Genomic DNA, 88,145 nt, shown 5'->3' with positions numbered 1-88,145 from the left:
GTCCGGGCCGGCGGCGGCCGCCGCCGCCGCCAGCGGTGAACCCCTGACACCGGAGCAGGCCGGCAGCCTGCTGATCACCCGCCTGTGGCAGGCCCTGCCCGCAGGCGTTAAGCCCAGCCGCCTGGTGCTCACCGCCCCGATCGAGGGGTACCGGGGCTATCGCCAGTGGCTGCAGCAACTCAGCAGCCTGATCCCCGTGGAGGAGGTGGCGCTGGTGGATGAGCCCACCGCGGCTGCCATCGGGGCGGGCCTGCCGGCGGGCAGCCGGGTGCTGGTGGTGGATCTGGGGGGCGGCACCATCGATCTCTCGCTCGTGGCCCTCCAGGGCGGAGAGGGACGGGCCGCGCCGATCGCCCAGTTGCTGCGCTTCGGTGGCCGGGACCTCGATGGCGGCCGCCAGGCTCTGCGCTGCGCCGAGGTGATCGGCAAGGCCGGAGCCTCCCTTGGTGGCCGCGACATCGACCGCTGGATCGCCGCAAGCCTCGCTCCGGACCTGGGGGAGGATCCCGCTTTGCTGGAGATCAGCGAGCGCCTCAAGTGCGGCCTCAGCGAGGCCGAGAACGTGACAGGCGTCTGGAGCTCAGCGGCAGCCGGCAGCCGCAGCCTGCGCCTCGATCGGACCCAGCTTGATCAGCTGCTGCGCCAGCGGGGTCTGCTGCAGCTGCTCGACGATCTGCTGGAGCGGGTGCTGGCGGCAGCACGGGCCAGGGGACTGGGCCTCGAGCAGATCGACGCGGTGCTGCCGGTGGGAGGCACCAGTCGCCTGCCCAGCATTCGCCACTGGCTAGCGGAGCGCTGCGGGCCGATCCCCGTGCGCGACCAGCGGCCCGTGGAAGCGGTGGCCCTCGGTGCCCTCGCCCTCACCCCGGGGGTGCGGCTCAAGGACGTGCTGGCCCGGGGGGTGTCGCTGCGCTGCTGGGACCAACGCGGCAGGGAGCATCGCTGGCATCCCCTCTTCCTCGCCGGCCAGAGTTGGCCCACTGATCAGCCCCTGGAGATGGTGCTCAGCTGCAGCCGCGATGGGCAGAGCAGCCTCGAGTTGGTGCTCGGAGAGCCGATCGAGGAGGACCGCAGTGAAGTGGTCTTCATCGATGGTCTGCCCCAGGTGCGGCGGCGACCCGCTGGCGAAGCCAGAACGGAGCCCTGGAGCCGGCAGCCGGCCCCGGTGAGCCTCGATCCTCCCGGCAGCTGCGGCCTCGACCGGCTGCGGCTGCGCTTCAGCATCGACACCGATGGCCAGTTGCTGCTCGAGTGTGAAGACCTGCTCGGTGGCAACCCGACCTGCACCAGGGTGCTCGGAGTGGTGCGCTGATGTTTTCGTGCGCTGCAAGCGGGCCCGAGGGTAGTGGACGACACGCTGGCTGCACCCCATGGAGGTGTTTTGGGCCCGGTTGCGTATAGAGAGAATTATTATAACTAACACGCCATTTTGGCCATCCGCCGCCACAGGCTTCCTCGCTTCTGGCTGGCTCTGACCCTCGGCCTGGTGGCCACCGGAGTGGGTGGGGCTTGGTGGTGGGAATCCCAGCTGCCACGACGGCTGGAGCAGGCCGCCAGGGACGGCCGTCTCGATGCCTGCATCCGCTACAGCGATCAGCTGGCTTCCTTGCGCTGGTTGAGCGGACGTTATCCAGAAGATCAGGGCCGCTGCCGCAGGGCCAAGGCCGAACAGCTCTGGCAGCAGCAGAAGCCTGAAGAGGCTCTCAAGCTGCAACTCCTGCTGGCCAATTCAGGGGCAGGCACCGAAGCCGACCGTCAGCAGCTGCTGGCCTGGCAACAGGGCCTCAAGGACCGGGCCCTGACGCGCTTCCAGCAGGGCGACCTGGAGGGAGCCCTCGCCCTGCTCAAACCGATGGGAGAGGACCAGCGGCCCGATGGCTCCGCCCTCGGCGACAACCTGCGCGAATTCTGGGCGCGCAACGAGCTGCAGCAGCAACGGGCCACGAAGCTGGTGGCTGAGAAGCGCTGGTGGGAAGCCCTTGAGGCCCTCAACCGGATCGATCACCCCTGGTGGACCACCGCCACCGCCCCCCTGCGCCAGCAGGTGGATCAGGCGGTTGCCGGGCTCAAGAGCAAGGAACAGGAGCACCACAGCCATGGGGAGCAGCCGATCGACAGCGTGCCCATCGCCAGCCTGAATGCCGCCGTTCAGCGTCAGCTGGCCACGGGCGTCGACGAGTGGACCGCCTTCACCAAGGCCTGCGACGAACTGGGCGGACGGGTGGTGGAATCAGGGCCGGAAACCACCTGCCGCCGCTGAGTTCAACCCGGTTCACCCCCCAGCTCTGACGCCCATGACAGGATTGGCTCTTCCACTGGATCCCCTGCGCATGAAGCCCGGAGAACAGGTCAAGGTCTGCCAGAGTGTGGTCGTCTACACCCATCCGGAACACCGCGGCAAGGCCTTCGATCTTCTCGGGCAGCAGGGTGAAGTGCTGCAGGTGCTCGACGACTGGAAAGGCAAGCCCATCAGTCCCACCCTGCCGGTGATCGTGGTGTTCGGACGCTTCCGCGCCCACTTCCGCCCCGACGAGCTCGAAGCCGTGGGCTGAAGGGCCTAGCCGGCCCGGATCAGGAAGACGCCGTCTTCGCCGTCGGTCTGGCGCAGACAGAGCTGAATGGACTCCTGACGGTTGGTGGGCACTAGGCGGCCGCAGAAATCGGGCTGAATCGGTAATTCCCGGTGGCCACGGTCGACCATCACCAGCAGCCGCACCAGGTCAGGGCGACCCCAGGTGTGCAGGGCATCCAGCGCCGCCCGCACCGTGCGGCCGGTGAAAATCACGTCATCCACCAGCACCAGCTGGCGTCCTTCGATGTCGGAGGGCAGGTGGGTGGCTTCCACCAGGCGGGTGCCGACCCGCTCCAGATCATCACGGTGAAAGGTGGGATCCAGACTTCCCTGGTCGATCGGGTGACCACAGAGCTCCTGCAGCTGCTCGGCCAGCACCCGGGCCAGGGCCACCCCCCGGGTGGGGATGCCCAGCAGCAGCAGCTGACGGCTGTCGATCACCCCCTCGAGCACCTGGGAGGCCAGGCGGCGCACGGTGCGGGCGAGATCGTCGGCGGAGAGGATCTCAAGCCGCCGCTGGTCGGAGGACGCCGCGGGTGGGGTGTTCACAAGGTGGTGAAGTCTGGCCTTCCATCGTATGGACGCAAGAATGTTGCCAAAAGCTGACGACCCCTTTGCGCAGCCTGGTTCACCGGGCTTCAGGTGTAACTTGACCCTGGAAGACGCTTGAATGACCATTCGGGAAGTCAGGGTGAGCGCAATTCCTACCTCCGGATCTCCACCCCTTTCCTCTGGCAGGGAGTCAGCCACGGCCCGTGGTCGAGATGGCGCCGTCCCTCCCGTGGTGTTGGCCATCCTCGATGGCTGGGGATTTCGAGAGGAGGCCCGTCATAACGCTGTTCAAGGTGCCAGCACACCAGTGATGGATGCCCTCTGGGAGGCCTATCCGCACACCCTGATCCAGGCCAGTGGCGGAGACGTGGGCCTGCCCGATGGCCAGATGGGCAATTCCGAAGTGGGCCATCTCACCATCGGCTCCGGCCGGATCATCCGCCAGGAACTGGTGCGGATCGGCAAGGCCGTGCGCGACGGCAAACTGGCCGCCAACCCGTCTCTCAACGAGCTGGCGGATCGGCTGCTCCGCGACGGCGGCACCCTCCACCTGCTCGGGCTCGGCTCCGACGGCGGCGTCCACAGCCACATCAGCCATCTCGGTGGCCTGTTGCAGTGGGCCGCGTCCCGCGGCCTCCGCGACGTCTGCATTCATGTGATCACCGACGGACGCGACACGCCGCCCCAGAACGCGATCCCCTATCTGGAGTGCATCGAAGCCCAGGTGAAGGCCGCCGGGGTGGGGCGGATCAGCACCGTCTGCGGCCGCTACTGGGCCATGGACCGGGACAACCGCTGGGAGCGCACCGAGAAGGCCTACCGCCTGCTGAGTGAAGAGGGAGAGATCAGCCCCCACTCCTTCCAGGAGGCGATCGCGGCGTCCTACGCCGAAGGCATCAACGACGAATTCCTCGAACCCCTGCGCCTGGCCGCCGGCGTCCTCAAACCCGGCGATGGGCTGATCTGCTTCAACTTCAGGCCCGACCGGGTACGCCAGCTGGTCCGCTCCCTGGTGCTCGACGAGTTCGACCAGTTCGAGCGCCAGCGCATCAGCCCACTGCATGTGGTCACCTTCACCCAGTACGAACTGGGCCTGCCCGTGGCGGTGGCGTTTCCGCCGGAATCCCTCGACGGCCTGCTGGGCCAGGTGGTCTCGGCCCACGGCCTGCGCCAGCTGCGCACCGCCGAAACCGAGAAATATCCCCACGTCACCTACTTCCTCAACGGCGGCATCGAACAACCCTTCCCCGGCGAGGATCGTCATCTCGTGCCATCCCCACGGGTCGCCACCTACGACCAGGCGCCGGCCATGTCGGCCGACCAGCTCACCGATCACTGCATCGCTTCCCTCAACAAGGGCGTCTATTCGCTGGTGGTGATCAACTACGCCAACCCCGACATGGTCGGCCACACCGGCCGGATGGATGCCACCGAGGTGGCCATCGCCACGGTGGACCACTGCGTCGGCCGCCTGGTGGAGGCCACCAACCGCATGGGCGGCACCCTGTTGATCACCGCCGATCATGGCAATGCCGAGCTGATGGAAGGGGATGATGGCCGCCCCTGGACGGCCCACACCACCAACCCGGTGCCGGTGATCCTGGTGGAAGGTGAAAAGCGCAAGCTCGGAGGCCACGGGGCCGCTCCCCAGCTGCGTCAGGGTGGCGGCCTGGCCGACATCGCCCCCACCCTGCTGCAGATTCTGGGGCTGCCCCAGCCGTCGAGCATGACGGGCACATCCCTGGTGGAGCCCCTGGAGCTGGTGAGCCCCAAGGCTGCTCTGGCTGGAGCCCTCCAGGCCTGAGCGGTTGGCTAAGTTGGAGGCATGCTTACCACCGTTCTGTCCTGGGTCTGGTCTGCCGTGGGCTTGCTGCTGATCGGCAGCGTGCTGCTGCATAGCCCCAAGGGGGATGGCATGGGTGGCCTGGCCAGCAGCGGCGGCTCGATGTTCAGCAGCGCCCGCAGCGCTGAGGACACCCTCAATCGCATCAGCTGGACCCTGCTGGGGCTGTTTCTCGGTCTGGCGGTCGTGCTCAGTGCCGGCTGGCTGCGCTGAATTGGCCGCTTGATGCTCCCGCTTCAGACCAGGCATCCAGCGCACCTGCTCCCTTCCCCTCCGTCTTGACCTGTGGATCCGATCAAACGCCGCGGCCTGCTGGCCTCCTTCGCCGTGCTGCTGGGCTCGCTCTGGGGAGGGGGCCAGGCCGAGGCAGCCTCGAAGGCCACTGATCCCAACTGGCAATTCAGCGAGAACGAATGGCGCAAGCGCCTGAGCCCCGCCGCCTACAACGTGCTGCGGCGCGAAGGCACCGAACGCCCGTTCAGCAGCCCGCTCAACAATGAGAAGCGTCAGGGAACGTTTCTGTGTGCCGGCTGTCGCCTGCCCCTGTTCAGCTCCTCGACGAAATTCGAGAGTGGCACCGGCTGGCCCAGCTTCTTTCAGCCCCTGCCCGGGGGGATCGCCACCAAAACCGACTTCAAATTGCTGGTGCCCCGCACCGAATACCACTGCAGCCGCTGCGGCGGCCACCAGGGTCACGTCTTCAACGACGGGCCCCGGCCCACAGGCAAGCGCTACTGCAACAACGGCGTGGCCCTGGAGTTCAAGGCCGGCTGAAGCCCCGCCCCCAGCTGGATCAACCCAGAGCCAGCGCCGCAGCAGCGGCGCTGCAACCATCATCCGGCCTGTCCAGCACAAAACCTGATCAACAAAAAAAAGGGAGGCGATGCCTCCCTCCCCTTGAATCGAACCGGATGGCGGAGCGCTTGAAACGCTCCGCCGCTGGCTATCAGTAGTCGAAGTCGCCGCCCATGCCGCCGCCGCCGGCGGGAGCTGCTTCCTTCTTCTCGGGCATGTCAGCCACGATGCACTCGGTGGTGAGCACCATGCCGGCGATCGAGGCGGCATTCTGCAGCCCTGAACGGGTCACCTTGGCGGGATCGACGATGCCGGCGGCCAGCATGTCGACATACTCGCCGGTGGCGGCGTTGTAGCCCTCGTTGAAGGGCATGCCCTTGACGTGCTCAGCCACGACGGCGCCATTGACGCCGGCGTTCTGGGCAATGCGCATCAGGGGAGCGGTGAGGGCGGAGGCCACGATGGTGGCACCGATCAGCTCTTCGCCTGTGAGGTTGGCAGCCGCCCACTCTTCCAGGGCCGGAGCCAGGTGGGCCAGGGTGGTGCCACCACCAGGAACGATGCCTTCCTCAACAGCCGCCTTGGTGGCGTTGATGGCGTCTTCCAGGCGCAGCTTCTTGTCCTTCATCTCGGTTTCGGTGGCGGCACCCACCTTGACCACGGCCACACCGCCACTCAGCTTGGCCAGACGCTCCTGCAGCTTCTCCTTGTCATAGGAGGAGTCGGTTTCGTCCATCTGCTTGCGGATCTGCTCGCAGCGGGCCTTCACCGAAGCCTCGTTGCCTTCGGCGACGATGGTGGTGGTGTCCTTGTTGATGGTGATGCGGCGGGCGGTGCCCAGCATCTCCAGCTTGGTGTTCTCCAGCTTGAGGCCGGCGTCCTCGGTGATCAGCTGACCGTTGGTGAGAACGGCGATGTCCTCGAGCATGGCCTTGCGGCGGTCACCGAAGCCGGGAGCCTTGACGGCGGCCACGTTGAGCACACCGCGCAGACGGTTGACCACCAGGGTGGCGAGGGCTTCCTTCTCGATGTCCTCGGCGATGATCAGCAGGGGCTTGCCGGTGCGGGCGATCTGCTCCAGCACGGGCACCAGGTCCTGCACCAGGCCGATCTTCTTGTCGGTGAGCAGGATATAGGGCTCTTCGAGCACCGCTTCCATCCGCTCGGTGTCGGTGGCGAAGTAGGGCGAGATGTAGCCCTTGTCAAAGCGCATGCCCTCGGTGACCTCCAGCTCGGTGGTCATCGATTTCCCTTCTTCCAGGGAGATCACGCCCTCCTTGCCCACCTTGTCCATCGCATCAGCGATCATGCGGCCGACTTCTTCGTCGTTGCCGGCGGAGATGGTGCCCACCTGGGCGATGGCGTTGGAGTCGGAGATCGGCTTGGCGTGCTCCTCGATCTTCTTGACGAGGAAGTCGGAGGCCTTGTCGATGCCCTTCTTGAGGGTGATGGCGTTGGCGCCGGCGGCCACGTTGCGCAGACCCGCCTTGACCATGGCGTGGGCCAGGACGGTGGCGGTGGTGGTGCCGTCACCGGCGGCGTCGTTGGTCTTGGAGGCGGCCTGACGGATCAGGGCGACACCGGTGTTCTCGATGTGGTCCTCGAGTTCGATCTCCTTGGCGATCGTGACGCCGTCGTTGATGATCTGGGGGGCGCCGAATTTCTTCTCGAGCACCACGTTGCGGCCCTTGGGACCGAGGGTGACGGCGACGGCCTCAGCCAGGATGTCGATGCCTTTTTCGAGGGCCCTGCGGGCGTTCTCGTTGTAAATGATGCGCTTGGCCATGGAGAATTGTTGGTTTTCTAAAGGGGAAAAACACTGTCAAGGGAGAAGCTGAGCCCAGAGCATCGAGCCGGCAACTTCTCCCGATCAACCGTTGCTCAGTTGACGATGGCGAGAATGTCCTTCTCGGAGAGGAGAACGAACTCGTTGCCACCGAGCTTGATGTCGGTGCCGGCGTACTTGCTGTACAGGACCTTGTCACCCACGCTCACTTCGGGAGCCTGGCGGGTTCCGTCATCACTGCGCTTGCCGGGGCCGACCTGCACCACCTCACCCACCTGGGGCTTTTCCTGGGCGGTGTCGGGCAGAAGGATGCCACCAGCGGTTTTTTCGTCCGAATCGGACACCTTGATGAACACGCGGTCTCCAAGGGGTTTGACCGTGGAAACGCTCAGAGAAACAGCAGCCATGAATCCATGCAAAAGCGACAAAGTGACGCCTGCGGCGCCACGACAACGGCGAGTTGGCACTCTGGCCCGTTGACTGCCAACCTAGGCGAAGCGCCTGCGCCTCTGCCATTCGATCCCTGTGCGGGTCACCGAACCTGCCCGGCCAGGTCCCATCGCCAACCGCCGTGGACTCACGGACAGGCGGCGGTCTCAGCTGGCAAGGCATGGGCGAGTGGTAAGGTTGCGCCGCTTAAGGCGGGGGGCACCCGCTGCGCGAAACCTTTTCTTGACCTATGGCTGCTGCACCCGCAACCTCCAGCACCTCCACCGGCGCCAAGGGCGTTGTTCGCCAGGTGATCGGTCCTGTGCTGGACGTTGAATTTCCCGCAGGCAAGCTTCCGAAGATCTTCAACGCCCTGCGCATCGAAGGCCGGAACTCAGCCGGACAGGACGTGGCCCTGACCGCTGAGGTGCAGCAACTGCTGGGTGACCACCGGGTTCGTGCCGTTGCGATGAGCACCACCGACGGCCTGGTGCGGGGCATGGAAGCCCTCGACACCGGTGCACCCATCTCCGTGCCTGTGGGTGAAGCCACCCTCGGCCGCATCTTCAACGTGCTGGGTGAGCCTGTCGACGAGCGTGGTCCGGTCTCCACCACTCTCACCTCGCCGATCCACCGCGAGGCTCCCAAGCTCACCGAGCTGGAAACCAAGCCCAAGGTGTTCGAAACCGGCATCAAGGTGATCGACCTGCTGGCCCCCTATCGCCAGGGCGGCAAGGTTGGCCTTTTTGGTGGAGCCGGCGTCGGCAAGACCGTGCTGATCCAGGAGCTGATCAACAACATCGCCAAGGAGCACGGCGGTGTGTCGGTGTTCGGTGGGGTGGGCGAGCGCACCCGCGAAGGCAACGACCTCTACGAAGAATTCAAGGAATCCGGAGTGATCAACTCCGAGGACCTCAGCAAGTCGAAGGTGGCCCTCTGCTACGGGCAGATGAATGAGCCCCCTGGCGCCCGCATGCGCGTGGGCCTCTCGGCGCTCACCATGGCCGAGCACTTCCGTGATGTGAACAAGCAGGACGTGCTGCTGTTCATCGACAACATCTTCCGCTTCGTCCAGGCCGGCTCCGAAGTGAGCGCTCTGCTGGGCCGCATGCCCTCCGCTGTGGGCTACCAGCCCACCCTCGGCACCGACGTGGGTGAACTGCAGGAGCGCATCACCTCCACCCTGGAGGGCTCGATCACCTCGATTCAGGCCGTCTACGTTCCCGCCGACGACCTCACCGACCCGGCTCCCGCCACCACCTTCGCCCACCTTGATGCCACCACGGTGCTCAGCCGCGGGCTGGCCTCGAAGGGCATCTACCCCGCTGTGGATCCCCTGGATTCCACCAGCACCATGCTGCAGCCAGCTGTGGTGGGCGATGAGCATTACCGCACCGCCCGGGCTGTGCAGAGCACCCTTCAGCGCTACAAGGAACTGCAGGACATCATCGCCATTCTCGGCCTTGATGAACTCTCCGAAGATGACCGCCGTACGGTGGACCGGGCACGCAAGATCGAGAAATTCCTCTCCCAGCCCTTCTTCGTGGCCGAGATCTTCACAGGTCAGACGGGCGAATACGTGAAGCTCGAAGAAACCATCAAGGGGTTCAACATGATCCTTGCCGGCGAACTCGACGACCTCCCCGAGCAGGCGTTCTATCTGGTGGGCACGATCGATCAGGTCAGGGCCAAAGCCCAGAAGATTGCCGCCGAAGCCAAGAAGGGCTGAGTTTCACCATTCCATACCCTTCCTGAGCACCCGTCCCCATGACTCTCAACCTGCGCGTACTGGCCCCTGATCAGAGTGTCTACGACGGCACTGCAGATGAGGTGATCCTGCCCAGCACCTCCGGTCAGGTGGGCATCCTCACCGGCCACGTCTCGATGCTCACCGCCCTTGATGTGGGCGTGATGCGTCTGCGGGCCGGCAAGGACTGGACCAGCATCGCTCTGATGGGTGGCTTCGCTGAGGTGGAGTCCAACGAAGTCACCGTGCTGGTGAACGGCGCCGAGCTGGGCTCGCGCATTGATGTCAGCAAGGCCGAGCAGGAGCTGGAGCTGGCCGAGCAGAAGGCTGCTGGATTTGAAGGCCAGCCCGCCAGCACCGAAAAGGTGAAGGCCCAGCAGAGCCTGGCGCGCTCCCGCGCCAGGCTCCAGGCCACCAAAGCCAACTGAGGCGGCGGGGGGCTCTGCATGAGCCTGCGTTTCTTCCTCGACTCAGCTGATCCTCTCGCCTGGGAGGAGTGGATGCCCAGTGGCTTCTTTCACGGCATCACCACCAATCCCAGCCTGCTGCGCCAGGCCGGACAGATCTGTGGCGTGGCCGATCTGCGCTCCCTCAGCCGGCGAGCCCTGGATTTCGGCTGCCAGGAGCTGCACCTGCAGGCCTGGGGACGGGAGCCCGAGGCGTTGCTGGACTGTGGCCTGGCTCTCTCCGAGCTGGCACCGGGGCGGATCACCATCAAGGTCCCGCTCACCAGGGCCGGTGCCCGCGCGGCAGTGCCGCTGATCGCCCGCGGCATTCCGCTCACCTTCACCGCCTGCTACGAAGCCCCCCAGGTGCTGGTGGCCGCAACCCTGGGCGCTCGCTACATCGCCCCCTACCTCGGCCGCATCCAGGATCTGGGCCGGGACGGCCACCAGGAGCTGATCACGATGCAACAGTGCGTGGATCGCAGCGGCTCGAGCCTGCGGCTGCTGGTGGCCAGCCTGCGGGCCACCAGCGACCTCAGCCGCCTGGCGGCGGCTGGCATGACCACCTTCACCCTCTCCCCGCAACTGGCGACGGCCCTGTTCAGCTGCGAGGCGAGCAACGCCGCCGCGGCCCGCTTCGATGACGATGCCGACGCCACCTTGGTGCAGCGGTGAGCGGCAAGGGGCGGGAACTGGGCCTGCAGCTGAGGGCCTGGCACGAGACCGGCCACCCCGGGCTCAACAACGGCAGAGCCATCGCCAACCGGCTGGTGGATCTGCTCGGAGCCGAGGAGCGTCTCAAGGGGCCCGTCCGCGATCTGGCCGATCAGCCCCTGCTGCTGCTGGCTCTCCAGGAGAGCCGGGCCGGCCGCAGCACCTCCGTGCAGCTGCTGGCCGAGCAACTGGGCGGCACCTATGCCCCGTCGGTGCTGAAGGAACTGCTCGATTTGCTGGAGGCCGCCACAGGGGTGGAGATCGCCCGCCCCCTGGAAGCTGGACTCCGCACAGAGGCCAACCCGGTCGGCGCAGCTCACTCCGCAGTCTCCATCCAGAGGCCTGCTCAGCCGGCCGGGTGGCGGTCGCTTAGCCACTCGCTCAAGGCCATGGGCCCTGGCCTGGCCCTGGCGGCGGGCGCAGCACTGGTCCTGCGCTGGCTCAGCGGTGAACTGGACCGCTGGCTGTTCCAGCCATGGGACTGGCAGGGCTGGCTGGTGCTGGCGCTCACCCTGGCGCTGCTGCAGGCTCTCAGCCTCGGACCGCTGAAACGGGCCCGGCGCCAGTGGCCCCTGGAGCAGGCCGATGCCACAGCGCCCCATCAGGCCTGGCGCTGGATCGCCGCCCCCTGGATCCATCACAACCTGGCCGAAGCGGTGGTGAACGTGGCGCTGCTGCTGCTGATCCTGAGGGCTCCCTCGCCGCTTCCCCTGGCCGATGTGGTGCTGCGCTACCTGCTCACCAGCCTGGCCACCACGGCTCTGGCGCTGCTGGTGGCGGAGCGGTGCACCAGCGAACGGCGCTGGGACGGAGCCGCCGGGGCCGTGAGCGCCCTGATCGGCCTGGCGGCCGCCTCCAGCCTGCTCTACTGGCGTGCCCTCTCCTTCAGCCTGGGTCCGATCAACATCCCCAGCTGGGTGCTGCTGCTGGTGTATGGCGCCCTGCAGCTGGGCTGGCAGCTGCCCAGCCAGAGCGAGGACGACGACAGCCGGCCCCTCGATCGCCTGCTGAGCAGTCAGTGGTGCTGGGGCCTGGCGCTGGGGGTGAGCTGGGCGCTGTTGAACCGCTTGGGAACCCTGCTGCAGCTGGCTCTGAAGGCGGGGGGAGCCGAGGGCTGAGCGGGATCAGATCACTTCATATCTGGGTTGTGATCTGGGTTCAGCTCTGCTTTCCCGCGCTGATCGCCGCCATGTAGCGCCCCCAGAGCTCGGCCACCAGGGCACCGCTGGCCTGCTGGGCTGGTCGATTGTCGTCGTTACCCATCCAGATGGCGGTGAGAATCTCCAGCGCCGGGGAGTAGCCGATGAAGAGCACGTCCACGCCGTTGTCGGTGGTGCCGGTCTTGCCGCGGCCATCGGCCACCACCGCAGCCGCCCGCCCCGTGCCGCTGCGCACCACCTCCGCCAGCAGATCGTCCATCACGGCGGCATCGCTCGCGCGCAGCAGCTGGCGGGGCTGCTCACCGATGGGAATGGTCACCCCCCGCTCCGGGCAGGTGGCAAGGCTGTAGATCGAGCGGCAGATGCCCAGGTCGTAGATCTTGCTCACCCCATGCATCGGCACACTGCGACCCCCATTGGCCACCACGGCATAGGCCCGGGCCAGCTCGTAGAGCAGGGTTTCACGGCCACCGAGCATGGTGTTGAAGTCGGCGTCGAGGGGGGTGCCGATCCCGAGCTGGCGGGCCTTGCGCAGCACCTGCCTGAGGCCGGCTTTCTCCGCCAGACGCAGGGCCACCACGTTCTCGGAATCGGCGAAGCCCCTGGCCACGCTGATGCTGCCGCTGCCCTGGCGGCAACCGGCCACATAGGAGAGGGGGGCACAGGAGATGAGCTGCTCGGGAGTGGTGCCGGCCTCCAGCGCCGCCAGGTAGGGAAAGAGCTTGAAGGTGGAGCCGGGCTGACGCAGGGCCTGGACCCGGTCGAAGCTGGAGCGCGAATAATCGCCGCCGCCCACATAGGCAAGGATCTTGCCGCTGCGGTAGTTGAGCGAGATCAGGGCCCCCTGGGTGAGCCCCACCCGTGCGGCCGGCCCTTCGAGAAAGCGTTGCAACTGCTGCTGGGCGAGCTGCTGCAGCTTCGGATCGATCGTGCTCACCACGTAGTAGTTACCGCCCGAAGCCTTCTGCGCAAGGTTGAGGCCGAAGCGGGTTCCCTCCAGCTCGCCGAGCACGTAGTCGCTGAAGAAGGGATAGCTGGAAAAGCTGGAGTCGCGGCAGGCCGAAGGATCGATGTTGAGGGGCCGCCTCTGGGCATCGACCAGCTGCTGATCGCCCAGATAGCCCTGCTCATGCATCAGCTTGAGCACCAGATCACGGCGCTCACGACCGGCGGTGGGATCCTTGGCATTGCAGGGGCTGTAGCCATTGGGGCTGGGCAGCAGGCCCACCAGGAAGGCCGCCTGACCCACGTCCAGCTCCGTGGCCGACTTGCGGAAATAGAGCCTGGAGGCCTGCTCGAAGCCATCGGTGCCGAGGCCCAGATGGGCCCGGTCGAGGTACATCTTCAGGATCTGATTCTTGCTGTAGCCCACCTCCAGCTGCAGGGCCACCCACAGCTCCCGCAGCTTGCGGTTGAGGCTGTAGTCGGTGCCCACTTCGGGGTAGTAGATGCGGGCCACCTGCTGGGTGAGACCGCTGCCACCGCCACTGCCCAGCAGCACCGAGCGCAGGGTGCCGAACAGATCAACTCCGCTGTTCCAGCCGAAGCGCGCCTCCTCGGAGGCCATCAGCGCCTGGCGCAGGTGCAGGGGATAGGCCTGCAGGGAGGGCAGAGCGGTGGCGGAGCCCTCCTTGGCGTCAATCTGCTGACCTGAGGCCGAGACGATCCTCACGGGGCCTGAGATCAGGCGAATGCGCGAGCCGCCACCAACGGAGGAGACCAGCAGCAGACCGCCCACCAGCAGCCCGGAGCCCAGCAGGCTGCCCAGGCCCAGCAGGTTCAGCGCCTGCTCCAGCGGGCTGCGGGGATGCTGATAACGCAGACGCGGGGCCGAGCCCTTGAGCGGCGAGCCCAGCTGCACCTGATCGCCGTGGCGCAGGCGAATGGCACTGATGCGCCGATCGCGGTGGAAAAGGCCGTTGGCGGAGTTGAAGTCTTCGAGGGCGAAATCGCGCTCGCCGGGGCGCGGCTTCTCCAGGATCGCGTGCACACGGCTGAGGCTCTCCGCCTCAATCGGCAGTTCACAGGCTGGATCGCGGCCGATGCGGTAACGCCCCTCCGAGAGCACAGTGCGGCTGACCCGCCGCTCCCCGAGCCAGAGCTCCGCCACCGCCTGGCGCTCCAGCAGCTGACCCCAGGCCAGGCGAATGGCCGCGGGGCGCCCGTCGGGACCGCCCCGCCTCCAGGCGGCGAGAAAACGACGCCAGGCGCTCCAGGAAGTGGACGGCTCGACCATGCGGTGCGGAACAGGCAGGCCCGGAGATACGCTACGCGCAGCAATCTCCCCGCCCGTGCTGCGCCAGCGCGATCCCTGGGAGCCCTTCAGGCTCTGGCTGGCCATCACGATCGGGCTCTATGCGATCCGGGCCAGTTTTGCCGCCACCTGGGTGGGGGCCATTCCCGGCTGGGTGCTGCTGGTGATGGTGCTGGTGGCCCTGCTGCTGGCCAGCAAGGCCCTGCTCTTCCCCGGCCGCGTGACCCCGCAGCGCACGGGCGATGGCGGCTGGTGGAGTGACCTCCAGGACGACTGGCGCCTGTGGTGGCACCGCCGCCGCGGCAACCCATGACCCCGCCTGAGGCCCAGCTGCGCCTGCGGGATCAGCCAGACAAGAGGGCCCGGCTCGATCCCGCCCGACCCCTGACCATCGGGCGGGAGGGCAACAACCGCCTCTGCATGCCTGAGCAGACCGGGCTCTCACCCCACCACGCCGTGGTGCGCCACTCCAGCAGCCACCAGAGCTGGGTGGTCTGCGACTGGCAGAGCAGCGATGGCACCTTCCTGCGCGGGGAACGGCTGCAGCGGTGCCGGCCCCTGGCCGACGGCGATGAGATCCAGCTCGGGCTGAGTGGTCCGGTGCTGATCTTCGAGCTCACCGCTGCGGCCCCCGCGGTTCAGCCAGCGGCCCGGGCGGCAGCGGCGCCAGCAGCCCAGCTGGCGGCGGCAGCGGCGGTCAGCAGCCTCGACATCGCTGGCCAGCAGATCCCCCTGGATCAGATCCGATCGGCCACGGTGCAGAGCCTGCCCCGTCACCCCCACATCTTCAGCTGGTGGCTGCTGGTCTGCCTGGGCGGTCTGCTGCTGCTGCCGTTCCCCGTTTTGTTCTGGCCCCTGGAGCTGGCGGCCCTGGCCGGCTGGATCCTGCTGGGCTCCCGCAAGGAGCACACCCTCACGGTGGTGCTGCGGGATGGCCGCGCCCAGCGCCGCAGCTTCGCCAACCGGCTCACGGCCCTCTCCCACCGCAACGGGATCCGCAAGGCCATCGGCCAGAGTCTGGAGGTCTGAACCGCCAAGCCAGCCCTCCGTGACCTGGATCCTGCCGGAAGGCGCCAGCCTTGATCTGGAGGGGATCTCCAGCCCCCTGCAGGTGCTGCGCGGGCTCGGTGGCGGCAGCCAGGGCCAGGTGTTCGAGGTGGAGGTGGCCGGCGAGCGCCTGGCCCTGAAGTGGTATCTGCCGGCCTGCATCGCCCGCGATCCCCACCTCAAGCGGCGCCTGGGAGAGAGCATCCGCGCCACCGCCCCCAGCGAGGCCTTCCTCTGGCCGCTGGCCCTGGTGACCCCCGGCCCAGACGCCTTGCCACTGCTGCGGCTCACGGAGCCGGGCTTCGGCTACCTGATGGAACTACGGCCAGCTGGGTTTGTTGGGGCCCATGAACACGTGGGCGGCCACCTGGCCATCGGGCTGCTTCAGGTGCTGCGGGCCGGCTTTTTCCTGGCTGAGGCCTTCCACGCCCTGCACCTCAAGGGCCTCTGTTACAAGGACATCTCCCTGGGCAACCTGTTCCTTGAGCCCTCCAGCGGCCGCATCCTGATCTGCGACAACGACAACGTGGACGTGGATGGGCGGGATCTGGGCAGCGTGCTCGGGACACCGGGATTCATGGCCCCGGAGATCCTGATGGGCCGGGCCCGGCCGGGGGCCAACAGCGACCTCTTCTCCCTGGCGGTGCTGATCTTCCGCCTGCTCACCCGCCACGATCCGCTGCGGGGCCGGAGGGAGCTGGCGATCCGCTGCCTGGATGAGCCCGCCCGGCGCCGTCTCTACGGCGAAGCCCCCCTGTTCATCTTCGATCCGATCGATGCGAGCAACCGCCCCGATCCGATCGAGCACGCCGCGGCCCTGATCACCTGGCCGATCTATCCAGAACCGATCAAGCTGCTGTTTGAGCAGACCTTCTGCGCCGGCCTGCAGGCTCCCCAGCGCCGAGCGCTCACCGGCCAGTGGATGGCGGCCCTGGCGGCGGCCCTCGACCAGCGGCAGCTCTGTGGCTCCTGCGGCCAGGAGACCTTCCCCGCCCCCAGCGATCCGGCCCCCCTGTGCTGGAGCTGCGGTTGCCCCCTGGCACCCCCCACCAGGCTGCGATTGCCCCATGGCCAGGTGACGGCGGCGGCGGGCAACGAGCTGCATCCGCACCACTTCGACCGGCTGCTGAACCTGCGGCTGGACCAGCCCCTGGCCCGGGTGGAGGCTCACCCCAGCGCAGGCGACCTGCTGGGGCTGCGCAACCTCAGCGACCAGGCCTGGCGAGCCGAGCTGCGCAGCGGCCAGCAGCTGGTGCTGAAGCCGGGACAAGCCTGTAATCTCGCGTCACTGGTGCGGTTGATCACACCGGCGGGGGCGGTCGAGCTGCCCTGCTGAGCCCACTCTCGAGTCCGGATCCGATGCCCTTCCCCAACGTCAGGCTCGCCAATCGGCCGCTGCACTTCATCTACATCTGCGATTGCTCCGGCTCCATGGAGGCCCAGGGCAAGATCCAGGCCCTCAACCAGGCCATTCGTCAGTCGCTGCCTGGGATGGCCGAGGTGGCCCGCCAGAACCCGGAGGCCCGGGTGCTGGTGCGGGCCGTGGGCTTCGCTGACCGGGCGGCCTGGCATCTGGAGCAGCCCACAGAGGTGCAGCAGCTGCAGTGGCTCGACCTGCAGGCCGGCGGCATCACGGCCATGGGCGAAGCACTGGAGCTGGTGGCGGCGGCGCTGCAATCGCCGCCGATGGAGGAGCGGGCGCTGCCACCGGTGCTGGTGCTGATCTCCGACGGCCAGCCCACCGACGACTTCGACGCCGGCCTGGCCGCGCTGATGCGCCAGCCCTGGGCCCAGAAGGCGGTGCGCCTGGCGATCGCCATGGGCCACGACGCCGACACCGAAGTGCTGCAGCAGTTCATCGGCAACGATCCGGGCGGCGGGCTGCCCGCCGGCGAAATCCCTGGCGCCAGCGGCCAGAGGCCCCTGCACCGCTCGGGCCGCTCGCCCCGCCGCCCACTGCAGGCCAGCAATGCCACCTCCCTGGCCCAGTACATCCAGTGGGCCTCCACCGCCGTGGTGGGCGCCGCCTCGATGCCGGCCAGCCGCATGGCGGGCTCCGGGCCCCAGGCCAACATCCCCCTGCCGGATCTGCCCCCCACCCTGATGGATCCCACCGACGACGTCGGTCCACTGGTGTGGTGAGCGGCTGGAGACCAGCCCTGCAGGCGCGTCGCATCGGTGCGGCCCACGAGCGCAAGGGCCGCCCCTGCCAAGACGCGGTGGCCGTCGCCCAGTGCCGCAGCCGGGACGGCCGGGCTGTGCAGGTGATGGCCGTGGCCGATGGCCACGGCGGTGAGCACTACCCCCTCAGTGACGTGGGCAGCGCCCTGGCCTGTGAGCAGGCGCTACTGGCGGTGGAGGAGCACCTCAGCGCCACGGACCTCGAAGGCTCCCTGGCCCCTGATCTCCAGGCCTGGAGCCACTGGCTGGGCACCGGACTGCCCGAAAGGATCCACGGCCAATGGCTGGCCCGGGTGGGGGAGCACTGGCGACAGCAGGCCACGGCCCCTGAAGCCGCCAGTCCTGAAGCCATCAGTCCTGAAGCCGAGGTGCCACGGCTCTACGGCACCACGCTGGGGCTGGTGGTGATGACCCCCCGCTGGTGGGGTTACACCGGCCTGGGTGACTGGGACCTGGTGCGCATGGATTCGAACGGGCCAGCGGCGCTGCTGAGCGAGGAGGAGGCCAGCGTGGGGAGCGGCGAAGCCACCGGCAGCCTCTGCCTGGAGCAGGCCGCCCGGATCTTCCGCAGCGGGCTGCAGTTGATCGAGGCCCCAGGAGCCAGCTTCGGGCTGATGCTGAGCACCGATGGCATCCGCAAGTCTTGCGCCACCGATGCCGATTTTCTGGTGCTCGCCGCTCACCTGATCGCCACCCCCACCGCCGGCGCCAGCGAAGCACTGGCCGCGAACCTGGAGCAGATCACCAACGAGGGCAGCGGCGACGATGTGTCGGTGACCATGGCCCTGCACGAGGGGCTCCACATCCCCGGCGAGGAGCCGGCTGCTCTGGCACGGCCCCCTCAGGCCTGGAGCGGGCTGGCCCTGATGCCGGCGCTGCTTGGGGCGCTGCTGCTCACCAGTGCCGGCATCGGAGCGGGCTGGTACTGGCTGCAGCAGCGGACCCTGGTGCTCCAGCGGAACCCGGCGCCCCAGCCGGCGGCAGCCGTGCGCCGCCAGATCCGTCAGCTCTGCGATGGCCCCCCGGCCGCCATTGCCGGCACCCTCAGCAGCCGGCGCAGCCAGTTCACGGATCTGCGCCAGGGACGTCTCAGCCCCGCATCCCTGCTGGCTGCGGCTGAACTGGATCCCCTCGGGGCCCTGATCGCCGGCAGCTTCGATCCCGCCACGGGTGGGATGGTTCAGGGGAAAGCCCTGACGGCCCTCGGCCTCTGCCCGCTTCTGGTGACTGCTCTGCAGCGCCAATGGCCACCCACCTCCAACACCATTCCCGATCCCCCAGCCCGATGAACGACCACCAGCTCGGAGCCGCCCTCAGGCAGCAGGTGCTCAGCGACCTCCAACACGGCCGCGGCGCCGAGGGTCGCCGTCTGCAGGCTCTGGCCGGCGACTTCTGCGGTGAGGAGCAGATCAAGCTGCTGCCGGCCCTGCGCCATCTGCTGCTCTCGGCCGCCTTCGCCAGTGCGGCCAGCCAGAACCCGCCCCTTTCCGGCTCGCGCCAGCTCCCCAGGCTGATGCAGGAACTGGAGGAGGTGTTCAACCCCGCGATCTGCCAGCGCATGGAGAGCGTTGTGGAGGGTCTGCTCGGCCAATCCCCCCAGGGCGCCGGGGCCTCCGCTGCAGCGCCTGCATCAGCTGCAGCGCCTGCACCAGCTGCAGCTCCAGCATCCCTCAAGCCCAGGCCAGCCGTGCCAGCTCAGGCAGCAGAACCAGCCCCAGTGCCAGCACCGGCCAGCCGTGGCGGTGGCACTGGCGCCCTGCTCAGTGTGCTTGCCTTCCTCAGCGGTGGCCTGGCGGTGGCCCTGGTGGGCGCCGTGCTGCTGCTGCGGCAGTCGCCCCCCGACAGCGTTGAGATCCCGCCCACCCCCAGGCCCCGCGCGGCGGCACCAGCCCCTGCGACGCAACCGCCCCTGCCGCCCCAGGAACCGAGCCTGCCGGAGCCGGAGCCCATCGCCCCGCCGAAGCCAACAGCCGCCAGCAGCGATCAGGCGATCGCCAGCGTTGAGAGCCTCTACACCGCCCTGAGCAGCAGGTCATACGACCAGGCCCGTCGCTTCTTCGGGGGAGCGGCGGCCGATCAGTTCGACCCCGCCTTCTTCAACCAGTTCGAGCAGGTGAGCGTGAGCGATCTGCGCACAACCGCTCAGGAGGGATCCAGTGTCACCATCCAGGGGCTGGTGACCTTTGTTTATCCCGATGGCAGCGTCCAGAGCGAAAACCGCCGATTCAGCGTCGACACCTCCAGCACTCCTGCCCTGATCACCGCCAGCGAGTTCGCTGGCGTGGTCAGGGCTCGCTAGGCAGATGCGTCGATCAGGCGGTCCCGCAGAAGGTGACATCAGGGAACTTGGCCTTGGCTTCCTCAAGGGCCTTGCCCTTGCCCTCTTCCTGCCAGTAGTTGATCACCTCGGTGGCCTTGTTGAGGACCTCCACACGCTCGTTGTCGGTGATCCAGGATTTGGCTTCGAGCTCACCTTTGAGGGTTTCCCAGGCGTCTTCCCGGGGCCAGAAGAAATAGGCGGTGAGGGGGCTGGGGCCGCCGCCAACGATCTGATCGACCGCAAGGGCGACGTTGTCGGGCAGCCAGAGGATCTTCAGCAGGAAGCGACCCTCGTCGGCCTTGGGGGTGTGACCGGATGGGACCCCGTCCTCATCAACCGTGGCCGAGGCCAGGGCGGCACTGGCTCCGCGTAACGGAGGACGCCCCTGGGTGGGAGCCTCATCAGCGGTGCTCACCGCCACGGCCGCCTCAGCGGGGGTCTCTGTCGTGGCAGCGCTTTCAGGGGCCGTCGTGGTTTCGGCGCTCAAGGCAAAAAGGCAAACAACTAACGTACCAGTCTCTGAACCACCCACTCCTGCAGCCGCGCGCCGTCCTTCTCTTCGACATCGACGGGGTGATCCGCGATGTCAGTGGCAGCTACCGCCGGGCCATCGCCGAAACCGTGCACCACTTCGGCGGCTGGCGGCCCGAACCGCAGCAGATCGACGACCTCAAGGCCGAGGGCCACTGGAACAACGACTGGCAGGCCTCGCTGGAGCTGCTGCGGCGCGGGGGACTCCAGCCCCTGCCGGCCATGGCTGCGGTGGTGGAGGTGTTCGGCCAGCTCTACTTCGGCGGTGATCCAGACGCCGATCCCGACAGCTGGAGGGGCTTCATCCGCAGCGAGCCACTGCTGGTGCAGCCCAGCTTCTTTGAGGTGCTGGCGCAGGCCGGCATCGCCTGGGGTTTCGTCAGTGGCGCCGAGCCACCCTCCTGCCGCTACGTGCTTCAGCAGCGCCTGGGCCTGGTGGATCCACCTCTGATCGCCATGGGTGAGGCACCGGAGAAGCCCGATCCCAGCGGTTTTCTGCGCCTGGGGCTGACGCTGGCCACCACACCCACGGATGGCGTGCTGCCGCTGGCCTACCTGGGCGACACCGTGGCCGATGTGCACACGGTGGTGGCCGCCCGGCGCCAGCGCCCTGACCTCCAGCTGCTCAGCCTGGCGGTGGCCCCACCGCATCTGCACCCAGCGCAGCAGTCCCGCGCGCGCGCTGGTTATGAGCAGGGGCTGCGCGCGGCTGGGGCGGATCAGATCCTCCCTTCCACCGCCAGCCTGGAGCCAGACCAGCTGCTGACCTGGCTCCAGGCTGCTCCCTTCAGCGCTCCATCGCCGCCGGCAGCTTGAGGGCGGCGGCGGTCAGCACCTCATGGCCGGCCTCGGTCACCGCCACGTCGTCCTCGATGCGGATGCCGATCCCCTTCCAGCGCTCCTCAATCGCAGGCTGTCCTTCCGGCACCGCCAGGCGGTCGCTCACGTAGAGCCCCGGCTCCACCGTCAGCACCATGCCCGGCTCCAGCGGCTGGGGATGCTCGCCGAGGCGGTAGGCGCCCACGTCATGAACGTCTAGGCCCAGCCAGTGGCCGGTGCGGTGCATGTAGAGATGGCGGTAGGCCCCCTGCTCGATCAGCTCGTCCAGCGCTCCCCGGAGCAGACCGAGCTGAACCAGGCCCTCCACCAGCACCCGCAGGGCGGCCCCATGCACCTGCTCGGCATCGGCGCCCGGGCCCACACAGGCGATGGCCGCCAACTGGGCCTCCAGCACCAGCTCGTAGAGGGCCCGCTGCTCGCCGCTGAAGCGGCCGTTGATCGGGAAGGTGCGCGTGATGTCGCCGTTGTAATAATCCGACACACTGCAGCCGGCGTCGATCAGCAACAGATCCCCATCACGGAGGGGCGCATCGTTGCGGATGTAATGCAGCACGCAGGCGTTGTCGCCCCCGGCCACGATCGAGCCGTAGGCCGGTCCGCGGGCACCCTGCTCCAGGAAGTGCTGCTCGATCACCGCCTGGATCTGGCGCTCGCTCAGACCCGGACGGGCCACCTCCCGGGCCAGCTCATGGGCTTCGGCGGAAATTCTCGCCGCCTCCCGCAGTCGCTCCAGTTCGGCCGGGCTCTTGCGCAGGCGCATGTCCTGCAGGATCGGGCAGGGGGCCACCAGCCCCAGGGCGGCATGGCCCGTGCGCGGCGCACGATCGAGCTGCTGGCCCCAGGCCTGCAGCACCAGGGGCTCCACGGCAGCGTCGCGGCCCACCCGGAAGGCGATCCCTTCGGCGCCCTGGAGGTAGTCGGCGAGGCGGGAGGCCAGCTCGGCGCGGGGGTGGGCCAGATCAGCACCGAACTGCTCCACCGCCCCCTCGCAGCCCCAGCGGAAGCCGTTCCAGACCTCCGCGGAGGGGTCCCTGGGCTCAACGAAGAGCACGAAGGGGTTGTCACTCTGGTGGGGCAGGAAGAGGGCGACAGCCCCCGGCTCATCGAAGCCGGTGAGGTACCAGAAATCGCTGTGCTGGCGGAAGGGGTACTCCACATCGGCGTGGTGGCGCACCAGTGGTGCCGCCGGAATCACCGCCGCGGCACCGCCCAGGGCCTCCAGGAAACGCACACGACGCTGGTGGAACTCGGTCTGGGGGATCACCATGGGGTCAGCGCCTCTAGCGAGAAGATGGCATACCCCATTGAATGAACGTGTTCCCATGCCGCGATCGGCCGCGACGACAGCCCGATGAATGAGCTCCTGGGTCTGGCGGCCTTGGTGGTGGTGATCCTGATCGGGTCGGCTGTCTGCTCCGGAGTGGAAGCGGCCATGCTCACGGTCAATCCCCTGCGGGTGCACGAACTGGCCAGCAGGCCGCGGCGGGTGCGGGGGGCCAAGGCTCTCCTGGCCCTGAAGAACCGCATGGGCCGTGCCCTGGCCGTGCTGGTGATCCTCAACAACGGCTTCAACATCTTCGGCAGCCTGATGCTGGGCAGCTATGCCGGCTGGGTGTTCTCCAGGCTCGGCGTCAATCGGATCGCCCTGCCGCTCTTCTCCGTGGGGCTCACCGTGCTGGTGATCATGCTGGGCGAGATCCTGCCCAAGGCCCTGGGCAGCCGCCTGTCGCTGCCGGTGTCTCTGGCCAGCGCCGGGCCGGTGAGCCTGCTGCTGCGGCTGATGCTGCCGCTGGTGCTGCTGCTGGAGCGGATGATGCCGGCGATCACCGCCGAGAGCGAACTCACCACCGACGAGGAGGAGATCCGCCTGCTGGCGCGGCTGGGCTCGCAGAAGGGCCAGATCGAAGCCGACGAGGCAGCGATGATCGCCAAGGTGTTCCAGCTCAACGACCTCACCGCCCGGGATCTGATGGTGCCCCGGGTGGCCGCTCCCACGGTGTCGGGCCATGCGCCGCTGGAGAGCGTGCGCGATCTGCTGCTCACCAACACCGCCGGCTGGTGGGTGGTGCTCGGTGAGGAAGTGGATGAGGTGCTGGGGGTGGCCAGCCGCGAGAGCCTGCTGGTGGCCCTGGTGGAGGGTCGCGGCAGCGACAGCGCCCTCAGCCTCACCGAACCGGTGGAGTTCGTGCCGGAGATGATCCGTGCCGACCGGCTGCTCACCGCCTTCCGCCGCAGCAGCCATTCGGTGCGGGTGGTGGTGGATGAATTCGGTGGGTTCGTGGGGGTGATCGGTGCCGACGCCGTGCTGGCGGTGCTGGCCGGTTGGTGGCGGCGGCCCCAGCCCGTCGGGGAGGCCCGGGGATGAGCCCAGCGACCATGGCCCCGCCACCGGTGCTCGAGCGCTGTGAGCAGCTGCTGTTGCGCTGGCGTGCCCAGCTGGCCCTCAGTGCCCGGGAGCGCTCCAGCCTGGCTCCGGAGCTGGCCGCCTTCGATCGCCAGCTGGCTCGGCTGCGGCGCCGGGAGCTCCGTCTGGCTGTGCTCGGCCGGGTGGGTGTGGGCAAATCCAGCCTGCTCAACGCCCTGCTCGGGGAACCCCGTTTCGCCACGGACCTGGCCCATGGCTCCACCAGGGAGCAGCAGCGCCAGCCCTGGCCCGGGGCGATGGCCGGGCCGCTGCAGGTGCAGCTGGTGGACACTCCCGGCATCGATGAGGTGGCCGCCGCCGCCCGCCATCGCCTCGCCGCCCGGGTGGCCCTGGGGGCCGATCTGGTGCTGATGGTGCTCGATGGCGACCTCAGCCGGGTGGAAGCCGAAGCGGTGCAGCAGCTGCTGAGCTCAGGCAAGCCGCTGCTGCTGGTGGTCAACCGCCTCGACGCCTGGCCCGAAGGGGAGCGGCAGGCCCTGCTGGCCAGCATCCGCCGCCGACTTCCCGCCGGCGCGCGGGAGCTGGAGCTGGTGGCCGTTGCCGCCGCGCCCCGGGCCGGAGTGCTGCGGCCCGACGGGCGGGTGCGCAGCGAGCCGCAGCCGCCGCAGGTGGAGCCCCTGCGCCAGCGGCTCAACGACCTGCTGCGGGCCCATGGGGAGCTGCTGCTGGCTCTCAACGCCCTGGCGGCCGGTGATCGCTTCAACCAGCGCCTTTCGCACTGGCGCCTGCTGCAGCACCGCCGGGAGGCCCAGACCCTGATCGGACGTTTCGCGGCCCTCAAGGCCACCGGTGTGGCTGCCAACCCCCTGATCCTGCTGGATCTGGCCGCTGGGCTGGCCCTGGATACGGCCCTGGTGCTGCAGCTCTGCGAGCTCTATGGCCTGCCGCTGAGTGGCCCCCAGGCCAGGGCACTGCTGGGCCGCCTCTCCGGCCACAGCGCCCTACTGGGCGGCGCCCAGCTGGCCCTGCAACTGCTGCTGGGAGCCGTACGCAATGTGCTGCTGCTGGCGGCACCGGCCACCGCCGGGCTGTCCCTGGCTCCGGCGGCGCCGGTGGCCCTGGCCCAGGCAGCCTTGGCGGTCCGGACCACGCGCCGGACCGGGCGCCTGGCGGCCGCCGCCCTGCTCAAAGGGGCCCAGAGCGGCCGTGCCCGCCCCGGGGCTCTGCTGCGCCGCCTGGGGCGCCATGACCCCCAGGCCCGTCAGTGGCTGGAGCAGTGGCAGCAGGATGGCCGAGAGCCCGTCAGCGTCAGCCTGCTGCCGTGAGTGAAACCGCCAGCCAGCCGGCCTCGGTGGCCCTGTTCGGCACCAGCGCCGATCCACCCACCCTGGGGCACCGCAGTCTGCTGGCGGGGCTCAGCCAGCACTACCCCCTGGTGAGGACCTGGGCCAGCGACAACCCCTTCAAGAACCATGGGGCACCACTGGCCGTGCGGGCGGCCCTGCTGGAGGCCGTCGTGGACGGACTGGAGAGTCCAAATCTGCGCCTCGACCAGAGCCTGAGCAGCCCCAGGGCCCTCGACACCCTCGAGCGGGCAGCGCGGCAGTGGCCACAGGCGGAGTTGGTGTTCGTGGTGGGCAGCGACCTGCTGCCCCAGATCCAGAGCTGGTACGCCGTGGATGAAATCCTGCGCCGCTGCCGCCTGGCGGTGGTGCCGAGGCTGGGCTGGGCGCTGGACCCCCTGGAGATCGAGCGGCTCAACCGGCGCGGTGGCCGGGTGGAGGTGCTGCCCCTGCAGATTCCCGCCACGGCCAGCTCCGCCATCCGCCGGCACCCTGACCCCCAGCTGGTGCCGCCGGAGCTCTGGCCGGTGCTGCTGGAGCAGAATCTCTACGGTCTGCGCTCCCGCCAGACCAGCCGCCCTCCCCAGCGCTGATGCGTCTTGCCCTGGCCCAGATCAATCCCCTTGTGGGGGATCTGCGCGGCAATGCCGCCCAGCTGTTGGAGCAGAGCCAGCGGGCTGCGGCCGCGGGGGCCGATCTGGTGATCAGCCCGGAGCTGTCGCTCTGGGGCTACCCCCCGCGCGACCTGCTGCTGCGCCCCTCGCTGCTGCAGCTGCAGGGGCAGGTGCTCAATGGCCTCGCCGCCGAGCTCCCGCCGGGTCTGGGGCTGCTGCTGGGCCTGGTGGAGCCGATCGCCGGCCGCGAGCTGCCGGCCCTGCACAACGCCGCCGCCCTGGTGCAACGGGGCAGCTGGCGGGTGGTGGCCCGCAAGCGGCTGCTGCCCAGCTACGACGTCTTCGATGAACGGCGCTACTTCCAGCCCGGAGATCAGGCCTGCCTGCTGGAGTGGCCGGGGGCCGATCGGGTCTGGCGCCTGGGGCTCACCATCTGCGAAGACCTCTGGGTGGAGGAGCGGGTACAGGGCCAGCGGCTGGCGGGGGCCGACCCGATCGCGGAGCTGGCCCCCCAACACCCCGATCTGCTGCTGAACCTCTCCGCCTCTCCTTTCGCCCAGGGCAAACCGGAGCTGCGTCTGGAGCTGGCGGCGGCGGCGGCGGCCCGGCTGAGCTGTCCGGTGGTCTACGTGAACCAGGTGGGGGGCAACGACGAGCTGGTCTTTGACGGGGGCAGCTTCGTGATCGATCCCCAGGCCCGGGTGCTGTGCCAGCTGCCCTGCGCTCAGGTGGCCCTTGAGCTCTGGGAGCCCAGCCCCCGGCCCACGACACCAGCACAGGCCCCAGCAGCGCCGCCGGCGCCCCTGGAACAACTGTTCCGGGTGCTGGTGCTGGGGGTGTCCGACTACGCCCGCAAATGCGGTTTCCAGCGGGTGGTGCTGGGGTTGAGCGGCGGCATCGATTCGGCTCTGGTGGCCGTGATCGCCGCGGCGGCCCTGGGGCCTGAGCAGGTGCAGGCCCTGCTGATGCCCTCTCCCTACAGCTCAGCCGGGTCAAGCCTTGATGCGATCGATCTCGCCCACCGGCTGGGGCTGCCCCACCAGACCATGGCGATCGAATCGCTGATGGGGGCCTTCGACCACAGCCTGGATCCAGTTCTGGAGGGGGGTCCCCAGGGGCTGACGGCCGAGAATCTGCAGTCGCGCATCCGCGGCACCCTGCTGATGGCGGTGGCCAACCAGCAGGGTCGTCTGTTGCTCTCCACAGGCAACAAATCGGAACTGGCCGTGGGCTATTGCACCCTCTACGGCGACATGAACGGCGGACTCGCCGTGATCGGCGATCTCTACAAAACCACCGTCTTCCGGCTCTGCCACTGGCTCGATTGCGAGGCCACCGCGGCTTGTCGTCGGTCCCTGGGCCTGCCCGCCAACGGCGAGCTGATCGGCGCAGCGATCCGCACCAAGCCCCCCAGCGCCGAACTGAGGCCCGACCAGCGCGACAGCGATTCCCTGCCCGACTACGACCAGCTCGATCCCCTGCTGAAGGCCTACATCGAGCACTTGCGCTCCCCCGAAGAGCTGATCACAGCTGGAGAGGTGGAGCCCGAGCTGGCGCGGCGGGTGTACCAGCTGCTGCGCCGGGCCGAATTCAAGCGACGCCAGGCGGCCCCGCTGCTGAAAGTGAGCGGCCGGGCCTTCGGTGGCGGCTGGCGCATGCCCATCGCCGCCGGACCACTCAGCTGAGCCATGGAATGAGCCATGGAATGAGCAATCCGTGCCCAATCCGTGGCGAAAGCTGGCGATTGGACAGCCAGCCCGCCAACCTGGATGAAGCTTCTCAGTGGCATGGCCAGCATGGGCCCAGCGGCACCGATCGCGAGCATCGGTGTTCCCCGGGAGATCAAACGGGATGAACAGCGGGTGGCCCTCAGCCCCGACGGGGTGAGGGAGCTGGTGTCCCAGGGCCTGGAGGTGCGGGTCGAAGCCGGAGCCGGCCAGGGGGCCGGCATGGAGGACGCCAGCTACGCCGAGGCGGGCGCCCTCCTGGTGGGGCGCGAGGAGGCGTGGGGGGCCCATCTGGTGGTGAAGGTGAAGGAACCCCAGGCGGAGGAATTTCCCTTCCTGCGCGGCGATCAGGTGTTGTTCACCTATCTGCACCTGGCGGCCTACCCCGAGGTGGGCCGCGCCCTGCTGGAGGCGGGCACCACGGGCGTCGCCTACGAAACCGTCCAGCTCGACAACGGCAACCTGCCGCTGCTGGCGCCGATGAGCGAGATCGCCGGCCGGCTGGCCGCCCAGGTGGGAGCCCACCTGCTTGAGAAACCCCATGGCGGCCGGGGTGTGCTGATGGGCGGCTGTGCCGGGGTGCGGCCGGCACGGGTGATCGTGCTCGGGGCCGGCACCGTGGGCTGGCATGCCGCCCGGGTGGCTGCGGCCATGGACGCGGAGGTGTTCCTGCTGGATCGCAACCCCCAGCGCCTGCGCCTGCTGGAGCCCCAACGGATCGGGCGAATGGTCAGCCTGATCAGCAGCAACAGCCTGATCGAGCGGCTGGTGCCCAGCGCTGATCTGGTGGTGGGTGCCGTGCTCACCCCCGGCGGCCGGGCCCCCACCCTGGTGGGTGAGGAGTTGGTCAAGCGAATGAAGCCCGGCTCGGTGATCGTCGATGTGGCGATCGATCAGGGGGGCTGCATCGCCACCAGCCGTGAGACCACCCACACCGATCCCGTGGTGACCATCCACGGCGTGCAGCACTACGCCGTGGGCAACATGCCCGGGGCCGTCCCCTTCACCTCCACCGAAGCCCTGGTCAGCGTCACCCTGCCCTACATCATGGGCATCGCCGGCCGGGGCCTGGTGGAAGCGGTCACCGAACAGCCCGAGCTGCTCTCCGGCCTCAACACGGTGGATGGGGCGGTCTGTCATCCCGGCGTGGCCAAGGCGCTGGGGATGCCGACCCGCCATCCGATGGCCTGTCTGCGCTGAGCTGCTCCATGGGCGGCAGGGGCCGCCGCAGGGCCGCCGGCTGCAGGCCTTCGCGCAGGGCCAGCACGAGGCCAGCCGCCTCCGCATAGCTGGCTGCGGCAATCGCGCGCAGGCCGAGGTGCTCGGCGCTCACCTGCAGCAGGCAGGGGTTGCCCTCCACGACGATCAGGGGGATGCCCCGCTCCGCGCAGGCCAGAACCGCTTCACCGCCGAGGGCACCGGCCGGGGCCACCACCGCTCCGATCCGGCTGGGATGGATCACGGCCTCGCCAAGGAGCCCAGGGTCAGGCCCGAGCCCCGGCCCGCTGCTCAGGGAGATCAGATCGGGAGCCCGGCTCAGGCCCACCAGCACACAGGGCAGGAAGGTATGACCCAGTTCCTCCGCCGCCGCCAGGGGATTCAGGCCTGGATCCAGGGCCAGAGGGGCCAGGGCCGGGGCATGGGCGCAGGGCAGGCCCAGCTGGCGACTGAGCAGGTGGCTGATCACGGCTTCAGCGCCGGCCAGGGCATCCACGCCGCTGCCCTGGCGGTAGGAGGCCAGGGCCTCACTGCCGGGGTCGTCGGGGAAACGGGCCACCACGGCGATGGCGGTGGCCCCGGCCTGACGCAGGCGCTCCCCCGCCCGGATCAGGGCATCGGGGCGGCCGATACGGCCGCTGCTCACCCCGCTGGGGCCCAGCGAAAGGCTCACCTCCAGGGGCACGTCGGTGCTGATCACTGGGCCGATCGAGAGGCCCAGGCTGGCGCGGCAGGCCTCCGCCGCCTGAAGATGGCGCAGGCGCAGCTCCTCCTCGATGCCGGCATCCAGCAGCAGACCCACCCGCTGCGACGCCACCGGCGCCAAAGCCAGGTCGCCCGCTGCGAAACGGTTCAGAGCCCAGCCCTCCACGTAGTGGATCCGCGGATCACTCCAGTAGAGGGAGGCCGCATTGAGGGCATTGGGATGGGTGATCAGACAGCCGGAGGCCGCCGCCAGCAGCCGGGCCGCCGGCAGGCCATCGCCGGCATAGCCACCGATGGCGCAGCCGATGCCGGTGGGAATCACCAGCAGGGTGGGCAGGGGCCGGCTCAAGGCAGCACCAACAGCACCGCTTCGATCCTCAGCCGCCGCCGCTGCAAAGACCCCCCAGTGGCCGGCAGAACAGCCGTGATGGCCCAGCGCAGGGCCTCTCCATCCCCACGCTCGGCCAGAGCGGTAAGCACCTGGGGCAGCAGCTCCCCAGGGGCTGCCTCCAACCAGAAGTCCACTGTCTCAAGCCGGGGCACAGGTGGGAGCGTCAGCGCTGGAACTGGCCGAACTGGGCTTCGTAGAGCGCATCTTCCTGGCCCGCCAGCAGGTTCAGATCGCTGCGGGGATAGGAGACACAGAGGAGGGCATAGCCCTCGGCCTGCAGATCGGCCTTGACACCCATGGCATCGGGCTGATGCACCTCCCCCTGGCGCAGGCGGGCCGCGCAGGTGGTGCAGACTCCGGAGCAGCAGGAACTGGGCAGGGGAACACCCGCCTGCTCAGCGGCCGCGAGCACGGTCTGATCAGCCCGGCAGGGAAAGATGTGGCTGACGCCGCCGAGCTCGGCGGTCACGGTGAAGCTGTCACTCATGGCGTGATGGGGACGCGGCAGGGAGGCTGTGCAGCCGGTGATTCATGACTCCATCTTCCCGGATGGCGGGTCCTCCTCCGGGGGCAGCTGCAGCCACTGACTGGGGTGCGGGGCCAGGTATTCCGGAGGCTGAGGCTGGCCGGGAGCGCAGGCCGGAGCCGTCAGGCAGAGATCAAAGCTGATCGAGAGGCGCAGGTCATCCTCGTCCTCGCTGGGCAGCACGGCGTGGTCGGTGCTGGAGGGAAAGAGCAGCAGCAGGCCGGCCTGGGGGGCCACGTCGTGCCAGCCGGCATTGAGGGGATGACCCGGGACGATCGGCCCGTCATGACCCACCGCCAGGCCAGGCACCAGCTCATTGCTGAGACGCCCATCGAAGAGGCGCAGGCATCCGTTGCGGCCACTGCCATCGCCGTTGAGGTAATAGACGGCGCTGAGGTGGGCGTTGGGGTGGTGATGGCGCCCCACCACCTGACCGGGCTCCGCCACCACGGGCCAGCAGCGCTGCAGATGCAAGCTGACGCGCTCAAGATCAAAGCCGAGATCCCGCAAGTAGCGCTGGGCTTCACGGCTCACCTGCTCCAGCAGCCAGCGGAACTCAGGCCACTGCTGCAGTTGCCAGACGCCATGAAGATCGCCGGTCCAGGCACAATCCGGATCGGGATTGGACTGCATCTCGCCGCGCAGGCTCAGCACCTGCTGGAGCATCAGGGCCGAATCGAGGGGATCCGGCCTCAGTTGCACCCTGGCGATCGCCAGGGGAAAGAGGCTGAGGATCGCTCGATCAGGCTCAGGCCATGGCTGTTGCACCACCCACCACTTCCAGGATCTCCTGGGTGATGGCCGCCTGGCGGGCCTTGTTGTAATCGAGGGTGAGGCTCTTGGCGAGGGCCTTGGCGTTGTCGCTGGCGTTGTTCATCGCCGTCATCCGGCTGGCCAGTTCGCTGGCCGCCGACTCCTGCAGCGAGCGCAGCAGCTGATTCTCCAGATAGAGCGGCAGCAGGGCATTGAGCAACTGGTCCGGGCTCTGCTCAAAGACAAAGTCGGATTCCAGAGCAGGCTCTGCGTTCGCTGCGGTACCGCGCTCCACCGCCAGCTGACCTTCCCGGGTGGTGAGGCGGAAGATCTCATCATCGGGGCTGGCGATGCCCTGGGGATCCAGCGGCAACAGGGTCTGGGAGACCGGAGCACTGCTCACCAGATTGATGAACTTGGTGTACACCATCTCGACGCGGTCGGTGGAGCCGGAGAGGAATTCGGCCAGAATCTGATCGCCGATGGCGCGGGCCTCTTCAGCGTTGGGCACCTGATCCAGCCCCGTGAAGGTGGCCGTGATCGGATAAGAACGGTTCTGAAAGTAGGTGGTGGCCTTGCGGCCGATCAGCACCATCGAAATTTCATAGCCCTGGCCCTTCAGTTCATTGAAGCGCTGTTCCGTGCGTTTGATGATGTTGGCGTTGTAGCCCCCGCAGAGACCCCGATCGGCGCTGACCGCCAACAGGGTGATGTGGCGCAGGGGCCGCTCCTGCTCCAGCAGGGGCGTGTTGACCACGTCTTCGAAGCGCAGGCGGGACTGGAGGTTCTGCAACACCCGCGCCAGACGGTCGGCGAAGGGCCTGGAGCGCAGCACCTGCTCCTGGGCGCGCCGCACTTTGGCGGCAGCCACCAGGCGCATGGCCTCGGTGATCTTGCGGGTGTTCTTGACCGAACTGATCCGGTCGCGGATTTCCTTGAGGTTGGCCATGGATGGGGGACCTCAGGCGGCGGCCAGAAGGGTGGACTTGACGTCGTCGATGGCGTCCTTGAGCATCGTCTCCGATGCCTCGCTGAGCTGCTTCTCGCTCTGGACGTTGGTGATGAACTCAGGCTTGTTGGACTTGAGGTAATCGCGCAGCTCGCGGCAGAACTCCACCACCTGATCCACGGGTACCTCATCGATCAGACCTTTGACGCCGGCGTAGACCACCGCCACCTGCTCCGCCAGGATCAGCGGGCTGTACTGGGGCTGCTTGAGCAGCTCGCGCAGACGCTTGCCCCGGCCCAGCTGGGCCTGGGTGGCGGCATCGAGATCGGAGGCGAACTGGGAGAAGGCCGCCAGTTCATCAAACTGAGCCAGTTCCAGCTTGAGGGTGCCGGCGATCTTCTTGATGGCCTTGGTCTGGGCTGCGCCGCCCACCCGGCTGACGGAGATACCCACGTTGATGGCGGGCCGCAGACCGGAGTTGAACAGATCGGAGCTGAGGAACACCTGACCGTCGGTGATCGAGATCACGTTGGTGGGGATATAGGCGGAAACGTCGCCGGCCTGGGTTTCGATGATCGGCAGGGCGGTCATGCTGCCCTTGCCCATCTCATCGGAGAGCTTGGCGGCCCGCTCCAGCAGGCGGCTGTGGCAGTAAAAAACGTCGCCGGGATAGGCCTCACGACCGGGGGGACGGCGCAGCAGCAGCGACATCTGGCGGTAGGCCTGCGCCTGCTTGGTGAGGTCGTCGTAGACCACCAGAGTGGCCTTGCCCTCGTACATGAAGGATTCGGCGATGGCGGCACCGGTGTAGGGCGCCAAATACTGCATGGCGGCGGGCTCGGAGGCACTGGCGGCCACCACCACGGTGTAATCGAGGGCGCCGCGCTCGCGCAGCACTTCCACCACGTTGGCCACCGAGGCTGACTTCTGGCCGATGGCCACATAGACGCAGACAACGTCCTCACCTTTCTGGTTGAGGATGGTGTCAATGGCGATGGCGGTCTTGCCGGTCTGGCGGTCGCCGATAATCAGCTCACGCTGGCCGCGGCCGATGGGGATCATGGCGTCGATCGCCGTGATGCCGGTCTGCATCGGCTCATGCACCGACTTGCGCTGAATGATGCCGGGAGCCATCGACTCGATCAGGCGGGTCGAGGTGGTGGCGATCTCGCCCTTGCCGTCGATCGGCACGCCCAGGGGGTTGATCACCCGGCCGAGCATGGCCTCGCCCACCGGCACCTCGGCGATGCGGGTGGTGGCCTTGACGGTGCTGCCTTCCCGAATACCGATGCCATCGGTCAGAAGCACGGCGCCGACGTTGTCGTCCTCGAGGTTGAGGGCAATGCCTTCACTGCCATCGTCGAACTGCACCAATTCACCGGACATGACCTGCTGCAAGCCATAGATCCGGGCGATGCCATCACCCACCGAAAGCACGGTTCCAACATTGCTGACCGAAACGGATTTGTCGTAGTCCTCGATCTGCTGCTTGAGGATGGCGCTGATCTCGTCGGGGCGGATGGAAACCATGGATGGAAATCCCCGGGCGGGGAGGCGATGGAAGGGAGTGGAGGACGGAGGGGGGAGGGGCTAGCCGGCCTTGGCCAGCGCCAGACCGAGACGGCGCACCTGGCCGGCCAGGCTGGCGTCGATCACCTGGGAGCCCACGCTGACGACGAAGCCACCGATGAGGGCGGGGTCGATGTGCAGGTCGAACTCGACCTTGTCGGTGCCGGCAACAGCCTGAACCTTGGTGTGCAGGGCCTGCTGCTGCTGTTCACTCAGCGGCGACGCTGAGGTCACCCTGGCCAGAGCGATGCCCCGCTGTTCGCGATAGAGCACCAGGAAGCGGTCGAGCACCGAATCAAGGAAGGCAATCCGTTTGCGGTCGGCCAGCACCTTGAGCAGGGTCAGGAAGGTCGGAGTGACGTCCTTCTCGAACAGGCTGACCAGGGCTGCTTTTTTGGCCTCAGGCTCCAGCACCGGCGAAGCGAAGGCCGCACGCAGCTCAGGAGAGGCATGCCAGAGCTCGATCAGCTCCTTGGCTTGCTGAGCCACCAGGTCGGTTTCCTGACGCTGGTCGGCCACCTGAAGCAGGGCTTCGGCGTAGGGGGTGGAAATGGAGTTGAGCAATGGCATCAGGCTTGCCCGAGGCTGTTGATGGATTCGTCGATGAAGCGGGCCTGGGCGTCGGCATCGAGCTTGCCGGGCAAAACAGCCAGGGCCCGATCCACAGCCCGGCGGGCAGCTTCGCGGCGCAGCTGTTCGCTCACCCTGGAGGCTTCAGACTGGAGATCGGCGACAGCACCCTGCTTGAGGCGGGCCATCTCATCGACGGTGCGGCGCTCACTCTCCAGGCGCAGGGCGTCGGCGCGGGCCTTGGCATCGCTGCGAATCTTCTCAGCCTTCTTCTGGGCATCGGCCAGATCCTGTTTGGCGACGGCCAGGGCCACGGTGGTCTCCTGGAGGCGCTGCTCGGCATCCTGAAGGTCGGAGAGGATGGCCGCACGCCTGGCCTCGAGGATGCCGCCGAGCACCTTGGGCAGGAACCACACCAACGCGGCGATCACGATCGCCAGGTTGATGATGTTGGTGTCGAAGAGGTTCAGGTTGAGACCGAACCCCCCTCCCTCACTGGCGAAAAAAGGCGGGATCAAAAGGATGGTGCTCATTGGGCAGCCAGCAAACGGGTGACGATCAGATCGCCGAGCCGGTCGGCTTCCCCATTGAGGGTGTCTTCAGCCAGCTTGCGCTGGGTGTCGATCTCGCGCCGGGCGGCCTCGCGGCTGCCGTTGGCTTCGGCTTGGGCCGCGGCGAGGGCACTGCGGTAGAGCCGATCCATCTCCTGTTCGGCCGCCACAATCTGGGCCTGGGCCTGCTGGAGGGCTTCGCGCAGCTGCTGGCGCAGGTCAGCCTCCAGGCGCTCGGTCTGAGCCAGCTGCTGCTTGGCTTCGGCACGGCTGGTGGAGATGTAGCTCTCGCGCTCTTCGACGGTCTTGCCGACAGGGCGGAAAAAGAGGGCGTTGAGAATGAAGGTGAGGAGGACGACCTGAACCGCCATCAGCGGCAGGGTGGCATCGAGGTCGAACAGACCTCCCTCGGGAGCACCTGCTGCGGCAAGCAATAGCCAGCTGGTCATGGGGCGGGGACGCTGGAGGGATCGGGTGGACCGCGCCGACCTGGGGCCGGAGAGGACGGATTGGGGCAGGCAAGCGGGGGATCGGGGACCGTGGCCTCAGCCCCGGTGCCCCGTTCCTGCCGCAGACAATCAGGCGAAGGGGTTCGCGAACAGCAGCACCAGGGCGACGACCAGGCCGTAGATGGTGAGCGCTTCCATGAAGGCCAGGGAAAGCAGCAGGGTGCCGCGGATCTTGCCCTCGGCTTCGGGCTGGCGGGCGATGCCTTCGACAGCTCCGCCTGCTGCGGTGCCCTGGCCGATGCCGGGGCCGATGGCGCCGAGGCCGACGGCAAGACCGGCAGCCACAACAGACGCTGCAGAAGTGATGGAATCCATGGTGGAACGTTGGGGATGTGGGGCGCCGGAAAAGCGCGGGTTGAACCTGGCGCCTGGGACATCTCCGCTGGGGAGATGGGCCCGGTTCAGACCGGACCTGCGCGCAGGAGATTTAGCAGAACGGCTGACCGGCCCACGGGGGGCTGATCAACCTTGGAGGGATCAGTGCTGCTCTTCGTGCACCGCTTCACCGATGTAATAAGCGGCGAGGGTGGCGAAGATCAGAGCCTGAATGGCGCTGGTGAACAGCCCCAGGAACATGGCCGGCAGGGGCACCACCAGGGGCACCAGGAAGGCCAGCACCGCCACCACCAGTTCGTCGGCAAGGATGTTGCCGAACAGACGGAAGGAGAGCGAGAGCGGTTTGGTGAAGTCCTCGACGATCTTGAACGGAAGCATGATCGGCGTGGGCTCCACGTAGTACTCGAAGTACCGGAAACCCTTGCGGCTCAAGCCTGCGTAGAAGTACGCCAGCGACACCAGCAGCGCCAGGGCAATGGTGGTATTGATGTCGGCCGTGGGGGCACCCAACTCACCACTGGGCAGGTGAATCAGCTTCCACGGCACCAGGGCACCGCCCCAGTTGCTGACGAAGATGAACAGGAACAGGGTGCCGATGAAGGGCAGCCAGTCGCGGTAGGCCTTCTCGCCGATCTGCTCCCGGGCCAGATCACGCAGGTAGCCCCAGATGAACTCCAGCAGGTTCTGCACACCCCGCGGATCACGCTCCAGCTTGCGGGTGCCGGCCACCACAAGCGCCAGCAGGGCGCCGATGACGAGCCAGGAGCTCAGGAACACCTGGCCATGGATCTGAAATCCACCGATGTTCCAGTAGAGGTGCTGACCCACCTCCAGTTCGGCGAAAGGAAGAGAAAAAGGCAACGGAACCATCGAGGGGTACAGAGGTGCCGCTGAAGCGACGGATGGGGTGATCAGAAGATCGAGGGATCGCTGATCAGGGGCGGACGAAGGCCTGAAGCAGAAGAGCCGGCTTGTAGAGCAGGAACCCGATCAGGGCCGGAAGGATCTCCAGCTGAGGAACCCTGGAGCAGCCGAGCACGAGCACCACCGGAACCAGCAGCTGACCCTTGCCCACCTGTTTGGAATCGGGACCGATACGGCCAACGCTGCGGGCCAGTAGCCGCAGGTAGAGCATGCCGGAAGCCGCTCCAACCGAGAGGCTCAGAGCTGTGGTGCGATCGAACAGATAGGCGGCCACGGGGACTGCCAACACTGAAACGACCAGGGTGGAGAGCAACAGACGCCGTTGCAGGCGCAGGTACTCGTCCATGCCGTTGTCGGGCTTGTCCACCACGGGGGCGGACTCGGGGGATGGAGCCGGCGGCACCAGGGTGGGGACCGCCAGTTCTCTCCCCGCCAGGCCACGCAGAAGGACAACCCGCAGATCAGAAGCCTCCTGGGGGGAATCCTCAGGGGAATCAGGCCCGGCCGAAGGGCCGGATGCGGGAGTGGCCTGCAAGCGCGTCAGCACATCGTAAAAGGCGCGCGGAATCTATCACGAAGCTGTTACATCCCAGTGCCGGCCAAGCCGCCACCAGGGGCCAGCAGCAGCAGGCGGCGGCTCCAGAGGCGGCGCGCCACCGCCGCCTGTCGATCGGGCGTCCAACCCAGGGACAACTGGCCGATCGGGCTGAACTCCGGGGCCGCCTCCAGGGCCTTCAGCAGCGCCAGCTCCTGATCGTCGAGCTCGATCGGCCTGAGGTCAGGGTCCAGCAGCGTCGCCCCCGGCCAGCCCCACAGGCAGGGGTTGCGGCTGCCGCCGGCTGCCAGCAGATCCCCGTCGCTGTCCCAGGAGCTCAGACGCAGGGGGCCCCGGCTGAGGAAGAACTCGAAGTGGCTGATGTCGGGATCGAGGCTTTCCACCAGCGCCCAGCGGTCACGGTCGGGCAAGGCCCTGGCCCGCTCCAGCAGCTCCCCCTGCAGCAGCCGTGCCGGATCCCAGGTTTCGGGATTGGAGAAGCCGGCGAACTCCAGCCCTGCACTGGCCACGAAGCGGAACAGGCCATCCAGCTGATAGCTGGTTTCCTGGGGGTGGAGGTACATGTCGGCGAAATTGGCGTCCGCCGCGGTGTCGAGAGCCCAGCGCTGCTCGTGATGGCGGCGCAGACGATTGCCCTGCGGCAACTGCTCGAACAGGGCACGGCCCAGGCGCAGGCCCTCGCCATCGCCCACCACCTGCAGGGCCGTCAGGGCCCGCTGGACCCGATGGATCTCCCAGCGACCACCATCGGCGTAGAGAAACAGGTGCAGCAGGCCACCGGGCTTCAGCAGCTTCGCCAGGGCCTGAAGACCCGCCTCGGGCTGGCGCAGGTGGTGCAGGACCCCCACCGAATTGATCAGATCGAATGGGCCTTCGCCATCGAGCTCCAGCAGGCTGCGCTGCTCGAGCCGCAGGGAGGAGCAGTGGCGGGCGCCACCGGAGCGGCGCAGCCGCTCGCGGGCCACTTCAAGGGCACCGGCGCTGATGTCGACCGCCAGGATCTCCGAGCCTGGGTTGAGGTGAGCCAGGTAGTCGGTGCTGACGCCGGTGCCGCAGCCGGCGTCCAGCAGGTGTGGAGGCGGGCCTGTGTCCGGCAGGCGGCCCGTACAGGCACTGCTGACGCAGGGGTAGCTCCAGCGCCAGTTGTACCCAGGTGGCGGGCCGTCCTGGAGTGGATCCCCCGGGTAGGGGAAACGGTCGTAGAAGGCACTCACCGCCGGCGTGGCGGCATCGGCGGGGCCAGAGCTCATCGGGGCAGCACAGCAATCCTTGGGGAGCTTTTCATGGGCCGCCCCCCGACCATCGCCAGCAGCCGCGGGGGATGGTCCAGCGACGGTCCGCTGCAAACATTTGTTCATGGCAGCCGGGAGGACAGGAGCCCAGCCGTAACGTGATCAGGCCCGGTACACGCCCGTTCATGACCGTGACCGCCAGCAGCGGCAGCACCAGGGTCAGCCCTCAGCTCTACGACACCCTGCCGCTCTCCAGCGTCCGTCAGGCGGAGCAACAGGATCGCTTCCCCGAGAAGGTGGAGCTCGAGACTTTGCTCACCTTTTACCGAAGCGGCTCGGCCCGCGTTGAAGCGGCTCGGCTGATCTCCGCCAATGCCGATGCGATCGTGGCCAAGGCCGCCAACCGCATTTTTGCCGGCGGTACGCCGCTCTCCTATCTCGACGCTCCCCTGACCCCCTTCAACGTGGGTGCGCTGGAAACCACGGTGTTGGCCAGCGACCAGGTGGCCGCCGCCACATCCGTGCGTACCTTTGCCCAGGGCAGTGGTGGCACCGGTCTGCTGGGACGGATCCTCGAAGGAGTCCAGGCCGATGCCGACGTGCGGGTGGTACTCCCCGCCGGCTTCAGCCCCATCAGCGTGGCCCGCTACGGCACCGAGCGCATGCGCAAGTCGCTGCGCGACATGGGCTGGTTCCTGCGCTACGTGGGCTATGCCCTGGTGGCCGGCGACCCCAGCATCCTCGCGGTGAACACCCGCGGCCTGCGCGACGTGCTCGAGAAGGCCTGCTCCCTGGCCGCCACCAACGTGGCCCTGCAGGAGATGCGGGCCGCCGCCGCCAACCTGTTCAGCAAGGACTCGCAAGCCAGGCAACTGGTGATCGACTGCTTCAACGTGCTGCTCAAGGAGCTGGCAGTTCCCACCCCCTCGGCGCGCCAGCGCCTGGGCAGTCCCGAGAATCAGGGATTGCAGCTGCCCGCCATCTATGCGCTGGCCGCCGAATCCCGTCAGCGCTTCGTGATGAAGCAGGGCCTCTCCGGCCGCGAGAAGGCCGAGGTGATCCGTGCCGCCTACCGGCAGGTGTTCCAGCGGGACATCGTCAAGGGCTACTCCCAGGTGGTGGCCCCCGTGGAAGCCACCCAGGTGTCGCAGGGACAGCTCTCGATGCGGGAGTTCATCCGTGCCCTGGGCCGCAGCAAGGAATACCGCCGCCAGTTTTACGGCCGCTTCTCCAACAGCCGGGTGGTGGAACTGGCCTTCCGTCATTTCCTCGGCCGTGGCGTCAGCACGATCGAGGAATTCCGCCGCTACTTCGCCATCGTCAGCCAGCAGGGACTGGCCGGCCTGGTGGACTCCCTGATCAACACCCAGGAATACGCCCAGACCTTCGGGGAGGAAACCGTTCCTTACCTGCGCGGTCTTGGTGAAGAGGCCCAGGAGAGTGCCGGCTGGGGCTCGAACCGCAAGCTCTTCCGCTTCAGTGCACCCTTCGAAGGCGCCCCGCAGTACATCACGCTCTACGCGTCGTACCGCCAGCCCCTGCCCGATCAGCACCCCTACGGCGGCGGCAACGACCCCCTGGGCCTGAATTACGGTGCCATCTTCCCCTCGGGGACGGCCTCAGTGGCCACTCGCTCGGCCCCCTTCAACGACGACACCCGTCGCATCCTGGTGGGCAACGGCATGGCCGAACCCGGCCAGATGAACAGCCCCCAGTTCCGGAGCTCCACCCCCCGACGCGTCGGTCCGAAGGTGGTGAGGTTGCAGCAGATCGCCACCGGTGGCGGCTCGGTGCCCCGCCGCGGGGGCCAACCCAGCATCCGCGGCACCGAAGCCAGCACCCAGGCAGTGATCAGGGCCGTCTATGTGCAGGTGCTCGGCACCAGCGGCTACGACGGTGAGCAGCTCAAGGTGGAGGAGATCAAGCTCGAGAACGGCGACATCAGCCTGCGCGAATTCATTCGCCAGGTGGCGCGCTCCACAGCGTTCCGGCGCCGGTATTGGGCCAACCTCTACATCACCAAAGCGATTGAGGTGATGCACCGTCGCCTGATCGGGCGGCCCACCTTCGGGCGACGTGAGCTCAACAGCTACTTCGACACGGCCGCACGCCAAGGCTTCTATGGCGTCGTCGACGCCATGGTCAACAGCCCGGAATATCTGGCGGCCTTCGGTGAGGACACCGTCCCCTACGAGCGCTTCATCACCCCCACGGATCTCAACGCCCGCAGGGTTCCCGCCCTGCGCCGTGCCATCGATCCCTCGACCATTGCCGACCTCACCCCAGTGAGTCGGCCCCAGACGGGCCCGGTCAGCAGCTTCCGCAGCAGTGGTGATCTGACGCCGCGCAATTTGCCTGACCGCCGCCTGCGCCAGGTGGTGGGCGGCTGGACAGCCCGTTTCGCCGATGGCGAAGCGGCTCCGGCCACCCCTGTTGGCAGCAGGTCCCAAAGCCTGCGTCAACCCCCCGAGCCCAGCCGCCGCTGGCGGGTGGCCCCCTCAAGGCCAGGCACTGCCTCCAGTGGCTGGAGCTCGAAAGTCGGCAGCGCTGCGCGGGTGGCCACCCCAGCTCGCGGCCAGGTCACCGGTGGCTGGAGCGCTCAGGTCAGCGCCAATGGCATCAGTGCCGCGATGGCTCCCCAGGCCGGTGCAGCCATGGCCAAGGCCCTCGGTGGGGCACGACCCCAGGGCTTCAGTCGCCGCCGCAGCCTCGGCCAGCCAGTGATGCTGCTGCCCGAGGCCGATGAGGCCATGCTCCAGCAGGTGGTGGAAGCCACCTACAGGCAACTGCTGAACCGGATCCCTCTGGCGGCTGAGCGTTTGGGAGATGCTGAATCGCAACTGCGTGACGGACGCCTGTCGGTGTCGGAGTTCGTGGCGGTGATCGCCGGATCCGATCTCTTCCAGCAGCGGCTCAACCGCATGGCACCGCTGCGGGCGGCCTCAGCGGCCTATCTCGCCCTGCTGGGCCGGGCCGCCCAGCCCAAGGAGGTGAGCCGTTATCTGGCCACCCGCGGCAAGCAGGGCCAGCTGGCCGCCCTCGACGACCTGCTCTCCGGCAAAGAATTCGCCAGCAGCTTCGGCCGTGACACGGTTCCCTACATCAAGGGTATGGCCAGCGCCGATGGGATCCCCTTGGCCACGGTGAATCGCACAGCTCTGCTCTATGCCGGCAACGCCGGGCTGACGCCGCCTCCCCGCGGAGCGATCTGAGCCAGTAGGAGCTGAATTGTCACCCCCGAACGGAAGTTCGGGGGTTTTTTTGATGAAAAGATGATGTCTTTGGCTTCATCTTTGTTGAGGAATTAAGCCTCGACAACTGGGCAGGCCTGCAAAGTGTGAACAAACTCAGCGGTTTTCCCTTAGGCGCAGAATAGGCCAGAGCCGTTGCCTGCCAAGGGATCTGATCTGATCACGCCGCCGTGAAGAACTGTTACCGGCCCAGGGAAGGGTGGCCTCCTCTGCCGCAGAATGACTCGGCGGACGGCAAGCCTGTTCGCCAGCCCACTCTCCCGATCAAACCGTTGGCGTTCACGTCAGCCAAGTGAAGGAGCGAGGGGCATCCCTTACCCACCGGATATCGGTCTCCATTACGGCGACCGCTTGTTTCGAGGCAGAACTGCATGAGCATCGTCTCCAACTCGATCATCAACGCGGACGCCGAAGCCCGCTACCTCAGCCCTGGCGAACTCGACCAGATCAAGTCCTTCGTCGCCGGCGGTCAACGCCGTCTGCGGGTGGCTCAGGTCTTGGGCGAGAATCGCGAGCGGATTGTGAAGCAGGCTGGCGGCGCCCTCTTTCAGAAGCGTCCCGACCTGATCTCACCTGGCGGCAACGCCTACGGCGAGGAAATGACGGCCACCTGTCTGCGTGATGTCGACTACTACCTGCGCCTGGTGACCTACGGCGTTGTAGCGGGTGACGTCACCCCGATCGAAGAAATCGGCATCATCGGCGCACGCGAGATGTATCGCGCGCTTGGCACTCCCCTGGAGGCCATGGCCGAGGTCGTCCGTGAGCTCAAGAACGCCTCCCTGGGGCTGCTCACGGGAGCCGACGCCGAAGAGGCAGGCTTCTACTTCGACTACGTCATCGGCGCCCTCTCCTGAGGCTTCGCCTCTCCTTGCCCACCGCCTCTTCCCAGGACACATGCAAGACGCGATCACCAACGTCATCAACCAGTCCGACGTTCAGGGTCTTTACCTGGACGACTCCTCGATCGGACGGCTGGAGCAGTATTTCTCCAGCGGCGAGCTCCGTGTCCGCGCCGCGGCCACTGTCGGTGCCAACTCGGCAGCGATCATCAAAGAAGCCGTCGCCAAGACCCTGCTCTACTCGGACATCACCCGTCCGGGCGGCAACATGTACACCACCCGTCGCTATGCAGCCTGCATCCGCGACCTGGATTACTACTTGCGCTACGCCACCTACGCCATGCTGGCGGGTGACACTTCAATCCTCGACGAGCGTGTCTTGAACGGGCTCAAGGAGACCTACAACTCCCTGGGGGTGCCCATCGGCGCCACTGTCCAGTCGATCCAGGCCATCAAGGAAGCTGCCGCTTCGCTGGTGGGCCCCGAGGCTGGCCGTGAACTCGGCACCTACCTCGACTACATCAGCTCCGGCCTGGGCAACTGATCCCCACCCCACGCCCAACCCGCGAGGATCACCACATGCGCCTGTTCAAGATCACAGCCTGCATTCCCTGCCCTGAAAAGGTCAGGAGCCAGCGGGAACTGCAGAACACCTTCTTCACCAAGTGGGTGCCCTACGAGAGCTGGTTCGCTGAACAGCAGCGGATCATGAAGCAGGGGGGCAAGATCCTCAAGGTTGAGCTCGTCACGGGTCGCCGTCAGGTCAACGTCGGCAACTGAGCGCTCCACCGGGCTCTCGTTTCAGATTGGCTCATTCTGTAAAGCCCGGCTCAAGCCGGGCTTTTTTTTGTCCCAACCCCCTTTCGCCGAAGCCCCAGCCACGGCTGAATAGGGGACTTCAGTCCTTGCGCCAGTCCTAGCCGGCCCCCATGACCCGACGCCCCAGGAGCCCAGCCAAACCACGCTCGAGACCTCAGCTGAGCGTGGCTGAACCCACAACGGCTCCGCCACCACTGAGCTGGGCCCAGTGGCCCGCCGAAGCCAGGCTGCTACTGGTGATGGTGGCCATCTGGTGCCTGGCCGGGCTGCTGATCCTGGGCTCGGCCAGCTGGTGGGTGGCCGCGCGGGAGAACGGGGATGGTGCCTTCTACATCAAGCGCCAGGCCATCTGGATGGTGGCCAGCTGGGGGTTGCTCGTTCTGGCGATGCGCACCTCACTGCGACGCTGGCTGCGGCTGGCCGGCCCGGCCGTGCTGATCGGCGGTGTCCTGATCGCCGCCACCCTGGTGGCAGGCAGCACAGTCAATGGCGCCAGCCGCTGGCTGGTCGTTGGACCGATCCAGATCCAGCCGTCCGAGCTGGTGAAGCCCTTCGTGGTGCTGCAGGGGGCCTCGCTGTTCGCCCACTGGAAGCGCATCGGCCTGGATCAGAAAGCGCTCTGGCTGGGCACGTTTGGAACCCTGCTGCTGCTGATTCTCAAACAGCCCAACCTCAGCACCGCCGCCCTTACAGGTCTGCTGCTCTGGTTCATGGCCCTGGCGGCCGGCCTGCCGCTGTTCTCACTGCTGGGCACCGCAGCTGCCGGAGGGGCCCTGGGGGCTGGCAGCATCATGATCAATGAGTACCAGCGGCTGCGGGTGGTCTCCTTCCTCAATCCCTGGAGCGACGCTCAGGGCGACGGCTATCAGCTGGTGCAGAGCCTGCTGGCGATCGGCTCCGGAGGGGTGCTGGGGGAAGGGTTCGGCCTCTCGACCCAGAAGTTGCAGTACCTGCCGATCCAGTCGACCGACTTCATCTTTGCGGTCTTCGCCGAGGAGTTCGGCTTCGTCGGTTCGCTGGTGTTGCTGCTGTTCCTGGTGCTGTTCGCCTTTGTGGGTCTGCGGGTGGCCCTGGGCTGCCGCAGCAATCAGCAGCGCCTGGTGGCCATCGGCGCCACCACCCTGCTGGTGGGCCAGTCGATCCTCAACATTGCCGTGGCCAGCGGCTCGATGCCCACCACGGGCCTGCCCCTGCCGATGATCAGCTACGGCGGCAACTCCCTGCTCGCCAGCCTGCTCAGTGCCGGCCTGCTGATCCGCTGTTCGCTGGAATCCCGGGGCTGGGAGAGTCGACCGCTGGGCCGCCGCCGTGGCGACGACGACGGGGTCAGAGCCAACCCTGCCCCGATAGGCTGAACATCGTTCTGGAGCAAGAGATCTGGCCCTCTCGGATCTTGCCCTCTGGAGTGAGCAGCTGCTGCAGCACGCTCTCTCCGCGCCCGGGCCACTGACGTTCACGGTGGTGTTCGCAGCTGGCCTGCTCACCAGCCTGGGACCCTGCTCGCTCTCACTGCTGCCGATCACGGTGGCCTACATGGCCGGCTTCTCCAGCCCTGAGGCGCCGGGGCAACCGTGGCAGCGCAGCCTCAGTTTCGCCCTGGGAATCGTGGCGGCCCTGGTGATCCTGGGGGGCACCACCTCCCTGCTCGGGCGGCTCTACGGCCAGGTGCCAGGAATGGTTCCCACCGTGGTGGCCCTGCTGGCGGTGCTGATGGGCCTGAACCTGCTGGGGCTGGTGCGTCTGCCCCTGCCGGCCGGCCCCGATCCCGAGCAGTGGCGCCAGCGGGTGCCGGCCCGCCTGGCCCCCCTGGCGGCAGGTGCCGCCTTCGGACTGGCGGCCAGCCCCTGCACCACTCCGGTGCTGGCGGTCTTGCTGGCCTGGATCGGCCAGCAGGGACGGCCTCTGGTGGGCATGGTGCTGCTCACCTGCTTCGGAGCGGGCCAGGTGATTCCCCTGCTGCTGGCGGGCACGGCGGCGGCGGCGATGCCCCGGCTGCTGGCCCTGCGGGAGCGCAGCCGCTGGATCCCGCCGATCAGCGGCGCGGTGCTGCTCGCCAGCGGTGGGCTCACCCTGCTGGCCCAGCTGCCATGAGGGCCCTCAGCCGCTTGGGCGCCTGGATCTCGGATCTGCGCCTGGCCATTGGCCTGCTGCTGGTGATCGCTCTGGCCAGTGGCCTGGGCACGATCATTCCCCAGCAGGAGAGCGCCGAGGCCTACCACCAGGCCTACGACACCAAGCCCTGGCTGGGGCTGCTCGATGGCGACTGGATCCTGAAGCTGGAGCTGGACCACGTCTATGCCAGCACCTGGTTCCTGGCGCTGCTGGCCTGGCTGGGGCTTTCGCTGGTGCTCTGCAGCTGGCGGCGCCAGTGGCCCGCCCTGCAGGCGGCCCTGCGCTGGATCGACTACCGCTCCCCACGCCAGCTCAGCAAGTTGAGCCTGGCCGAATCGCTGGCCACAGCCCAGCCCAGGGCCGACCTCGACGCCTTGGCCCGGTTGCTGGCGGGCCAGCGCTGGCAACTCAGGACCCAGGGCGATCGGCTGGCGGCCCGGCGCGGGATCCTGGGCCGGGTGGGCCCCCTGCTGGTCCATGCCGGCCTGGTGGTGCTGATGGTGGGGGCCTCCTGGGGGGCCCTGGCCGGTCAGCGGCTGGAGCGCTTTCTGGCCCCGGGCCACGACCTGCAGCTGCTCAACCAGCGCGGTGAGAACCAGATGACCCTGGCGATCGATTCCTTTCGAATCGAGCGCGATCCCGCCGGGCGTCCCGAGCAGTTCCGCTCCCAGCTGCGCCTGCTCGATCCCGATGGGGAGCCACTGCAGAACAGCGAGATCAGCGTCAACCATCCCCTGCGCTTCCGCGGGATGACTGTGTACCAGGCCGACTGGTCGCTGGCTGCAATCACCGTGCAACTGGGGCGCAGTCCGCTGCTGCAGCTGCCGCTGCGCAGCCTGCCGGAGCTGGGGGAGCAGGTGTGGGGCCTGGCCCTGCCCACCAGGCCGGACGGCACGGAACCGGTGCTGCTGGCCCTGGGCAGCGAGCTGGGTCCGATTGATGTGTACTCAGCCCAGGCCCAGCTGATCGGTCAGATGACCCCTGGAGGAGAGCCCCTGGAGATTGGCGGCCTGCCCCTGAAGGTGGTGGAGGTGATGCCCGCCAGTGGCCTGCTGCTGAAGCGGGACCCGGGGGTGCCGCTGGTGTACGGCGGCTTTGCCATCGCCCTGCTGGGCAGCGGCCTCAGCCTGATTGCCACCCGCCAGCTCTGGGCCATCGCCGATGACGATCAGGGCCAGTTGCACGTGGGCGGGCTCTGCAACCGCAACCTCACGGCCCTGGCCAACGAACTGCCGCTGCTGCTAGAGCAGCTCAGAGCCGGCTCTGAACTCAGCAAGCCTGCCGCTGGCCGTGGCTGACCCGGATCACCGTGTGCACATTGCCGCGGGGATTGAAGTCGGCCTCCAGCTGCATCCAGACCGGTTCGGCGCTGGCCACCAGATCATCCAGGATGCGGTTGGCCACCTCCTCATGGGAGATGCTGCGGTCGCGCCAGCTGTTCACGTAGAGCTTGAGGGCCTTGAGTTCGAGCACGCCGGGGCCTGGCTGATAGATCAGACGCAGCACGGCGAAATCGGGATAGCCGGAGAAGGGGCACTTGCAGGTGAACTCCGGCAGCTCGATCGCCACCTCATAGGCGCGGCCCCGGCGGGGGTTCTCGAAGCAGATCAGCGGCGTCTCCTCGCTGATGATCCGCTCGCCGTAGAGCGGGCTGACGGTGCCCGCCCCAGTGCTGCTGGCTGCTGAGGGGGTTGCGGAAGCTGGGGAGGAGGCGCTGAAGGGGGATGGCATCGGTGATCGCAGGACGGAACGACAGAGGAGCCCGATCGTAGGAACGGCCAATCAATGAAGATTACTGAAGTAACGCGGCTTTTTGTTCAATTTGAACAGCTTTTTTCGCTAGAAATGAACTGAAGGACAAAACGTTGGACACGTTTCGGAGAGCCCCTCAGCCCTCCTGTCGGAAGTAGCCCCCCGCAAGGCGAAGCAACGCTCCTTCCCACGAAGCGGCACCGGCCCAGGCGGGACGGTGATCTCCATCCCTTCGAGGCTCCAGTCATGACCACAGACCAGCTTGTCTATCGGGGCGTTCCCTATGGCAGCCAGCAGCACCAACCAGTCCCCAGCGTCGAACCGGTGGAGCACGTCTACCGAGGCGTTCGCTACCGCCTGCCGCTGAAGCATGAGCCCCACCCGGTGGATGAAAGCGTCGATCTTCACTACCGGGGCCACATCTACCACCATCGCCAGCAACAGGCGCAATTGGAGCTGCAGCAGGACTGAGGTCCGCCAGCCTGACGCCCCGTAACAACAGCTACGCCGAAGCCCTGCGCACTCAGGCCTAATGGCCCCAGTGCGCAGGGTCTTCCTTATGGACCTCCTCCTCGCCAGCAGTCACGGCGGCTTTCGCCTCAAGCCCCAGTCGGCCTTGGGGATGGTCTGGCTTCAGACCCATTTCGACGATGCCGTGTGGTCCCATCTGGCCACCGGCAGAGTTCAAGTGAGTTCCAGCTCCGCCGATCGGCTTTGTCAGGATGCCCTGTCCGCAGGGCTCCGGGTCAACCGCATCCCCAACCTTTCCCTCCCTCTCAGCGATCCCTCCTGAGAGACTTGATCCGAACCATTGGAGACTCCATGAAAAAAGTTGAGGCCATCATTCGTCCCTTCAAGTTGGAAGATGTCAAAGTGGCCTTGGTGAATGCCGGCATCGTTGGCATGACAGTGAGCGAAGTGCGCGGCTTCGGCAGGCAAAAGGGGCAGGTGGAGCGCTATCGGGGCTCTGAATTCACTGTGGAATTCCTGCAGAAACTCAAGCTCGAAGTGGTGGTCGACGATGACCGCGTGGACACTGTGGTGAGCGCCATCCAGGACGCAGCCCGCACGGGTGAGATCGGCGACGGCAAGATCTTCATCAGCTCCGTGGCCACCGTGATCCGCATCCGCACCGGCGACCGCGACAGCACCGCCATCTGAGCGCCACGGATCGCCACTGGCTTGCGAGCCGCGGCCAACCAGCGCTGCAACAGCCTCAGCCGGAGGCCCCATCGGGTCTCCGGTTTTTTTGTGCTCACCCCAAACGCTTGCGCTCAGCCAGCCGCGTTGTGGTCGTCAGAGAGGGTCTGGTGCACCAGGGCACGGATCAACTCGGCCGTGACTGGAGTGACGGCCCCATCAGCTGGCGCAGGCGCGGAGCGCAGCCAGAGCAGGTATTCGTGGTTGCCGGCAGGACCGGTGAGCGGTGAGGCGATCAGGCCCCAGGGCCAGAGACCAAGCGCTGCGGCAGCCGCGCTCACCGCCGTGATCGCATCGGCATGGGCGAGGGGATCACGCACCACGCCGCCCTTGCCCACCCGCTCGCGGCCCACCTCGAACTGGGGTTTCACCAGCAGCACGGCTTCGGCGGCCGTGGGCTGCAGCAGAGCCCGCAGGGCCGGCAGCACCAGGGCCAGGGAGATGAAGGAGACATCGGCCACCGCCAGATCGGGCCAGGGGTCAGCGGGGCCATAGAGATCTTCGGGACTGAGGCGGCGCAGGTTGGTGCGCTCGCGCAGCACCACTCGCGGGTCAGTGCGCAGGCTCCAGGCGGTCTGGCCGTAGCCCACATCGATGCCGTACACCCGCTCGGCGCCGTGCTGGAGCAGGCAGTCGCTGAAGCCGCCGGTGGAGATGCCGCCGTCGAGGCAGACGCGCCCCGCCACCTGCAGCGGAAAGCTCTCCAGGGCCGCCACCAGCTTCTCGCCGCCGCGGGAGACGAAGCGGGGCGGATGGCTCACCTCGGGCCTGAGATCTGGGGGCACCACCTGGCCGGGCTTGTCCAGCACCCGGTCGCCGCTGCGCACCCGCCCGGCACGGATCAACTGCTGCGCCTGCTGACGGCTGGCGGCCAGGCCCAGCGTCACCAGATGTTGATCGAGCCGCTGCTTGCCTGCCATCGGGATCCCGTGGGGGTCGACCCATAGATTGACCAGGACGTTGCCACGCGCTGGCCTTGATCGAGCGTTACACCCTGCCCGAAATGGGCAACCTCTGGAGCGAAGAGGCCAAGTTCCAGAGCTGGCTGGATGTGGAGATCGCCGCCACCGACGCCAACTGCCAGCTGGGCCGCGTGCCCCAGGAGGCCATGGTCGCGATCCGCGAGCGGGCCCGCTTTGAGGTGCCGCGCATCCTGGAGATCGAGGCGGAGGTGCGCCACGACGTGATCGCGTTCCTCACCAACGTCAATGAGCACGTGGGCGATGCCGGCCGCTACATCCACGTGGGCATGACCAGCTCGGATGTGCTCGACACGGGCCTGGCCCTGCAGCTGAAGGCCTCGGTGGCGGCGCTGCGGCTGGAGCTCGATCAGCTGGCCGCCGCCCTGCGGACCCTGGCCAGGGAGCACAAGGACACGGTGATGATCGGCCGCTCCCATGCGATCCATGGCGAACCGATCACCTTCGGCTTCAAGGTGGCGGGCTGGCTGGCGGAAACCGAGCGCAACCGGGAGCGGCTGGAGCGGCTGGCCCTGGTGGTGGCGGTGGGTCAGGTGAGCGGCGCCATGGGCACCTACGCCAACACCGATCCCCAGGTGGAGGCCCTCACCTGCGCCAGCCTGGGCCTGGAGCCCGACACCGCCAGCACCCAGGTGATCGGCCGCGACCGCCACGCCGAATACATCCAGACCCTGGCGCTGGTGGGCACTTCGCTGGAGCGTTTCACGACGGAGATCCGCAACCTGCAGCGCACGGATGTGCTGGAGGTGGAGGAGAACTTCGCCAAGGGGCAGAAGGGCAGCTCGGCGATGCCCCACAAGCGCAATCCCATCCGCAGCGAGCGGATCAGTGGCCTGGCGCGGGTGTTGCGCAGCTACACGATCGCGGCCCTGGAGAATGTGGCCCTCTGGCACGAGCGCGACATCAGCCACAGCTCGGTGGAGCGGATGATGCTGCCTGATTGCTCCTGCACGCTGCACTTCATGCTGCGGGAAACAACCGAGGTGGTGAAGGGTCTGGGGGTCTATCCGGAGAACATGACCCGCAACCTCAATCTCTACGGCGGCGTGGTCTTCAGCCAGCGGGTGCTGCTGGCCCTGGTGGAGAGCGGCCTCAGCCGCGAGGACGCCTACCGCATCGTGCAGCGCCACGCCCACGACGCCTGGAACCGCGAGGGGGGCGACTTCCGCGCCAACCTGGCCGCCGACCCTGAGCTGAGCGCACGGCTCAACCCAGCCGAGCTGGAGGCCTGCTTCTCCACCGATCTGCACCGCTCCCAGCTGGATGTGATCTGGGAGCGGCTGGGGATCTGAGGCTGTCGGCTTGGGGTTTCAGCTCCGCTTCGGGTTCCCCGATCAAGCCGTCTGTGGGGCCGCGGCTGGACGCTCCATCGCTGGAGTGGCCGGGGTGGCTGAAGCGGGCGGCTGGGACGGGGAAGCCTCCACGCGCAGATCCACGAATTCCGACACCGGGAAACGGTTGATTGCCTGCAGCGCCTTGCGGGCGGTGGTGCGCAGCTGCTCGCTGATCGCTTCGGCGTAGGGCACCTGGGCGAGCAGGTCAACGGTGCGGCGCAGGATGCGCACGATGTCGCCCTCATCGAGAGAGGTGTTGGCGATCACGTCGTTCCAGCTGCTGCCGCGGGCCCAGGCATGCACCAGCCCCATCAGCTCGGGCTCCCACCAGGCCGGCACCACCACATGGGCCCGCTCCTGATGGCGCAGCAGTTCCCGGCGCAGGCCGCTCACGTCGTGCAGGGCCTCCTCCGATCGCGGCGGCGGCGGAAAACCGCTCCAGAGGTCGGGGCGGTTCACTTCCGTGCTGATCGCTTCGAACACCGCCGCCAGCTCCGCCGGGTTGAGCTCATCGAGGTGGCCGCTCATCAGGGCCAGGCCGAGCCAGAGCTCGTTATCGCCGCGCAGGGCAGCCACGGTGCGCCCCACCTCGGTGGGCTCCAGGCCATCGGGCCCGGCCAGGGCACCGAAGGCGCGCAGGATCTCGATCAGGGCCAGGAAGGTGTCCCAGTGGCGGTTGGCGCGGTGGTGCAGCAAGCGCTGCCGCACCTCGATCTCCTCGCCCAGCTCCTCCATCCGCCGCCGTTGCTTCTTGAGCTGGCGCCGGTCGCCCCAGCGGTGGGCGGGATGCTGCTCCAGCTCCTCCTCCAGCTGCTGCACCAGCTCCGCCTGGCTGCGCACCTCCCCGGCCAGGTCGTACTGGGGGGTGTGCATGTCGTGGCGGCGGGCGATGGAGGCCACAGCCAGGGCCAGGCCACCGCTGGCGTTGTCGCCGTGGCGAATCTCGCCGGCATGCCCCAGTCGCGGGGCCGCGATCGAGTCCACCTGCAGGCAGCTCAGCTCGGCGTAGAGGCTCACCACCCCATGGCAGGGCACCAGGATCCAGACGTTCTCATCGGTGAGGCAGAGCAGCAGCGGGAACTGGCCGGAGCCCTGCTGCTTGGCCACGATCACCGCCGGTGTCACCCGGGCCCGCAGCGGCGGCGCCTTGAGGCTCACCAGGGTGCCCTCACTGGCGAACTGCAACGCCAGGGTGAGTTCGTGGGCAAGGGTTTCCTCGGCCTGCTGCTGAAGGATGCGCTGGATGCGACGCTCCTCGCGCAGGCGCTCCCGCTGCTTCTCGTAGGTCTCGAAGTCCTCCCAGGGGATGTCGGCGGTGGGGCCCGCCAGCTGGGCCAGCTGGGCGCGCAAAGAGGCGATGTTGGATTCGTCCTCCACCAGATCAAGGGTGGCCAGGTAACGACCGAAGCTGCGCTCCACCAGCTGCTGGGCCTTGGCCAGGTCGTAGCGCTGCAGCAGGTTCAGCACCATGCCGTAGCTGGGGGTGAACTGACTCACCAGCGGATCGGCGGGGCTGGTGGCCAGCTGCCCCGCCTCGCGCACCCCCTCGAAGCGGCTCTGCACCGTGACCACATAGCCCTGCACATCGAGTCCGCGCCGACCGGCCCGGCCCGCCATCTGCAGGAACTCGCTGCCCATCAGCGGCCGGTGACCGCGCTCGGTGCGCTTGGAGAGGGCGGAGATCACCGTGGTGCGCGCCGGCATGTTGATGCCCGCCGCCAGGGTTTCGGTGGCGAACACCACCTTGATCAGCCCCTGCTGGAACAGCTCCTCAATCAGCTCTTTCCAGGCCGGCAACACCCCGGCGTGGTGGGCGGCGATGCCGCGGGTGAGGGCCTCGGCGTGGCCGCCCTCACGCACCGCCTCGGGGGTGGCGGCCACGAAGGCGTCGAGCCGGGCCACGATCCGGGCCTGCTCCTGCTCATTCACCAGGCAGAGGCGGCCCAGGTCGCGCACCGCCTTGTCGCAGGCACGGCGGCTGAAGATGAAATAGATGGCGGGCAGCATGTCGCGCTCAGCCATCTGGGCCACCACGAAAGGCAGCGGCGCCGCCTCCGGCTGGGGCGGCTTCGGGCTCCTACCCTTGCGCCGCTCCCCCTTGGGCGCCCGCCACACCTTGCAGTTGGGGTGCAGGCCGGTGCCTTCCTCGTTGAGCAGGGGATGGAGCCCCTTGGCGCTGCAGAAGCTGAAGGCCAGCGGCACCGGCCGGTGGTCGCTCACCACCAGGGTGGTGGGCCCATGCACCCGCTCGATCCAGTCGGTGAGCTGACCGGCATTGGCCACCGTGGCCGAGAGGGCCACCAGCTGCACCGGCGGCGGGCAGTGAATGATCGATTCCTCCCAGACCGTGCCGCGCTGGGAGTCGTTCATGTAATGGCACTCATCGAGCACCACCGCCTCCACATCGGCCAGGGGATCGTCACCCCGATCCACCTCCGCGTAGAGCATGTTGCGGAAAATCTCGGTGGTCATCACCACGATCGGCGCCTCCCGGTTCACGCTCAGGTCACCGGTCATCAGCCCCACCCGCTCGGCTCCGAACTGCTCGCGGAAATCGCGCAGTTTCTGGTTGGAGAGCGCCTTCAGCGGCGTGGTGTAGAACACTTTCTGGCCATGGGCCAGGGCCCGGTGGATGGCGTACTCGCCCACCAGCGTTTTGCCCGAGCCCGTGGGGGCGCTGACCACCACTGAATGGCCCTGGTTGAGGGCATCGATCGCTTCGAGCTGGAAGGGATCGAGCGCAAAAGGAAACAGCTGATCGAGGGGCGGCACCTCGGTGGGATCCACGGTCCGCTGCATCACCGCTTCTGAGCGATTGCTTTCGGCTGAAGAATCTGAGGACGCTGCCGGATCCTGTACCGCCGCCGGATCAGGTGGAGCGTCGGAACCGGCGGTTTGCATGGGTCAATCCTATGGGCTGCCCAGCAAGCAGAGTGGGCGGAGTGCAACTGCTTGGCGGTGTCTTCCGCGTGGCCCCTGATCCGCTCGAGTCCATTCAGCAGGCCCTCGCCCTGGTGGGCGAGCAGCGGCGCCGGCAGCTGCGCCCGTTCCTCCCCGGCCCAGGCGCCACCCTGCTCACAGGCGAGGCCGGCCGGCCCCAGGGGACCCTGCTGGATCTGGCCAGCAACGACTACCTCGGCCTCAGCGCCCACCCCGCCCTGAAGGCGGCGGCCAGGGCTGCGATCCAGAGCGAGGGGGTGGGTTCGGGCGGATCACGGCTGGTGAGCGGCACGCGCCCCAGCCACATCAGCCTTGAGGCGGGCCTGGCCCAGTGGCTGGGGCGCGAGCGGGTGCTGCTCTTCCCCAGCGGCTTCCAGGCCAACCTGGCCGGGGTGCTGGCCCTGGCCGATCGCCACAGCGAGGTGATCGCTGACCGGCTGATTCACCACTCCCTGCTGGTGGGGGTCCAAGCCAGCGGCGCCCGCCTGCGGCGCTTTCGCCACAACGACCTCACTGACCTGCGTCGTCTGCTGGAGAGCAGGGCCCGGAACGAGCCGCAGCGGCGGCGGCTGGTGGTGAGCGAGAGCCTGTTCAGCATGGAAGGCACCAGTCCCGATCTGGCCGGCATCGCCTCCGCCTGCCAGGAGTTCGGCGCCCTGCTGCTGCTGGATGAAGCCCATGCCCTCGGCCTGCTCGGCCACGGCGGCCGCGGCCTGGCCTGGGGTGTGGCGGGGGTGAGCCTGGTGAGCGGCACCTTCGGCAAGGCCTTCGGCGCCGGTGGGGCCTTCCTCGCCGCCGATGGTCCCGTGGGCGAGTGGCTGCTGCAGAGCTCCGGGGCCTTTCGCTACACCACCGCGCTGGCCCCGCCGCTGGCGGCCGCGGCCGCAGCGGCCCTGGAACTGCTCCAGGCCGATCCCGGGCAGGCTGCCACCCTGCTGCTGCGGGCCCGGCGCTGGCGGGAGGGCCTCGTCGCCGCCGGCTGGCGGCGGCCCCCTGGCGAGGGTCCGGTCCTGCCGCTGCACGTGGGTGAGGACGCTCTCGCCCTCAACCTGCAGCGCCACCTGGAGCAGGCCGGCCTGCTGGCGGTGGCGATCCGTCCGCCCACGGTGCCGCCGGGCACGGCCCGCCTGCGGCTGGTGCTGCGCCGTGACCTGCCCCACGGCAGCCTTGAGCGCCTGCTCCAGGCCCTGGCTGCCTGGCCCCACGCCCCCATCCCATGAAGCACACATCGCTGCAACTGATCGCCATGCACGGCTGGGCCGGCGACAGTCGAGCCTGGGACCCCTGGCAGGAGGCGGCGGGCCGCCGCGGCTGGAGCTGGCAAAGCGGCGAGCGCGGCTACGGCCAGCTGGCCCCTAGCCGCCCCCAGTGGCCGCAGCACAACGGCCCCAGGGTCGTGATCGTGCATTCGCTCGGGCTGCACCTGCTGCCAGAGGCGGTGCTGGCGCAGGCCGAGGCGGTGGTGCTGCTGGCCAGCTTCGGGCGCTTCGTGCCCACGGGGCCCGGCGGCCGGCGCTGGCGGCAGGCCCTGCGCGGCATGGGCCAGCGCCTGGAGGCCGGCGACACCACCGCCATGCTCAACGACTTCCTGCGCGAAGCCGCCGCTCCCGCCGCGGTGGAGCGGCTGCCGGCAGGGCCCTCTTCGGCCTCCATGCCGGCCGAAGGGGTTGAGCGGTTGCGTCAGGATCTGCTGCTGCTGGAGCAGTGCAGCGCCGTACCCACCGTCTACCCCAGCGGCGCCCGCAGCCTGATCGTGGAGGCCGGAGCCGATCGCATCGTGGCCCCCGAGAGCCGATCGGCCCTGGCCCTGGCCCTGCCGGCCGCCGAGCTCTGGACCATGGTCGGCACTGGCCACAGCCTGCTGGATTGCGATCTGCTGGAGCCGGTACTGGACTGGCTGGAGGCCAGACGCTGATGGTGCTGCTGCGCTCAGCCCCCCCCTTGGCGGATCGGGTGCGGCAGGCCTTCAGCCGTCGGGCCCGTCACTACAACGCCGCCGCCAGCCTGCAGCGGACGGTGGCCTGGCGGCTGGCCCACCACTGCCGGAACCTGCCCCTCCCTACCGGCCCGATGGCGGATCTGGGGGCAGGTTCCGGTCTGCTCAGCAACGCCCTGGAGCAGCAGCAGCCCGGCCTGGAGCTGCTGCGCCTCGATGCCTGCGCGGCCCTGCTGGAGGAGGGAGCCCGCCGACGGACCGAGGCATCGGCTGCGGCCACCCCTGCTGCTGCTCCCCAACTGCTCTGGGACCTGAACGACGGCCTGCCCGACGGCCTGGACAGTGCGGCGTTGCTGGTGTCGAGCTTCGCGCTGCACTGGCTGGAGGATCCCTGCGCCAGTCTGGATCAGTGGTGCGCCGCCCTGGCGCCGGGGGGCTGGCTGGGACTGGCCGTGCCCACCGCCGGCAGCTTCCCCCAGTGGCGCCAGGCGGCCGCTGCCGCCGGCGTGCCCTGCACCGCCCTGTCCCTGCCCGAGGGAGACCGCCTGCAGGCAGTGGCCGCCCAGCGCCTGGAGCTGCACCTGGCCACGACCCTGCGCTTCAGCCAGCGCGGCCACAGCGGCCGGGCCCTGCTGCGGCCCATGGGCGCCATCGGTGCGGGCAGCACCGCTGCAGCACCCCTCGGGGTGGGAGCCTGGCGGCGGCTGGAGGCCCACTGGCCCCACGACTCCGACGGTCACAGGCGCCTGAGCTGGGACGTGCTGCTGCTGCTCGGCCATCAACCTCAACGGAGCTGAAGCGATGACACGGCTGGTGGTCTGCGGCACCGACACCGATGTGGGCAAGACCGTGGTGAGCGCCCTGCTGGTGCAGGGCCTTGGAGCGCAGTACTGGAAGCCGGTGCAGTGCGGCCTGGAGGAGGGGGGCGACACGGCCCGCGTGGCGGCCCTGCTGGGTCTCACCCCCAGCGAGGCCGCAGGGCGGCTGCTGCCGGAGGCCTACCGCTACAGCCATCCGGTCTCACCCCACTGGGCCGCGGAGCTGGAGCAGCGGCCGATCGAGCTGGAGCGCCTGGCACTGCCCCTGGTGAGGGGTCCGCTGGTGGTGGAAACCGCCGGCGGCCTGCTGGTGCCCCTGCGCCTCGACAGCCTCCAGATCGATCAGGTCGGCCGCTGGGGCCTGCCGGTCGTGCTGGTGGCCCGCAGCGGCCTCGGCACCCTCAACCACACGCTGCTGTCGGTGGAAGCCCTGCGCAGCAGAGGCATCCCTCTGTTGGGCCTGGTGCTCAACGGCCCCCCCCACCCCGACAACCCCCGCACCCTGGAGGCCATGACCGGGGCACCGGTGCTGGCCTGCCTGCCCCCCCTGACACAGCTGGATCGCCAGGCCCTCGCCGAGCAATGGCAGGCCAGTGGCCTGGCCCGTAATCTGGCCCGATGACACGTGGAAATCTGTTTGTGAGCGCGTCAGTGGCCCTGCTCTGCAGCGGCATCCTGGTGCTCTTCACCGATGTGGAAGTGGGGATGGTGCGCTGGTTCAACTGCGGACCCTGGGCCTCCGAAGCAGCCCGCCTGGAGAAGCGGTGCCGCTGATGCAGCCCCAGCCAATGCAGATCCAGCTGATGCAACCCCCGCCGAACCCTTGAGCTGGCATCCCCATCTCTGGCACCCCACCACCCAGGTGGCCCGGGCCGATCCGCCCCTGCGGGCGGTGGCCGGCCGCGGTGCTCTGCTCGAACTCGACGACGGCCGTGAGCTGATCGATGCCATCAGCAGCTGGTGGGTGACCCTGCACGGCCATGGCGAGCCCAGCATCGCCGCGGCGGTGGCGGAGCAGGCCCTACAGCTGGAGCAGGTGATCTTCGCCAACTTCCGCCATCCCCCCGCCGAGCGGCTGGCCGAGCGGCTGAGCGCCGCCTCGGGGCTGCAGCGACTGTTCTTCTCCGACGACGGCTCCACCGCCGTGGAGGTGGCCCTGAAGATGGCCTGGCAGTGGTGGCGCAACCAGGGCTCACAGCGGCGGCAGCTGATCGCCTTCGAGGGGGCTTATCACGGCGACACCTTCGGGGCCATGGCCCTGGGGGAGCGCTCCCTTTTCTCCGCCCCGTTCGAGCCCCTGCTCTCGCCGGTGACCCGCGCCCCGTGGCCCGCCACCTGGTGGGACGATCCGGAGGTGGAGCGCAAGGAAGCCGAAGCCCTCTCGGCGCTGGAGCGACTGCTGGAGGTGCCCACCGCCGCGGTGATCCTTGAGCCGCTGGTGCAGGGTGCCAGCGGCATGGCCATGGTGCGCGAGGGTTTCCTGCGCCAACTGGAGCAACGGGTGCGGCGGGCCGGCGCCCTGCTGATCGCCGATGAAGTGATGACGGGTTTCGGCCGCACCGGCGCCCTCTTCGCCTGCGGCCGGGCCGGCATCAGCCCTGATCTCGTCGCCCTCTCCAAGGGCCTCACCGGCGGCTTTCTGCCGATGGGCGTCACCCTGGCGAGCGAACGGATCTACCAGGGCTTCATCAGCGACGACCCCAGTCACACCCTGTACCACGGCCACAGCTTCACGGCCAATCCGCTCGGCTGCGCCGCCGCCAACGCCAGTCTGGATCTGCTCCAGCAGCAGCCCGCCCTCCACGAGGGCTTCGAGGCCCGCCATCAGCCCCATCTGCAGGCCCTGTCGGCCCACCCCCTGGTGCAGCGGCCTCGGCTGTGCGGCACCATCGCCGCCTTCGATCTGGCGGTGGAGCAGCCCGGCTATCTCCATCCCGCCGGCCGCCAGCTGCAGCGGCACGCCCTCGAGGCCGGAGTGTTCCTGAGGCCCCTGGGCCATGTGGTGTACCTTCTGCCGCCGCTCTGTCTCAGCGAGCAGCAGCTGGAGCACTGCTATGCCGTGATCCGCTCAGGCCTCGATCAGCTCAGCTGAGACCCGCAGCCCGGCAGAGCGCTCCGCTGGAAGTGGGCCTCAGGGTCCCGCCAGGATCGCTGATTCCACATCAGCTCGGCTGAGGCCGTAGGGAAACAGGCGCACCGTGACGCTGCCGTCCTGCTCCCAGCTCACCTTGAGTTCCTCCACCTCCAGCTCGATGCGGGCACTCCATGAGGGCTGCATGAGGTCCCAGATGGCGGGCTCAGCGCGGTCCCGGCAGGCGCCCAGATCACTCAGCCACTGCTCCAGCGCCGGCAGAGGGTGGTTGTAGAGGGGCGTCTGTAGGGGCGGTAAGGAGCTCATCCCCGGGCAGGTTTGCGATGGAGCCTTCAGTGTGCCGCTCGGCGGGCCGCTCGATCGGATCAGCAAACGGTGGCTGGGTGACCAGTTCCACCCCCCGCCACCAGGCCAGACCCAGCCCCAGCACCAGGCTGAAGAGCAAAGCCATCGCCAGCAGCAGCAGGGCGAACCATTCGCCCCCCGAGAAGGCCCGGCGCACCGAGAGGGGACGGCGCTCCGCCGCCGGTCCGGGCTTCACGGGACCAGGAGCTTTGGCGGCTGGTGGGCTGAGGGCCTCGACCCGCTGCAGCAGGGCCAGACGCAGCTGGCTGTCGTAGGCGGAACGACGCTGGGGGTCCCCCAGCACCAGATAGGCCTCCTGCAGGCGCCGGAACTGGTCCTCGGCCTCGGCCAGCGGCAGGGTGGTGGTATCGGGGTGATAGAGCTTGCTCAGGGAGCGGAAGGCCTGCCGCAGATCCTGGGGTGTGGCCGTGCTCGACAGACCGAGCAGGGCATAGAGAGATGGGCCCGTGACCGGGTGCTCGCCGCCTGCCACCAACCACGCGCCATGGTTGGGTGATCCTAGAGAGCTCCCCCATCAGTGCTGCAGTGATCACGGTCCCCGCCGATCCGGTTCCCTCTGGCCTCTGGGACAGCCTGGCCTGGGAGCCCACCCCGGAGCAGTTGCACCTGTTGATGGCCCTGCAGCAGCAGCTGCGCCAGTGGAATGCCCGCCTCAACCTCACCCGCCTGGTGGATGGCGACGATTACTGGATCGCCCAGGTGTACGACAGCCTCTGGCCCTGGCGTCAGCTGCTCAACGCCCCCACTCCCCCCGCCCATCCCCTGCGCTGCCTCGATGTGGGCACCGGTGGGGGCTTCCCCGGCCTGGCCCTGGCGATCGCCCTGCCACACGCCCGGCTCACCCTGGTGGATTCCGTCGGGCGCAAGGCGGAGGCTGTGAAAGCCATGGCTGAGAGTCTGGGCCTGGGCCAGCGGGTTCAGGTGCGCTGGGAGCGGGCGGAGGCCACCGGCCACGCCGCCAGTTGCCGCGGCCGCCAGGACTGGGCCATGGCGCGGGCGGTGGCTTCCGCCCCCGTGGTGGCGGAGTACCTGGTGCCCCTGCTCAGCGCCAGTGGCCGGGCCCTGCTCTACCGCGGCCAGTGGAGCCCCGAGGATCTGGCCTGCCTGGAGCAGGCCGCCACCAGCCTGCACGCCGAGGTGGAGCGGGTGGAGCGGATCGACCTACCGGGCGGGCGGGGCGTGCGCCATGCGGTGGTGCTCAGGCCCAGCTCCCCTTGCCCCGCCAGCTATCCGAGGGCCGTGGGTCTACCGGCCAAGCAGCCGCTGGCCTGATCACGCATCGGCCATCAACCGCCGCACACTGCTGCCCCCGAGCCGCTCCCGCAGGCCGCGCAGCAGCGCTGGAATCCGCTGGGCCCAGGGGCTGCCCCCCAGTACCGCCATCAATTCGGCTTCGCTCACCTCCCGGTCGAGGGCCTCGGCGTTAGCGCCGGGAAACCAATGGCTCCCCTGGCCCAGCAGCCCGTAGCGGGCGCGGGCGTACGCCTCCAGATCCCAGGCCTCCAGCAGATTGTGCAGCCAGAGCAGCACCGGCAGATTCAGGCCTCCAGGGGTGGCCTCCCAGGGGGGAAGACCCTCACTCCAGCTCTCCAGCCAGGGGGCGCCGAGGGCCTCCTGCCTGGCGTGCTCCAGCCGCTCCTGCACAGGGAGCAACCAGCGCTCGGCCTCGGGCAGCCGGGTCACCGCCTGCAGGTGCAGGTCGAGATCAGCCGGGCCGGCAGCGCCGACGCTGATGGTGTGGATCGTCGCCTCATGCAGGCAGAACAGGTCGTTGAATTCGATCGGGTGCAGCGGCGCACACAGCTCGCTGATCCGCTCGGATGGACTGTGCAGGTGGCCGCCCTTGTCGGTGGGGCTGATCACGAACACGCCCATGTCGTGGCGGAGGGCAGCCTCCAGGGCCGGGCGATTGTCCTGGCGGATGTAGTACCAGTGCAGATTGATGTAATCGAAGGCATCGCTGGCGATCGCTTCGAGAATCAGGGGCAGGGGCGCGTGGGTGGAGAAGCCCACATGGCCGATGCGCCCCTGCTGCTGCCAGCGCCGCACCACATCGAGGCAGCCTCCCGGCCGCAGGGTCTGCTCAAGATGCTCCGGCAGGTTGAGGCCATGGATGCCGAGCAGATCGAGCCGCTCGATGCGCAACCGCTCGAAGCTCAGCTCCAGCTCCGCCTCGAACTGGACGGGATCGTCGTGGGGCGGCACCTTGGTCTGGAGGATGCGGCGGGGATCGGGCACCTGCCGCAGCAGGTCTCCCAGTTGCCGCTCGGAGGTTCCGTAGTGGCGGGCGGTTTCAATGTGATGAAACCCAGCCGCCACCGCCTTCTCCAGGGTGGCGAGCAGATTGGCCTGGCTCTGGGCCGTGATCTCAGCGGCCGGCAGGTCGCTCCAGCTCTGCTGGTAGCGCATGCCCCCCAGGGACAGCACCGGCATGGGCAATTCCGTGCGCCCGAAGCGACGGCAGGGCAACGCCGCAATCAAGGCCGAGGCAACGTGCGCTGAACGCGGGATTGGCTCGGATAACCCAGGGGCAACAGCTCCTGGGAGCGCAGGCGATGGTCGAGCTGGGACACGTCCTCGTAGGGCACCCAGTGGATGCAATCCACTGGGCAGGTGTCGATCGCTTCCTGGATGGTCTCGGTGCTGTCGCCGTCCTGACGGATCGCCCGGGAGCGACCCCAGACCGGTTCCACCAGAAACGTGTTGCCCGCCACATGGGCGCAGTAGCGGCAGCCGATACACACGGCCTCATCCACCCAGACGGCTTGCTGACGCAGGCTTCCGCCCAGCAGCGGTTCCTGGCCGCTGGGTTGCTCACGGCTGCGGGCAGGGGCGGCGAAAGCCACCGAAGGATCCACTTCAGCCATCCCAGCGGGTCACCACCAGTTCAATCGATCCGTCCAGGCTGGAGGTCTGCTCGCTCACCTGAAAGCCCTCCTGGGCCGAGGCCGCCAGCACCTGGCGCAGGGCATAGCGCTGGGTGATCTGGGAGAGGAAACGCTCCACCGGAATCGGCTGCTTCCACAGCTCCAGGTCGGTGACCAGCTCATAGCTGGCGGAGTCGGCATTCCAGCGGAAGCCGATATCACAACCGTCGTCGCGGGTGAGGGCCACTTCGGCCAGGACGGTCTGACCGCGGTAGCCGCGCACCGGCCGCTCCCCCAGCTCAGGCTCGTGGCCCAGGTCCCGCAGGGCGCCCAGCAGGGCCCCGCGGTCGCGCAGTTCGGTTTTGACGGTGCTGAAGTGGGACATGGGAGCGGCCGAAAAGGACGGTTTTAACTCAGGCGGAGCGCTGGTGCACGCCCACGGAGGGGGTGACCTCCTGAGCTGCGGCCACAAAGGCCTCGGAGGTGGAGCGGCGCTGCTGCAGAGAACCGAGTTGGTTCTCGATCCGTTCGGTGAGCTGCTCGCAGGCAGCACCCTGGACGCCTTCCACAAGCTCCTCGACACGCCCATCGGGACGGATACGGAAGCGGATGGTGGTCTGGGCCATCCAGGCTCACTCAGGTGCGCAAATGTTAACCAGGTTCCCCTGACGCTGCCGGGGCCGCGTCAGCGGATGAGACCGTCTTCCACCAGGGTCTGCAGCCGCTCCAGCACCGCCGGACTCTCCAGCTGCTCCAGGGCCACCCGCGCCTCGTCCCGCACCGTCGAATCGCCATCGTGGAGCATGACCGCCACCAGCGCTTCCACCAGTTCCCCCTGGCGCGGAACCACCAGATGGTCGTAGAGGCGCCCGAGCGACCAGGCGCTGTTGCTGCGCACCACGGGCTCGGAGTCAATGCGCAGGCTCACCAGCAACTGGGCGGCGGCCTGGTCGGCCTTGGCGGCTCCCGTCCCGCCCACATCCGCCAGCGACCCAGCCGCCCACAGCCTCACCGCGGCGATGTCGTTCTGAAGGGCCCGGATCAGGGGGTTGAGCACCGGAGACTCGGGGTAGTTGCCCAGGCTCCAGGCCACCGCCTTGCGCACGTAGCCGTTGCTGTCGTCCTGCAGCAGCGCCAACAGTGGCGCCACCGCACGCGGATCGGGATTGCGGCCGAGGGCATAGACCGCGCTCATGCGCAGAATCGGACAGGTGGCCTCCAGCAGCGGCAACAGCAGCGGGATTGCCCGGGGGTCGCGGTGCTCGCAGAAAATGCGCAGCCCCTGCATGCGCTGATCGTGAACGCCCCTGAGCCACTCCAGCCCCAGGTCACATTCAGCGGCGATGTCGGCCTCGGCGGGCTCGAGCGCATCGAGATCTTCGAGCGGATCCCCCAGCAGCTCATGGGCCAGCTCACCCGCCAGCAGTTCCGGGTCGAAGGCCAGCTCGGCCGGACCGTAGGGGTAAGCAGGCGGGGATTCGCCGAATTCGGGCTTCGATTGGTCGGTCATGGCCCTCAGCCGATCGGAGCGGGGGCGGCCATGTCACCCGGCAACCAGATCCTGGCGCTGACTGCAAACAGCGCCAGGGCGAACAGGGCCACGATCACCAGCGGCAGCAGGACGGTGCGCAGGAAGGAGGTCATCGATGGGACGCCGCAGGTGTCGTTGATGTGCCCCATCATCCCTACCGGCGCCACTCAGCGCAGCCTGGCGATCAGGGCGGGCCGTCGCCACAGCCCCAGGCAGCCCAGCACCGCCGCCACCAGACCACCCCAGCCCCAGAGCTGCAGGTGCAGCAGGAAGCCACCGATGCCCATCAAGCCACCGAAGAGAACGGCGCAGCTGAGCACCAGCTTGCTGAGCAGATCCAACAGCGTTTCTGACGGCTCCACCCCTGTGCGCTGGCGCCAGTGGCGCCAGCCAGGCCCCGCCGGCTGCACCTGCCGCACGAAGCGCTCCAGCACCTCGGCGGATTCCGGCGGGGTGGAGAACAGCACCACCAGCCAGAGCACGGCCGTGAGCAGGGTGGTGACCATCAGCCTCAGGCCGTAGTCGTCGATGCGCAGCACCGGCACCACCGAGGTGGCCATGCCCACCAGGAAGCCCCCGAGCATCGCCGACAGTTCCGCTGCCGCATTGATCCGCCACCAGAACCAGCGCAGCACCAGCACCACCCCCGGGCCGGTGCCGATGGCGATCACCAGCCGGAACACCGCGCCGATGCTGGTGCTCATCAGGGCCGTGATCACCCCCAGCACCACCAGCAGCACCGAGGCCAGCTGGCCCATGATCAGCAGCTCCCGCTGGCTGGCGGCGGGGCGGATGAAACGTTGATAGAGGTCGTGGGTGAGGTAACTGGCCCCCCAGTTCACCGCCGTGCTCACCGTGCTCATGAAGGCCGCCACCAGGGACACCACCACAAGCCCGAGGGCCACCGGCGGCAGCAGCTTCACCGCCAGCAGCGGGTAGCTCTGCTCCCAGTCGGTCTGGTCGGGCAGCAGCACCACCGCCGCCAGGGCCACCACGATCCAGGGCCAGCTGCGCAGCAGGTAGTTCACCCCCAGGAACACCCAGCTGGCCTTGCGGGCCTCCGCCTCGTTGCGGGTGGCCAGCAGCCTCTGGATGAACTCGCCGCCGCCGTCACTGCGGCGAAAGCTCCACCACTGCAGGGCGATGTAGGCACTGAAAGTACCCATGCTGATGCCGGCACTGTCGATCCAGCGCAGACCACCGTCCTGCACCTGCCAGGGCACCATCGCCAACAGCTCGGGACGGTCCAGGGCCCGCAGGCTGCTGAGCATCGCGTCCATGCCGCCGGCGGCATGCACAGCCGCCACCGCCACTGCCACCGCGCCGGCGAGGGCCAGCACCAGCTGCAGCATGTCGGTGACCACCACGGCCCAGAGCCCGCCCGCCGCGGTGTAAACCAGCACCAGCAGGCCGATGCCCCCCAGCAACCACAGCCGCTGCTCCGGGGTGGAGGCCAGGCCCAGGGCCTCGCTCACCTTGGCCATGGCCAGGAAGGCGTAGCCGATGCCGATGCAGTTGATCGGCAGAGCGAAGAGGAACGCCTTCAGTCCCCGCAACCAGGCGGCGGTGGCCCCGCCGTAGCGCAGCTCCGTGAAGGCGGCGTCGGTGAGCACACCGCTCCGGCGCCAGAGCGGAGCGAAGACCACGGCCATGGCCACATGGGCCACGCCGAAACTCCACCATTCCCAGTTACCGGCCAGGCCGCGCACCCCCACCAGGCCCGCCACGTAGAGCGGGGTGTCGACCGAGAAGGTGGTGGCCGCCATCGAGGCCCCGGCCAGCCAGCCATTGAGGCGGCGACCGGCCACGAAATAATCGTCTTCGGATTTGTTGCGGCGGGACAGCCACAGGCCCACCACCAGGCTGCCCACCAGATAGGTGATCAGGATCAGCCAGTCGATCGGTTGCACAGGCAGCTCAGAACAACGGGGAGGCAGCTCAGCCGGTATGGCGCCGCCTGAGCTGACCGCAGGCGGCATCTTCGTCGAGGCCGCGGCTGGCGCGCACACTCACGGCCACATGCCGTTCCTGCAGGGCCCGCTGGAAGGCCTCCACCCGCTCGGGGCTGGGACGCTGGAAGTCTTCTTCCTCGATCGGGTTGTAGGGGATCAGGTTCACGTGGCTCTGGAAGCCCCGCAGCAGCCCCGCCAGGGCCGCCGCCTGGCGCGGGTGGTCGTTGAGGCCTCCCAGCAGGATGTACTCGAAACTCACCCGCCGGCCGGTGATCTCCACGTAGCGGCGGCAGTCATCGAGCAGCGCCTCCAGCGGGTAGGCGTGGGCCGTGGGGATGAGCTGTTCGCGCAGGGCCTGATCGGGGGCATGCAGGCTCACCGCCAGGGTGAACTGGGCGCGTCCGAGGCGCTCCAAGGCGAGTTCGGCCAGGGTGGGCAAGGTGGCAGGCACCCCAACGGTGCTCACCGTGATCTGGCGCTGGGCCATGCCCAGGTCGGTGCAGAGGCAGTGGATCGCCGCCAAGACGGAGTCGATGGTGAGCAGCGGTTCACCCATGCCCATGAACACCACATGGCTGGGACGGCGCTCCATCACCTCGCGCACGCAGAGCACCTGATCAACGATTTCGTGCACCGCCAGGGAGCGCTGCAGGCCACCCTTGCCGGTGGCGCAGAAACGGCAGGCCATCGGGCAGCCCACCTGACTGGACACGCAGACCGTCAGGCGGTCGCGGGAGGGGATGCCCACGGTTTCAAGGCTGAGGCCGTCGGCCGTGCCCAGCAGCAGCTTGGTGGTGCCGTCTCTGGCCACGCTGCGCAGCAGTTCCCTGGAGCGACCGAGCACATCGGCACCGGCGGGACCCACCTGAGCGGCGAGGCTCTCGCGCCAGGCCTTGGGCAGCACGCTGATGTCGGCCAGGCGGCGAGCCCCTTTGGCGTAGATCCAATCGTGCAGCTGACGGCCACGGAAAGCAGGTTGCCCCTGGCTGACGGCCCAGGCCTCCAGCTCGCCCAGGCCAAGACCCAGCAGGGGCGCGGCGGCCTGAGGCGAAGGGGCCGTTGTGATCACGACCAGATCAGCAGCCCATGGCCCAGCCAGCGCTCCACCGCCACCAGAGCGATGAAACCAAGCATGGCCCAACGGCCATTGAGCCGTTCGGTGTGGGTGTGGAAGCCGAAGCGGGGCAGGCGCCGCTTCGGAACGAGCGTGGGTTCGAGCAAGGGAATCAATCCTCCGTGAGTAGACCCTCTTCCTGCAGGCCCTCAACGGCCGCGGGATCGGGGATGAGCTCTTCCTCCAGGCCTTCCTCCTGGGCAGGCCGGGCAAAGGCCGCGAAGGAGCTGGCGGCAGCCTCAATGCCCCGCTTGCTGCGGACCGCATCGAGTTCATCCTCGGAGGGATCCTCCAGCACCGCCTTGGTGACAGGAGCAGCGGCGGGCATCTCCACGGTGTAATCCGGGCGGAGATTGGCGACGCGCCGGTAGCCACCGGCCTCCTCGTCGAGGATGTCAGGATGGGGACCGGCTTCGGCGCGCAGTTCCTCCTCGAAGCCACCGAAACCGGTGCCGGCGGGGATCAGGCGGCCGATGATCACGTTCTCCTTGAGACCGCGCAGCCAGTCGCTCTTGCCTTCGATCGCCGCTTCGGTGAGCACCCGGGTGGTCTCCTGGAAGCTGGCGGCGGAGATGAAGCTGTCGGTGTTGAGCGAGGCCTTGGTGATGCCCAGCAGCACCGGGGTGAACTCGGCGGGGGCACCGGCGGTGATCGCCATGGCCTGGTTCACCTGCTCCACCTGACGCAGCTCGATCAGCTCACCGGGCAGCAGGGTGGTGTCCCCGGCATCCTCGATGCGCACCTTGCTGGTCATCTGGCGCACAATCACCTCGATGTGCTTGTCATCGATGGTGACCCCCTGGGATTTGTAGACATTCTGCACTTCCTGCACCATGCGGAACTGCAGCTTGGAGATGGCTTCCTGCGCCGCCTCCATTGAGGGCTTGCGATCCCTGAGATCCTCGAAATAGCACTCCAGCAGTTCGTGGGGGTTGATCGGGCCATCGGTGAGCATCTCACCGGCGCTGACCTGCTGACCGTCATTCACCATCACGTTGCGCCCGAGCAGGATCGGGTAGTCGGTGCTGATGTCGTCGTGCTCGATCACCGAGACGGTGACGGAATCGTCGTCTTCGCCCAGCTTGATGGTGACGGTGCCGGACTTGCGGCAGAGCACCGCGGATTCGCGCGGACGACGGGCCTCCAGCAGTTCCTCGATCCGGGGGAGACCCTGAACGATGTCTCCGGTCTTCTGGCGCTCGAACACCAACAGCGCCAAAGCATCCCCGCGCTGCACCAGTTCGCCGTCGCGCACGTGCAGGACCGAATCCGGTGACACCATGTAGGGACGGCCCAGACGCATGGTGATCAGGCTGCCGTCGATGGCTTCCACCTGACCGCAGCAGGGGGCTTCGATGCCGCTGGCGAGGGGCTCGCCATCCACCAGGCGCTGGCCCACGCTCACCGCCAGTTCGGCGCTGCCGATGTCCAGACCACGGGTGTCGCCATCCCGCTCGACGATCAGGCGTCGCACCGGCTCCCCTTCCACGGGGTCGGGCAGCTGCACCACACCATCTTCCTTGCAGAGGATCTGGGTGGTGGCGACCACATCACCGCTCTTGACACTGGTGCCGTCGTCCACCTGCAGCTCGGTGTGGGTGGAGCCGTGGCTGGCATCGGAGAGGGTGTCGCGACGCACCAGCAGGGTTTCGAGGATCACCAGCTGCAGGCGCTCGATCGTCTTGGCCCGCTTGTCGGGCACGGCCTCCACATCCACCGTCATCTGGGGGGTGGTGTCGAAGGTGTCGAGGATCAGCTGGGTGCGCAGCAACTCAACCCCCTCCACCGACTTGATCAGTTCGCCGTCCTTGAAGGTGAGGCGCTGGGTGGCCTTGAGCCCGAGCGAGGGGCCACCGTTCTGCTTGACGCTGCCCAATTCGGGCAGGTGGGCGACATCGGGAATCGGGTATTCCTCCACCGGCCGCAGCAACAGGGCAGCACCCTCCTTGGTATCGACCGCCTCGATGTAGACCATCGCCTCGGGCACCAATCCGGGGGCGATCTCTTCGCCGGGATTGTGCAGGCGACCATCGTCGCTGTAGCGGGCGTGGATCTTGGCGTCGCTGATCAGGTGCAGCGTGCCGGAGCGCACGATGATTTCGCGCAGAATGTCGTTCTTCTGGGTGACGGTCACGATCCCAGCCGTCTGGCTGAAGATGTCCTTGACCACCTCGGTGCCGGCCTCGATCCACTGGCCGTCTTCGATCATCAACAGGGAGATGTCCTTGTTGATCTCGTGGGTTTCCTGGGGGATCCAGAGCACGGTGCCCCCCTTCGACACCTCATAGCCGTTCTTGGCGGAACGGGCTTTCTTGATCGAGAGGCCCGGGGCGTACTTGATCAGACCGCCGGTCTGGGTGCGGAAGCGGTCATCGGCCAGCTCGGCGATCACCTCACCGCTGCCGATCTTGCTGCCTGGCTGGGTCTTGAGCAGGTAGCGGATGTTGTCCTTGCCCTCCAGGTGCCAGATCTCACCGGAGTGGGTGGATTCACCCACCAGCTTGCAGTCCTTGAGGGTGAGGCTGGCGGTGACGATCTGCACCTCGCGGGAATCACCGGTGGAGTCGCGCAGGCGCACCGAACCGCCGTGCTCACTCACCAGGCGGCTCTCGGCCAGCACTTCACCGGTGGTGACGGCGGTGTTGCCCTTGACCACGGGCTGGGCGTTGGGGGGCAGGTTGTAAACATCACCCGCCAGCACCCAGAGGCGCCCGAGACGCTGGGCCTTGAGGGTGATGTTGCCCTGGCGGTCGGTTGACTCGCGGGGCTGAATCACATCTTCGTAGCGCACCTGGCCGGCCAGGTCGCAGATCACATCCTTGGTGGCCTTCTCCACGCTCTTCTTGACCGCCGCGCCAGCGGAGATCTGGGCCAGCACCATGTCGGAGGGCACTTCATCGCCATTGGCGACGAACAGCACCGAACCGGAGGTGACGTCGAGGCGTTGGATCTTGCCCTTGCCACTGGGTTTCACCGCCAGGGTGAAATCAGTTTCCGAGAGCTGGGCCTCCACACCGTGGGAGGTGCGGTGGGAACGCACGCGAGCCTTGGGGCCGAATTCAACGGTTCCCGCCACCGAGGAGCGCACCACACCGGTTTCGGCCGTGGACACGCCACCGGTGTGGAAGGTGCGCATCGTCAGCTGAGTGCCGGGCTCACCGATCGACTGGGCAGCGATGATGCCCACGGCTTCACCCAGATCCACCAGCTCGTTGTGGGCCAGGGCCCAGCCGTAGCACTTGCGGCAGACCGAGCGGGCAGCCTCACAGGTGAGGGGGGAGCGCACCACCACGGTCTTGACGCCGGCGGCCTCGATCTGCCGGGAGAGCTCAGGATCGATCTGGCCGTCGCGATCCACCAGCAGGGTGCCGTCGGGGGCATGCACGGGCTCGCCGGCGAGGCGGCCCACGAGCTTGGCGAAGAATCGACCCTTTTCATCGGAGTGGATCGGAATGCCGCGGGTGGTGCCGCAGTCGTCCTCACGCACAATCACGTCCTGGGCCACGTCCACCAGACGGCGGGTGAGATAGCCCGAGTCGGCGGTGCGCAGGGCAGTATCCACCAGACCCTTGCGGGCGCCGTAGGAGGAGATCACATATTCGGTGACCGTGAGACCCTCACGGAAGTTGGTGCGGATCGGCAGGTCGATGATCTCCCCTTGGGGGTTGGCCATCAGGCCGCGCATGCCCACCAGCTGACGCACCTGGGACATGTTGCCCCGGGCGCCGGAGTTGGCCATCATCCAGACCGAGTTGAGGGGGTCATTCTCGTTGAAGTTCTTCTTGACCTCCTCAACCAGCCGTTCATTGGTTTCGGTCCAGGTGTCGATCACCTTGGTGTGCCGCTCCACCTCGGTGATTTCCCCCAGCCGATAGCGCTCTTCGGTGTCGGTGATCTGCTGCTCGGCTTCCGCCAGCAGACGGGTTTTCTCGAAGGGGATGCGCAGATCTTCCACAGAGATCGAGACCGCGGCCTGAGTGGCGTAGTGGAAGCCCAGATCCTTGAGGTCATCGGCCATCGAGGCCGTGGCCGCCGTGCCGTGGTGCTTGTACGCCCAGGCCACGAGATTGCGCAGCGCCTTCTTGTCGATCTCTCGATTACGGAAACGCGGCGCTTCCTTGCTCAGGGGAGCGCGGCGATCCTGGGCGTTGGGCTTGGAGGGGGTGGTGGTCATGGCGGCGAGCGAAAAGAAAGACCGGAGAAGAAAACCTGGAACACCAGGGGAAGGAAACGACGGCTGCAGCAGGTCAGATCAGGTGGCGGCCACCGCGTCGATGATCGTTCTGTTCATCACCACACGACCCACGGTGGTGAGCAGGTAGCGGGTGATCAGAGCGCCGTCTTCGTCGAAGCGGTCGCGGCGGTATTTCCACTGCTCGATCCGGGTGCCATCGCTGAGGGTCTCCTCATGCACGGGGGCCTCGCCCTCGTCCTCATCGTCGACCTCACCGCTGAAACGTACCCAGACCCACTGGTGCAGATCAAGGTGACGCTCATCAAAGGCATTGATCACATCGTTGAGCCCGGCATAGGTGCGGCTGCGGTCACCGAAACTGGGCTTGATCTCCTTACGATCGACTGCGGTGAGGTAATAAATACCCAGCACCATGTCCTGGGACGGAGTGATGATCGGCTCACCGGTGGCTGGTGAGAGAATGTTGTTGCTGGCCAGCATCAACATGCGCGCCTCGGTCTGGGCCTCGATGGCCAACGGCACGTGAACGGCCATCTGGTCACCGTCAAAGTCGGCGTTGAAGGCGGGGCAGACCAGGGGATGAAGCTGGATGGCACGGCCGTCGACGAGGATGGGCTCAAAGGCCTGAATGCCGAGGCGGTGCAGGGTGGGAGCCCGGTTGAGCATGATCGGGTGCCCCTCGATCACTTCCTGCAACACCTGCATCACCTCATCATCGGCACGCTGAATCAGCTTTTTGGCGGCCTTGATGTTGTTGACGATGTTCTGACGAATCAGCCTGTGGATCACGAAGGGCTGAAACAGCTCGATAGCCATTTCCTTGGGCAGACCGCACTGATGCATCTTGAGCTTGGGGCCCACCACGATCACGGAACGACCGGAGTAGTCAACCCGCTTGCCGAGCAGGTTCTGACGAAAACGGCCCTGCTTGCCTTCGATGATGTCGCTGAGCGATTTCAACGGCCTGTTGTTGGCACCCACGACGGTGCGGCCGCGGCGGCCGTTGTCGATCAGGGCATCGACAGCCTCCTGCAACATCCGCTTTTCGTTGCGAACAATGATTTCAGGAGCCAGGATTTCCTGCAGCCGCCCCAGACGGTTGTTGCGGTTGATCACCCGGCGGTAGAGATCGTTGAGATCACTGGTGGCGAAGCGGCCGCCATCGAGCTGCACCATCGGGCGTAGATCCGGGGGAATGACCGGGATGGCATCGAGCACCATCCAGTCAGGGCGGGCATCTGTGGCGATGAAGTTGTCGATCACACGCAGGCGCTTGATCAGCTTCGCCCGCTTCTGGCCCTTGCTGCCGGCAATATCCTCACGCAGTTGCTCAGCGATTTCGGTGAGGTTGAGGTCTTCGAGCAGGCGCTTGAGCGCCTCGGCGCCAATGCCCACCTCGGGCTCATTCTCGATTTCCGAATCTTCGGCATAGATCTGGTCTTCGATCTCCAGCCACTCATCTTCGGTGAGGAGTTGCTTGTAGGTGAGATCCTTGTGGTCACCCGGCTCGAGCACCACGTAGCAGTTGAAGTAAACGATCTGCTCGACATCCCGCAGCGGCATGTCGAGCAGGATCGCCACGTAGCTGGGGATTCCCTTGAGATACCAGACGTGGGAGACCGGAGCCGCCAGCTTGATGAAGCCCATGCGGTGTCGCCGCACCCGACTCTCGGTCACCTCAACGCCGCAGCGTTCGCAGACGATGCCGCGGTGACGCACCCGCTTGTATTTGCCGCAATGGCATTCCCAGTCTTTGGAAGGGCCGAAGATCTTCTCGCAGAAGAGCCCATCCATCTCGGGCTTGAGGGTGCGGTAGTTGATCGTTTCCGGCTTGGTCACCTCTCCGACCACCTGACCATTGGGCAGGGTGCGCTGACCCCACTGCATGATCCGCTCCGGCGAAGCCAGAGTGATCTTGACGTAGTCGAAGTGGTTCTCGATGCGGGAGTTGCTGTTGGTCATGGCCGAAGGGCGCGCGGACGTCGAATGAAACGGTGAAGCTCAGGGCGTGGATTCAATCGTCGTCATAATCCGCGACGCCGAGGGACTCATAGGTGGGCCGGTTGGGGGTGCTGCGGCGGGGGTTGACGTCCTGCATCAGATCCACCTCAGTGCCGTCATCGGTGTAGACGGCGATATCCAGACCCAGCGACTGCAATTCGCGCATCAGCACCTTGAAGGATTCCGGGGTGCCGGGGCGGGGAATCGGCTTGCCCTTGACGATGGCGTTGAGGGCTTCATTACGGCCCTGCATGTCATCGGACTTGACGGTGAGCAACTCCTGCAGGGTGTAGGCGGCGCCATAGGCCTCAAGGGCCCACACTTCCATCTCACCAAGCCGCTGACCACCCTGCTGAGCCTTGCCGCCCAGGGGCTGCTGGGTGACGAGGGAGTAGGGACCAGTGGAGCGGGCGTGGATCTTGTCATCCACCAGGTGAACCAGCTTGAGGATGTGGGCGTAGCCAACGGTGACAGGCTGATCAAAGGGCTCGCCGGTGCGGCCGTCAATCAGTTGGATCTTGCCGGGGTTCTCCGGGTCATAGACCCATTCCTTGCCTGGGAGGCTGGCGGCTTCCTCCAGGTACTTCTGCACGGTGTTCTTGGACGTTTCGTTGCCGTGCATCTCATCAAACGGCACCACCTTGACCCGGCAGTCGAGGTGGGACGCCGCCCAGCCCATCAGGCATTCGAACACCTGGCCCACGTTCATCCGCGAAGGAACGCCAAGAGGATTGAGGACGATGTCGATCGGAGAGCCATCGGGCAGATAGGGCATGTCCTCGCGGGGGAGGATGCGGCTGATGATGCCCTTGTTGCCGTGGCGGCCGGCCATCTTGTCGCCCACCTGGATCTTGCGCCGCTGGGCCACATAGACCCGCACCACCATGTTCGCCCCCGGCGGCAGCTCATCACCCTGCTCGCGGGTGTAGATGCGCACATCCACCACCCGGCCGCGCTCGGTGCTGGGAACCCTCAGGGAATTGTCGCGAACATCACGGGCCTTCTCACCAAAGATCGCCCGCAAAAGCTTCTCTTCCGGGGGCTGATCCGACTCACCCTTGGGTGTGACCTTGCCGACGAGGATGTCACCGGATTCGACATAGGCGCCGATACGAATGATTCCCATCTCATCGAGATGCCCCAGGCTCTCTTCGGCAACATTGGGGATCTCCCTGGTGATCTCCTCAGGGCCGAGCTTGGTCTGACGGGCCTCGATCTCATACTTCTCGATGTGCACCGAGGTGTAGAGGTCGTCCTGTACGAGACGCTCACTCACGAGGATCGCGTCTTCGTAGTTGTAGCCCTCCCAGGGCATGTAGGCGAGCAACACATTCTGCCCAAGGGCGATCTCACCGCCTTCACAGGCCGAACCATTGGCCAGCACCTGACCGGCAATGACCTGGTCACCCTGGCTGACAATGGGCTGCTGATTCAGGCAGGTGTCCTGATTGGAACGCTGGTATTTCTGAAGGTGGTGAATGTGATCAGTGCCCTGTTCATCGCGGATCACAATCGCCGTGGCATCCACGAAGGTGACAGTGCCATTCACCCGGGTGATCGGCACCATGCCCGAGTCACGGGCCACCTGGGTTTCCAGGCCTGTGCCCACCAGGGGCCGCTCGGGCCGCAGCAGGGGCACCGCCTGACGCTGCATGTTCGAGCCCATCAGAGCCCGGTTGGCGTCGTCATGCTCGAGGAAAGGGATCAGTGAGGTGGCGACCGAGATCACCTGAACCGGCGAGAGCTGGACGTAATCCACCTGCTCGGGTGGCACTTTCTCAAAATCCTGGCGGTAGCGGACGGGGATCAGCTCAGCCAGGATGCGGCCGTCAGCATCGGTGGCCACGTCACCAGGAGCCACCCGGCATTCGTCTTCAAGGTCGGCGGAGAGATAGATCGGATCGCCCTGCTTGTGGACGAAGCCGTTCTCCACTTTCCAGAAGGGGGTTTCGATGAAACCGTATTCATTGACGCGGGCGTGGGTGGCCAGCGAACCGATCAGACCGGCATTGGGACCCTCAGGGGTCTCGATCGGGCAGATACGTCCGTAGTGGGACGGGTGAATGTCGCGCACGGCGAAGCCGGCTCGCTCGCGGGTGAGACCGCCTGGGCCGAGGGCGCTGATGCGCCGTTTGTGGGTCAGCTCCGCCAGGGGGTTGGTCTGGTCCATGAACTGGCTGAGCTGGCTGGAGCCGAAGAACTCCTTGATTGCCGCCACCAGAGGCTTGGGGTTCACCAACTGGGCAGGGGTGAGCGATTCGGTCTCCCCGACGGTCATGCGCTCCTTGATGATCCGCTCAAGGCGGTTGAGGCCGACGCGCACCTGGTTCTGCAGCAGTTCGCCAACAGAACGCACGCGGCGGTTGCCGAGGTGGTCGATGTCATCGAGGGAGGCCCCGCCCACATCGAGCTCGAGATTGATCAGATAATCGATCGTGGAGAGCACATCCTCAGCCGTGAGGGTGCGCACGGCATCGGGGATGGTGAGCCGCAGCTTCTTGTTGATCTTGTAGCGGCCCACCCGGCCCAGGTCGTAGCGCTTGGGATCAAAGAAGCGGCTGTGCAGCAGCTGCTGACCACCGCTGACCGAAGGGGGCTCGCCGGGCCGTAGCTTCTTGTAGAGCTCCAGCAGCGCCTGATCCTCTGAGGAGATGCCCTCGTCGTTAGCCGCTTCAATCGACTTCTTGTAGTACTCCGGATGACGGAGCTTGTCGAGCACATCGTTATCGGAGAGCCCGATTGCCCGCATCAACACATGAGCATTGATCTTGCGGGTTTTATCGACACGAACGTGCAGTAGATCGTTCTTGTCAGTTTCGAACTTCAGCCAGGCACCACGGTTGGGGATGAGACTGGCGTTGAAGGTCTTGCGGCCGTTCTTATCTTGCTCATCTTTGAAGTAAACGCCGGGGCTGCGCACGATCTGGTTGACGATCACCCGCTCAGCGCCATTGATGATGAAGGTGCCGCGCTCGGTCATCAGCGGCAGTTCGCCGATGAAGACTTCCTGCTCCTTGATCTCACCGGTTTCCTTGTTGACCAGCCGGCAGGTGACATACATCTGCGAGGCGAAGGTGGCATCGCGTCGCTTCGCCTCTTCGACATCGTGGCGGGGCCGCTTCAGGCGGTACTCCGTGCCGACAAAGTGGAGCTCAAGCTTTCCGGTGTAGTCGGTGATCGGAGAGAAGCTGTCGAGCTCCTCAATCAGACCCTTCTCCAGGAACCACTTGAAACTTGCCCGCTGCACCTCGACCAGATCGGGCAGGTAGGTGACGGTCTTGGCGACCTGAATCGCGCTGCTCATGCGGGAACCTGCAGGAACGGGTGAACAATTGGATAAGCTGCGTCAGCGGGAACATGCCTGACGCGGATGGCAAGCCCAGAGGCGGCCCAAGGCATGAAATGGATCTCCCCACAGGAGGAGAAGAACCTTGCCGTATTCACGCTGATGACTCTCGAATCGGAGCTGCCGACCTAGACAATGGTGCGCTCACGCTACCAAACCAATAAAACATCATACACTATTGGAAGCAGTTGGCATGGGCAGGCAAAACAGGCGTACCGCATTGGCTGTGGAATCGGCAGCCACCTGCCCTAAGGGCTCGCCCCTGAGCTCCGCCACCCGGCTGGCCACGGAGGCCACGAAGGCAGGCTCATTGCGTTTGCCGCGGCGGGGAACCGGTGCCAGGAAGGGGCAGTCGGTTTCCACCAGGTAGCGATCGGCCGGAACCTGCTGGGCGCAGGCATGGGTCTCGAAGGCCTTGGGGAAGGTGACCGTTCCACTGAAGCTGATGTACAGCCCCAACTCCAGAAACGAGGCCATCTCCTGGGGAGTGCCGCCCCAGCAGTGCATCACCCCCCGGGGACAGCGGCCCTCGGCCTGGCGCTGGCGCAGCTCCTGAACCATCGGCTCAGCAGCGTCGCGGCAGTGAATGATCACCGGCAGATCCAGCTCCACAGCCAGATCGAGCTGGGGCCGCAGGACCGCCAACTGTCCTTCCAGGTTGGAGTCGCGGAAGAGATCCAGGCCCAGTTCCCCGATGGCCACCACCCGCTCGTCGTCGAGGGCGGCCTGGCGCAGCACCGCCTGGGTGGTGGGATCCCAGTGTTCGGTGTCGAGGGGATGAACTCCCACCGAATACCGCAACTCTGGAAAGCGATCGGCCAAGGCCCGGATCGGAGCGATCTGGGAAGGCTCGACACAGGCGTGAAGAAGGGACACAACGCCCGCTGCGCGCCAGCGCTCAGCCACCGCATCGAGGTCGGCCTCGAAGGTGCTGAAGACCACGTGACAGTGGGAGTCAACCAGCGCCGGAAGGGCGCTGGCCCCAGCGGACTTGGTGGGGACGGTCATGGGGACGGCCAGCCGCTCAGGCGTTGCCGGCAACGGGCTCGATGGCCTGCTTGACGGCGGTGCTGAGCCGCGATTTCTGATTGGCAGCGGTGTTGCGGTGGATCACTCCACACTTGACAGCCTTGTCGATCTTGCTGAAAGCCGCATTGAGGCTGGCCTGCACAGCAGTCTTGTTGTCCTCGCCGGGCTGCTGGCTGTAGGCGGTCGCAGCGGTGAAGCAGCGCTTCATCAGCGTGCGCACCGCCGATTTGTAGGTGCGGTTCTGCAACCAGTTGCGCTCGGCAATCAGGATGCGCTTCTTCGAAGACTTGTTATTGGCCACAGGCGGGTTCAGCGCTGATTCAGCAGTTGTCGATCTTAGCCTCACGGGCTCGCCAGCCCCAGGGCAGCTCTAGCCTGATCAATTGACTGAGCGGCACCGCAGGCCGCCAGCGCCTCCCCCCGTGCCGAACACCCTGAGCGACCCTGAACCTGCCCTGACCCTTGAGCGCCTGGAGGATCTCGATGCGGCCTCAGCCAGGCTGGCCCGCATCGCCGCCCGCACCAGCGGCAGTGGCAGCCAGGAGGCCGCCACCAGGGTGAACGCCATCATCGAGCAGGTGAAGCAGGAGGGTGACCAGGCCCTGCTGGAGCTGAGCGAACGCTTCGACGGCTTTCGTCCGGACCCCCTGCGTATTCCCCGCGAGGAACTCGCAGGCGCCTGGCAGGACTGCCCCTCCGACCTGCGCGGGGCCCTGGAGCTGGCCCAGCGGCGCATCCTCGATTTCCACCAGCGTCAGAAGCCCCGCGACCTGGAGGTGACGGGCGTCCACGGCGAGCGCCTCGGGCGACGCTGGCGGCCGGTGGCCACAGCCGGGCTCTACGTGCCCGGAGGTCGGGCTTCCTACCCCAGCACGGTGCTGATGAATGCCATTCCCGCCCGGGTGGCCGGGGTGAAGCGGGTGGTGATGGTGACGCCGCCGGGGCCCCAGGGCCAACCGGATCCAACGGTGCTGGCCGCCGCCCACCTGGCCGGGGTCGAGGAGGTCTACCGAGTCGGTGGGGCCCAGGCCATCGCCGCCCTGGCCTACGGCACCGAATCGATTCCGCGGGTGGATGTGATCAGCGGTCCGGGCAATCTCTATGTGACCCTGGCCAAAAAAGCCGTGTATGGCCAGGTGGCGATCGACTCCCTGGCCGGCCCCAGCGAGGTGCTGGTGATCGCCGACCAGAGCGCCGATCCCGATCATGTGGCCGCCGATCTGCTCGCCCAGGCCGAGCACGACCCGATGGCGGCGGCGATCCTGCTCACCACCAGCCCGGCTCTGGCGGCGGCAGTGCCCAAAGCCCTGGAACAGCAGCTGCGCCACCATCCCCGGGCGGATCTCTGCCGCGCGGCCCTGGAGAACTGGGGGCTGATCGTGCTCTGCCCGTCGTTGGAGGATGCTGCCCGGCTGAGTGATCAGTTCGCCCCCGAGCACCTGGAGCTGCTGGTGGAGCGGCCCGAGCCCCTGGCGGGACGGATTGAGAACGCCGGGGCCATCTTCATCGGCGCCTGGAGCCCAGAGGCGGTGGGCGACTACCTGGCGGGCCCCAACCACACCCTGCCCACCTCAGGCACAGCCCGCTTCTCCGGCGCCCTGAGCGTGGAGACGTTCATGCGTCACACCAGCCTGATCGCCTTCAACCGCAAGGCCCTCGAGGCCACCGGACCGGCGGTGATCACCCTGGCCCAGAGCGAAGGGCTGCACAGCCACGCCGATTCGGTACGCCGTCGGCTCGAGTGAGGCGACCTGGCCTGATGCTCAGGCGCGCGTCAGGTCCCGGACCCGGGGTTCACCGTCGATGATCTCACCCACCAGCACCTGGTCGGTGAGATCCACGAACAGCCCGTTCTCCAGCACCCCCGGCAGGTTGTTGATCGCCTGCTCCAGGGCCGCGGGATCGGCGATGCCGCCGGCGAAACGAAGATCGAGCACCAGATTCCCCTGGTCGGTCACCACCGGGCCTGCTTTTTTGACGGCCATGCGCAGCTCACCGCTGGCGCCCATCGCCTCTAGTTCCGCCTTCACCTGACGCCAGGCTCCTGGCAGCACCTCCACCGGCAGAAGGAACCCCAGGTTGAGCCGCTCCACCAGCTTGCTGGAATCCACCACCACCACGAAACGCTCGGCCCGGCGGGCCACCAGCTTCTCCTGCACATGGCAGGCCCCTCCCCCCTTGATCAGCTGGAACGCGGGGTCCACCTCATCGGCACCATCGATGGCCAGATCGATGCGGGAGACAGCATTGAGGCTCTGCAGGGGAATGCCGAGCTCAGCGGCAAGCACCTCCCCCTGAAAGGACGTGGTCACCCCGGTGATGCCGGAGAGTTCACCCCGCTGCAGGCGGGCACCGAGCTCCTGGATCATCAGGGCGGCAGTGGAGCCGGAGCCGAGGCCGAGCACCATGCCATCGCGGATCTGATCGACGGCGGCCGTGGCCACCGCCTGCTTCATCCGGTCCTGCAGCTCGGCCATGGGGGGTGGAACCAGGGGCCTGCGACCGTAGCAAGCTGATGGCCGAATTCCTGGAGAACCCAGCTGGCGCAGCGCGCCTCAAGACGCCCTGGGCAGTGCGGCTGGCCGGATCGAGAGCTGCAGTTCGCGGTTGCCCCGCACCACCTTCAGCGGCAGGTCCTCGCCGACCCTGGAAGCCTCGACCCGCTGCAGCAGGGCGGATGGATTGGTCACCGGCTGGTCGGCCGCCGACACCACCAGATCACCGCGCCTGAGCCCGGCTGATTCAGCCGGGCTGCCCTGGAGCACCCGCTGCACCAGCGCACCATCGCGCTCGGGCAGCTGCAGCACCGCCTCCGGGTCACGGTTGTTGTCGCGGGCACGGCGGGCCGTGAGCGGCACCAGTTGCAGGCCCAGATAGGGGTGAACCACATCGGCACCGGTGCGCAGCTGATCGGCCACCCCCCGCGCCAGGTTGATGGGAATGGCGAAGCCCAGGCCAGCGCCGGGACCGGAGCGCACCAGGGTGTTGATGCCGATCACTTCACCAGCCGCGTTGATCAGCGGACCGCCGGAATTGCCCGGGTTGATGGCGGCGTCGGTCTGGATGAGATCGAGGCGCTTGTCGGCGAAGCCGAGGCTGTTGATGTTGCGGTGCAGGCTGCTGACGATGCCAAGGGTGACCGTGCGCTCCAGGCCATAGGGGCTGCCCAGGGCAATGGCCCAGTCGCCCACTTCCAGAGCTTCGGAATTTCCCATGGGCGCGGCCTTGAGGTCCTTCGGAGCCTCGATGCGGACCACCGCCAGGTCGGTGACGGGATCGGCTCCCACAACGGTGCCATCCAGCTGGCGGCCATCGGCGAGGGTGACTTCCACCAGATCGACCCGCTCCACCACGTGGGCGTTGGTGAGGACCAGGCCGGAAGCATCAATCACCACGCCGGAGCCCTGACCCCGCTCCCGGCTGCTACCGGCCGGATCCCCGAAGAGATCGCGCAGCAGTGGATCGAGCAGGGCCGGGTCAAAGGCCTGACGCGGCACTTCCCGCTCGGTGTCGATGCGCACCACCGACGGGCTGGCGCGGCGTGCCGCCTCGGCGACAAAATTGTGAACAGGAGCAGCTGCTGGCGGCGACGAGCTGGCAGCAGCTGCAGCGGCCGTGGCAGTAGCCGACAGCTCGGGGCTAAGCGCCAGAGCGCGGGCAGGCCAGCCCAGGCTCAGGCCGACCACCAGCAGCAGTGCCAGCCAGCGGTGGCTGCCGGCCCAGAACCTGCGGGACGCCTGCTGCATCGAGCCGACAGAAGGGCGGATATGGGCGGAACTGAGCATGGAGCCGAGGCTAGGTCGCTGGATCGGCGGCCGCTGGCTCCAAAGACCGTCTGCTGGAGCCGCGCTCTTGAAGGGCTCGCAACAGAAGGGGCCACGGATTGGGGTCTTCGCCCTAGGTTGCCGCAACAGCGCAGCCAGCCCATGGCCTCCATCCCCCCAGGCACCCGTGTGCGATGTGCCCTCTGCCAGGTGGAGATCCAGGGCATGGTGGGCGGACAGGATCAGGTGATCTTCAGCCAGGGAGCCCCTGGAACCCGCGCCAAGCTCTGGGCCAGGGTCTGCCAGTACGTCAGAGAGCCCCAACGCTGCCTCAACCAGGATCAGGCGACCCGGGGCGAAATCGGCACCGACGACTTTTACGGTGAGGCTCCCAGCCTGGGGCTGTTCGACGCCCCGGGTGGAGCCACGCCACCAGCCTGAGGGGCCTCAGGGCCCTGATCTGCCGTGCTGGCTTGTACGCTCAGCTCCATGCCCGGCGGGCATCACCTTGAGGATCGAGCGCAGCCCCCCGGGCAGCCTTGATCTCGGGGGCAGTTCTCTGCAGAGGCCGGTCGGGCGTCCGACCCGCTCTTAAGCCCTGCCGGTGCCCCACCCCCTCATCCCCGATCTGGAGCGACTGGTGATCCCTATCGCCGAGGCTTCAGGCCTGGCGCTTCAGGGAGTGGAGATCCAGGCCCAGCGCATGCCGCTGACGCTGGTGATCAAGATCCGCCATGCCGATGGGCAGGACGTCAATCTCGATGACTGCGCCGCCTTCAGCGGCGTGCTCGCTGAGGTGGTGGAGGCCAGCGAACTGATGCCCCAGGCCTACGTCCTTGAGGTCAGCAGCCCCGGGATCGGCGAGGAGCTGCTCCACGACCGCGATTTTCACACTTTTCGCGGGTTCCCCGTGGCGGTGCTCTACCGCGACGGCCAAGGCCTGGAGACCACACGCGAAGGTCTGCTGCTGGAACGGGACGAGGAGCACCTCCAGCTCAATCTGCGCGGCCGCATCAGTCGGATTCCCCGGCCCGATGTGATCTCTGTCCGCCTGGTCACTCCCGCCACGGGCTGACCACCGACCTACCGCTCCCAACCCCTTCAACCCCCTTTTTGATCCGATGGCACTCGTTCTCCTCCCCGGTCTTCAGAACCTGATCGAGGACATCAGTGAGGAGAAAAAACTTCCCACTCAGGTGGTGGAGGCAGCCCTGCGCGAGGCTCTGCTCAAGGGCTACGAGCGCTACCGCCGCACCCTCTACCTGGGCATCAGTGAAGACCCTTTCGAGGAGGACTACTTCAGCAATTTTGATGTGGCCCTCGATCTCGATGAAGAGGGCTACCGGGTGCTGGCCAGCAAGATCATTGTCGATGAGGTGGAGAGCGAGGATCACCAGATCGCCCTTGCCGAAGTGCAGCAGGTGGCAGAAGACGCTCAGATCGGCGACACCGTGGTGCTGGATGTCACCCCCGAAAAAGACGACTTCGGCCGGATGGCCGCCGCCACCACCAAGCAGGTGCTGGCCCAGAAACTTCGGGACCAGCAGCGGCGGATGATCCAGGAGGAATTCGCCGATCTCGAGGATCCGGTGCTCACCGCCCGGGTGATTCGTTTTGAGCGCCAGTCGGTGATCATGGCGGTCAGCTCAGGCCTGGGCCGGCCTGAGGTGGAAGCGGAACTGCCACGGCGCGATCAACTGCCCAATGACAACTACCGAGCCAACGCAACCTTCAAGGTCTTCCTCAAGGAAGTGAGTGAGGTGCCCCGTCGCGGACCTCAGCTGTTCGTCTCCCGGGCGAATGCTGGTCTGGTGGTGTATCTGTTCGAGAATGAAGTTCCGGAAATCCAGGAAGGTTCCGTGCGGATCGTGGCCGTGGCCCGCGAAGCCAACCCTCCCTCACGGGCCGTCGGTCCGCGCACCAAGGTGGCCGTCGACAGCGTCGAGCGCGAAGTGGACCCGGTGGGCGCCTGCATCGGCGCCCGGGGCTCCCGTATCCAGCAGGTGGTCAACGAGCTGCGCGGCGAAAAGATCGACGTGATCCGCTGGTCGCCTGATCCTGGGCAGTATCTGGCCAATTCCCTCAGCCCAGCCCGCGTCGAGATGGTGCGACTGGTGGACCCCGTCGGCCAGCACGCCCATGTGCTCGTTCCCCCCGACCAGCTCAGCCTGGCGATCGGCCGTGAGGGTCAGAACGTTCGCTTGGCGGCACGGCTCACCGGCTGGAAGATCGATATCAAAAATGCCTCCGACTACGACCAGATCAGCGAGGACGCCCGGGCTGCTGAACTGATCGCCCTGCGCGAGGACGATGAGCGCCAGCAGGCCGAGGCCGAAGCCCGGCTGGCGGTCGAGCAGGCCAACCGCGCCGAGGAGGATGCTCGCCTGCGCGAGCTCTATCCCCTGCCCGAAGACGAGAATGGCTACGTCGGCTATGGCGAGCCCAGCCAAGCTGGCGAAGGTGGCGAAGCCGAAGCGCAGGATGCAGCGGAGGGCCCTGCGGCGGAAATCGGGTCGGAAACCGAAACCGGCATCGAGAGCAAGGCTGAACTTGTAGCCGAAGCGGACACCGAGGCCGCTCCAGTGGATCCAGCAGATGAAGCCGCCGTCGAACTGCGGTGAGCGTGGGTGTTGTGCTGCGGCGTTGCGTGTCCTGCCGGGAGCGGCAGGATCGCCGTCTGCTCTGGCGGATCATCCGCCCATTCGACGGGAAAGGGGTGGTGCTTGAGGGGCCGGCCACCGGGGCCATGGGCCGCTCGGCCTACCTCTGTCCTTCCAGCAGCTGCATCGACGACGCCCGGCGCCGCAAACGCCTGCAGCGCTCCCTGCGCTGTCAGGTGTCGGATTCCATCTACATGGCGCTGGAGGAACGGCTGAACCAGACACGTGCTGCAGCCTCTGAGGCAAGATGAACAGTGGCCGCACCGCGCGTGGGGCTCGGAGGCACACGGTGCCCCGACCGATCGGAGACCTGAATGACCAGCAGCGGCAAAGTCAGAATTTATGAGCTGTCCCGGGACCTTGGCCTGGAGAACAAGGACGTGCTCGACGCTGCCGAGAAGCTGTCCATTGCGGTCAAGAGCCACAGCAGCTCCATCAGCGATGGGGAGGCCGAGCGCATCCGCAGCCTGATCAGCACCCCCGGCAACGGTGGCTCGGGCCCGGCGGCCCAGCCCGTCCGACCGAGCCAACCTGCCGCCGAAGCGGCCAAGGCCATCCTGTCCCTGAAAAAGGCCGCCCCAGCAGCACCGGCGGCGCCCACCAGCCCCGCAGGTGCGGCCAAGCCGGCTGTCCGGCCGGCGGGCAGCCCCCAGAAGCCTGCTGCTGCTGCTGCCCCAGCCAAGCCTGTCATCGTCAAGCCGGCCGCCAGGCCTGAAATCGTGGCGCAGGTGCCCGCGGCGTCCGCGCCGAAGCCTGCTGCTCCCACCACCCAGCCGCCGGTGGTCAGGAAAGTGGTGCCCCAGGCCAGCCGTCAGGCCCCCACCTCAGCAGCGCCAGCGCCGGCCAGGCCTGCAGCACCGCTCAAACCCACGCCGGTCTCCGCTGCACCGGCCAAGCCAGCCGCCGCCCCCAGCCGCCCACCGGCGCCCCCGGTGAGCAAACCCGAGGCACCCCAGGTGCGCAAGCCGGAATCGGCCGCAGCGCCCAGCCCCAGTCCTCGCCCCGCCACCAGTCCCCGGCCCGTGCCCAGGAGCACCACTGCCCCTGCTCCCTCCCGTCCGGCCTCGAGCGCACCCCCAAGGCCTGGAGCTCCAGCACCCGTGCGGGCAGCAGGCGGCTCCGGCCCCGGCCGGCCGCAACTGGTGGGTCGACCCCAGTCGGCACAGCCTGGCACCAGCAACCGTCCAGCACCTCCTTCGGGCCGCCCGGCCCTGAGCCAGCGGCCAGCCGGAGCACCCCAGCGCCCCACCCCACAGGTGGGCCGGCCCACCCAGGCCCGCAGCCCCCTCGAGCTGGTGGGCAAACCGATCCGCCGCGACGCCGCCGCCCCCGGTGGCGGCACCCGGCCCGGAGCTCCCGTGCGCCCCGGCATGCCCCAGGGCATGCGCAAGCCGGTGGCACCGGGCGAGCTGATGCAGCTGCAGAAGCCCGGCACGCGCCCGATCGCCGCACCACCACGGCGGCCCGAGCGCAGCGAAGGCAGCACCGATCCCACCCGGCCCACCGCCACGCCGCCATCGGCCCCGCGCAAACCGGCCTTCCGCACACCCCAGGCCGCGGGGCCTGGTCGGGCACGGCGCCCGGAATGGGACGACAGCGCCAAGCTGGAGGCCCTGCGCAGCAAGTCGCCTCAGAAGCAGCGCCAGAAGGTGCACATCATCGGCGACAACGATGATGCGCTCACCGCCGAAACCGGCGGCTTCGCCGGCGAGCACGAGGCGATGGTGCTCCAGGCCAGCCTGGCCCGGCCGTCGCGGCCCCGCACCCGTCCCACCACTCCCGGCGTCAAGCCCGTGGTGGCGATGCGCAAGCGCAAGAAGGAAACCACCCGCCAGAGGCAGCGCCGTCGCGCCATGGAACTGCGCGCCGCCCGGGAAGCCAAGGCCACCCGGCCCGAGATGCTGATCGTGCCGGAGGGCAACCTCACGGTGCAGGAACTGGCCGACCGCCTCGGAGTGGAGAGCTCCGAGATCATCAAATCCCTCTTTTTCAAGGGGATCATCGCCACGGTCACCCAGACCCTCGATCTCTCCACGATCGAAACGGTCTCTGATGAATTCGGCGTGCCTGTTCTCCAGGACGACGTGGAGGAGGCCGCCAAGAAGACGGTCGAGATGATCGAGGCCAGCGATTTCGATTACCTGATCCGCAGGCCACCGGTGGTCACGGTGATGGGCCACGTCGACCACGGCAAAACCAGCCTGCTGGATGCCATCCGCAAGACCCGTGTGGCCGCCGGAGAAGCCGGTGGCATCACCCAGCACATCGGTGCCTATCAGGTCACGATTCCCCACTCCGGCGAAGACCGCCGCATCACCTTCCTCGACACCCCGGGCCACGAGGCCTTCACCGCCATGCGGGCTCGGGGCACCAAGGTCACCGACGTGGCTGTGCTGGTGGTGGCCGCCGATGACGGCGTGCGCCCCCAGACCCTCGAGGCCATCAGCCACGCCAGGGCAGCAGAAGTGCCGATCATCGTGGCGATCAACAAGGTCGACAAAGAGGGCGCCCAGCCCGAGCGGGTCAAGCAGGAACTCTCCGCCCTGGAACTTGTGGCCGAAGACTGGGGAGGCACCACGGTGATGGTGCCGGTGAGCGCCACCAAGGGCGTCAACATCGACAAATTGCTGGAGATGATCCTGCTGGTGACGGAGGTAGAAGACCTCCAGGCCAACCCGGACCGGATGGCCAAGGGCACCGTGATCGAGGCTCACCTCGACAAGGCCAAGGGCCCCGTGGCCACCCTGCTGATCCAGAACGGCACCCTCAAAGCCGGCGATGTGTTGGCGGCCGGGCCGGTGCTCGGCAAGGTGCGCGCCATGGTCGACGACTCGGGCAAACGGGTCAAGAGCGCGGGTCCTTCCTCGGCCGTTGAGGCCCTCGGTTTCAGCGAGGTGCCCACCGCCGGTGATGAATTCGAGGTCTACACCGACGAGAAGACCGCCCGCTCAGTGGTGGGAGACCGGGCCAACGAAGCCCGTGCCACCCGCCTGGCCCAGCAGATGGCCTCCCGCCGGGTTTCGCTGGCCTCGATGTCCGGTCAGGCCAGCGAAGGGCAGCTCAAGGAGCTCAACCTCATCCTCAAGGCCGACGTCCAGGGCAGTGTCGAGGCGATCCTTGGATCGCTCGAGCAGCTGCCCCAGGGCGAAGTGCAGGTGCGGGTGCTGCTCTCCGCCCCGGGTGAGGTGACCGAAACCGACGTGGATCTGGCCGCCGCCTCCGGTGCCGTGATCGTGGGCTTCAACACCTCAATGGCCTCCGGTGCCAAGCGGGCCGCCGATGCCAATGGCGTCGACGTGCGTGACTACGACGTGATCTACAAGCTGCTGGAGGACATCCAGCTGGCCATGGAGGGTCTGCTGGAGCCGGAGCTGGTGGAGGAGTCCCTCGGCGAAGCGGAGGTGCGCCTGGTGTTCACCATCGGCAAGAGCGCCGTGGCTGGGTGTTACGTCACCAGCGGCAAGCTGCAGCGCAACTGCAAGGTGCGCATTCAGCGCAACAAGCAGGTGGTGTTCGAGGGCGATCTCGACTCCCTGCGCCGCAACAAGGACGACGTCAAGGAGGTGGCCACGGGCTTCGAATGCGGCATCGGCTGTGATCGCTTTGCCAACTGGCAGGAGGGCGATCGGGTGATGGCCTACAAGCTGGTCACCCAACGCCGCACCCTCAGCACCTGATGTGACTCCCCGCAGCGAACCCCTGCTCTGGCTGCAACTGCTCGGACTGGCCGCCATCCCAGCCGAGCTGCTGGCCGTGGCTCTGATTCTGGCGGGGGCTGATCCCGGCCTGGTTCCTGGGATCGAGCGGCTGTTGCTCTGGGCGCTGGGCGCCCTGCTGCCAACCCTGCTGCTCTGGCAGCGGCCAGCCGATTGCTGGTCGCTGCTGCTGCTGCAGACCCCGGCCCTGGGCCGCCGCGAGGATCAGAGGCGGCTGAGCGCCCTGCAGTCACCACGGCCCGTGCGCCTGCTGGCGGCCGCGGTGGCTGTCCTGTTGCTGCCGGCGATCTGGCGCCTCGACGCCCTCTCCGCCCAGCTGGCGGCGATCGCACCGCTGCCGGAGGCCTCGCGGCTGGTCACGATCCTGCTGACTGTGCCGCTGCTGGCCGTTCTGGTCTGGCAGGGACAGCAACTGATCCAGGCCATCTGGCTGCTCAGCCGCAGCCCTGAGCAGGTGGCTCGCACCCCCGCCATGGCGCCTGAGCTGGTGGCCCGGGAGAGGCTGAGCCTTGGACTTCCCCTGCTGCTGCCAGCTCCCCTGAGCCTGCTTCAGGACGGCCAGCAACCCCAGCCCAGACCCCAACCGGAGGCTGAGATCAACGCCGGCTCCTCAGCGGTCGCGCCAGAGGAGCAGGCCAAAGCCGAGGAAGGCACTCACCTGGATCAGCAGATCCCCTGAGGTCACCTCCGAGCCAGAGGACAAGCGCATGGCCATGGTCGCCAGACCAATGCCCCCCGAGGCGGTGAGGGCAAACCAGAGAGCGCGCCGCAGCCCTTTCCAGGGGGCCTTGGCTTCCGCCAGCAGCCGTTCTCGCAGCTCGGGATCCAGGCTGGTGGATTGAGGCTTGGACCTGGACTGGGGTTTGGGCTTGGGCCGGGTCGATGGCATGGGCCGGGGGCCAACGGAACCCCTCAATGCTAATTTCATCAGGACGCCGGTGTAGCTCAGTGGTAGAGCAACTGATTCGTAATCAGTAGGTCGTCGGTTCAAGTCCGACCATCGGCTTTTGCCTCTAACTTTTGCATCCAGCAGGAAGCAGCTGGAGTCCAGCGATCCCCCATCTGCTGAGTACTTTGTTGTGCTGATTTTTTGCTGCGAACACTTCATGGTCGATTCGAGCAGATCCGTGGGCCCATGGGCCCACGGTGCGAGCGCCGAGGCGCTCAGCAGCCACCTGAGAAGCCAATGCAGTGGTTGTTCACTCCAGCAAAGACATTCATCCTGCGAGCGCAGCGTGAGTAGAGCAGCCAATCCTTGGCCTGGGGCGATCGGAAACCGCCGGCTGATGTTCACGCCTTGACTCGACTCGGGCCTGAGCCCTCAGCACCTGCACGGCCATGAAGCCCGGCACCAGCCTGATTCACATCCCCTGAATCGCCAACAAAAAAGCCCCTGCCGTGGCAGGGGCTTTCAGTCTCTTGATGAAACTCACTGGTGATGCAGTGGTGGGCCCGTGGACCCACCGGTGGCAT

General features: G+C 67.5%; 87 protein-coding genes and 1 tRNA gene. 47 read left to right on the top strand and 41 right to left on the bottom strand.

Annotated elements, in window-relative coordinates; all coding sequences use genetic code 11:
* The 3 genes from KQ304_RS03120 to KQ304_RS03110 all read left to right on the top strand — a co-directional run.
* The coding region (locus tag KQ304_RS03120) for an Hsp70 family protein (RefSeq protein WP_259735653.1) at window positions 1–1,312 on the top strand (1,312 nt) is incomplete at its 5' end.
* 117 nt (window positions 1,313–1,429) lie between these two features.
* Entirely contained in the window at window positions 1,430–2,260 is an 831-nt protein-coding gene (locus KQ304_RS03115) for a hypothetical protein (protein WP_259735652.1), read from the top strand.
* A 70-nt stretch (window positions 2,261–2,330) separates the two neighbouring features.
* Window positions 2,331–2,552: a ferredoxin-thioredoxin reductase variable chain gene (locus KQ304_RS03110; RefSeq protein ID WP_259735659.1), complete on the top strand. Its 222-nt coding sequence runs from the start codon at window positions 2,331–2,333 to the stop codon at window positions 2,550–2,552.
* Window positions 2,553–2,557: 5 nt separating this feature from the next.
* On the opposite strand, the gene pyrR is transcribed toward KQ304_RS03110, so the two are convergent.
* The gene (gene pyrR / locus KQ304_RS03105; RefSeq protein WP_259735651.1) at window positions 2,558–3,121 is read right to left on the bottom strand and encodes a bifunctional pyr operon transcriptional regulator/uracil phosphoribosyltransferase PyrR; all 564 of its coding nucleotides are present in this window, start codon (window positions 3,119–3,121) and stop codon (window positions 2,558–2,560) included.
* Window positions 3,122–3,353: 232 nt separating this feature from the next.
* On the opposite strand from pyrR, the gene gpmI reads away from it, so the two are divergent.
* The 3 genes from gpmI to msrB all read left to right on the top strand — a co-directional run bounded on the left by gpmI (window position 3,354) and on the right by msrB (window position 5,741).
* Window positions 3,354–4,928, top strand: a complete 1,575-nt coding sequence (gene gpmI / locus KQ304_RS03100) for a 2,3-bisphosphoglycerate-independent phosphoglycerate mutase (RefSeq protein ID WP_259735650.1) — start codon at window positions 3,354–3,356, stop codon at window positions 4,926–4,928.
* A gap of 21 nt (window positions 4,929–4,949) precedes the next feature.
* A complete protein-coding gene (secG, locus tag KQ304_RS03095; protein WP_259735649.1) occupies window positions 4,950–5,180 on the top strand; it encodes a preprotein translocase subunit SecG in 231 nt (76 codons plus the stop codon).
* A gap of 81 nt (window positions 5,181–5,261) precedes the next feature.
* Window positions 5,262–5,741 (top strand): peptide-methionine (R)-S-oxide reductase MsrB, encoded by a 480-nt coding sequence (gene msrB / locus KQ304_RS03090; protein ID WP_399228244.1) that lies wholly within the window; start codon window positions 5,262–5,264, stop codon window positions 5,739–5,741.
* Between the two features lie 172 nt (window positions 5,742–5,913).
* Here the strand turns inward: msrB and groL are convergent, their stop codons facing one another.
* Window positions 5,914–7,548 (bottom strand): chaperonin GroEL, encoded by a 1,635-nt coding sequence (groL, locus tag KQ304_RS03085; RefSeq protein WP_259735647.1) that lies wholly within the window; start codon window positions 7,546–7,548, stop codon window positions 5,914–5,916.
* Window positions 7,549–7,643: 95 nt separating this feature from the next.
* Window positions 7,644–7,955: a co-chaperone GroES gene (gene groES / locus KQ304_RS03080; RefSeq protein WP_006171952.1), complete on the bottom strand. Its 312-nt coding sequence runs from the start codon at window positions 7,953–7,955 to the stop codon at window positions 7,644–7,646.
* A 272-nt stretch (window positions 7,956–8,227) separates the two neighbouring features.
* Here groES and atpD point away from each other — a divergent pair, with 272 nt between their 5' ends.
* The 4 genes from atpD to KQ304_RS03060 are packed head-to-tail and all read left to right on the top strand — an operon-like array spanning window position 8,228 to window position 12,002.
* Window positions 8,228–9,706, top strand: a complete 1,479-nt coding sequence (atpD, locus tag KQ304_RS03075) for a F0F1 ATP synthase subunit beta (RefSeq protein WP_259735646.1) — start codon at window positions 8,228–8,230, stop codon at window positions 9,704–9,706.
* 38 nt (window positions 9,707–9,744) lie between these two features.
* Complete coding sequence (gene atpC / locus KQ304_RS03070) at window positions 9,745–10,152, top strand: ATP synthase F1 subunit epsilon (protein WP_259735645.1); 408 nt, start codon at window positions 9,745–9,747, stop codon at window positions 10,150–10,152.
* Between the two features lie 18 nt (window positions 10,153–10,170).
* Entirely contained in the window at window positions 10,171–10,845 is a 675-nt protein-coding gene (locus tag KQ304_RS03065) for a transaldolase family protein (RefSeq protein WP_259735644.1), read from the top strand.
* Entirely contained in the window at window positions 10,842–12,002 is a 1,161-nt protein-coding gene (locus KQ304_RS03060) for a rhomboid family intramembrane serine protease (RefSeq protein ID WP_259735643.1), read from the top strand. Before KQ304_RS03065 ends, KQ304_RS03060 begins: the two co-directional genes overlap by 4 nt.
* 40 nt (window positions 12,003–12,042) lie before the next feature.
* On the opposite strand, the gene KQ304_RS03055 is transcribed toward KQ304_RS03060, so the two are convergent.
* Window positions 12,043–14,280: a transglycosylase domain-containing protein gene (locus KQ304_RS03055; RefSeq protein ID WP_259735642.1), complete on the bottom strand. Its 2,238-nt coding sequence runs from the start codon at window positions 14,278–14,280 to the stop codon at window positions 12,043–12,045.
* A 55-nt stretch (window positions 14,281–14,335) separates the two neighbouring features.
* Between KQ304_RS03055 and KQ304_RS03050 the strand changes: the two genes are divergently transcribed.
* The 6 genes from KQ304_RS03050 to KQ304_RS03025 are packed head-to-tail and all read left to right on the top strand — an operon-like array spanning window position 14,336 to window position 19,825.
* Window positions 14,336–14,611: a hypothetical protein gene (locus KQ304_RS03050; protein WP_259735641.1), complete on the top strand. Its 276-nt coding sequence runs from the start codon at window positions 14,336–14,338 to the stop codon at window positions 14,609–14,611.
* Window positions 14,608–15,327, top strand: a complete 720-nt coding sequence (locus KQ304_RS03045) for an FHA domain-containing protein (RefSeq protein ID WP_259735640.1) — start codon at window positions 14,608–14,610, stop codon at window positions 15,325–15,327. Before KQ304_RS03050 ends, KQ304_RS03045 begins: the two co-directional genes overlap by 4 nt.
* A gap of 19 nt (window positions 15,328–15,346) precedes the next feature.
* Complete coding sequence (locus KQ304_RS03040; protein WP_259735639.1) at window positions 15,347–16,681, top strand: protein kinase domain-containing protein; 1,335 nt, start codon at window positions 15,347–15,349, stop codon at window positions 16,679–16,681.
* Window positions 16,682–16,704: 23 nt separating this feature from the next.
* Complete coding sequence (locus KQ304_RS03035; RefSeq protein ID WP_259735638.1) at window positions 16,705–17,487, top strand: VWA domain-containing protein; 783 nt, start codon at window positions 16,705–16,707, stop codon at window positions 17,485–17,487.
* Window positions 17,484–18,815: a protein phosphatase 2C domain-containing protein gene (locus KQ304_RS03030; protein ID WP_259735637.1), complete on the top strand. Its 1,332-nt coding sequence runs from the start codon at window positions 17,484–17,486 to the stop codon at window positions 18,813–18,815. Before KQ304_RS03035 ends, KQ304_RS03030 begins: the two co-directional genes overlap by 4 nt.
* Complete coding sequence (locus KQ304_RS03025; RefSeq protein ID WP_259735636.1) at window positions 18,812–19,825, top strand: hypothetical protein; 1,014 nt, start codon at window positions 18,812–18,814, stop codon at window positions 19,823–19,825. The genes KQ304_RS03030 and KQ304_RS03025 overlap by 4 nt, the downstream gene beginning before the upstream one ends.
* Window positions 19,826–19,838: 13 nt before the next feature.
* Here the strand turns inward: KQ304_RS03025 and KQ304_RS03020 are convergent, their stop codons facing one another.
* Complete coding sequence (locus tag KQ304_RS03020; RefSeq protein ID WP_259735635.1) at window positions 19,839–20,333, bottom strand: 30S ribosomal protein PSRP-3; 495 nt, start codon at window positions 20,331–20,333, stop codon at window positions 19,839–19,841.
* Between the two features lie 47 nt (window positions 20,334–20,380).
* Here KQ304_RS03020 and KQ304_RS03015 point away from each other — a divergent pair, with 47 nt between their 5' ends.
* Window positions 20,381–21,193, top strand: a complete 813-nt coding sequence (locus tag KQ304_RS03015) for a TIGR01548 family HAD-type hydrolase (protein ID WP_259735658.1) — start codon at window positions 20,381–20,383, stop codon at window positions 21,191–21,193.
* Here KQ304_RS03015 and KQ304_RS03010 read toward each other — a convergent pair.
* Window positions 21,165–22,484, bottom strand: coding sequence for an aminopeptidase P N-terminal domain-containing protein (locus tag KQ304_RS03010; protein ID WP_259735634.1), 1,320 nt, complete (start codon window positions 22,482–22,484; stop codon window positions 21,165–21,167). The two genes, KQ304_RS03015 and KQ304_RS03010, sit on opposite strands and share 29 nt — an antisense overlap.
* A gap of 84 nt (window positions 22,485–22,568) precedes the next feature.
* Between KQ304_RS03010 and KQ304_RS03005 the strand changes: the two genes are divergently transcribed.
* From KQ304_RS03005 to ald, 5 genes are all read left to right on the top strand, one after another.
* Window positions 22,569–23,582, top strand: a complete 1,014-nt coding sequence (locus KQ304_RS03005; RefSeq protein ID WP_259735633.1) for a CNNM domain-containing protein — start codon at window positions 22,569–22,571, stop codon at window positions 23,580–23,582.
* Window positions 23,583–23,593: 11 nt separating this feature from the next.
* Window positions 23,594–24,907: a GTP-binding protein gene (locus tag KQ304_RS03000; protein ID WP_259735632.1), complete on the top strand. Its 1,314-nt coding sequence runs from the start codon at window positions 23,594–23,596 to the stop codon at window positions 24,905–24,907.
* The gene (locus KQ304_RS02995; protein ID WP_259735631.1) at window positions 24,904–25,518 is read left to right on the top strand and encodes a nicotinate-nucleotide adenylyltransferase; all 615 of its coding nucleotides are present in this window, start codon (window positions 24,904–24,906) and stop codon (window positions 25,516–25,518) included. Before KQ304_RS03000 ends, KQ304_RS02995 begins: the two co-directional genes overlap by 4 nt.
* The gene (locus KQ304_RS02990) at window positions 25,518–27,224 is read left to right on the top strand and encodes an NAD+ synthase (protein ID WP_259735630.1); all 1,707 of its coding nucleotides are present in this window, start codon (window positions 25,518–25,520) and stop codon (window positions 27,222–27,224) included. Before KQ304_RS02995 ends, KQ304_RS02990 begins: the two co-directional genes overlap by 1 nt.
* Window positions 27,225–27,308: 84 nt before the next feature.
* On the top strand, window positions 27,309–28,466 hold the full coding sequence (gene ald / locus KQ304_RS02985) for an alanine dehydrogenase (RefSeq protein WP_399228223.1): 1,158 nt from the start codon (window positions 27,309–27,311) through the stop codon (window positions 28,464–28,466).
* Here the strand turns inward: ald and KQ304_RS02980 are convergent.
* From KQ304_RS02980 to KQ304_RS02920, 13 genes are all read right to left on the bottom strand, one after another.
* The gene (locus KQ304_RS02980; RefSeq protein WP_259735629.1) at window positions 28,378–29,538 is read right to left on the bottom strand and encodes a DUF3326 domain-containing protein; all 1,161 of its coding nucleotides are present in this window, start codon (window positions 29,536–29,538) and stop codon (window positions 28,378–28,380) included. The genes ald and KQ304_RS02980 overlap by 89 nt on opposite strands.
* A complete protein-coding gene (locus tag KQ304_RS02975) occupies window positions 29,535–29,702 on the bottom strand; it encodes a hypothetical protein (protein ID WP_259735628.1) in 168 nt (55 codons plus the stop codon). The genes KQ304_RS02980 and KQ304_RS02975 overlap by 4 nt, the downstream gene beginning before the upstream one ends.
* Before the next feature lie 41 nt (window positions 29,703–29,743).
* A complete protein-coding gene (locus tag KQ304_RS02970) occupies window positions 29,744–30,067 on the bottom strand; it encodes a 2Fe-2S iron-sulfur cluster-binding protein (RefSeq protein WP_259735627.1) in 324 nt (107 codons plus the stop codon).
* Window positions 30,068–30,109: 42 nt separating this feature from the next.
* Window positions 30,110–30,877 (bottom strand): 2OG-Fe(II) oxygenase family protein, encoded by a 768-nt coding sequence (locus tag KQ304_RS02965; protein ID WP_259735626.1) that lies wholly within the window; start codon window positions 30,875–30,877, stop codon window positions 30,110–30,112.
* Window positions 30,855–31,808 (bottom strand): F0F1 ATP synthase subunit gamma, encoded by a 954-nt coding sequence (locus KQ304_RS02960; RefSeq protein WP_259735625.1) that lies wholly within the window; start codon window positions 31,806–31,808, stop codon window positions 30,855–30,857. Before KQ304_RS02960 ends, KQ304_RS02965 begins: the two co-directional genes overlap by 23 nt.
* 12 nt (window positions 31,809–31,820) lie before the next feature.
* Window positions 31,821–33,338 carry a F0F1 ATP synthase subunit alpha gene (atpA, locus tag KQ304_RS02955; RefSeq protein WP_259735624.1) on the bottom strand — a complete coding sequence of 506 codons (1,518 nt, stop codon included), beginning with the start codon at window positions 33,336–33,338 and terminating at the stop codon, window positions 31,821–31,823.
* 60 nt (window positions 33,339–33,398) lie between these two features.
* Window positions 33,399–33,947, bottom strand: coding sequence for an ATP synthase F1 subunit delta (gene atpH, locus KQ304_RS02950; protein WP_259735623.1), 549 nt, complete (start codon window positions 33,945–33,947; stop codon window positions 33,399–33,401).
* The gene (locus tag KQ304_RS02945) at window positions 33,947–34,480 is read right to left on the bottom strand and encodes a F0F1 ATP synthase subunit B (protein ID WP_259735622.1); all 534 of its coding nucleotides are present in this window, start codon (window positions 34,478–34,480) and stop codon (window positions 33,947–33,949) included. The genes atpH and KQ304_RS02945 overlap by 1 nt, the downstream gene beginning before the upstream one ends.
* Window positions 34,477–34,947 (bottom strand): F0F1 ATP synthase subunit B', encoded by a 471-nt coding sequence (locus tag KQ304_RS02940; protein ID WP_259735621.1) that lies wholly within the window; start codon window positions 34,945–34,947, stop codon window positions 34,477–34,479. Before KQ304_RS02940 ends, KQ304_RS02945 begins: the two co-directional genes overlap by 4 nt.
* Before the next feature lie 129 nt (window positions 34,948–35,076).
* Window positions 35,077–35,322: an ATP synthase F0 subunit C gene (atpE, locus tag KQ304_RS02935; protein WP_094591272.1), complete on the bottom strand. Its 246-nt coding sequence runs from the start codon at window positions 35,320–35,322 to the stop codon at window positions 35,077–35,079.
* Between the two features lie 162 nt (window positions 35,323–35,484).
* On the bottom strand, window positions 35,485–36,213 hold the full coding sequence (gene atpB, locus KQ304_RS02930; RefSeq protein ID WP_259735620.1) for a F0F1 ATP synthase subunit A: 729 nt from the start codon (window positions 36,211–36,213) through the stop codon (window positions 35,485–35,487).
* Window positions 36,214–36,277: 64 nt separating this feature from the next.
* Window positions 36,278–36,802, bottom strand: a complete 525-nt coding sequence (locus KQ304_RS02925) for an ATP synthase subunit I (protein WP_259735619.1) — start codon at window positions 36,800–36,802, stop codon at window positions 36,278–36,280.
* A gap of 47 nt (window positions 36,803–36,849) precedes the next feature.
* A complete protein-coding gene (locus KQ304_RS02920; RefSeq protein ID WP_259735618.1) occupies window positions 36,850–38,073 on the bottom strand; it encodes a trans-aconitate 2-methyltransferase in 1,224 nt (407 codons plus the stop codon).
* Window positions 38,074–38,240: 167 nt separating this feature from the next.
* Between KQ304_RS02920 and KQ304_RS02915 the strand changes: the two genes are divergently transcribed.
* From KQ304_RS02915 to KQ304_RS02885, 7 genes are all read left to right on the top strand, one after another.
* Entirely contained in the window at window positions 38,241–41,267 is a 3,027-nt protein-coding gene (locus KQ304_RS02915; protein WP_259735617.1) for a phycobilisome rod-core linker polypeptide, read from the top strand.
* A gap of 410 nt (window positions 41,268–41,677) precedes the next feature.
* On the top strand, window positions 41,678–42,163 hold the full coding sequence (locus KQ304_RS02910; protein ID WP_197162626.1) for an allophycocyanin: 486 nt from the start codon (window positions 41,678–41,680) through the stop codon (window positions 42,161–42,163).
* Between the two features lie 40 nt (window positions 42,164–42,203).
* On the top strand, window positions 42,204–42,692 hold the full coding sequence (gene apcB, locus KQ304_RS02905; RefSeq protein WP_006171987.1) for an allophycocyanin subunit beta: 489 nt from the start codon (window positions 42,204–42,206) through the stop codon (window positions 42,690–42,692).
* A gap of 35 nt (window positions 42,693–42,727) precedes the next feature.
* Window positions 42,728–42,928, top strand: a complete 201-nt coding sequence (locus KQ304_RS02900; RefSeq protein ID WP_006171988.1) for a phycobilisome linker polypeptide — start codon at window positions 42,728–42,730, stop codon at window positions 42,926–42,928.
* Window positions 42,929–43,131: 203 nt separating this feature from the next.
* Entirely contained in the window at window positions 43,132–44,322 is a 1,191-nt protein-coding gene (locus KQ304_RS02895; RefSeq protein ID WP_259735616.1) for an FtsW/RodA/SpoVE family cell cycle protein, read from the top strand.
* Window positions 44,323–44,380: 58 nt separating this feature from the next.
* Entirely contained in the window at window positions 44,381–45,058 is a 678-nt protein-coding gene (locus tag KQ304_RS02890) for a cytochrome c biogenesis CcdA family protein (RefSeq protein WP_259735656.1), read from the top strand.
* Window positions 45,055–46,377, top strand: a complete 1,323-nt coding sequence (locus tag KQ304_RS02885; RefSeq protein ID WP_259735615.1) for a cytochrome c biogenesis protein ResB — start codon at window positions 45,055–45,057, stop codon at window positions 46,375–46,377. The genes KQ304_RS02890 and KQ304_RS02885 overlap by 4 nt, the downstream gene beginning before the upstream one ends.
* On the opposite strand, the gene queF is transcribed toward KQ304_RS02885, so the two are convergent.
* On the bottom strand, window positions 46,349–46,810 hold the full coding sequence (gene queF / locus KQ304_RS02880) for a preQ(1) synthase (RefSeq protein ID WP_259735614.1): 462 nt from the start codon (window positions 46,808–46,810) through the stop codon (window positions 46,349–46,351). The genes KQ304_RS02885 and queF overlap by 29 nt on opposite strands.
* A gap of 267 nt (window positions 46,811–47,077) precedes the next feature.
* Between queF and KQ304_RS02875 the strand changes: the two genes are divergently transcribed.
* On the top strand, window positions 47,078–47,302 hold the full coding sequence (locus KQ304_RS02875; RefSeq protein ID WP_259735613.1) for a DUF4278 domain-containing protein: 225 nt from the start codon (window positions 47,078–47,080) through the stop codon (window positions 47,300–47,302).
* 351 nt (window positions 47,303–47,653) lie between these two features.
* On the top strand, window positions 47,654–47,992 hold the full coding sequence (locus tag KQ304_RS02870) for a P-II family nitrogen regulator (RefSeq protein ID WP_259735612.1): 339 nt from the start codon (window positions 47,654–47,656) through the stop codon (window positions 47,990–47,992).
* A gap of 113 nt (window positions 47,993–48,105) precedes the next feature.
* Here KQ304_RS02870 and KQ304_RS02865 read toward each other — a convergent pair whose 3' ends face one another.
* The gene (locus tag KQ304_RS02865) at window positions 48,106–48,951 is read right to left on the bottom strand and encodes a TlyA family RNA methyltransferase (protein ID WP_259735611.1); all 846 of its coding nucleotides are present in this window, start codon (window positions 48,949–48,951) and stop codon (window positions 48,106–48,108) included.
* A 56-nt stretch (window positions 48,952–49,007) separates the two neighbouring features.
* On the opposite strand from KQ304_RS02865, the gene purB reads away from it, so the two are divergent.
* Entirely contained in the window at window positions 49,008–50,303 is a 1,296-nt protein-coding gene (gene purB / locus KQ304_RS02860; RefSeq protein WP_259735610.1) for an adenylosuccinate lyase, read from the top strand.
* A gap of 42 nt (window positions 50,304–50,345) precedes the next feature.
* On the opposite strand, the gene KQ304_RS02855 is transcribed toward purB, so the two are convergent.
* Complete coding sequence (locus tag KQ304_RS02855) at window positions 50,346–53,144, bottom strand: RNA helicase (RefSeq protein ID WP_259735609.1); 2,799 nt, start codon at window positions 53,142–53,144, stop codon at window positions 50,346–50,348.
* Window positions 53,145–53,314: 170 nt separating this feature from the next.
* Between KQ304_RS02855 and KQ304_RS02850 the strand changes: the two genes are divergently transcribed.
* From KQ304_RS02850 to bioA, 6 genes are read left to right on the top strand one after another with little or no spacing between them, the layout of a single operon-like run.
* Window positions 53,315–54,505: an aminotransferase class I/II-fold pyridoxal phosphate-dependent enzyme gene (locus tag KQ304_RS02850; protein ID WP_259735655.1), complete on the top strand. Its 1,191-nt coding sequence runs from the start codon at window positions 53,315–53,317 to the stop codon at window positions 54,503–54,505.
* Entirely contained in the window at window positions 54,502–55,200 is a 699-nt protein-coding gene (locus KQ304_RS02845; RefSeq protein WP_259735608.1) for an alpha/beta hydrolase, read from the top strand. Before KQ304_RS02850 ends, KQ304_RS02845 begins: the two co-directional genes overlap by 4 nt.
* Complete coding sequence (locus KQ304_RS02840) at window positions 55,200–56,018, top strand: methyltransferase (protein WP_259735607.1); 819 nt, start codon at window positions 55,200–55,202, stop codon at window positions 56,016–56,018. Before KQ304_RS02845 ends, KQ304_RS02840 begins: the two co-directional genes overlap by 1 nt.
* 4 nt (window positions 56,019–56,022) lie before the next feature.
* The gene (bioD, locus tag KQ304_RS02835) at window positions 56,023–56,661 is read left to right on the top strand and encodes a dethiobiotin synthase (protein ID WP_259735606.1); all 639 of its coding nucleotides are present in this window, start codon (window positions 56,023–56,025) and stop codon (window positions 56,659–56,661) included.
* Between the two features lie 17 nt (window positions 56,662–56,678).
* Complete coding sequence (locus KQ304_RS02830; protein WP_259735661.1) at window positions 56,679–56,813, top strand: hypothetical protein; 135 nt, start codon at window positions 56,679–56,681, stop codon at window positions 56,811–56,813.
* Window positions 56,814–56,862: 49 nt separating this feature from the next.
* Window positions 56,863–58,131 (top strand): adenosylmethionine--8-amino-7-oxononanoate transaminase, encoded by a 1,269-nt coding sequence (gene bioA, locus KQ304_RS02825; RefSeq protein WP_259735605.1) that lies wholly within the window; start codon window positions 56,863–56,865, stop codon window positions 58,129–58,131.
* A gap of 39 nt (window positions 58,132–58,170) precedes the next feature.
* Here bioA and KQ304_RS02820 read toward each other — a convergent pair whose 3' ends face one another.
* Window positions 58,171–58,437 carry a DUF3143 domain-containing protein gene (locus tag KQ304_RS02820; protein WP_259735604.1) on the bottom strand — a complete coding sequence of 89 codons (267 nt, stop codon included), beginning with the start codon at window positions 58,435–58,437 and terminating at the stop codon, window positions 58,171–58,173.
* Complete coding sequence (locus KQ304_RS13665) at window positions 58,364–58,969, bottom strand: J domain-containing protein (protein WP_311133881.1); 606 nt, start codon at window positions 58,967–58,969, stop codon at window positions 58,364–58,366. Before KQ304_RS13665 ends, KQ304_RS02820 begins: the two co-directional genes overlap by 74 nt.
* A gap of 23 nt (window positions 58,970–58,992) precedes the next feature.
* Between KQ304_RS13665 and KQ304_RS02810 the strand changes: the two genes are divergently transcribed.
* Window positions 58,993–59,769, top strand: coding sequence for a 16S rRNA (guanine(527)-N(7))-methyltransferase RsmG (locus KQ304_RS02810; protein WP_399228240.1), 777 nt, complete (start codon window positions 58,993–58,995; stop codon window positions 59,767–59,769).
* Here KQ304_RS02810 and KQ304_RS02805 read toward each other — a convergent pair whose 3' ends face one another.
* The 14 genes from KQ304_RS02805 to rpsT form a co-directional block, all read right to left on the bottom strand.
* A complete protein-coding gene (locus tag KQ304_RS02805) occupies window positions 59,770–60,930 on the bottom strand; it encodes an aldo/keto reductase (RefSeq protein WP_259735603.1) in 1,161 nt (386 codons plus the stop codon).
* 44 nt (window positions 60,931–60,974) lie between these two features.
* Window positions 60,975–61,364, bottom strand: a complete 390-nt coding sequence (locus KQ304_RS02800; protein ID WP_259735602.1) for a ferredoxin — start codon at window positions 61,362–61,364, stop codon at window positions 60,975–60,977.
* Window positions 61,357–61,749: a DUF1257 domain-containing protein gene (locus KQ304_RS02795; RefSeq protein ID WP_259735601.1), complete on the bottom strand. Its 393-nt coding sequence runs from the start codon at window positions 61,747–61,749 to the stop codon at window positions 61,357–61,359. The genes KQ304_RS02800 and KQ304_RS02795 overlap by 8 nt, the downstream gene beginning before the upstream one ends.
* 28 nt (window positions 61,750–61,777) lie before the next feature.
* On the bottom strand, window positions 61,778–61,990 hold the full coding sequence (locus tag KQ304_RS02790) for a DUF2997 domain-containing protein (RefSeq protein ID WP_259735600.1): 213 nt from the start codon (window positions 61,988–61,990) through the stop codon (window positions 61,778–61,780).
* A 59-nt stretch (window positions 61,991–62,049) separates the two neighbouring features.
* Entirely contained in the window at window positions 62,050–62,874 is an 825-nt protein-coding gene (locus tag KQ304_RS02785) for a HEAT repeat domain-containing protein (protein WP_259735599.1), read from the bottom strand.
* A gap of 5 nt (window positions 62,875–62,879) precedes the next feature.
* A complete protein-coding gene (locus KQ304_RS02780) occupies window positions 62,880–63,044 on the bottom strand; it encodes a hypothetical protein (protein ID WP_259735660.1) in 165 nt (54 codons plus the stop codon).
* An 18-nt stretch (window positions 63,045–63,062) separates the two neighbouring features.
* Window positions 63,063–64,805 (bottom strand): sodium:solute symporter family protein, encoded by a 1,743-nt coding sequence (locus KQ304_RS02775; protein WP_259735598.1) that lies wholly within the window; start codon window positions 64,803–64,805, stop codon window positions 63,063–63,065.
* Between the two features lie 28 nt (window positions 64,806–64,833).
* Window positions 64,834–65,916, bottom strand: a complete 1,083-nt coding sequence (rlmN, locus tag KQ304_RS02770) for a 23S rRNA (adenine(2503)-C(2))-methyltransferase RlmN (protein WP_259735597.1) — start codon at window positions 65,914–65,916, stop codon at window positions 64,834–64,836.
* Window positions 65,913–66,068 (bottom strand): chlorophyll a/b-binding protein, encoded by a 156-nt coding sequence (locus KQ304_RS02765; protein WP_259735596.1) that lies wholly within the window; start codon window positions 66,066–66,068, stop codon window positions 65,913–65,915. Before KQ304_RS02765 ends, rlmN begins: the two co-directional genes overlap by 4 nt.
* Window positions 66,069–66,073: 5 nt before the next feature.
* Entirely contained in the window at window positions 66,074–70,135 is a 4,062-nt protein-coding gene (locus tag KQ304_RS02760; protein ID WP_259735595.1) for a DNA-directed RNA polymerase subunit beta', read from the bottom strand.
* Window positions 70,136–70,213: 78 nt separating this feature from the next.
* Window positions 70,214–72,118: a DNA-directed RNA polymerase subunit gamma gene (locus tag KQ304_RS02755; protein ID WP_259735594.1), complete on the bottom strand. Its 1,905-nt coding sequence runs from the start codon at window positions 72,116–72,118 to the stop codon at window positions 70,214–70,216.
* A 52-nt stretch (window positions 72,119–72,170) separates the two neighbouring features.
* A complete protein-coding gene (rpoB, locus tag KQ304_RS02750; RefSeq protein ID WP_259735593.1) occupies window positions 72,171–75,461 on the bottom strand; it encodes a DNA-directed RNA polymerase subunit beta in 3,291 nt (1,096 codons plus the stop codon).
* 210 nt (window positions 75,462–75,671) lie between these two features.
* Window positions 75,672–76,511: a TatD family hydrolase gene (locus KQ304_RS02745; RefSeq protein WP_259735592.1), complete on the bottom strand. Its 840-nt coding sequence runs from the start codon at window positions 76,509–76,511 to the stop codon at window positions 75,672–75,674.
* Between the two features lie 16 nt (window positions 76,512–76,527).
* The gene (gene rpsT / locus KQ304_RS02740) at window positions 76,528–76,833 is read right to left on the bottom strand and encodes a 30S ribosomal protein S20 (protein ID WP_259735591.1); all 306 of its coding nucleotides are present in this window, start codon (window positions 76,831–76,833) and stop codon (window positions 76,528–76,530) included.
* Between the two features lie 121 nt (window positions 76,834–76,954).
* Here rpsT and hisD point away from each other — a divergent pair, with 121 nt between their 5' ends.
* Entirely contained in the window at window positions 76,955–78,277 is a 1,323-nt protein-coding gene (hisD, locus tag KQ304_RS02735) for a histidinol dehydrogenase (RefSeq protein WP_259735590.1), read from the top strand.
* 18 nt (window positions 78,278–78,295) lie between these two features.
* Here hisD and rpiA read toward each other — a convergent pair whose 3' ends face one another.
* The gene (gene rpiA / locus KQ304_RS02730; protein ID WP_259735589.1) at window positions 78,296–79,009 is read right to left on the bottom strand and encodes a ribose-5-phosphate isomerase RpiA; all 714 of its coding nucleotides are present in this window, start codon (window positions 79,007–79,009) and stop codon (window positions 78,296–78,298) included.
* Window positions 79,010–79,087: 78 nt separating this feature from the next.
* On the bottom strand, window positions 79,088–80,317 hold the full coding sequence (locus KQ304_RS02725) for a trypsin-like peptidase domain-containing protein (protein ID WP_259735588.1): 1,230 nt from the start codon (window positions 80,315–80,317) through the stop codon (window positions 79,088–79,090).
* 141 nt (window positions 80,318–80,458) lie between these two features.
* On the opposite strand from KQ304_RS02725, the gene KQ304_RS02720 reads away from it, so the two are divergent.
* The 6 genes from KQ304_RS02720 (at window position 80,459) to KQ304_RS02695 (ending at window position 87,351) form a co-directional block, all read left to right on the top strand.
* Window positions 80,459–80,737 (top strand): hypothetical protein, encoded by a 279-nt coding sequence (locus KQ304_RS02720; RefSeq protein ID WP_259735587.1) that lies wholly within the window; start codon window positions 80,459–80,461, stop codon window positions 80,735–80,737.
* A 163-nt stretch (window positions 80,738–80,900) separates the two neighbouring features.
* On the top strand, window positions 80,901–81,371 hold the full coding sequence (gene rimP, locus KQ304_RS02715; protein ID WP_259735586.1) for a ribosome maturation factor RimP: 471 nt from the start codon (window positions 80,901–80,903) through the stop codon (window positions 81,369–81,371).
* 46 nt (window positions 81,372–81,417) lie between these two features.
* Complete coding sequence (gene nusA, locus KQ304_RS02710; protein WP_259735585.1) at window positions 81,418–82,917, top strand: transcription termination factor NusA; 1,500 nt, start codon at window positions 81,418–81,420, stop codon at window positions 82,915–82,917.
* Window positions 82,914–83,207 (top strand): YlxR family protein, encoded by a 294-nt coding sequence (locus KQ304_RS02705; RefSeq protein ID WP_259735584.1) that lies wholly within the window; start codon window positions 82,914–82,916, stop codon window positions 83,205–83,207. The genes nusA and KQ304_RS02705 overlap by 4 nt, the downstream gene beginning before the upstream one ends.
* 63 nt (window positions 83,208–83,270) lie before the next feature.
* Window positions 83,271–86,633, top strand: coding sequence for a translation initiation factor IF-2 (gene infB / locus KQ304_RS02700; RefSeq protein ID WP_259735583.1), 3,363 nt, complete (start codon window positions 83,271–83,273; stop codon window positions 86,631–86,633).
* Window position 86,634: 1 nt separating this feature from the next.
* A complete protein-coding gene (locus KQ304_RS02695; RefSeq protein ID WP_259735582.1) occupies window positions 86,635–87,351 on the top strand; it encodes a low-complexity tail membrane protein in 717 nt (238 codons plus the stop codon).
* Here the strand turns inward: KQ304_RS02695 and KQ304_RS13710 are convergent.
* Window positions 87,283–87,561 (bottom strand): DUF3493 domain-containing protein, encoded by a 279-nt coding sequence (locus tag KQ304_RS13710; RefSeq protein ID WP_399228196.1) that lies wholly within the window; start codon window positions 87,559–87,561, stop codon window positions 87,283–87,285. The genes KQ304_RS02695 and KQ304_RS13710 overlap by 69 nt on opposite strands.
* 45 nt (window positions 87,562–87,606) lie before the next feature.
* Between KQ304_RS13710 and KQ304_RS02690 the strand changes: the two genes are divergently transcribed.
* Window positions 87,607–87,678, top strand: a tRNA-Thr gene (locus tag KQ304_RS02690).
* The last annotated feature ends 467 nt before the right edge of the window (window positions 87,679–88,145 follow it).

The organism is Synechococcus sp. CS-1329 (genome assembly GCF_025128055.1).
Classification (GTDB): domain Bacteria; phylum Cyanobacteriota; class Cyanobacteriia; order PCC-6307; family Cyanobiaceae; genus Regnicoccus_A.
This window is presented reverse-complemented; position numbering and strand designations above follow the sequence as displayed.

What these genes read in the sequence shown, in the direction of transcription:
- groES (WP_006171952.1), bottom strand. Translation starts at nt 7,955, where the DNA reads ATGGCTGCTGTTTCTCTGAGCGTTTCCACGGTCAAACCCCTTGGAGAC.
- KQ304_RS03045 (WP_259735640.1), top strand. Translation starts at nt 14,608, where the DNA reads ATGACCCCGCCTGAGGCCCAGCTGCGCCTGCGGGATCAGCCAGACAAG.
- KQ304_RS03065 (WP_259735644.1), top strand. Translation starts at nt 10,171, where the DNA reads ATGAGCCTGCGTTTCTTCCTCGACTCAGCTGATCCTCTCGCCTGGGAG.
- atpD (WP_259735646.1), top strand. Translation starts at nt 8,228, where the DNA reads ATGGCTGCTGCACCCGCAACCTCCAGCACCTCCACCGGCGCCAAGGGC.
- infB (WP_259735583.1), top strand. Translation starts at nt 83,271, where the DNA reads ATGACCAGCAGCGGCAAAGTCAGAATTTATGAGCTGTCCCGGGACCTT.
- KQ304_RS02845 (WP_259735608.1), top strand. Translation starts at nt 54,502, where the DNA reads ATGAAGCACACATCGCTGCAACTGATCGCCATGCACGGCTGGGCCGGC.
- KQ304_RS02755 (WP_259735594.1), bottom strand. Translation starts at nt 72,118, where the DNA reads ATGACCAACAGCAACTCCCGCATCGAGAACCACTTCGACTACGTCAAG.
- KQ304_RS02875 (WP_259735613.1), top strand. Translation starts at nt 47,078, where the DNA reads ATGACCACAGACCAGCTTGTCTATCGGGGCGTTCCCTATGGCAGCCAG.
- apcB (WP_006171987.1), top strand. Translation starts at nt 42,204, where the DNA reads ATGCAAGACGCGATCACCAACGTCATCAACCAGTCCGACGTTCAGGGT.
- KQ304_RS02920 (WP_259735618.1), bottom strand. Translation starts at nt 38,073, where the DNA reads ATGAGCTCTGGCCCCGCCGATGCCGCCACGCCGGCGGTGAGTGCCTTC.
- nusA (WP_259735585.1), top strand. Translation starts at nt 81,418, where the DNA reads ATGGCACTCGTTCTCCTCCCCGGTCTTCAGAACCTGATCGAGGACATC.
- KQ304_RS03035 (WP_259735638.1), top strand. Translation starts at nt 16,705, where the DNA reads ATGCCCTTCCCCAACGTCAGGCTCGCCAATCGGCCGCTGCACTTCATC.
- KQ304_RS02970 (WP_259735627.1), bottom strand. Translation starts at nt 30,067, where the DNA reads ATGAGTGACAGCTTCACCGTGACCGCCGAGCTCGGCGGCGTCAGCCAC.
- rpiA (WP_259735589.1), bottom strand. Translation starts at nt 79,009, where the DNA reads ATGGCCGAGCTGCAGGACCGGATGAAGCAGGCGGTGGCCACGGCCGCC.
- KQ304_RS02960 (WP_259735625.1), bottom strand. Translation starts at nt 31,808, where the DNA reads ATGGCCAACCTCAAGGAAATCCGCGACCGGATCAGTTCGGTCAAGAAC.
- KQ304_RS02805 (WP_259735603.1), bottom strand. Translation starts at nt 60,930, where the DNA reads ATGCCGGTGCTGTCCCTGGGGGGCATGCGCTACCAGCAGAGCTGGAGC.
- groL (WP_259735647.1), bottom strand. Translation starts at nt 7,548, where the DNA reads ATGGCCAAGCGCATCATTTACAACGAGAACGCCCGCAGGGCCCTCGAA.
- KQ304_RS02840 (WP_259735607.1), top strand. Translation starts at nt 55,200, where the DNA reads ATGGTGCTGCTGCGCTCAGCCCCCCCCTTGGCGGATCGGGTGCGGCAG.
- atpH (WP_259735623.1), bottom strand. Translation starts at nt 33,947, where the DNA reads ATGCCATTGCTCAACTCCATTTCCACCCCCTACGCCGAAGCCCTGCTT.
- queF (WP_259735614.1), bottom strand. Translation starts at nt 46,810, where the DNA reads ATGCCATCCCCCTTCAGCGCCTCCTCCCCAGCTTCCGCAACCCCCTCA.
- KQ304_RS03055 (WP_259735642.1), bottom strand. Translation starts at nt 14,280, where the DNA reads ATGGTCGAGCCGTCCACTTCCTGGAGCGCCTGGCGTCGTTTTCTCGCC.
- KQ304_RS02910 (WP_197162626.1), top strand. Translation starts at nt 41,678, where the DNA reads ATGAGCATCGTCTCCAACTCGATCATCAACGCGGACGCCGAAGCCCGC.
- KQ304_RS02795 (WP_259735601.1), bottom strand. Translation starts at nt 61,749, where the DNA reads ATGTCCCACTTCAGCACCGTCAAAACCGAACTGCGCGACCGCGGGGCC.
- atpA (WP_259735624.1), bottom strand. Translation starts at nt 33,338, where the DNA reads ATGGTTTCCATCCGCCCCGACGAGATCAGCGCCATCCTCAAGCAGCAG.
- KQ304_RS02885 (WP_259735615.1), top strand. Translation starts at nt 45,055, where the DNA reads ATGAGGGCCCTCAGCCGCTTGGGCGCCTGGATCTCGGATCTGCGCCTG.
- KQ304_RS02915 (WP_259735617.1), top strand. Translation starts at nt 38,241, where the DNA reads ATGACCGTGACCGCCAGCAGCGGCAGCACCAGGGTCAGCCCTCAGCTC.
- KQ304_RS03110 (WP_259735659.1), top strand. Translation starts at nt 2,331, where the DNA reads ATGAAGCCCGGAGAACAGGTCAAGGTCTGCCAGAGTGTGGTCGTCTAC.
- KQ304_RS02725 (WP_259735588.1), bottom strand. Translation starts at nt 80,317, where the DNA reads ATGCTCAGTTCCGCCCATATCCGCCCTTCTGTCGGCTCGATGCAGCAG.
- KQ304_RS02945 (WP_259735622.1), bottom strand. Translation starts at nt 34,480, where the DNA reads ATGAGCACCATCCTTTTGATCCCGCCTTTTTTCGCCAGTGAGGGAGGG.
- KQ304_RS02780 (WP_259735660.1), bottom strand. Translation starts at nt 63,044, where the DNA reads ATGGGGCACATCAACGACACCTGCGGCGTCCCATCGATGACCTCCTTC.
- secG (WP_259735649.1), top strand. Translation starts at nt 4,950, where the DNA reads ATGCTTACCACCGTTCTGTCCTGGGTCTGGTCTGCCGTGGGCTTGCTG.
- bioD (WP_259735606.1), top strand. Translation starts at nt 56,023, where the DNA reads ATGACACGGCTGGTGGTCTGCGGCACCGACACCGATGTGGGCAAGACC.
- KQ304_RS02760 (WP_259735595.1), bottom strand. Translation starts at nt 70,135, where the DNA reads ATGACCACCACCCCCTCCAAGCCCAACGCCCAGGATCGCCGCGCTCCC.
- KQ304_RS02800 (WP_259735602.1), bottom strand. Translation starts at nt 61,364, where the DNA reads ATGGCTGAAGTGGATCCTTCGGTGGCTTTCGCCGCCCCTGCCCGCAGC.
- ald (WP_399228223.1), top strand. Translation starts at nt 27,309, where the DNA reads ATGAAGCTTCTCAGTGGCATGGCCAGCATGGGCCCAGCGGCACCGATC.
- rpoB (WP_259735593.1), bottom strand. Translation starts at nt 75,461, where the DNA reads ATGAGCAGCGCGATTCAGGTCGCCAAGACCGTCACCTACCTGCCCGAT.
- atpB (WP_259735620.1), bottom strand. Translation starts at nt 36,213, where the DNA reads ATGGTTCCGTTGCCTTTTTCTCTTCCTTTCGCCGAACTGGAGGTGGGT.
- KQ304_RS03010 (WP_259735634.1), bottom strand. Translation starts at nt 22,484, where the DNA reads ATGGTGATCCCCCAGACCGAGTTCCACCAGCGTCGTGTGCGTTTCCTG.
- KQ304_RS02940 (WP_259735621.1), bottom strand. Translation starts at nt 34,947, where the DNA reads ATGACCAGCTGGCTATTGCTTGCCGCAGCAGGTGCTCCCGAGGGAGGT.
- KQ304_RS02865 (WP_259735611.1), bottom strand. Translation starts at nt 48,951, where the DNA reads ATGGCAGGCAAGCAGCGGCTCGATCAACATCTGGTGACGCTGGGCCTG.
- KQ304_RS03000 (WP_259735632.1), top strand. Translation starts at nt 23,594, where the DNA reads ATGGCCCCGCCACCGGTGCTCGAGCGCTGTGAGCAGCTGCTGTTGCGC.
- KQ304_RS02790 (WP_259735600.1), bottom strand. Translation starts at nt 61,990, where the DNA reads ATGGCCCAGACCACCATCCGCTTCCGTATCCGTCCCGATGGGCGTGTC.
- KQ304_RS02820 (WP_259735604.1), bottom strand. Translation starts at nt 58,437, where the DNA reads ATGAGCTCCTTACCGCCCCTACAGACGCCCCTCTACAACCACCCTCTG.
- KQ304_RS13710 (WP_399228196.1), bottom strand. Translation starts at nt 87,561, where the DNA reads ATGCCATCGACCCGGCCCAAGCCCAAACCCCAGTCCAGGTCCAAGCCT.
- KQ304_RS02785 (WP_259735599.1), bottom strand. Translation starts at nt 62,874, where the DNA reads ATGACCGACCAATCGAAGCCCGAATTCGGCGAATCCCCGCCTGCTTAC.
- atpC (WP_259735645.1), top strand. Translation starts at nt 9,745, where the DNA reads ATGACTCTCAACCTGCGCGTACTGGCCCCTGATCAGAGTGTCTACGAC.
- KQ304_RS02855 (WP_259735609.1), bottom strand. Translation starts at nt 53,144, where the DNA reads ATGCAGCGGACCGTGGATCCCACCGAGGTGCCGCCCCTCGATCAGCTG.
- KQ304_RS02900 (WP_006171988.1), top strand. Translation starts at nt 42,728, where the DNA reads ATGCGCCTGTTCAAGATCACAGCCTGCATTCCCTGCCCTGAAAAGGTC.
- KQ304_RS03025 (WP_259735636.1), top strand. Translation starts at nt 18,812, where the DNA reads ATGAACGACCACCAGCTCGGAGCCGCCCTCAGGCAGCAGGTGCTCAGC.
- KQ304_RS02870 (WP_259735612.1), top strand. Translation starts at nt 47,654, where the DNA reads ATGAAAAAAGTTGAGGCCATCATTCGTCCCTTCAAGTTGGAAGATGTC.
- KQ304_RS03005 (WP_259735633.1), top strand. Translation starts at nt 22,569, where the DNA reads ATGAATGAGCTCCTGGGTCTGGCGGCCTTGGTGGTGGTGATCCTGATC.
- KQ304_RS02745 (WP_259735592.1), bottom strand. Translation starts at nt 76,511, where the DNA reads ATGACCGTCCCCACCAAGTCCGCTGGGGCCAGCGCCCTTCCGGCGCTG.
- KQ304_RS02990 (WP_259735630.1), top strand. Translation starts at nt 25,518, where the DNA reads ATGCGTCTTGCCCTGGCCCAGATCAATCCCCTTGTGGGGGATCTGCGC.
- atpE (WP_094591272.1), bottom strand. Translation starts at nt 35,322, where the DNA reads ATGGATTCCATCACTTCTGCAGCGTCTGTTGTGGCTGCCGGTCTTGCC.
- KQ304_RS02720 (WP_259735587.1), top strand. Translation starts at nt 80,459, where the DNA reads ATGGCCTCCATCCCCCCAGGCACCCGTGTGCGATGTGCCCTCTGCCAG.